Annotated in this window: 114 protein-coding genes and 1 tRNA gene (2 of these 115 only partly in view); 69 read left to right on the top strand and 46 right to left on the bottom strand. The window is 56.0% G+C overall.

The genetic code is table 11. The features are described 5' to 3' along the window. The 7 genes from AAC621_RS04240 to trpB all read left to right on the top strand — a co-directional run. Positions 1-631 carry the 3' portion of a carbohydrate kinase family protein gene (locus tag AAC621_RS04240; protein ID WP_340252531.1) on the top strand. It extends 341 nt beyond the left edge of the window, so only the last 631 of its 972 coding nucleotides appear in the window; its start codon lies beyond the left edge, outside the window; the stop codon is at positions 629-631. Then, positions 628-1,296: a transaldolase family protein gene (locus AAC621_RS04235; RefSeq protein ID WP_340252529.1), complete on the top strand. Its 669-nt coding sequence runs from the start codon at positions 628-630 to the stop codon at positions 1,294-1,296. The genes AAC621_RS04240 and AAC621_RS04235 overlap by 4 nt, the downstream gene beginning before the upstream one ends. 361 nt (positions 1,297-1,657) lie before the next feature. Beyond that, the gene (locus AAC621_RS04230) at positions 1,658-3,325 is read left to right on the top strand and encodes a hypothetical protein (RefSeq protein WP_340252527.1); all 1,668 of its coding nucleotides are present in this window, start codon (positions 1,658-1,660) and stop codon (positions 3,323-3,325) included. 352 nt (positions 3,326-3,677) lie between these two features. Further along, positions 3,678-3,956 carry an integration host factor subunit beta gene (gene ihfB, locus AAC621_RS04225; protein ID WP_340252525.1) on the top strand — a complete coding sequence of 93 codons (279 nt, stop codon included), beginning with the start codon at positions 3,678-3,680 and terminating at the stop codon, positions 3,954-3,956. Positions 3,957-3,979: 23 nt separating this feature from the next. Further along, the gene (locus AAC621_RS04220) at positions 3,980-4,354 is read left to right on the top strand and encodes a LapA family protein (RefSeq protein ID WP_340252523.1); all 375 of its coding nucleotides are present in this window, start codon (positions 3,980-3,982) and stop codon (positions 4,352-4,354) included. Between the two features lie 6 nt (positions 4,355-4,360). After that, positions 4,361-5,002 carry a phosphoribosylanthranilate isomerase gene (locus AAC621_RS04215; protein WP_340252522.1) on the top strand — a complete coding sequence of 214 codons (642 nt, stop codon included), beginning with the start codon at positions 4,361-4,363 and terminating at the stop codon, positions 5,000-5,002. 74 nt (positions 5,003-5,076) lie between these two features. Continuing rightward, the gene (trpB, locus tag AAC621_RS04210) at positions 5,077-6,303 is read left to right on the top strand and encodes a tryptophan synthase subunit beta (RefSeq protein WP_340252521.1); all 1,227 of its coding nucleotides are present in this window, start codon (positions 5,077-5,079) and stop codon (positions 6,301-6,303) included. 56 nt (positions 6,304-6,359) lie between these two features. Here the strand turns inward: trpB and AAC621_RS04205 are convergent, their stop codons facing one another. The 3 genes from AAC621_RS04205 to AAC621_RS04195 all read right to left on the bottom strand — a co-directional run bounded on the left by AAC621_RS04205 (position 6,360) and on the right by AAC621_RS04195 (position 8,220). Further along, positions 6,360-6,725 (bottom strand): DUF2237 family protein, encoded by a 366-nt coding sequence (locus AAC621_RS04205; protein ID WP_340252519.1) that lies wholly within the window; start codon positions 6,723-6,725, stop codon positions 6,360-6,362. A gap of 63 nt (positions 6,726-6,788) precedes the next feature. Beyond that, positions 6,789-7,478: an aminoacyl-tRNA hydrolase gene (gene pth / locus AAC621_RS04200; protein ID WP_340252517.1), complete on the bottom strand. Its 690-nt coding sequence runs from the start codon at positions 7,476-7,478 to the stop codon at positions 6,789-6,791. A 109-nt stretch (positions 7,479-7,587) separates the two neighbouring features. Then, the gene (locus AAC621_RS04195; protein ID WP_340252515.1) at positions 7,588-8,220 is read right to left on the bottom strand and encodes a 50S ribosomal protein L25/general stress protein Ctc; all 633 of its coding nucleotides are present in this window, start codon (positions 8,218-8,220) and stop codon (positions 7,588-7,590) included. Between the two features lie 218 nt (positions 8,221-8,438). Here AAC621_RS04195 and AAC621_RS04190 point away from each other — a divergent pair, with 218 nt between their 5' ends. After that, positions 8,439-9,584, top strand: coding sequence for an MFS transporter (locus AAC621_RS04190; protein ID WP_340252513.1), 1,146 nt, complete (start codon positions 8,439-8,441; stop codon positions 9,582-9,584). On the opposite strand, the gene AAC621_RS04185 is transcribed toward AAC621_RS04190, so the two are convergent. Continuing rightward, on the bottom strand, positions 9,581-10,744 hold the full coding sequence (locus tag AAC621_RS04185; protein ID WP_340252511.1) for an alpha-hydroxy acid oxidase: 1,164 nt from the start codon (positions 10,742-10,744) through the stop codon (positions 9,581-9,583). The genes AAC621_RS04190 and AAC621_RS04185 overlap by 4 nt on opposite strands. A 60-nt stretch (positions 10,745-10,804) precedes the next feature. Next, positions 10,805-11,599: a tryptophan synthase subunit alpha gene (gene trpA / locus AAC621_RS04180; RefSeq protein WP_340252509.1), complete on the bottom strand. Its 795-nt coding sequence runs from the start codon at positions 11,597-11,599 to the stop codon at positions 10,805-10,807. Between the two features lie 141 nt (positions 11,600-11,740). On the opposite strand from trpA, the gene ychF reads away from it, so the two are divergent. Beyond that, positions 11,741-12,838: a redox-regulated ATPase YchF gene (gene ychF, locus AAC621_RS04175; protein ID WP_340252507.1), complete on the top strand. Its 1,098-nt coding sequence runs from the start codon at positions 11,741-11,743 to the stop codon at positions 12,836-12,838. On the opposite strand, the gene AAC621_RS04170 is transcribed toward ychF, so the two are convergent. Next, positions 12,835-13,215: a hypothetical protein gene (locus AAC621_RS04170; protein ID WP_340252505.1), complete on the bottom strand. Its 381-nt coding sequence runs from the start codon at positions 13,213-13,215 to the stop codon at positions 12,835-12,837. The two genes, ychF and AAC621_RS04170, sit on opposite strands and share 4 nt — an antisense overlap. 210 nt (positions 13,216-13,425) lie before the next feature. Between AAC621_RS04170 and AAC621_RS04165 the strand changes: the two genes are divergently transcribed. The 3 genes from AAC621_RS04165 (at position 13,426) to AAC621_RS04155 (ending at position 15,399) form a co-directional block, all read left to right on the top strand. Then, positions 13,426-13,515: transfer RNA gene (locus AAC621_RS04165), tRNA-Ser, on the top strand. A gap of 422 nt (positions 13,516-13,937) precedes the next feature. Further along, positions 13,938-14,831 (top strand): heparin lyase I family protein, encoded by an 894-nt coding sequence (locus AAC621_RS04160; RefSeq protein WP_340252503.1) that lies wholly within the window; start codon positions 13,938-13,940, stop codon positions 14,829-14,831. A gap of 400 nt (positions 14,832-15,231) precedes the next feature. Continuing rightward, on the top strand, positions 15,232-15,399 hold the full coding sequence (locus tag AAC621_RS04155) for a hypothetical protein (RefSeq protein WP_340252501.1): 168 nt from the start codon (positions 15,232-15,234) through the stop codon (positions 15,397-15,399). A gap of 529 nt (positions 15,400-15,928) precedes the next feature. On the opposite strand, the gene AAC621_RS04150 is transcribed toward AAC621_RS04155, so the two are convergent. After that, entirely contained in the window at positions 15,929-16,192 is a 264-nt protein-coding gene (locus AAC621_RS04150) for a hypothetical protein (RefSeq protein ID WP_340252499.1), read from the bottom strand. A gap of 292 nt (positions 16,193-16,484) precedes the next feature. Between AAC621_RS04150 and AAC621_RS04145 the strand changes: the two genes are divergently transcribed. The 9 genes from AAC621_RS04145 (at position 16,485) to mnmH (ending at position 24,560) form a co-directional block, all read left to right on the top strand. After that, positions 16,485-16,898 carry a VOC family protein gene (locus tag AAC621_RS04145; protein WP_340252497.1) on the top strand — a complete coding sequence of 138 codons (414 nt, stop codon included), beginning with the start codon at positions 16,485-16,487 and terminating at the stop codon, positions 16,896-16,898. Further along, positions 16,895-17,335, top strand: coding sequence for a YqaA family protein (locus tag AAC621_RS04140; RefSeq protein WP_340252495.1), 441 nt, complete (start codon positions 16,895-16,897; stop codon positions 17,333-17,335). The genes AAC621_RS04145 and AAC621_RS04140 overlap by 4 nt, the downstream gene beginning before the upstream one ends. A 261-nt stretch (positions 17,336-17,596) precedes the next feature. Next, positions 17,597-17,950 (top strand): hypothetical protein, encoded by a 354-nt coding sequence (locus AAC621_RS04135; protein ID WP_340243444.1) that lies wholly within the window; start codon positions 17,597-17,599, stop codon positions 17,948-17,950. 194 nt (positions 17,951-18,144) lie between these two features. Next, positions 18,145-19,215, top strand: coding sequence for a TRAP transporter substrate-binding protein (locus tag AAC621_RS04130; protein WP_445322486.1), 1,071 nt, complete (start codon positions 18,145-18,147; stop codon positions 19,213-19,215). 18 nt (positions 19,216-19,233) lie between these two features. Next, complete coding sequence (locus AAC621_RS04125; protein ID WP_340252493.1) at positions 19,234-19,788, top strand: TRAP transporter small permease; 555 nt, start codon at positions 19,234-19,236, stop codon at positions 19,786-19,788. Then, a complete protein-coding gene (locus AAC621_RS04120) occupies positions 19,781-21,274 on the top strand; it encodes a TRAP transporter large permease (RefSeq protein ID WP_340252491.1) in 1,494 nt (497 codons plus the stop codon). Before AAC621_RS04125 ends, AAC621_RS04120 begins: the two co-directional genes overlap by 8 nt. A gap of 71 nt (positions 21,275-21,345) precedes the next feature. Then, entirely contained in the window at positions 21,346-22,230 is an 885-nt protein-coding gene (locus tag AAC621_RS04115; protein WP_340252489.1) for an NAD(P)-dependent oxidoreductase, read from the top strand. A 3-nt stretch (positions 22,231-22,233) separates the two neighbouring features. Then, entirely contained in the window at positions 22,234-23,520 is a 1,287-nt protein-coding gene (locus tag AAC621_RS04110) for a glycerate kinase type-2 family protein (RefSeq protein WP_340252487.1), read from the top strand. Then, positions 23,517-24,560 (top strand): tRNA 2-selenouridine(34) synthase MnmH, encoded by a 1,044-nt coding sequence (gene mnmH, locus AAC621_RS04105; protein ID WP_340252485.1) that lies wholly within the window; start codon positions 23,517-23,519, stop codon positions 24,558-24,560. Before AAC621_RS04110 ends, mnmH begins: the two co-directional genes overlap by 4 nt. Here the strand turns inward: mnmH and AAC621_RS04100 are convergent. After that, on the bottom strand, positions 24,557-25,177 hold the full coding sequence (locus AAC621_RS04100; protein WP_340252483.1) for a GcrA family cell cycle regulator: 621 nt from the start codon (positions 25,175-25,177) through the stop codon (positions 24,557-24,559). The genes mnmH and AAC621_RS04100 overlap by 4 nt on opposite strands. 265 nt (positions 25,178-25,442) lie before the next feature. On the opposite strand from AAC621_RS04100, the gene AAC621_RS04095 reads away from it, so the two are divergent. Beyond that, positions 25,443-26,240, top strand: a complete 798-nt coding sequence (locus tag AAC621_RS04095; protein ID WP_340252481.1) for an ABC transporter permease — start codon at positions 25,443-25,445, stop codon at positions 26,238-26,240. Here AAC621_RS04095 and argF read toward each other — a convergent pair. The 3 genes from argF to metF all read right to left on the bottom strand — a co-directional run bounded on the left by argF (position 26,237) and on the right by metF (position 29,505). Further along, positions 26,237-27,163 carry an ornithine carbamoyltransferase gene (argF, locus tag AAC621_RS04090; RefSeq protein ID WP_340252479.1) on the bottom strand — a complete coding sequence of 309 codons (927 nt, stop codon included), beginning with the start codon at positions 27,161-27,163 and terminating at the stop codon, positions 26,237-26,239. The genes AAC621_RS04095 and argF overlap by 4 nt on opposite strands. A 27-nt stretch (positions 27,164-27,190) precedes the next feature. Further along, positions 27,191-28,369, bottom strand: coding sequence for an aspartate aminotransferase family protein (locus AAC621_RS04085; protein ID WP_340252477.1), 1,179 nt, complete (start codon positions 28,367-28,369; stop codon positions 27,191-27,193). Positions 28,370-28,638: 269 nt separating this feature from the next. Continuing rightward, positions 28,639-29,505: a methylenetetrahydrofolate reductase [NAD(P)H] gene (gene metF, locus AAC621_RS04080; RefSeq protein ID WP_340252475.1), complete on the bottom strand. Its 867-nt coding sequence runs from the start codon at positions 29,503-29,505 to the stop codon at positions 28,639-28,641. A gap of 95 nt (positions 29,506-29,600) precedes the next feature. On the opposite strand from metF, the gene AAC621_RS04075 reads away from it, so the two are divergent. Next, positions 29,601-30,512: a LysR family transcriptional regulator gene (locus AAC621_RS04075; RefSeq protein WP_340256313.1), complete on the top strand. Its 912-nt coding sequence runs from the start codon at positions 29,601-29,603 to the stop codon at positions 30,510-30,512. Between the two features lie 114 nt (positions 30,513-30,626). Beyond that, positions 30,627-31,427, top strand: a complete 801-nt coding sequence (locus AAC621_RS04070; protein ID WP_340252473.1) for an inositol monophosphatase family protein — start codon at positions 30,627-30,629, stop codon at positions 31,425-31,427. On the opposite strand, the gene AAC621_RS04065 is transcribed toward AAC621_RS04070, so the two are convergent. Both AAC621_RS04065 and AAC621_RS04060 read right to left on the bottom strand, forming a co-directional pair. Next, positions 31,424-32,350 (bottom strand): tyrosine recombinase XerC, encoded by a 927-nt coding sequence (locus AAC621_RS04065; RefSeq protein WP_340252471.1) that lies wholly within the window; start codon positions 32,348-32,350, stop codon positions 31,424-31,426. The two genes, AAC621_RS04070 and AAC621_RS04065, sit on opposite strands and share 4 nt — an antisense overlap. A gap of 4 nt (positions 32,351-32,354) precedes the next feature. Beyond that, positions 32,355-33,068 carry a DUF484 family protein gene (locus AAC621_RS04060; protein ID WP_411567102.1) on the bottom strand — a complete coding sequence of 238 codons (714 nt, stop codon included), beginning with the start codon at positions 33,066-33,068 and terminating at the stop codon, positions 32,355-32,357. 238 nt (positions 33,069-33,306) lie between these two features. Between AAC621_RS04060 and AAC621_RS04055 the strand changes: the two genes are divergently transcribed. From AAC621_RS04055 to AAC621_RS04045, 3 genes are all read left to right on the top strand, one after another. Continuing rightward, positions 33,307-35,514 (top strand): primosomal protein N', encoded by a 2,208-nt coding sequence (locus AAC621_RS04055; RefSeq protein WP_445322484.1) that lies wholly within the window; start codon positions 33,307-33,309, stop codon positions 35,512-35,514. An 84-nt stretch (positions 35,515-35,598) separates the two neighbouring features. After that, positions 35,599-36,693, top strand: a complete 1,095-nt coding sequence (gene hisC, locus AAC621_RS04050) for a histidinol-phosphate transaminase (protein WP_340252469.1) — start codon at positions 35,599-35,601, stop codon at positions 36,691-36,693. Continuing rightward, positions 36,690-37,613: a prephenate/arogenate dehydrogenase family protein gene (locus AAC621_RS04045; protein ID WP_340252467.1), complete on the top strand. Its 924-nt coding sequence runs from the start codon at positions 36,690-36,692 to the stop codon at positions 37,611-37,613. The genes hisC and AAC621_RS04045 overlap by 4 nt, the downstream gene beginning before the upstream one ends. On the opposite strand, the gene AAC621_RS04040 is transcribed toward AAC621_RS04045, so the two are convergent. Next, positions 37,610-38,617 carry a DUF2125 domain-containing protein gene (locus tag AAC621_RS04040; protein WP_340252465.1) on the bottom strand — a complete coding sequence of 336 codons (1,008 nt, stop codon included), beginning with the start codon at positions 38,615-38,617 and terminating at the stop codon, positions 37,610-37,612. The genes AAC621_RS04045 and AAC621_RS04040 overlap by 4 nt on opposite strands. Positions 38,618-38,676: 59 nt before the next feature. Here AAC621_RS04040 and AAC621_RS04035 point away from each other — a divergent pair, with 59 nt between their 5' ends. The 3 genes from AAC621_RS04035 to AAC621_RS04025 all read left to right on the top strand — a co-directional run bounded on the left by AAC621_RS04035 (position 38,677) and on the right by AAC621_RS04025 (position 42,061). After that, entirely contained in the window at positions 38,677-39,243 is a 567-nt protein-coding gene (locus AAC621_RS04035; protein WP_340252463.1) for a gamma-glutamylcyclotransferase, read from the top strand. 80 nt (positions 39,244-39,323) lie between these two features. Then, positions 39,324-40,526, top strand: a complete 1,203-nt coding sequence (locus AAC621_RS04030) for a biopolymer transporter ExbB (RefSeq protein ID WP_340252461.1) — start codon at positions 39,324-39,326, stop codon at positions 40,524-40,526. Continuing rightward, positions 40,526-42,061, top strand: coding sequence for a peptidoglycan -binding protein (locus AAC621_RS04025; protein ID WP_340252459.1), 1,536 nt, complete (start codon positions 40,526-40,528; stop codon positions 42,059-42,061). Before AAC621_RS04030 ends, AAC621_RS04025 begins: the two co-directional genes overlap by 1 nt. Before the next feature lie 150 nt (positions 42,062-42,211). Here the strand turns inward: AAC621_RS04025 and clpA are convergent, their stop codons facing one another. Both clpA and gloB read right to left on the bottom strand, forming a co-directional pair. Continuing rightward, the gene (gene clpA / locus AAC621_RS04020; protein ID WP_340256304.1) at positions 42,212-44,548 is read right to left on the bottom strand and encodes an ATP-dependent Clp protease ATP-binding subunit ClpA; all 2,337 of its coding nucleotides are present in this window, start codon (positions 44,546-44,548) and stop codon (positions 42,212-42,214) included. A 163-nt stretch (positions 44,549-44,711) separates the two neighbouring features. Next, on the bottom strand, positions 44,712-45,500 hold the full coding sequence (gene gloB, locus AAC621_RS04015; RefSeq protein ID WP_340256301.1) for a hydroxyacylglutathione hydrolase: 789 nt from the start codon (positions 45,498-45,500) through the stop codon (positions 44,712-44,714). A gap of 63 nt (positions 45,501-45,563) precedes the next feature. Between gloB and AAC621_RS04010 the strand changes: the two genes are divergently transcribed. From AAC621_RS04010 to AAC621_RS03985, 6 genes are all read left to right on the top strand, one after another. Next, entirely contained in the window at positions 45,564-46,352 is a 789-nt protein-coding gene (locus AAC621_RS04010; protein ID WP_340252457.1) for a methyltransferase domain-containing protein, read from the top strand. Between the two features lie 296 nt (positions 46,353-46,648). Then, on the top strand, positions 46,649-47,209 hold the full coding sequence (locus AAC621_RS04005) for a F0F1 ATP synthase subunit delta (RefSeq protein WP_340252455.1): 561 nt from the start codon (positions 46,649-46,651) through the stop codon (positions 47,207-47,209). After that, positions 47,209-48,747 (top strand): F0F1 ATP synthase subunit alpha, encoded by a 1,539-nt coding sequence (gene atpA / locus AAC621_RS04000; RefSeq protein ID WP_340252453.1) that lies wholly within the window; start codon positions 47,209-47,211, stop codon positions 48,745-48,747. The genes AAC621_RS04005 and atpA overlap by 1 nt, the downstream gene beginning before the upstream one ends. 12 nt (positions 48,748-48,759) lie before the next feature. Beyond that, positions 48,760-49,638 (top strand): F0F1 ATP synthase subunit gamma, encoded by an 879-nt coding sequence (locus AAC621_RS03995; RefSeq protein WP_340252451.1) that lies wholly within the window; start codon positions 48,760-48,762, stop codon positions 49,636-49,638. A gap of 18 nt (positions 49,639-49,656) precedes the next feature. Next, positions 49,657-51,081 carry a F0F1 ATP synthase subunit beta gene (gene atpD / locus AAC621_RS03990; RefSeq protein ID WP_317656290.1) on the top strand — a complete coding sequence of 475 codons (1,425 nt, stop codon included), beginning with the start codon at positions 49,657-49,659 and terminating at the stop codon, positions 51,079-51,081. A 12-nt stretch (positions 51,082-51,093) separates the two neighbouring features. Next, on the top strand, positions 51,094-51,510 hold the full coding sequence (locus AAC621_RS03985) for a F0F1 ATP synthase subunit epsilon (protein ID WP_317656289.1): 417 nt from the start codon (positions 51,094-51,096) through the stop codon (positions 51,508-51,510). 88 nt (positions 51,511-51,598) lie between these two features. Here the strand turns inward: AAC621_RS03985 and AAC621_RS03980 are convergent, their stop codons facing one another. Beyond that, positions 51,599-52,627: a ribose-phosphate pyrophosphokinase gene (locus tag AAC621_RS03980; RefSeq protein ID WP_340243405.1), complete on the bottom strand. Its 1,029-nt coding sequence runs from the start codon at positions 52,625-52,627 to the stop codon at positions 51,599-51,601. A gap of 104 nt (positions 52,628-52,731) precedes the next feature. Between AAC621_RS03980 and AAC621_RS03975 the strand changes: the two genes are divergently transcribed. Further along, positions 52,732-53,331, top strand: a complete 600-nt coding sequence (locus AAC621_RS03975) for a 2-hydroxychromene-2-carboxylate isomerase (RefSeq protein ID WP_340252449.1) — start codon at positions 52,732-52,734, stop codon at positions 53,329-53,331. On the opposite strand, the gene AAC621_RS03970 is transcribed toward AAC621_RS03975, so the two are convergent. From AAC621_RS03970 to AAC621_RS03945, 6 genes are all read right to left on the bottom strand, one after another. Continuing rightward, complete coding sequence (locus AAC621_RS03970) at positions 53,328-54,383, bottom strand: threonine aldolase family protein (protein ID WP_340252447.1); 1,056 nt, start codon at positions 54,381-54,383, stop codon at positions 53,328-53,330. The genes AAC621_RS03975 and AAC621_RS03970 overlap by 4 nt on opposite strands. Then, positions 54,380-54,832, bottom strand: coding sequence for a YcgN family cysteine cluster protein (locus tag AAC621_RS03965; RefSeq protein WP_340252445.1), 453 nt, complete (start codon positions 54,830-54,832; stop codon positions 54,380-54,382). Before AAC621_RS03965 ends, AAC621_RS03970 begins: the two co-directional genes overlap by 4 nt. Then, complete coding sequence (locus tag AAC621_RS03960) at positions 54,829-55,755, bottom strand: bifunctional riboflavin kinase/FAD synthetase (RefSeq protein WP_340256299.1); 927 nt, start codon at positions 55,753-55,755, stop codon at positions 54,829-54,831. The genes AAC621_RS03965 and AAC621_RS03960 overlap by 4 nt, the downstream gene beginning before the upstream one ends. 71 nt (positions 55,756-55,826) lie before the next feature. Further along, positions 55,827-56,279, bottom strand: coding sequence for a MaoC family dehydratase (locus AAC621_RS03955; RefSeq protein ID WP_340252443.1), 453 nt, complete (start codon positions 56,277-56,279; stop codon positions 55,827-55,829). A 124-nt stretch (positions 56,280-56,403) separates the two neighbouring features. Further along, positions 56,404-57,294: a TIGR01459 family HAD-type hydrolase gene (locus AAC621_RS03950; protein ID WP_340252441.1), complete on the bottom strand. Its 891-nt coding sequence runs from the start codon at positions 57,292-57,294 to the stop codon at positions 56,404-56,406. Between the two features lie 110 nt (positions 57,295-57,404). After that, complete coding sequence (locus tag AAC621_RS03945) at positions 57,405-58,328, bottom strand: manganese-dependent inorganic pyrophosphatase (protein ID WP_340252439.1); 924 nt, start codon at positions 58,326-58,328, stop codon at positions 57,405-57,407. 272 nt (positions 58,329-58,600) lie between these two features. Between AAC621_RS03945 and groES the strand changes: the two genes are divergently transcribed. Both groES and groL read left to right on the top strand, forming a co-directional pair. Continuing rightward, positions 58,601-58,888, top strand: a complete 288-nt coding sequence (gene groES, locus AAC621_RS03940; protein ID WP_317656274.1) for a co-chaperone GroES — start codon at positions 58,601-58,603, stop codon at positions 58,886-58,888. Positions 58,889-58,941: 53 nt separating this feature from the next. Further along, positions 58,942-60,585 (top strand): chaperonin GroEL, encoded by a 1,644-nt coding sequence (gene groL / locus AAC621_RS03935; protein WP_340252437.1) that lies wholly within the window; start codon positions 58,942-58,944, stop codon positions 60,583-60,585. Between the two features lie 91 nt (positions 60,586-60,676). On the opposite strand, the gene AAC621_RS03930 is transcribed toward groL, so the two are convergent. Both AAC621_RS03930 and AAC621_RS03925 read right to left on the bottom strand, forming a co-directional pair. Then, the gene (locus AAC621_RS03930) at positions 60,677-60,904 is read right to left on the bottom strand and encodes a DUF1150 family protein (protein ID WP_317656272.1); all 228 of its coding nucleotides are present in this window, start codon (positions 60,902-60,904) and stop codon (positions 60,677-60,679) included. Further along, on the bottom strand, positions 60,901-61,356 hold the full coding sequence (locus tag AAC621_RS03925) for an Hsp20 family protein (RefSeq protein ID WP_340252434.1): 456 nt from the start codon (positions 61,354-61,356) through the stop codon (positions 60,901-60,903). Before AAC621_RS03925 ends, AAC621_RS03930 begins: the two co-directional genes overlap by 4 nt. 205 nt (positions 61,357-61,561) lie before the next feature. On the opposite strand from AAC621_RS03925, the gene AAC621_RS03920 reads away from it, so the two are divergent. The 4 genes from AAC621_RS03920 to carB all read left to right on the top strand — a co-directional run bounded on the left by AAC621_RS03920 (position 61,562) and on the right by carB (position 66,902). After that, a complete protein-coding gene (locus tag AAC621_RS03920) occupies positions 61,562-61,780 on the top strand; it encodes a YdcH family protein (RefSeq protein WP_317656269.1) in 219 nt (72 codons plus the stop codon). A gap of 59 nt (positions 61,781-61,839) precedes the next feature. Further along, positions 61,840-62,331 carry a 5-(carboxyamino)imidazole ribonucleotide mutase gene (gene purE / locus AAC621_RS03915; RefSeq protein ID WP_340252432.1) on the top strand — a complete coding sequence of 164 codons (492 nt, stop codon included), beginning with the start codon at positions 61,840-61,842 and terminating at the stop codon, positions 62,329-62,331. Further along, positions 62,321-63,397, top strand: a complete 1,077-nt coding sequence (locus tag AAC621_RS03910) for a 5-(carboxyamino)imidazole ribonucleotide synthase (RefSeq protein ID WP_340252430.1) — start codon at positions 62,321-62,323, stop codon at positions 63,395-63,397. Before purE ends, AAC621_RS03910 begins: the two co-directional genes overlap by 11 nt. A gap of 175 nt (positions 63,398-63,572) precedes the next feature. Beyond that, entirely contained in the window at positions 63,573-66,902 is a 3,330-nt protein-coding gene (gene carB, locus AAC621_RS03905; protein ID WP_340252428.1) for a carbamoyl-phosphate synthase large subunit, read from the top strand. 8 nt (positions 66,903-66,910) lie between these two features. Here the strand turns inward: carB and AAC621_RS03900 are convergent, their stop codons facing one another. Further along, positions 66,911-67,357, bottom strand: a complete 447-nt coding sequence (locus tag AAC621_RS03900) for a YHS domain-containing (seleno)protein (protein WP_340252426.1) — start codon at positions 67,355-67,357, stop codon at positions 66,911-66,913. Between the two features lie 141 nt (positions 67,358-67,498). Between AAC621_RS03900 and AAC621_RS03895 the strand changes: the two genes are divergently transcribed. Continuing rightward, on the top strand, positions 67,499-68,089 hold the full coding sequence (locus tag AAC621_RS03895; RefSeq protein ID WP_340252424.1) for a thymidine kinase: 591 nt from the start codon (positions 67,499-67,501) through the stop codon (positions 68,087-68,089). On the opposite strand, the gene AAC621_RS03890 is transcribed toward AAC621_RS03895, so the two are convergent. From AAC621_RS03890 to AAC621_RS03875, 4 genes are all read right to left on the bottom strand, one after another. Then, the gene (locus AAC621_RS03890; RefSeq protein WP_445322483.1) at positions 68,081-68,416 is read right to left on the bottom strand and encodes a tRNA-binding protein; all 336 of its coding nucleotides are present in this window, start codon (positions 68,414-68,416) and stop codon (positions 68,081-68,083) included. The two genes, AAC621_RS03895 and AAC621_RS03890, sit on opposite strands and share 9 nt — an antisense overlap. 5 nt (positions 68,417-68,421) lie before the next feature. Then, complete coding sequence (gene proC / locus AAC621_RS03885) at positions 68,422-69,234, bottom strand: pyrroline-5-carboxylate reductase (protein WP_340252422.1); 813 nt, start codon at positions 69,232-69,234, stop codon at positions 68,422-68,424. Positions 69,235-69,264: 30 nt separating this feature from the next. Continuing rightward, on the bottom strand, positions 69,265-69,768 hold the full coding sequence (locus AAC621_RS03880) for a type III secretion system chaperone family protein (protein ID WP_340252420.1): 504 nt from the start codon (positions 69,766-69,768) through the stop codon (positions 69,265-69,267). 291 nt (positions 69,769-70,059) lie between these two features. Further along, positions 70,060-70,305, bottom strand: a complete 246-nt coding sequence (locus tag AAC621_RS03875) for an accessory factor UbiK family protein (RefSeq protein ID WP_317656693.1) — start codon at positions 70,303-70,305, stop codon at positions 70,060-70,062. A 141-nt stretch (positions 70,306-70,446) separates the two neighbouring features. Here AAC621_RS03875 and lgt point away from each other — a divergent pair, with 141 nt between their 5' ends. The 4 genes from lgt to AAC621_RS03855 all read left to right on the top strand — a co-directional run bounded on the left by lgt (position 70,447) and on the right by AAC621_RS03855 (position 73,496). Continuing rightward, positions 70,447-71,361, top strand: a complete 915-nt coding sequence (gene lgt / locus AAC621_RS03870; protein ID WP_340252418.1) for a prolipoprotein diacylglyceryl transferase — start codon at positions 70,447-70,449, stop codon at positions 71,359-71,361. After that, positions 71,361-72,449 (top strand): class I SAM-dependent methyltransferase, encoded by a 1,089-nt coding sequence (locus AAC621_RS03865; protein ID WP_340252416.1) that lies wholly within the window; start codon positions 71,361-71,363, stop codon positions 72,447-72,449. Before lgt ends, AAC621_RS03865 begins: the two co-directional genes overlap by 1 nt. Position 72,450: 1 nt before the next feature. Then, on the top strand, positions 72,451-73,227 hold the full coding sequence (pgeF, locus tag AAC621_RS03860; RefSeq protein ID WP_340252414.1) for a peptidoglycan editing factor PgeF: 777 nt from the start codon (positions 72,451-72,453) through the stop codon (positions 73,225-73,227). A 128-nt stretch (positions 73,228-73,355) separates the two neighbouring features. After that, positions 73,356-73,496, top strand: a complete 141-nt coding sequence (locus tag AAC621_RS03855) for a hypothetical protein (protein WP_340252412.1) — start codon at positions 73,356-73,358, stop codon at positions 73,494-73,496. Between the two features lie 11 nt (positions 73,497-73,507). Here the strand turns inward: AAC621_RS03855 and AAC621_RS03850 are convergent, their stop codons facing one another. Further along, entirely contained in the window at positions 73,508-74,008 is a 501-nt protein-coding gene (locus AAC621_RS03850) for an Lrp/AsnC family transcriptional regulator (protein WP_340243371.1), read from the bottom strand. Between the two features lie 245 nt (positions 74,009-74,253). Here AAC621_RS03850 and trxB point away from each other — a divergent pair, with 245 nt between their 5' ends. Together trxB and AAC621_RS03840 are read left to right on the top strand one after the other, a co-directional pair. Continuing rightward, complete coding sequence (gene trxB / locus AAC621_RS03845; protein WP_340252410.1) at positions 74,254-75,219, top strand: thioredoxin-disulfide reductase; 966 nt, start codon at positions 74,254-74,256, stop codon at positions 75,217-75,219. Between the two features lie 209 nt (positions 75,220-75,428). Next, positions 75,429-77,135 carry a bifunctional sulfate adenylyltransferase/adenylylsulfate kinase gene (locus AAC621_RS03840; protein WP_340252408.1) on the top strand — a complete coding sequence of 569 codons (1,707 nt, stop codon included), beginning with the start codon at positions 75,429-75,431 and terminating at the stop codon, positions 77,133-77,135. 2 nt (positions 77,136-77,137) lie between these two features. Here AAC621_RS03840 and AAC621_RS03835 read toward each other — a convergent pair whose 3' ends face one another. Further along, a complete protein-coding gene (locus tag AAC621_RS03835; protein ID WP_445322482.1) occupies positions 77,138-78,622 on the bottom strand; it encodes a 2-isopropylmalate synthase in 1,485 nt (494 codons plus the stop codon). A 173-nt stretch (positions 78,623-78,795) separates the two neighbouring features. On the opposite strand from AAC621_RS03835, the gene AAC621_RS03830 reads away from it, so the two are divergent. The 3 genes from AAC621_RS03830 to AAC621_RS03820 are packed head-to-tail and all read left to right on the top strand — an operon-like array spanning position 78,796 to position 82,477. Continuing rightward, positions 78,796-80,463, top strand: coding sequence for an NAD+ synthase (locus AAC621_RS03830; RefSeq protein ID WP_340252404.1), 1,668 nt, complete (start codon positions 78,796-78,798; stop codon positions 80,461-80,463). Between the two features lie 5 nt (positions 80,464-80,468). Continuing rightward, positions 80,469-81,611 carry an alpha-D-ribose 1-methylphosphonate 5-triphosphate diphosphatase gene (locus AAC621_RS03825; RefSeq protein WP_340252402.1) on the top strand — a complete coding sequence of 381 codons (1,143 nt, stop codon included), beginning with the start codon at positions 80,469-80,471 and terminating at the stop codon, positions 81,609-81,611. Next, positions 81,608-82,477: a DMT family transporter gene (locus AAC621_RS03820; RefSeq protein ID WP_340252400.1), complete on the top strand. Its 870-nt coding sequence runs from the start codon at positions 81,608-81,610 to the stop codon at positions 82,475-82,477. Before AAC621_RS03825 ends, AAC621_RS03820 begins: the two co-directional genes overlap by 4 nt. On the opposite strand, the gene AAC621_RS03815 is transcribed toward AAC621_RS03820, so the two are convergent. The 6 genes from AAC621_RS03815 to scpA form a co-directional block, all read right to left on the bottom strand. Next, on the bottom strand, positions 82,474-82,923 hold the full coding sequence (locus AAC621_RS03815) for an NUDIX domain-containing protein (RefSeq protein ID WP_340252398.1): 450 nt from the start codon (positions 82,921-82,923) through the stop codon (positions 82,474-82,476). The two genes, AAC621_RS03820 and AAC621_RS03815, sit on opposite strands and share 4 nt — an antisense overlap. Then, positions 82,920-84,506, bottom strand: a complete 1,587-nt coding sequence (locus AAC621_RS03810) for a Ppx/GppA family phosphatase (protein ID WP_340252396.1) — start codon at positions 84,504-84,506, stop codon at positions 82,920-82,922. Before AAC621_RS03810 ends, AAC621_RS03815 begins: the two co-directional genes overlap by 4 nt. Positions 84,507-84,539: 33 nt before the next feature. Beyond that, complete coding sequence (locus AAC621_RS03805; RefSeq protein ID WP_340252394.1) at positions 84,540-86,717, bottom strand: RNA degradosome polyphosphate kinase; 2,178 nt, start codon at positions 86,715-86,717, stop codon at positions 84,540-84,542. A 52-nt stretch (positions 86,718-86,769) separates the two neighbouring features. Then, positions 86,770-87,444, bottom strand: a complete 675-nt coding sequence (locus AAC621_RS03800) for a DnaA ATPase domain-containing protein (protein WP_340252392.1) — start codon at positions 87,442-87,444, stop codon at positions 86,770-86,772. Between the two features lies 1 nt (position 87,445). Further along, entirely contained in the window at positions 87,446-88,513 is a 1,068-nt protein-coding gene (locus AAC621_RS03795; RefSeq protein ID WP_340252390.1) for an AI-2E family transporter, read from the bottom strand. A 96-nt stretch (positions 88,514-88,609) separates the two neighbouring features. Further along, complete coding sequence (scpA, locus tag AAC621_RS03790) at positions 88,610-90,739, bottom strand: methylmalonyl-CoA mutase (RefSeq protein WP_340252388.1); 2,130 nt, start codon at positions 90,737-90,739, stop codon at positions 88,610-88,612. A gap of 134 nt (positions 90,740-90,873) precedes the next feature. Here scpA and AAC621_RS03785 point away from each other — a divergent pair, with 134 nt between their 5' ends. After that, positions 90,874-91,305, top strand: coding sequence for a DUF4174 domain-containing protein (locus AAC621_RS03785; RefSeq protein ID WP_340252386.1), 432 nt, complete (start codon positions 90,874-90,876; stop codon positions 91,303-91,305). Between the two features lie 21 nt (positions 91,306-91,326). Here AAC621_RS03785 and AAC621_RS03780 read toward each other — a convergent pair whose 3' ends face one another. The 5 genes from AAC621_RS03780 to AAC621_RS03760 form a co-directional block, all read right to left on the bottom strand. Further along, positions 91,327-93,372, bottom strand: coding sequence for an acetyl/propionyl/methylcrotonyl-CoA carboxylase subunit alpha (locus AAC621_RS03780; protein ID WP_340252384.1), 2,046 nt, complete (start codon positions 93,370-93,372; stop codon positions 91,327-91,329). Between the two features lie 113 nt (positions 93,373-93,485). Then, positions 93,486-93,692 (bottom strand): hypothetical protein, encoded by a 207-nt coding sequence (locus tag AAC621_RS03775; protein ID WP_340252382.1) that lies wholly within the window; start codon positions 93,690-93,692, stop codon positions 93,486-93,488. Positions 93,693-93,972: 280 nt separating this feature from the next. Then, on the bottom strand, positions 93,973-94,347 hold the full coding sequence (locus AAC621_RS03770) for a hypothetical protein (RefSeq protein ID WP_340252380.1): 375 nt from the start codon (positions 94,345-94,347) through the stop codon (positions 93,973-93,975). Positions 94,348-94,401: 54 nt separating this feature from the next. After that, positions 94,402-94,548: a hypothetical protein gene (locus AAC621_RS03765; protein WP_317656231.1), complete on the bottom strand. Its 147-nt coding sequence runs from the start codon at positions 94,546-94,548 to the stop codon at positions 94,402-94,404. Positions 94,549-94,707: 159 nt separating this feature from the next. Then, positions 94,708-96,240 carry an acyl-CoA carboxylase subunit beta gene (locus AAC621_RS03760; RefSeq protein WP_340252378.1) on the bottom strand — a complete coding sequence of 511 codons (1,533 nt, stop codon included), beginning with the start codon at positions 96,238-96,240 and terminating at the stop codon, positions 94,708-94,710. A gap of 214 nt (positions 96,241-96,454) precedes the next feature. On the opposite strand from AAC621_RS03760, the gene AAC621_RS03755 reads away from it, so the two are divergent. The 9 genes from AAC621_RS03755 (at position 96,455) to AAC621_RS03715 (ending at position 104,979) form a co-directional block, all read left to right on the top strand. Then, complete coding sequence (locus AAC621_RS03755; protein ID WP_340252376.1) at positions 96,455-97,672, top strand: multidrug effflux MFS transporter; 1,218 nt, start codon at positions 96,455-96,457, stop codon at positions 97,670-97,672. Between the two features lie 91 nt (positions 97,673-97,763). Further along, complete coding sequence (surE, locus tag AAC621_RS03750) at positions 97,764-98,549, top strand: 5'/3'-nucleotidase SurE (RefSeq protein WP_340252374.1); 786 nt, start codon at positions 97,764-97,766, stop codon at positions 98,547-98,549. A 6-nt stretch (positions 98,550-98,555) separates the two neighbouring features. Then, positions 98,556-99,197, top strand: a complete 642-nt coding sequence (locus AAC621_RS03745; protein WP_340252372.1) for a protein-L-isoaspartate(D-aspartate) O-methyltransferase — start codon at positions 98,556-98,558, stop codon at positions 99,195-99,197. A gap of 134 nt (positions 99,198-99,331) precedes the next feature. Beyond that, on the top strand, positions 99,332-100,540 hold the full coding sequence (locus tag AAC621_RS03740; protein ID WP_340252370.1) for a peptidoglycan DD-metalloendopeptidase family protein: 1,209 nt from the start codon (positions 99,332-99,334) through the stop codon (positions 100,538-100,540). 30 nt (positions 100,541-100,570) lie between these two features. Further along, positions 100,571-100,897: a DMT family transporter gene (locus AAC621_RS03735; protein ID WP_340252368.1), complete on the top strand. Its 327-nt coding sequence runs from the start codon at positions 100,571-100,573 to the stop codon at positions 100,895-100,897. A 110-nt stretch (positions 100,898-101,007) separates the two neighbouring features. Then, positions 101,008-102,363, top strand: coding sequence for a proline--tRNA ligase (proS, locus tag AAC621_RS03730; RefSeq protein WP_340252366.1), 1,356 nt, complete (start codon positions 101,008-101,010; stop codon positions 102,361-102,363). Between the two features lie 11 nt (positions 102,364-102,374). After that, entirely contained in the window at positions 102,375-102,947 is a 573-nt protein-coding gene (locus tag AAC621_RS03725) for a peroxiredoxin (RefSeq protein WP_340252364.1), read from the top strand. 33 nt (positions 102,948-102,980) lie between these two features. Beyond that, positions 102,981-104,294 carry a lipoprotein-releasing ABC transporter permease subunit gene (locus AAC621_RS03720; protein ID WP_340252362.1) on the top strand — a complete coding sequence of 438 codons (1,314 nt, stop codon included), beginning with the start codon at positions 102,981-102,983 and terminating at the stop codon, positions 104,292-104,294. Further along, positions 104,287-104,979 carry an ABC transporter ATP-binding protein gene (locus AAC621_RS03715; protein ID WP_340252360.1) on the top strand — a complete coding sequence of 231 codons (693 nt, stop codon included), beginning with the start codon at positions 104,287-104,289 and terminating at the stop codon, positions 104,977-104,979. The genes AAC621_RS03720 and AAC621_RS03715 overlap by 8 nt, the downstream gene beginning before the upstream one ends. On the opposite strand, the gene AAC621_RS03710 is transcribed toward AAC621_RS03715, so the two are convergent. Both AAC621_RS03710 and AAC621_RS03705 read right to left on the bottom strand, forming a co-directional pair. Continuing rightward, positions 104,976-105,893: an alpha/beta hydrolase gene (locus AAC621_RS03710; RefSeq protein ID WP_340252358.1), complete on the bottom strand. Its 918-nt coding sequence runs from the start codon at positions 105,891-105,893 to the stop codon at positions 104,976-104,978. The two genes, AAC621_RS03715 and AAC621_RS03710, sit on opposite strands and share 4 nt — an antisense overlap. Further along, entirely contained in the window at positions 105,890-106,183 is a 294-nt protein-coding gene (locus tag AAC621_RS03705; protein ID WP_340252356.1) for an SCP2 sterol-binding domain-containing protein, read from the bottom strand. The genes AAC621_RS03710 and AAC621_RS03705 overlap by 4 nt, the downstream gene beginning before the upstream one ends. A gap of 68 nt (positions 106,184-106,251) precedes the next feature. On the opposite strand from AAC621_RS03705, the gene AAC621_RS03700 reads away from it, so the two are divergent. The 5 genes from AAC621_RS03700 to AAC621_RS03680 all read left to right on the top strand — a co-directional run bounded on the left by AAC621_RS03700 (position 106,252) and on the right by AAC621_RS03680 (position 111,300). After that, complete coding sequence (locus AAC621_RS03700) at positions 106,252-106,872, top strand: tetratricopeptide repeat protein (protein WP_340252354.1); 621 nt, start codon at positions 106,252-106,254, stop codon at positions 106,870-106,872. A 46-nt stretch (positions 106,873-106,918) separates the two neighbouring features. Beyond that, the gene (locus tag AAC621_RS03695) at positions 106,919-109,705 is read left to right on the top strand and encodes a helicase-related protein (RefSeq protein ID WP_340252352.1); all 2,787 of its coding nucleotides are present in this window, start codon (positions 106,919-106,921) and stop codon (positions 109,703-109,705) included. Beyond that, a complete protein-coding gene (locus AAC621_RS03690) occupies positions 109,702-110,076 on the top strand; it encodes an RNA-binding S4 domain-containing protein (protein ID WP_340252350.1) in 375 nt (124 codons plus the stop codon). The genes AAC621_RS03695 and AAC621_RS03690 overlap by 4 nt, the downstream gene beginning before the upstream one ends. Positions 110,077-110,133: 57 nt before the next feature. After that, entirely contained in the window at positions 110,134-110,469 is a 336-nt protein-coding gene (fdxA, locus tag AAC621_RS03685; protein ID WP_317656208.1) for a ferredoxin FdxA, read from the top strand. 318 nt (positions 110,470-110,787) lie between these two features. Then, on the top strand, positions 110,788-111,300 hold the full coding sequence (locus AAC621_RS03680; protein WP_317656207.1) for a CarD family transcriptional regulator: 513 nt from the start codon (positions 110,788-110,790) through the stop codon (positions 111,298-111,300). A 57-nt stretch (positions 111,301-111,357) separates the two neighbouring features. Here the strand turns inward: AAC621_RS03680 and AAC621_RS03675 are convergent, their stop codons facing one another. Then, entirely contained in the window at positions 111,358-112,122 is a 765-nt protein-coding gene (locus AAC621_RS03675) for an adenosylcobinamide-GDP ribazoletransferase (protein ID WP_340252348.1), read from the bottom strand. 87 nt (positions 112,123-112,209) lie between these two features. Here AAC621_RS03675 and cobT point away from each other — a divergent pair, with 87 nt between their 5' ends. Further along, positions 112,210-112,634: the beginning of a nicotinate-nucleotide--dimethylbenzimidazole phosphoribosyltransferase gene (gene cobT, locus AAC621_RS03670; protein WP_340252346.1), read on the top strand. The gene runs 586 nt beyond the window's last position; the window shows 425 of its 1,011 coding nt (coding positions 1-425); its start codon is at positions 112,210-112,212; its stop codon lies beyond the right edge, outside the window.

Here is a 112,634-nt window from a genome sequence, read left to right as displayed (position 1 = left end):
TGAAATCTTGCAGTCAGCCTTTCCTGCCGCTGCAACGCATTTCCACATCGGGTCATTAGCTCTGGCAGACGGTTCAGATGCAGCTGTTTGGGAAAAGGCTTTCATTGATGCCGCGAGACTTGGCATCTGCACCTCTCTCGACCCAAATGTGCGTGCTTCGTTGATCACTGATCCTGTTAGCTACAGGAAACGAATTTCGCGACTATTAACCAACTCAAGCATCGTCAAACTTAGCGATGAAGATTTAGACTGGCTGTACCCTGGCCTGGACTATTTAAATGCCATTACAAAACTGCGCGAGCAAACTACAGCTAAACTAGTTGTTTTGACCAAGGGCCCGGAGGGCGCTGAAGCTTGGACTCCTCAACATTACCTGAGCCTTGCCAATCCCCAATTCAGTGGACTGGTCGATACCATAGGCGCTGGCGATACATTCATGGGCACCTTGCTTGCTGGTTTGGCCAACAATGATCAATTGACATCTAACGCCCTTGATCAGATTACGTCAGATAATCTTGCTTCATTAATAAAACGTGCGATATACGCCGCGTGTCTTAATTGTACTAAAGAGGGCTGTGATCCGCCTTTTGCAGAGCGGTTAGAGCAGGCCTTGTTAGAAGAGAGACTATGAAGCTTTATCTCGACACCGCTGATCGCCAAGAATGGCGTGACCTAATGCCAACGCAGATATTTCGAGGCATTACGACGAACCCGATATTGGCGGCACGCGCAGGTCTAGATTATCCGAATGTCGATTGGACGAGTATGGCGGCTGAGGCCGTGGATCTAGGCGCTGTGGAGCTTCATGCGCAGGTTTTTGGTCCGATAGAAGGATACGTTGACTGGGCCGGCCAGCTATATGAGGCAGGCCGGAAGTCAGGCATCGAAACAATTGTGAAAATTCCACTAGTAGAGGCAGCAATTCGTGCCACGCCAGGCATAAAAGAACTGGGAGGACGGATTTTGATGACTGCCTGTTATGATGCCAAACAAATGTTCGTGGCCCAGGCTCTGGAAGCGGATTTTATTGCTCCATACTTTGGCCGGATGATGGAGGCCGGGGTAGACGCAATGGGTCATCTAGCGACGATGGCGCAAATGAATAACGGATGCGAAAAACCCTGCTCTGTCCTAGTGGCGTCATTGCGTTCACCTGACCAGATGGTGTCGCTTGCCGATATTGGGCATGACTGCTTCACAATTGCGCCTAGTGTCGCTCGTTCACTCTTGGAGTGCGGTCTAAGCGTCGCGGCATTTGAAGATTTCGAAGCCATAGCAAAATCGGGTCTGACCTGATTGCTCTTGCCATAATATTTTCAGCCTAAGAGCCTGAGCAGGAACTAACTTGGAAAGTACATCTTAGCCAACCCCTCTATTTATGTTATAATATAACATTGATATAGAGTGCCATATGGGTGCCAAAAATGGTCCGGTGTTACTTGGCTCAATTCGGGATATTGATAAGCTAGGGCAGGGGGCGGGGACCCCATATTCAGACCGCGCGCCTCGGACCGCGGGCCTTGGTCATGGGTTGGTAGATTTGAGCAGCCTAATCTGACTATCCCAATTTAATTGTTAGTGCATATTTGGCGTACTTCTGGCATTCTACAACAACGGAGCTGCAAGAGAAGTTTTAGAAGTCAAACAGAAATGCGCAATGAAACGAGAGCGTGGTGACTTTTCAGGTTCGGTAGCAGTAATTGGAGGGCATGATCACGTTCATGCTCTACGTAGATTGCGCGAGGAATACCCTGACATAAAATGGCAAGCCGTCACATTGCCACCGGATTCAACTCCTTGCCTGTTTTTACATGAAAATCGATCAATGCCTGAAGGCTCGTTTCGCATCCAAACTGATATAAACGAAAACACTCCTGCAAAAGTTGATATAATTGGTGGACCGTTTTCTGGCGTTATTTATGCCATTGAGGAGCTAATTTCTCAAGGCGGCTCTGACAAAGCGCGCATGGCATTACCTTCGGAGACTTTTGAAGACGCGCCGGGTCTAGCATATCGCACTTTTTGGACTTGGGATCATTCCACGAATTGGGAGCTGTCTCAGATTGGCCAACAGGAAATAGGCGTTTTTAATCCTTATGGTAAACCACCTGGGGGCTTTCTGCGCGACTATAAACGCTGTGTCGATTTCTGCTCGAAAAACCGTATCGCTGCGATTGTTATTTATGGCTTCCTGCGAGACAGTCATGGCGGCGTTGAAGCCGCTAAGGAGTTATGCAGCTATGCCAAAGAGCGCGGCGTGCGCATTTTGCCCGGTATAGCCATTGGTTCGTATGGCGGCGTCTATTGGGAGGGGGACAATCAATATAATCTAGCCACATGGCTAAAGAAGAACCCGCAAGCTGCCGCGACGCTGGAGAAAGGCGTCGGTTTTCAGATTTGTGACCTTGCCTTCCCTCTCAACTTTCCACGTTCTGATTATACGCTTTCTGCCTGCCCCTCTGCACCTGAAACCATGGCTTGGATGGAAGAGGGCGTTAGCTGGCTCTGCGAGACTTTTGAAGTAGGTGGTATAAACATCGAGGCCGGAGATTATGGTGTTTGTGGATGTTCTCGATGTGTCGCGCGTCGTGCTAATGAGAAGGAAGCCGCTCGTCGTCGTGATGTGCATGGCGATTACTGGTCGCATACGGATATGGCAGATAATTTTCCTCGTCTATTTAATGCGGCTCGCAAAGCACGACCTGACACCTGGATATACTCGGAGATCCAATGGGACAATCTGTTAGATCCCGTTTCGTTGGAGGCGCAGCGCAGATTGCCAGTTGGCGGTATATATCAGCACACTACCAATCGCACCTATTGGAAACGGATCTCCGCCGAGCTGACAAAAAGCTACGTTGAAGAACTTCCAATGCAGCCAAATGTGCTGCGCTGTCAATTTGCTTGCCAGTGGAACGGTGACGAACGTACGGAACGCTATGCGCTCAATGCGCCAGTCTTCGCAGAAATGGCACAATTAGGTTACCGCACCGGGATGACGGGTCTGACCATCTGGGGTGAGCCATCGCCATGGTATGCGACGGTCGAACTATCGTATTTGGCATTTGCCCGTTTTTCATGGGATCCTTCGCTGCAGTATGAGGAGTTTATGAGCCGTGATGTCGCGCCACTATTCGGCGGTATGGAAGCGGCAGAAAAATTTGTGACCACCGCTAATGAAATAGATGCCAATCAGCGTCTTCCTTTAGAAAGGCTCGAGGCGCTTCAGAGAGTATGCTTGGAGCATCGTACTTCAGGTGAAGCGGGCAGGCGTTGGCTATCGCTGGAAGAAACAATTTCAAGACGGATTTACATGGGGGAATAAAAATCAACGCACTAGTTTGCTTTGAAAGCCTCTCAGAAAATCGGCAGCTGTATTTATTGCGGCAGCCATATCCTCTTCTGTAACAGACTCAAGTGGTGTGTGGCTCCTACCTTCTTTGCAGCGGACAAATAGCTCGGCAAAACTAGCACGAATCACGCGGAGCGTCCGTCATGGGCGGCATAGGGCGAGGTCTATGTGACATCTCTGCGATATGCTGAATTTCCTCGCCCGCGCGCTGATATCCGCTCATCTGGCGGCCAAACCTTAAAAAAATCCTGCTTTTCGGTTCCTAGGCGCGTATGAAAGGCTTATACAGTTTTGCAACACACATGCGCTTGCGGGGAGGCATGACATGATAAGATCAGAGCTTGTGCAAAAACTTGCGGAGGAAAATCCGCATCTTTATCAGCGCGATATTGAGCGGATTGTGGCAGCAATTTTTGACGAAATCATCGAAGCCATGGCGCGAGGAGATCGGGTCGAATTGCGCGGCTTTGGCGCGTTTTCGGTGAAAAAGCGTGATGCACGCGTGGGCCGTAATCCGCGGACGGGCGAGACTGTATCAGTTGAAGAAAAACATGTTCCCTTCTTCAAGGCGGGCAAATTGCTGCGTGACCGATTGAATTCGTAACGAGAACTGCGCGAGGGTAAGGCGTGATCCGAATAATAAAGCTGAGTTTCATTCTCTGTGTCGCGGTAGTTTTGATTGTTCTGGCGATTGCCAATCGCGATCCGGTGGTGATTAATCTTTTACCTGCCGATTTGGCGCTGTGGCTGCGGATAGATTTGTCTATATCCCTCCCTCTGTTCTTGATCATTTTCGGTGCGATTACCGCAGGTTTGGTTCTAGGCTTTGTTTGGGAGTGGCTACGCGAACACCGGCATCGTGCGGATGCATCGCGCGCGAAGCGTGATGCGACACGCCTGTCGCGGGAATTGGAAACCCTCAAGGGCGAGGCACGGGCGAAAGAGGGTCAGGATGACATTCTTGCCTTGTTGGAGGATGGCAAGCCCTTGCGGCTTGGTTGATCCCTGATGAGCATTTCCATTAAATTTTGTGGCCTTTCTCAGCCTGCCGATATTGTGGCTGCGGCCGAGGCGGGTGCGCGCTATGTGGGTTTTGTATTTTTCCCAAAATCACCCCGTTCGGTTAGCCTGACACGGGCCCGTGACTTGGCGCTTGCCGTTCCTGTCGGCGTGGCCAAGGTGGGTTTGGTGGTCGATCCAGAGGATGCCTTTCTAGATCAACTTCTGGCCGAAGTGCCGCTGGATATTTTGCAATTGCACGGCCATGAAACACCTAACCGTGTGGCGGAAATCCGTGCGCGGACGGGCCTGCCTGTGATGAAGGCCATTGGTATCGCAGAAGCGGATGATTTGGGGCAGATTGCGGATTACGCGGCGGTCAGTGATCAATTGCTAATTGATGCCAAGCCGCCGAAAAATGCTGATCTTCCTGGGGGGAACGGTCTTTCTTTTGACTGGCGGTTGTTAGCCGGACGCAGATGGCCTGTGCCATGGATGCTGGCAGGTGGATTGACGCCTGACAATGTGCGGCTTGCCGTGCAAATGACAGGCGCGCAGCAGGTTGATGTTTCATCAGGCGTGGAAAGTCGGGCGGGGGTAAAAGACCCTACCCTGATCCATGCTTTTGCCGATGCGGTGAACGGGGGCTAAACCTTGCCCCTTTCTCTTGCTCAATTCTTGCGCCCGCGTTAGGCAGTGGGTCGAATGTGAAAAAAGGTGCCTCTATGCCCGATGATATCTTGAACAGCTTTATGACTGGCCCTGATGAAAGCGGCCGCTTTGGTCAATTCGGCGGGCGGTTTGTGTCAGAAACCCTGATGCCGCTGATTTTGGAATTGGAAGCCCAATATGAACGCGCCAAAACAGATCAATCCTTCTGGGATGAAATGCATGATTTGTGGACGCATTATGTCGGCCGTCCGAGCCCCCTCTATTTCGCAGAACGCCTGACCGAGCATTTGGGCGGCGCGAAAATCTATCTCAAGCGAGATGAGCTAAACCATACGGGCGCGCATAAAATCAACAATGTGTTGGGTCAGATCATTTTGGCCCGCCGCATGGGTAAGACACGGATTATTGCGGAAACAGGTGCGGGCCAGCATGGCGTGGCCACGGCGACAGTCTGCGCAAAATTTGGCTTGAAATGCGTGGTCTATATGGGCGCGCATGATGTTGAACGCCAAGCGCCCAATGTGTTCCGCATGAAACTGCTTGGGGCCGAGGTTGTGCCTGTGACGTCAGGCCGTGGCACTTTGAAAGACGCGATGAACGATGCCTTGCGCGACTGGGTGACGAATGTGCGCGATACATTCTACTGCATCGGCACGGTCGCAGGCCCGCACCCATATCCCGCGATGGTGCGTGATTTCCAAGCGATCATTGGCAAAGAGGCCCGCGAACAGATGTTGGCCGCCGAAGGCCGTTTGCCAGATACGATCATTGCGGCCATTGGCGGCGGTTCAAATGCGATGGGGCTGTTTTACCCCTTCTTGGATGACAAGGAGGTGCAGATCATTGGCGTTGAGGCCGGTGGCAAAGGCGTCAATGACAAGATGGAGCATTGCGCAAGCTTGACAGGGGGGCGTCCGGGTGTGCTGCATGGCAACCGCACCTATTTGCTGCAAGACGAAGATGGACAAATCCTTGAGGGTCATTCGATTTCGGCGGGGCTCGATTACCCTGGCATCGGGCCTGAGCATTCATGGCTGCACGATATCGGCCGTGCTGAATATGTCTCGATCACCGATAGCGAAGCTTTGGAGGCGTTTCAGCTGTGCTGCCACCAAGAGGGCATCATTCCCGCGCTAGAGCCAAGCCATGCTTTGGCCCATGTGATGAAAATCGCGCCGACCCTGCCAAAGGATCATTTGATCTGCATGAATATGTGTGGTCGCGGTGATAAAGATATCTTCACAGTGGCCCGTGCCTTGGGATGGGAGATGCAGGGCTAATCCCCACATCTCTCCGCATTTATGCCCGCTCTGCGCCTAAACCATCGGTTCGGGTGTCACTCGATCTGATGCAATTCTAATACGTTCAGCGGAATAATTTCGAGCGCACGCATATGGGTTGCGTGTAGGTTCACCTTTGGCGCAACGTCCTCTTCATGAGCCTGTAGGAACCGCGAGGCGCATAGGCACCAGCGATCGCCCTCCTTTAAACCAGGAAATCCATATTCGGGGCGGGGCGTGGTTAAGTCATTGCCCACATATTTTGAAAAGGCCAGAAATTCGCGGGTCATGACCGCGCAGACAGTATGCGCGCCGAAATCATCATCGCTGGTGTCGCAGCACCCGTTGCGAAAGAAGCCCGTCATTGGATCACGGCCGCAGCTTTGCAGCGACGCACCAAATACGTTTACGCTTTTATCCATGGTCTATCCTCATACGCGCCAAAGGTCTTGCGGGAGAGGGATGGGAACACCCAAGGCGCTAAGTTATCGAAACCGATCAACCAGCTTCTGTAACGGGCTTCGGCTGTCTTGCGGTGTCTCTACTGCCTCCGCAGGGGGTGGGGCCGTGTCGCGTGATTTGCGCCTCGGCGCTGTTTCGCGAACGGGTGTGGTGGTTTGTAAGGCCACAGCATTTTGGAACTGCGCGCCATTGTCCCCAGCAAGGGCTTTGGCCCCATCCGAAATGCTCCGCAACATCAGCTCGAGCCAAGACTGATCGGCCTTGGAGAAATCTGACAAAACATAGGCTGCGACCCGATCCTTGTGGCCTGGATGACCAATACCAAGCCGCACCCGTTGATAAGCCTCACCAATATGGTCATGTAGTGACCGCAGACCATTATGCCCTGCATGTCCCCCAGACGACTTAAGCCGAAGTTTCGATGGGGCAAGGTCAAGCTCGTCATGAAAAACTGTGACATCTTGCGCGGTCAGTTTAAAAAACCGCATCGCCTCGCCCACGGATTGCCCCGAGCGGTTCATATAGGTTTCTGGCTTGAGCAAGATCACCTTTTGGCTACCCAAAACCCCTTCGCAGATTTGGCCTTGAAATTTGCTGCGCCACGGAGAGAACCCATGATCTGCGGCAATATGATCCAAGGCCATGAACCCGATATTATGACGGTTCTGGCTATATTTCGCGCCGGGATTTCCAAGACCAACCCAAAGTTTCATAGCCGCTTTGATACTCCGATTGCCCGTCCCGTGAAAGGGTAGTCTATGATAAAGTAAAGGCGCGAAGAAATCTTCGCGCCTTTATCAATTCGTCAGAAGATCGGCCTGATTATTCGGATTCTTCTTCTTCTTCTTTGCCTTCAGCAGCGGCTTCGTTATCTGCGCTTACCAGACCCGATGGGGCGGTGATATTGGCGATCACAAAATCGCGGTCGATTGTTGGTTTAACGCCTTCTGGCAGGGTAACGTCAGAGATGTGGATCACATCGCCAATGCCGCGGCCTGTCAGGTCAACAGTAATCCCCTCAGGGATGTCACCTGCAATCACCGAAAGCTCAACCTCGGCACGCACGACTGTCAAAACGCCACCGCGTTTGATGCCAGGTGCGGCTTCATGGTTGATAAAGTTGACAGGGATGAACAGCTTAACACGCGAAGTGCGGCGTAGGCGCATCAAATCAACATGGGTCGGCAGATCTTTTACCACGTCGCGCTGCACGCCACGGCAAATCACGCGCACATCTTCTTGACCGTCAACCTTGAGGTTGAACAGGGTCGCGAGGAAGCGGCCCTCTTTGAGGCGCTTAAGCAATTGGTTAAAGGGGATTTGAATTGCAAGAGGGTCAGCCCCACCGCCATACACAATACCGGGCACCTTGCCTTCACGGCGAGCTTGACGAGCGGCCCCCTTGCCTGTCCCCGTCCGTGCCTCGGCGATAAGATCAGGAATCTCACCAGCCATAGCTATATCTCCATATGTTATGGGCCGCCTCCAAGGGTGTCGGGCCCGTGAAACCGCGCTCTTACAAGCATTTTCGGCCTTTGACCAGAGCTAAATCCGCCATTTTGTACATATATCGCTTGAGCCATTCCAATCGGCGGGGTAGCGATTTCAGCATGCATGCGCTCGCCAAAATTAGACAGGATCTTTCGCTGACCATCAGGCCTGTATTTGGCTTTATGGTTTTGGGAATCTTTTGGGGCTCTTATGCGGCGCTTGCCCCGCAAATCAAAGCGCAGATTGGGGCCGGTGATGGGCTCTTTGGCACGCTTTTGCTGATGTCTGCTTTGGGGCTTGTCACCGCAATGTGGTTGGCGCCGCGGGTAGATCGGCATTTGGGAAAATGGGGGCTGCCCCTTGGCGCGGGTCTATTGGCCTTGTCGTTTGCGGTTTTGGGTGCGGCAAGCCGCCCCTTGGAATTTGGCATTGGAATGGTTTTAGCGGGGGCGGCTTCGGGGCTGACGGATGTTATTATCAATGCCCGCGTCTCAGAGGCAGAGGCAGCCTTTCGGCGTCCGCTTATGTCACTTAATCATGCGATCTTTTCTTTCGCCTACGCGCTTGCTGCATTGAGTGCAGGCACGGCGCGGGAATTTGACGCCTCTGCCTTGCAGGTGTTTTTGGGGTTGGGGGTCATCGTTGCTTTGGCACTGCCCATTTTGCGCAGCCCATCTTTTTTTGTAGGTGTTTCGGGAGATGGCGAAACGGTGCAGGGCGTTGATTTAGTGCCGTTCTGGTCGGGTTTGGTGATCTGGCCTGGATTGGTGGTAATGTTTGGCTTCATGTCAGAGGCCGCGATGGAAAGTTGGTCTGCCTTGCACATTGAACGCTCGCTAGGTGGGCGGGCTGTCGAAGGCGCGATTGGGCCTTTCATGTTGGGCCTAACCATGGGGATTGGCCGTCTTGCAGGGCATTTTCTAACGCAGGCGCATGATAGGCTGCGTATGGTTTCGCGCGCGGCGTTGGTCTCGGCGGCGGGGGCGGTGATCGCCGCCTTAGCAGTGTCGCCTGGGATGGCCTATACAGGATTTGCAATCCAAGGACTGGGCGTGTCGATTATTGCGCCTTTGGCGCTTGGTTTGGCGGGGCAACTCGCAAGGTCTGGGGAAAGAACACGGATCATCGCCCGCGTGTCTGTCATTGGTTTTGCGGGGTTTTTGCTCGCCCCTGCAACAATGGGATGGATGGCAGAACTGGCCAGTCTGCGGGTGGCTTTTGGCATGATTGCAGTGATTTTGCTCATCATCCCGCTGATCTGCACGCGTGCGCTGCGCCCCCTCTCACCTGCGCGTGGCGGACAAGAGGGGCGCATCAGCGGGGTTTAGCCCCACTCGCCGCTAAAGTGTTTAGGAACAAGCAGGTTATGACGGCCAAGCGCCTTCACATCACGCTCGCCGCACAGTGCCATCGTGCTGTCGAGTTCCTTATGGATTACTTCCAAAGCGCGGGTGACGCCTGCTTCCCCCATAGCGCCAAGCCCGTTGACGAAGGCGCGCCCGATGTAGGTACTCTTCGCCCCCATGGCTAAGGCCTTAAGGACATCCTGCCCAGATCGAATGCCACTGTCGAGATGGACTTCAATCTTGTCGCCAACCGCTTCCAAAATTGGCTCCAACATACGGATGGAGGAGAGGGCCCCATCCAATTGCCGCCCGCCATGATTGGACACAACAATGGCATCGGCGCCAACTTTTGCAGCCATTTTTGCATCTTCAGCATCCAAGATGCCCTTGATGATCACAGGGCCATCCCACATTTTTCGGAATTGTTTAATGCGCTCCCAATCAAGGCTTTGATCAAAGGCTTGCGCCGTCCACGAACTGAGCGAGGAGGGGTCATCAATCCCGTCCACATGACCCACAATGTTGCCAAAGAAGCGCCGCTTGGTGCCGAGCATCCCAAGGCCCCATTGCACTTTGGTCATCATATCAGCCACGGATTTCACAGTGAATTTGGGCGGCGCTGATAGCCCGTTTTTGATGTCTTTGTGACGTTGACCCAAAAGCTGCAAGTCCACTGTAATCACGATGGCCGAGCATTTTGCCTCTTTCGCGCGCTGAAACAGCCGCGTCATGAAATCATCGTCTTTGAGCGTGTAGACCTGAAACCAGAAGGGTTTGCTGGTATGTTCCGCCACGTCTTCGATAGAACAGATCGACATAGTCGAGAGGGTGAAGGGCACGCCGAATTTTTCTGCGGCCCGCGCCGCTTTGATCTCGCCATCAGCGCGCTGCATACCCGTCAGCCCAACAGGGGCCAAGGCCACGGGCATCGCCACATCATGGCCAATCATGGTCGAGGCTGTGCTGCGGTTTGACATATCGACCGCCACCCGTTGGCGGAGGCGGATCAGGTCAAAATCGGATGAGTTTTCGCGGAAGGTCTGCTCTGTCCAGCTGCCCGATTCAGCGTAATCGTAAAACATCTTTGGCGTGCGCTTTTGATGCAAGCGGCGCAGGTCTTCGATTTCGGTGATGACGGGCATGGTGGCACTCCTCCGCAAGGCTGGTAAGGAAGTCTTACCAATTCTTGCGAAGGCCCGCAATCATTTGGCGCGATGCGCCCCATCGGCCAAGGATTTCACAAAGGCGGTGATCTCTGGCACGGTTTTTCCCTGCTCAATCAGGCTGACAATCGCTGACCCCACGACCGCCCCATCGGCAACGCCGGCAATCGCTTCGGCGGCCTCAGGCGTTTTGATGCCAAAGCCCACAATCACGGGCAGATCGGTCTGGGATTTGATCCGTGCCACCTCTGGCCCAACATCACCCGCCTGCGCATTGGCGGCCCCTGTGATGCCCGTGATCGAAACATAGTAGATAAAGCCTGATGTGTTTTCCAACAGCTTGGGCAGGCGTTTGTCATCACTGGTCGGTGTCGCAAGACGGATGAAATTCAACCCTGCGTTTTGCGCGGGAATGCACAGCTCGCTGTCTTCTTCGGGGGGCAAATCAACGATGATCAAGCCGTCAATGCCTGCCTCCTTGGCTTGCTCCAAAAAGCGATCCACACCACGGCTGTAAATCGGGTTGTAATATCCCATCATCACAATCGGCGTGTCATTATCGGTTTTGCGCAACTCACGCGCCATTTGCAGCGTTTTGTCGAGGGTCTGCCCCCCTTCAAGAGCGCGCTGCCCCGCAAGCTGAATGGTCGAGCCATCCGCCATTGGATCGGTAAAGGGCAGGCCCAATTCGATGATATCCACACCCGCCGCAGGCAGGGCTTTGATCAACTCAAGCGAGGCGTCGTAATCAGGATCGCCCGCCATGACATAGGCGACAAAGGCCTTCTTGCCCTCTTGGGCCAGCCGCGCAAAAGTGGTGTCGATCCGTGTCATAGATGCCTCCTGCGAAATCGTTCGTTTGGGGTTTGCGGCAAATAGCGGCGGAAATCAATGGGGCCTGACGGGTTCGGGCCATTGCCCCGCCGCGCACTTCGCCCTAGAAGGCAGCCAACGCGCATCACGGAGGTCGCTGCAATGGGTTTCAAAATGGGAATCGTGGGTCTGCCCAATGTTGGGAAATCCACGCTGTTCAACGCCTTGACCAAAACCGCAGCCGCTCAGGCCGCGAATTTCCCCTTTTGCACCATCGAGCCGAATGTTGGCGATGTAGCCGTGCCTGACCCGCGCCTTGAGAAATTGGCCGCGATAGCAGGCTCAAAACAGATCATTCCAACCCGTATGACCTTTGTCGATATTGCGGGCCTCGTGCGCGGGGCCTCTAAGGGCGAGGGGTTGGGCAACCAATTCCTAGCCAATATCCGCGAGACCGATGCCATCGCCCAAGTGTTGCGCTGCTTCATTGATGATGATGTGACCCATGTGGAAGGCCGCGTTGACCCCGTGGCAGATGCTGAAACCATCGAAACCGAATTGATGCTCGCTGATCTCGAAAGCATCGAGAAACGCCTGCAAAACCTGACCCGCAAAGTGCGCGGTGGCGACAAAGAGGCGGTGCAACAAGAGCGCCTTTTGAAAGAGGCGCAGGCGATGCTAGAGCAGGGCAAACCCGCCCGCATGGTCGAGCTGGCCGAGGATGACGCGAAAGCGTGGAAGATGCTACAACTGCTGACCACAAAGCCCGTGCTTTATGTTTGCAATGTGGACGAAGCCTCTGCCGCCACGGGCAATGACCTCTCCGCGCGGGTTGAGGAGATGGCCAAGGCGCAAGGGGCGGCATGTGTTGTGATCTCTGCCGCGATTGAGGAAGAAATCAGCCAATTGCCCGCTGAGGATGCCGCCGTGTTCTTGGGCGAAATGGGGTTAGAGGAGGCAGGTCTCGACCGCCTTATTCGCGCGGGCTATGACCTTCTGGCATTGGAAACCTATTTCACCGTTGGCCCGAAAGAGGCCCGCGCATGGACGATCCGCCACGGCACCGCCGCGCCACAAGCCGCAGGCGTGATCCATGGCGATTTCGAGCGCGGCTTCATCCGCGCCGAAACCATCGCCTATGAGGACTACGTCACCTTGGGCGGTGAGGTTGCGGCCAAGGATGCAGGCAAAATGCGGGTCGAGGGCAAAAGCTATATCGTCAAAGATGGCGATGTGCTGCATTTCCTCTTCAACGCCTAATCCCGCCGCGCCACGCCCGTGACCCCTGCGTCGGCAAAGGCAAGCACGATCCAGCCAAAGCCTATCAAAATCGGCTTGGCGACCCAAAGGACGTCACCCGCAAGCCCCAGATTGGTTGAGGGTGTCCAAGCCTGCGTCTGACCAAAATCAAGGATTGGGACGACCAAATCCGCCACCCAAACATAGCGGTTGAATGTTTCCCAAGACTGCCCTTCAGGGGTGGCCTTCCATGACTCTGCGGGATTGGTCGCAGCATGTATTTCCGCCCAATTGTCGGATGTCAGGATCACATCGGAATTCGGCACCATATCGCCTGCTTTCCAAGCGAATTGGGCAAGCATGGTGGCGATCAGCCAAAATCCGACAAGCCAAGGCACGCCTCGATCAACGACTCTTCCGCTTGCGTCAGGTCGCCCCCGACCAAATCTTGCCAAGCCTCCACCAATGGTACCCCGATAAAACCTAGTTTAGCCGGATCAGCTTATGTCTGTCGCCACGCGCGCGGCAAGGGCTTTGCCCATGCCCCATCGCATTTCGCACGATTTCCCCCCTTGCCCCTGCGCGCCCATGTCGTTAGACGGGTCGGCGGAGACGTGGCCGAGTGGTCGAAGGCGCTCCCCTGCTAAGGGAGTAGACGGGAAACCGTCTCGTGGGTTCGAATCCCATCGTCTCCGCCACAAACCTAAGCAACTGAAATATAAGTTATTTATGGGTCGAAAGATCAGAAAAACCACCTACATTCACCACCCCTGCTATCTGTTTCTCAGGTAGTGTCGTTTTGTCGGTTATCGGGCGTTGTTGCGTATAGGTCACATACCTTGGAATCAGGAGCGCCTTCGACCCCTCGGCCACGTCTCCGCCGACCCGTCTAACGACAATCAATAACTCTGCTTATTCGGAATAACCCCACGCACACCACCACGAGGATTATCTACATCTCCATCTCTACGGGGGATCAGATGCACGTGGACGTGGAAGATCAATTTTTTGCAAGTGTATCAAGTAGCTTTTGCTTTCACTTGGTTTAACAATGGTAGCCACGTCTGTGTTATGCTCGTACTCGAAGTTGGTGTTATTGCGACTATGGAGTGGAACGCTGATGCGATTACGTTCATTTGTTTGCTCAATAGCTATTTGGGCTTTAGCTGGTTGTGTGTCTAGCGGCGTAGATGGCCTGAACGGTGCAGAAGTAAACGAAATCTCAGGAAATCAACCTTATTCGATATCGACATCTAGCGATCACGCACGTGTCGGTGACACATCACAGAGGTTTGAGCTAAGACATGGTGATTGCAGAGGCTATGACTGCGATAATGACCGTCAGCGCATTGAATTGTTACAGTCCTATCAAGCTGAAAATACATCTGTTGGCGAAACCATTTGGTATGGTTGGTCAATATACCTTCCAGAAGATTTTCAAGACATATCACCAGCTAATACTCTCATGGGCCAAGTTAAACTTAAGGACTGGAGAGGCCCTATGTGGTCACTCGAAATCAAGCGTGGCGCATTAAGTTTGGTGATTGAAAATGCTCCAAATTTTGGAACATATTGCCCAGTTGTATGGCTATCGCAGATGCGTGGTCGCTGGACGGACATAGTTGTTAAAGCTGACTATCGCTTGCGTCCTCAGGAATCTAGAAGTCTCGAATTTTGGGTAAACGGTCAGCGTAGTCGCTGTGGCTGGTCAGGCCCATTGATTAGCCAAGAAATGCTGGATCTATCAACTACCGATAGACTCTCGTTCCGTTACGGCATCTACAACTCCTACGTGAGCCGATGGCTTTCAAGAAATGCGACAAGGCGTGTGACTGCGGATCAGTTTGTCGATTTACATGAAGATAGTGGTCACATCGCCAGATCGCCAAGCAATACTCCCTTCTTGTATGATTGGGGCGTAGAGCTGCCAACTTTTGTGGCCTATTACGATGAGGTTCGTGTTGGCTCTTCACGAGAAGCAGTGGATGTCAGAATGATCTACGACAATAACTGAAAAGGTCTAGGGCATTTGAATTGACAAAACTCCTTGGCCCAGACGACATGAGCTTCTTTCCGATCCATGAATATCGGGAGGTGTTGTCACCTGTGGTCGAACCTGCTGATGACGCAACGAAAGAAGTAATAAGCAGACATCTATCCGATTTAGGATTTGTAAACACCAGACCGTCAAGTTTGAGAAAGCTGTCTGTATTACTCTGTAGCCTCCAGATGCGTATCAGAAGGCGGTTAGTCAGCCTCCTGCCTCTCTGCTCATTTCCATCGTAGGGGCGGCCTTATTTCCATTGAGAGGGGGCCTCAGGATAGATTACATTAACGCACCTGCTGCGACCCAATACTGATCCATCAAAGTCAATCAGCCGTATTTCTCACATAGCAACACGGGAAGCACAGCAATGAACCAAGCTAAACTCAAGCCATACCTTGTGGATTATCTAGATGCTCAAGGCCAAAAGATTGATGGGCAGCTAATATATGCTCGTGATTCAACTCAAGCTTCGATGGCTGTGCTGAACATCCTGCCTGAAGCAAGAACTGTGGTATCTGTTCAGCGTTCTATCTGATTAATTACAAAAGTTTACACATGGCTATATTCGCCCTATAGTTGTAACGCTGGCGTGACACTGACGCTGCGTGGTGGTGCAGCCCCCCTCCCGCTTCCTAGCAGAGAATGACCCTCTGTTACGTCAGCAACTTTACCCGTTAGCCTCTCTGCTCATTTCCATCGTAGGGAGGGTCTTATTTCTACTGATAGGGGGGCTAAGGTAGGACGCTGCTGTATATTGGTTTTCTAAGCCACTGATAACAAATAGAGCGGTGACTTGGAGATCAAACGTGGATTTTCGGTGTCTTTTCTGTTAACATGGATGTGGAAGACGGCCTCTGCTGAACCGACACTCCAGAAGATGGCCTGTCCCTTATGTGGTCTAAGCATACCGTCTTCCACCCCTTTCATGTCCTTTGAAAATACCCTTCAAGTCATAGATCGCCTCATGTCCGATCGAACTTCGGAAACATATACGTCTGGTTGAACTAAATGGAAAGGAGGCCACCACTGACCCCTCTTTCGCATTGCTTTTTTCTCACGCATGATCACATCATTTGCGACAAAAAATAGATTGGGGCCGCGATTGCAAAAGTCGCACAGGCCGCTTTGGACAGGCACACGGCGCAGGCCAACGGGCCTTTGCCGCTGGTCATTTCACCGAACCATCCCAAAAACGCACCGACTGCATAGCCTGCTGCTTCGCGTTTCAGCTGTTGTTGTTTGATTGATACCTGTGACTGGGCATAACGCGCTTTTAGATCAATTTGGCCTTTTTGCGCCATGTCACGGGTCATTGATTGGTCATTCATCCTCGCCTCCTAAATCATGTCAGTTCCGCTGACTTAGTGCAGTGGCGCGAAAGGCAAGGCGTAAGGTCAATCTGCGCACAGTTTTGCAGTTAAGACACCAATGGCAGTGCCCTTAGCCGTAGGGTTTGTCCTCGCTTTGCGACAGCCTTTTGCGATTGGTTGAATTTGATTTGGTCGCAAGGATTGCGCGCCGCTTTGCCTGTCCATGTGACGGCGGATTAAGCCCTTGGCATTTGCAGGGTCTTTGCGCCTATAGTTGGGACAAAGATCCTCGACAACAAAGGCCCGCACCATGAAGCTAGAATTTCACCATATCAATTTCGTCTCCGAAGATGTGGATAAGTTGCACGCGTTCTACACTGATGTTTTGGGTCTAGACGATATCCCAATCCAGTCCTTCCCCCGCCCTGAGGCAACATCGCGAAGCGGTTATGACGGTAAAATTCGCTTTGCCACGGATGGGCAGATGCAGATGCATTTGGCCACGAAGGATTTATCTGTTGCCTTTCGCAATGATGAGGTGATCAACCCTGTCGAACGTGGGCATATTGCCTTTCGCACAGATGACATTGCAGCCTTTATGGCGCTGCTTGACCAACGTAACATTCCTTATTCCGATTACGGGACAGCCTTTGCTAAAGAATGGCATCAAGTCTTTTTCTATGATCCCGAGGGCAATGTGATCGAGGTGCACCAAGCCGTATGATGGGGGGTTTGTGGCTTCTGTTTGGGGCGGCCTTCCTCGCGGCTAGCCTAATCCCTGCACAATCTGAGGCGGTGTTGGTTGGGCTAATCCTTGGCCAGACCTATCCCATCTGGGTGTTGGTTTTGGTCGCGGGGATTGGCAATGTTTTGGGCTCTTGTGTCAATTGGGGTTTGGGGTGCGTTGCGGCAACCCAAGCCGATAAACGCTGGTTTCCGATATCCCGCGCCAACTTAGCCCGTGCGCAAGAACGCTATCAGCGTTGGGGTTGGATCAGCCTTCTGGCCTCATGGGTGCCGATTATTGGTGATCCCATTACCCTTGCTGCAGGGGTGATGCGCGAGCCTCTTTGGCGGTTTGTATTGGTTGTCGGCATCGCCAAATTTGGTCGATACATCGCTTTGGCGACTACTGTTTTGGGTGCTGTGCGCTTCTTTTGAGCATGGGTCTGAACTAAGCGCGTTATTAAGGTGATCCAGCAAATAAGGCGGGGCGTGTGACGGCGTACGAAGTGGGAAAGTCGCCCCATACGCTGTTTTCGTTTTGATGGTTAAAAGCGGAAATTAGGCAAATCAAAAAAATTATCATTTTGATCTTTTATGATAGGTAGTAATTTTATAGGCTCGTCTCAAGCAGCGCTGCCCATTTAGTAGTTTGGGGCGGCGTTTTGGTTTCGTATGTTAGTTGGTGAGGGTAGTTTGATGTCAAAGCAGATGGCGCTGGTCGATCTTAATCTATTGGCCGAAACAAGCCGATTTCCAGTTTTGAAAGGTTTCATGCGTTCGCCAGCGCATTGGGAATTGCTGTGCAATATCTATGTCCTAGATGGCGATGAAACCTATGGCATCAACGACTATATCGACATGTGCAAAACGGGCAGTGTGACCCGATTGACGCTATCCAATTTCCTGCGCGCGCAAATTTCGAATGGCGCTTTGGAGGTGCAATTTGGCGCCAAGAAAAGCCGCAAAACCCTGACCTTGTCCAACAGCCTGAAGGCAGAGGTCGAGAACTATTTTGCGCTGCGCACTCGCTTGATGAAAGAGCAAGCCTAAGCCAAAACGCGCCCTGAACTGCGCCGCAAGTCGCCTTTGGTAGGCGCAGTGTCGCAGCATTGAGGGCGCAGATTGGCGAAATAGGTCTTTCACATGCCCCATGGCAGGGTTTATCAGCGTGATAGCAAACGCAATTGGCCGTGCCTATCTTGCGGATATGAATCTTGGGCTATCATTTTGGGGGATGGTTGGTGATGACCTCTTTTTCAGGACTTTCAAATAAACTCACTGGGTTGATACGGCGCAGCTTGATAGCGGCGGCCGTTGGCTTTGCTGCGCTCCCCTCTATGTCTCATGCGCAAGAGGTGACGTTACGACTTCACCAATTCTTGCCCGCACAATCCGTTGTGCCTGCGCAGATTTTGGATGTCTGGGCCGATAATGTCGAAGCGGCCTCTGGCGGTCGGATTGAGATTGAACGCTATCCATCTATGCAGCTTGGCGGCACGCCGCCTGAATTGATTGACCAACTCCGCGATGGTGTGGCGGATATTGTTTGGACTGTGGTGGGCTATACCCCCGGCCGCTTCCCCACCACTGAGGTTTTTGAGCTGCCCTTCATGGTCGAAGATGCGGCAGCGGCCTCATACGCCTATTGGGCGATGTTCGAGCGGCACATGGCGCAAGGTGAATTCGCCGATTACCATGTTTTGGGGACTTGGGTGCATGGCCCGGGCGTGTTCCACGCCAATGCGCCCATTTCAGTGCCCAGTGACCTTGAGGGGATGAAAATCCGTGGTGGCTCGCGACTTGTGAACCAACTGCTAGAGCAATTGGGGGCCGAACCAGTTGGTATGCCTGCCCCCGCTGTTCCCGAGGCTCTTTCGCGCGGCGTGATTGATGGTGCGACCTTCCCGTGGGAGGTTACATCCTCTGTGCGCGTGGCTGAGTTGATCTCTTATCACACCGAATTCGAAGGGCCTGCCGTCTATAACCTCACCTTTGTTATGGCGATGAATAAGGATGTTTACGCGGGGCTGCCCGATGATCTGAAGGCGGTCATTGACGCAAATTCAGGGCTAGAGTTCTCCGTTTTTGCGGGACGCACACAGCAAGCCGCAGATGTGCCTGCACGCGATATTGCCGTGGATTTGGGAAACGAAATCATCACGATCCCAGAGGCGGATGCAGCCCAATGGCGCGATCTTGCCGCGCCTGTATACGAGGCATGGGTGGCCGATATGGCGGCGCAGGGGCGTGATGGCGCGGCTCTGATTGATGAGGCGCGCGCCTTGATGGCCGAATATGAGGCCGCAAACCCCTAAGCCCAAGTGGAAGGGGATATGCGCCCCATGTTGGACAGGTTCTTTCATCGCGTGGCGATTGTAATGGCCCTCGCGGGGGGCATTGTTTTATGCGCTGTGATTGTGATGGTGGGCCTGTCCGTTTTTGGGCGCGCCTCTAGCGACCTTGCTCATGGCCTGCGTGATAGTCTGCCTTTCGCACAAGCGCTGATTGATCTGGGCCTTGGGTCTATTCGTGGTGATTTTGAATTGGTCGAAGCGGCCCTAGGATTTGTCATTTTCGCCTTCATGCCCCTTGCGTCTTTGCAGCGGGCGCATGCACGGGTTGACCTTTTGACCCCCTATCTGCTCCGCAGCGTGAAGAGGGGAAGTAATCACTTGAGCGCATGGGGATTTGCCACGGCATTTGCCGTCATGGCGGCCATGTTGTCAGTGGGAACATGGTCAAAATATCAATCAGGTCAGACCTCGTTCATCCTCGCCATTCCCGTATGGATGCCGCAAGCGGCGGCTGTCATTGCGGCTTGGGTGGCGGCCATAGTCGCGCTCTATCTAGCGATGCGCCAATTTGGGCAAGGGTCGCAAGATGAGTGATGTTTGGATCGGCATCCTGTCTTTTCCGACCTTGCTTGCGCTGATTTTTCTGCGCATCCCGATTGGGTTGGCAATGTTTGGGGTTGGCTTTTTGGGCCTGTCTGCCGTGCAGGGGGACGCCAGTTTGGCCTTAGGGCGACTGCGCAGTGAAAGCTACACGATATTCTCAAATTATGCGCTCTCCATCATCCCGATGTTTCTATTGATGGGCCATTTCGCCACTTTGGGTGGAATGAGCCGTGCGCTTTTTGATGCGGCGGCCTCTTTCTTAGGGCATCGGCGGGGTGGGGTGGCGATGGCTGCGATTGGGGCCTGTGCGGGCTTTGGGGCCATTTGCGGCTCCTCCCTGGCCACAGCGGCCACGATGGGGCGGGTTGCCTTGCCCGAACTGCGCGTCAAGGGCTATTCGGGGGGGCTTGCCACCGCTACATTGGCGGCAGGGGGCACCTTGGGCATTTTGATCCCCCCCTCCATCGTTTTGGTGATTTATGCGATCCTGACGGAACAAAATATCGCTAAGCTTTTCGCCGCCGCGCTGATCCCTGGGGTTTTGGCGGCCCTTGGGTATATGGCGGCCATTGCGATTTATATGCGCCGCCACCCTCAGGAAGGCAGGCTGAGCCCGCGTGCCCCTTGGGCGATGCGCGCGCGGGCTTTGCGCGCAACTTGGCCTGTGTTGGCAGTGTTTTTGGTGGTGGTGGGCGGCATTTATGGGGGCATTTTCACCCCCACCGAGGGCGCTGCAATCGGCGCGCTTGGTGCGGGTGGTGTGGCTTGGGCGCAGGGCGGTTTGACGCGCGAAACCCTCGCGCAAAGCCTGCTGCAAACGGCAAGTTCGACCGCGATGATATTTTTCATCATTCTAGGCGCTGCCTATTTCAATGGGTTTCTTGCCCTCACCCAAGTGCCGCAAGGCTTGGCCGAATGGGTTGGGGGGCTGGGATGGAACCCCTATGTGATCCTCTTGCTGATCTTGTGCCTTTACCTGCTGTTTGGCTGCGTCATGGACAGCTTGTCGATGATCCTTCTCACGATACCGATTTTTTTCCCTGTCATCTTATCCCTTGATTTTGGCCTGTTGGATTTCACTTTGCTACAGCTTGAGGCTGTGGCCGAGATTCTGCGCGGTGATCTCTCTGGCTTTGCAGCGGATCAATTGGCCGAGGCGCGGGCCGCCTTGGAGGCAGGCCTCCCCCTTGCCCAAGATACGGCGCGGGCATTGGGGATCAATTTGACAGAGGCGCGTGTCGCGCGGATGGAGGCCGAATTGGTGGCTATTTGGTTCGGCATCCTTGTGCTGATTGTGGTGGAAACGGGGTTGATTACGCCACCTGTTGGGATGAACCTCTTTGTGATTTCCGCAATGGATCGCGACACGCCTGTCTCGGCCACCTATCGGGCGGTTCTTTATTTTGTCACCAGTGATCTGTTGCGCGTGGCCTTATTGGTGGCCTTTCCTGCGATCACTTTGATCTGGCTGATCTAAGCCTTGCTCGTGCCGCGCTGCGGGCTAGGATAGCAGAAATCTGAAAAACTTCGGCAGGGAGAGAGACAGCAATGGCAAAACTTGCATTTTTGGGCTTGGGCGTGATGGGCTATCCGATGGCGGGCCATCTGCAAAAAGCGGGTCACGAGGTGACAGTCTATAACCGCACCACCGCCAAGGCAGAGAAATGGGCGGCGGAGTATGGGGGCGGCTTCGCCACCACCCCGCGCGCTGCCGCCGAGGGCGCGGATGTGGTTTTGTCTTGCGTGGGCAATGACGATGATTTGCGGGCCGTTGTGCTTGGGGATAAGGGCGCTTTGGCAGGTATGGCCAAGGGCGCGCTTTACGTGGATCACACGACAGTTTCCGCGATTGTCACGCGTGAGCTTGGCGCAACCGCAGCCGCATCTGGTGTGGGTTGGGTTGATGCCCCCGTCTCAGGGGGGCAGGCAGGCGCAGAAAATGGACAACTTGCCATCATGTGCGGTGGTGCGGATGCCGATTTCGCCCGTGCAGAGAGCATCGTTGCCGCCTATTCCAAGGCGACAGTCCATTTCGGGGAATTGGGCAATGGCCAAATCACCAAAATGATCAATCAAGTCTGTATCGCAGGCGCCATTCAAGCCGTTTCTGAAGGGCTGTTCTTCGCGATGCAGGCAGGTCTTGATGCGAAAAAAGTGGCCGCCCTTGTGTCGCAAGGGGCGGGCGGGTCATGGCAATTGGCCAATCGCGCCGAGACAATGGTGGACAATAAGTTCAATCACGGCTTTGCGGTGGATTGGATGCGCAAAGACCTCGCCATTGCCTTGGGGCAGGCCAAGGAATTGGGCATTTCACTGCCTGTGACCGCCATGGTGGATCAATATTATGGCGATGTGCAAGCTTTGGGGGGGGGACGTTGGGATACGTCTAGCCTGATCCAACGCTTCCGAAAATTGCATGATATGGATATCTAACGCATGGAACAGTCGGCGGCCCCCACAGATCTTGAGGGGTTTTTGCGGGATATCTTTGACGCGGCAATTGCCGCCGTTGATCCGCGTGCAATCCTTGCCCCTTATTTGCCTCAACGCCCAAAGGGACGCGTGGTGATTATGGGGGCGGGTAAGGCCACAGCGCGGATGGCGCAGGCGGTTGAGGCCGCATGGGGGCCATGCGAGGGGCTTATTGCCGTGCCACATGGCGCAAGCCTGCCTTTGCAGGGGATCGAGGTGGTGGAAACCGCCCACCCCGTGCCTGACGCGGCCAGTGAAGCCACGGCGGTGCGTCTGCTTGAACTGGCGCAAGGCTTAGGCGCGGATGATCTTGCGCTGTTTCTTATCTCTGGTGGGGGATCGGCGCTGTTGGCCGCCCCTGCCCAAGGGGTTCGTCTCGCTGATAAGCAAGCGGTGCATCGCGCGCTTTTGCGCTCGGGCGCGTCCATTTCGCAAATGAATATTTTGCGAAAGCACCTCTCTGCGATCAAAGGCGGCCATCTGGCTGTGGCGGCCCATCCCGCGCAGGTGGTGACCCTCTTGATCTCGGATGTGCCAGGCGATGACCCCGCGATTATTGCATCGGGGCCGACTGTCCCCGACCCGTCAACCATAGATGAGGCGCGCGCCATTGTGGGGCGTTACGCCCTTGATCTGCCGCCAAGCGTATCGGCGCGCCTTGCGTCAGGGCAGGGCACGCCGTCCGCGGATCACCCTGTATTCGGGGCCGCACAGACCCATATGATCGCAACGCCCATGGCGGCGTTACGCGCCGCGCAGGCCCGTGCGAAGGCGCTTTGGCCTGATCTGAGCGTGGTGATCTTGGGTGACGCTTTGGAGGGGGAAGCGCGCGATTTGGGTCAAGCAATGGCAGGGATCACGCAATCCATCTTGCGTCACGGCGTACCATTTTCGGCGCCTGTGTTGCTATTGTCGGGCGGGGAAACCACTGTCACCATTGGGCAGACCAAGCCCGGGCGGGGTGGCCGCAATTCCGAGTTTCTTTTGTCTTTTGCCACCTATGCCCCCGAAGGGGCTTATGCTTTGGCCTGTGATACGGATGGGATAGATGGGGCAGGCACCAATGCGGGTTCGATCTGGTCGCCGCGCGTGGCCCGCCAAGGCTCAGATCTCGACAAACGCGCCTTTCTTGCGGCCCATGATGCATTGCAGTTTTTTGAGATAGCAGATGGTGTTGTAACCACTGGCCCAACCCATACCAACGTGAATGATTTTCGGGCCATCCTGATCCCTGCGGATGCTGCGCTATGATTGCCCTTGATGGCCTGAATTTTACGGCCCTTTCCGACTTTGACGCGATTTTAGATGTGCGCAGCCCGTCTGAATTTGCAGAAGATCACATCCCCAATGCCATCAGTTGCCCCGTGCTGTCCGATGAGGAGCGCGCGCGGGTTGGCACGGTTTACAAACAAGACAGCCCCTTTGCCGCGCGCAAGATCGGGGCGGCCTTAGTTGCGCGGAACGCGGCGCATCATATTGAAACCCAACTGTCCCATCATGACGGCGCATGGCGTCCCTTGGTTTATTGTTGGCGTGGGGGGCAGAGATCCAATTCTTTCGCAACCATATTGCGCCAAATCGGATGGCGGGCAGAAGTGGTTGAGGGCGGCTATCGCGCCTATCGCAGATTGATCGTGGCACGGCTTTACGAACAGCCTTTGGGGCTGCGGATCATTCGCCTTGATGGCAATACGGGCAGCGCCAAGACGGAAATCTTGAACCGCCTTGATGCGCGCGAGGTGCAGGTGTTGGATCTTGAAGGCATTGCGCGCCACCGCGGTTCGAGCTTGGGTCAAATGGCAGGGGTGCAGCCGAGTCAAAAAGCATATGAATCTGCGATTGCCGCAAAACTGGGTCGCTTTGACCCGTCCCGCCCCGTTCTAGTTGAGGCAGAGTCTGCGCGCATCGGCATGTTGCGCATACCGCCCATGTTGTGGGTCGCGATGCGCGACAGCCCGCGTATCATGCTAGATATCAGCCCTGCTGCCCGCGCCACCTATCTGACCAAAGCCTATGCAGATTTAACCGCAGATCAGGCGGAATTTGCCGCGCGACTTGAGCATTTGCGCGGGCTGCAAAGCAACGAACGCCTTGATCAGTGGCAAGATATGATCCGCCAAGGGGCGTGGCCTGATTTGGCGCTTGAGTTGATCAAGCATCATTATGACCCTGCCTATGCGCGCTTGCGCAGCACAGAGGCAGAGGGGTCGCAGATGATGCGCATCACAAAAGGCAGCCTTGGCCCCGCAGAGATAGCCCAAATCGTGGATGAGATCGCAGCCGCGCTTTAACGGCGGCGGTCGCGTCTGGTGCTCATGGGTTGGAAGGCAACGCCAACATGGGCCTCGCAATAGGGTTTACCCTGTTGCACAGGCAGGCCGCAGAAATAAAAATTCTCTGTGGCGGGGTCGCCAATGGGCCATTTGCAGGTGCGCTCGGTCAATTCCATCAGGCTGATCCGCTTGGCGTGGTTTTCCACTTCTTTCACCTTGGCCAAGGCCTCGGGGCTGATTTCATTTGCCGAAGGCTGCGGCGGCAATGGTTGACCTGCGGGAACAATCGGTTTGCGCAAAGGCGTGACATTATTCGCGCGTGGCACAGGGGCTGTGGCAGGGGCTTCTGCTGCGGGGCGCGGCTTGGGGCTTGGTTTCGTCTCAGCGGCTGTGTCGCGCTTTGCATTGGCGCGCGCCGTTGCGGCGTTTGGCTCGGCAGGGGCCTTCGTCTCTTTGGGCGCTTTGGCCGTGCTTGCAGGGGTGGTGGTCGAGCGGTTCGACAAACCCAAGCGATGCACTTTGCCGATGACGGCGTTGCGCGTCACCCCGCCCAACTCTTTGGCGATTTGGCTTGCGGATTGCCCTTCGGCCCACATTTTCTTGAGTAGCTCTACGCGCTCATCGGTCCAGGACATCACGTCCCTCCTGCATCAGATATGGCTTTGTGGCCCTTGCGGCCCATCCTTACACAGCGCAATCGCGCCAGTCATAAAGATAGGGATATGGGCGTTTTACACCCGAAAGTGAAGCCCTATTCTAACTGTCCCACTCGCCAAGACAAGAGGCGAAGCGGTGGCGAAAGGGTCAAGGCGGCGGCGACCTTGTCAAAGCATGGGGGGTTGAGATGCGGCAGGGGCTGCTCTACCTGTTGGGGCATCGATAAAGGGCGGAGAGCAGGCAATGTCAGCAGAAATGGGCGCGCGCCGATTTGGTCGGATGAATTGGTTGGGTCTTTATACCTTGATCTGGCGCGAGGTGATGCGCTTTGCCACTGTGTGGAGCCAAACAATTCTCGCGCCTTTGGTGACTGCCGCCTTGTTCATTGCGATTTTCTCGCTCGCCATTGGTGCAAAACGCGGGGATGTGATGGGGGTGCCGTTTGTGCATTTCATTGCGCCGGGGATATTGATGATGACAGTCATCCAAAACGCCTTTGCCAACACGTCCTCCTCCCTCGTGATTTCAAAGGTGCAGGGCAATATCGTTGATACATTGATGCCGCCCTTGAGCCCGCTTGAATTGGTTGTGGGGTATATGGCGGGCGGTATCGCGCGCGGGATTTTGGTGGCGCTTTGCACGATGGCGGTGATTTTTCCCTTCATCGGGCTTGGGGTTGCGCATCCCCTTTGGGCGCTTGTCTTTGTGATCCTTGGCGCGGGGTTTTTGGGTCTTGTCGGCGTTGTCGCGGGGATCATCGCGCAGAAATTCGACCAGATTGCCGCGATCACAAATTTCATTGTGACCCCGCTGAGCTTTCTTTCAGGCACATTCTATTCGATCGAGGGCCTGCCCAATTGGCTTTATGTGGTGAGCCACGTTAACCCAGTTTTCTATCTGATTGATGGTTTGCGCTATTCAGTCTTGGGTGTGTCGGACAGCAGCCCCGTTTTGGGGCTCGCTGTCGCAGGTGGCGCCACGGTTGCCATTGCCTTTGCGGCTTGGGCGATGTTCCGTTCAGGCTATCGCCTCAAGAGTTAAAGACCAAGACACCACCGCATCACGGCTTTTTGGGCGTGCAGGCGGTTTTCGGCCTCGTCAAAGATCACGGATTGTGGGCCATCCATCACCTCATTGGTGACCTCTTCGCCGCGATGCGCGGGCAGGCAATGCATGAATAATGCATCTTCCTTGGCCTGTGCCATCAGCGCGGCATTGATCTGATAGGGGCGCAATTGGTTGTGGCGGCGTTCCTTGGTGGTTTGGCTGTCATGCATCGACACCCATGTATCTGTCACAACCAAATCTGCCCCCTCCACGGCACGCGCAGGATCGCGCACAATTTCGATTTTCGAGCCTTTGGCTTGGGCTTCTTCGATGAAGACGCGCTCAGGATCAAGGGTTTCGGGGCCCGTAAAAGTCAGGTCAAACCCAAACTGCCCTGCGGCATGGATCATTGAGGCGCAGACATTGTTTCCGTCTCCCGACCAGACCACTTTTTTGCCTGCAATCGGCCCGCGATGTTCCTCATAGGTCAGGATATCGGCCATGATCTGGCAAGGGTGGGTGCGGTTGGTCAGCCCGTTGATGACAGGCACGGCGGCATTCTCTGCCAATTCCAACAGCACATCCTCCTCGAAGGTGCGGATCATGATCAGATCAACATAGCGAGACAACACCCGCGCCGTATCTGCGATGGTTTCGCCATGGCCAAGCTGCATTTCGCTGCCAGAAAGCACCATGGATTGGCCGCCCATCTGGCGCACGCCCACATCGAAAGAAACGCGGGTGCGGGTCGAGGGTTTTTCAAAGATCAGCGCCACCATATGCCCCGCAAGCGGCTGCGCGTCATCGGCTGCCCCTTTGGACCGGCCTGCCCGTGCTTGTTTCATCGCGGCCGCCTGATCAATCATAGCCCGTAAATCGCTTGGCGTTGTTTTATGGATATCGAGAAAATGGTTCATTGTTTTTTCTTTCATTCGCGGCAGCGATCACGCGCCTGCGTCAAGGGATTCAAGCGCATGTGACAGGCGCGACACTGCCTCTTGCGCTTCGTTTGCGGTCAAGGTGAGGGGAGGCAGGAGGCGCACCACATTATCTGCGGCAGGCACGCTGAGCATCAATTGCGTTATCGCGGCGCGCACAAGATCAAGGTTGCTGATTTTGCACTTCAGACCGAGCATCAGACCCTTGCCGCGCACCTCCTCGAGATGGTTGGGGAATTGTGCGATCAAACCCTCCAAGCCCTGACGCAACACACCGCTGACCCGCGAGACGTGATCAAAAAATCCATCTTCTAGCATGGCCTCCATAACGGCGGTGCCAACCGCACAGGCCAAAGGATTGCCGCCATAGGTTGACCCGTGGCTGCCTGCAACCATGCCGCTGCCCGCGTCTTCGGTGGCGAGAACCGCACCCAGTGGAAAGCCGCCACCAATGCCCTTGGCGACCATCATGATGTCAGGGGTTACGCCTGCCCATTCATGGGCGAACAGCCGCCCCGTGCGGCCCATGCCACATTGCACCTCATCAAAGATCAGCACCGTGCCTGTCTTGTCGCACAGATCACGCAGACCTTTTAGGCATTGCTCAGGCACGGGACGAATCCCGCCTTCGCCTTGGATGGGCTCGATGATGACGGCGCAGGTTTGATCTGTGATGGCCGCTTCAAGCGCGGCGTGGTCGCCCCATTTCAAATGCGTGAAATTTGGCATTAACGGGCCAAAGCCCTTGATCATCTTCTCAGACCCTGCCGCTGCAATTGCACCCGTTGAGCGGCCGTGAAACGCGCCCTCAAAGGCGACAATCTCGACACGATGCGCCGCGCCTTTTTCAGCATGATATTTGCGTGCCATCTTGATCGCCAACTCGGCACTCTCGGTGCCTGAATTGGTGAAAAAGACCCGATCTGCGAATGAATGTTCGGTCAATAGATCACCAAGGCGCTCCTGTTCAGGGATCGTGTAGAGATTGGAGACGTGCCACAGTTTTTGTGCTTGATCATTGAGCGACTGCACCAGTTTGGGATGGGCATGACCGAGCGCGTTGACCGCAATGCCCGCCGTCATGTCCAAAAATCGGCGACCATCTGCCTCGACCAGCCAAGCGCCTTCACCCTTCACGAAGGAAAGCGGGGTGCGGTTATAGGTTGGAAGAATCGAGGAAGTCATCGCTCGGAAATCCTTGTGGTTGACCGCGTCATCAGCGGTTTTGTGAAAGTCGGGATTGAACAGAGGAAAAAGCTGCTGCGCAAGGGCAGCGGGACAAAAAATGCACCAAATCGCACACAAGAAGCGGCGGGGAGGGCCAAGGCCTTAGCGTCGGCGGCGCTTTTGAGCGATAGGATGCGGTTTTGTTGTCATGGGCTGCGGCATAAAGTGTTTTCTGCCAACAGGCCAGAGAAAAAAGGGCGCCCATCTGAGGGCGCCGTTTTTATGCTTTATGCAACTTGTGCCAAGGCTTGTTTCGGGGTCACGCCAAGGGCAGCGCAAATATCGCGCGTCAATTCAGGCGTGTTGAGGGTGTAAAAATGCAAATCCTCAACGCCGCCTTCGATCAAATCGGTGCAAAGTTCGGTGCACAGGGCGGTCGACAGCAGCGTTTCGCGGTCATCGCGGATGGCCTTTTCATAGGCCTCATCCACCCAAGCGGGGATATGCGCGCCGCAGGCCGATGCAAATCGGCGCACGCGTGTCCAATTGTTGACGGGCAAAATTCCAGGAATAATCGGTGCAGTGATACCCGCATCCGCACAAGCATCGCGAAAGCGGAAAAACGTATCAGCTTCAAAGAAAAACTGTGTGATTGCGGAATTTGCACCCGCATCAACCTTGCGCTTCAGGAACTCGACACAGGCATCTAGGTTTTCTGCCTCTGGATGTGGGTCAGGATAAGCGCCCACACGTAGGTGGAATTTGCCCGTTTTGGCCAAGGCCTCAACCAATTCGACCGAACTTGCAAATCCCTCTGGATGGGGGGTGAATTTGCCCGCACCTTTCGGCGGGTCGCCGCGCAATGCCACGATCTCGGTCACGCCCGCCTCAGCATAGCTGTCCGCAATGGCCAAAGTTTCTTCGCGGGTTGCGTTCACACAAGTCAGATGCGCCGCAACCGCAACGCCATAATTTGCGTGGATTGTTTTCACAGCATCATGGGTCAAATCCCGCGTTGTGCCGCCTGCGCCATAGGTCACAGAGACAAACTCGGGCGAGAGCGGGGCCAACTTGCCCAATGTGTCCCACAGGCGGAAGCAGGCCTCAATCGACTGAGGTGGGAAGAATTCGAATGAAATGCGCGGTGTGGACATGGTGATTCTGAAATCCTTGAATTGCTTGAGATCTTGTCGCATAGAGATGTTCAGTGAAGCAAATTCATAAAATTCATCATCAACATGAGGTTGATATGCATATCGAGTTCCGTCACCTGCGCACGATCAAAGCGATCCATGAATGCGGTGGCCTCGCCAAAGCGGCGGATCAGTTGCACATCACGCAAAGTGCCTTGAGCCATCAGATCAAGGGGCTTGAGGATCAAGCGGGGTTGGAACTGTTTGTGCGCCGCTCCAAACCCATGCGGCTTTCTGCGGCGGGGATGAAGCTATTGCGTTTGGCTGAAGAAGTTTTGCCACGCATCGAGGCCTTGGAAGATGAGTTTTCAGGCCTTCGGTCTGGCAAAGCGGGGCGGTTGCACATCGCGATTGAATGCCACGCTTGTTTTGACTGGCTTTTGCCCGTGCTTGAGGCTTTCCGCACCGCATGGCCAGAGGTTGATGTCGATATTCGCCCCGGTTTGCAATTCGAGGCCCTGCCTGCCCTTCTGCGCGAGGAGGTGGATTTGGTTGTCTCCTCTGATCCAGAAGATTTGGATGGGGTCGATTTTACCCCGCTCTTTGATTATGAGCCTGTTTTCATCTGCTCTAAGGATCATCCGCTTGCACAAAAGGATTTCATCAGCGCCGAGGATTTCGCGCAGGAAACCTTGATCACATACCCCGTAGATCGCGCGCGGTTGGATGTATTTACCGAAGTTTTGATGCCCGCAGGGATTGAGCCAAAAGCAATTCGGCGGGTCGAGCTCTCTGCCGTGATCGTTCTTTTGGTGGCCTCCATGCGCGGGGTGGCGGTTTTGCCCGATTGGGTTGTGCGGGGGCAGGCGTTGCAAAACGCCTCCATTGTCTCGAAACGCCTGACACAAGGCGGGGTGACCAAACGTCTCTATGGGGCTACGCGTGCCGAAGATACGGCCAAGCCCTTTATGGCCAATGTGCTGCGCCTTGCGCGCACTGAGCCACCAAAATTACAGCGCCGTGGTTAGGGCGCGCGCAGATTTTGAAGAATTCGCGCCCCTGCACCCTTGGCACTTGGCCCCGCGCGGGCTATAGGGCGCGCCTATTGCTTGGGCGAAACGCCCCCCGAAAGGAATACCGCGATGCAAGGTTCTGCAAATCTCAACGTCATGATCAAAGCTGCCCGTAAAGCGGGGCGCAGCTTGTTGAAAGATTTCCGTGAGGTTGAGAACCTTCAAGTTTCTTCAAAAGGGCCGGGCGATTTCGTAAGCCGTGCGGATCGGGCCGCGGAGGAAATTCTGCGCGAAGAATTGATGGGCGCACGCCCCAATTATGGCTTTTTGGGCGAAGAAGGTGGCGAGATTGCAGGCACTGACCCAACCCGCCGTTGGATTGTTGACCCGCTTGATGGCACGACAAACTATTTGCATGGTCTGCCCCATTGGGCCGTGTCCATCGCGCTTGAGTATAAGGGCGAGGTCGTCTCTGCGGTGGTATATGATCCAAGCCGCGATGAATTGTTTTTTGCCGAAAAAGGTGCGGGCGCGTGGCTTAATGACAGTCAACGCTTGCGCGTCTCCGCCCGCAATCGCTTGATTGAATCAATCTTTGCAATGGGCGTTCCATTTGGCACGCAGAAATATCTGCCCGCTGTCTTGCGCGATATGGGTCAGCTTTTGCCCGTTTGCGCAGGGGTTCGCCGCTTGGGTGCAGGCTCGCTTGATCTCGCCTATGTGGCGGCGGGGCGCTATGAGGGCTTTTGGGATTACCACCTTAAGCCATGGGATTTTGCCGCAGGTCTGTTGATCGTGCGCGAAGCGGGCGGCTTTGTTGAGCCGATCCGCGAAGGGCAGGATATGATGGTGGATGGCCACCTGATTGCCGCCGCTGAGCCGATTTTTGAGGCTTTTGCGAAAATCATCCGCAGCCGCGAGGACAGTTAAACCGCGCGCGCTTTGGGATGGGCGGTTTCGTAAATCTCAACCAATCTTTTGGTGTCAATCGCGGTATAGGCTTGGGTTGTCGATAGGCTTGCATGGCCAAGCAATTCTTGAATGGCGCGCAAATCGCCCCCTGCATTTAGCAGATGGGTTGCAAAGCTGTGCCGCAGCGCGTGCGGTGTCGCGCTTGGGGGCAGGCCAAGCTGCATCCGCGCTTTCTCAACAATCAGTGCAATGATGCGCGGGTTCAGCGCGCCGCCGCGAATGCCGCGAAAAAGCGGCGCATCGGCTGTCAATTCATAAGGGCACAGGTCGGCATAGCGCGCCAATGCTTTGCGTGCAGCGGGCAAGACGGGCAATTCGCGTTCCTTATTGCCCTTGCCGCGCACCCGCAAGACATCGCCTAAGGGGAGGGTCGCCCCTGTGAGGGCCAAAGCCTCACCACGGCGTAAACCGCATCCATAAAGCAGCGTGACAATCGCCAAATCTCGAGCCTGCACCCATGGGCGGTGATCTTCGCTGGCAACTTGGTCAAGCAGGTGGCGTGCATCCCCTTCGCTCAGAGGGCGCGGTAGGCTGCGTTGATAGCGGGGCGCGCGCATAGAGAGCACCACGCTTGCATCAAAGCCATCGTGGTCTGACCACCAATTGTAAAAACTACGCACCGATGACAAGGCGCGCGCCAAAGATCGGGCTGATACACCGCGCGCGCGCATCGCGGCCATATAGGCCCGCATATCGCGCAAGCTGACAGATTTTAGGGCGTTTGGGCCGCGGTTATCTGGGTCATGGCGGGCGTGAAATTCAAGAAAATCACGCAAATCCCGCCCATAGGCCTCGATCGTTGCCTCCGCACGCCCCTCCACCCCGCGCAAATGGGTGATCCATCGCTCGAAAAGATCACGGGTGGCGGGGGCAATCAGCATGGGTTTAGCCCAAATAGGTATGCATCACGCGCTCATAGACGCCTGCAAAAAACGCCAAGAGGTCAGTCCCTTGGCTCGGGCGGAATTGATGCGGGTCTTCTGCGGCAAAAGCCAACATCCCAGGCAGCCGATCTGGCCCCATATCCAGACGCACAAGACCTTCGGATTTGATCCATTCTGCGGCCGTGCCAAAAACCTGTTCGGCATGGGGGCTTGCGCCGCGCAATGTAACCTGACGCGAGGGCACATCGCGCCCGCCTGTGAGATAGGCATCAACAAAACCTGCAGGCACGATGGAGAGAACCTCATCAAGACCGCTCAGGTCATCGGGGTCACGTTCTTCGGCCTCATGGCTTTCGAGAACCAATTTTGCGCGATCAACGCGCAGGATTTCAGGCAGGTCTGCGGCTGTAATTTTCAAAAAATCTTCGAAATTCTCGGCCTCTAACACACGCAACACGGCGCGGTGAATTTGATTAGTGCCCGTCAGATTTTCATAGGCCGCCGCGATCACAGAGCGATGCGTGTCCTCTAGGCGTTCAAGGCGGCTTTCCAATCGCTCCATTGCAATGCCGCGCATATCGACCACATTACCGCCCATCAGCCGATCATTGGCCGAGATCAGAACGCGCATTAGGTCGCGATCCTCTAGGATTAATTCAGGGTCTTTGAGAACGCGCTCACGCCAATCGCCGAGCATTTCTGCTTTCTGTGTCACTGTCCTTGCCTCATTCTGCGCGCCCCGCCTTTTGGGGGGCATCTCATTTGTGCCACGGTCTGGTGCCGTTTTGCTTACTCGCTACGCCGTCACCTTACACCAAAGCTTTTCCGATTTCTGCCCTGTTTTTTCGCTTCTGCAAATTATGGGGCGGTGGGGTCTTGGTTTTGGTGCTTTTCATCGCGGCGCTTGCGTGGTTCTTTGCATATATCCCGCTTGACCTTGAATGCAAAAGAGAATGAACGCCAACGCGATGGAAGCTGATTTTTTCACTGAAGAGACGCTTGTTGGTGTGCTGACCGCTGAACCGCTGGATCGCGTGCTGGATTATCGCGCGCCAGAGGGGGGCTGTGAGATCGGTGCCTTTGTCGAAGTGCCGCTTGGCCCGCGCCGCGTGATTGGCGTGGTTTGGGGGCGGGGGCAGGGGGGCTATGACCCTACAAAAATTCGTAAAATCGCGAATGTGGTTGATGTGGCGCCAATGCGCCCTGAAATGCGCCAATTTCTAGAGCGCGCTGCGCAATACACCTTTACGCCCTTGTCAGCGATGCTGCGTTTGGCCACGCGTGCGCCTGCATTGGGGGCTTCGCCTCAAGCGCGCAGGCTCTATACGCGGGGGGCGACCACGCCGGCACGGATGACGGATGCGCGAGCCCGTGTCATGGATGTGATTGACGAATATGGCGGCGCCGCGCTGTCGCAAACCGAATTGGCGCAGGCGGCAGGGGTCAGCAGCGCGGTCATCAAAGGATTGGTCGAACAAGGCGCATTGGCGCAAGTCGAGGCTCCCCGCGATGCGCCTTTCCCCGCTTTGGATCATCACCTTGAAGGCAAGAACCTTAGCCCTGATCAGGCGGATATCTCGCGCCGCTTGCGCCACAAAATTGCGGCAGGCGGCTTTGGGGCCAGTTTACTCAAGGGGGTCACGGGGTCAGGCAAAACTGAAGTCTATCTTGAGGCGGTTGCGGAGGCTTTGGCGAAAGGTCAACAGGCGCTTGTCCTTTTGCCTGAGATTGCCCTTTCTGCCGAATTCCTGACGCGGGTTGAAGCGCGGTTTGGTGCGCGCCCTGCCGAATGGCATTCAGGGATTACCATGGCCGAACGGCGGCGCGTCTGGAAAATGGTTGGCGAAGGGGGGGCGCAATTGGTGGTGGGCGCGCGCTCTAGCCTGTTCTTGCCGTTCCGCGATTTGGGTTTGATCGTGGTTGATGAAGAACATGATGCCTCCTACAAGCAGGAAGACGGCGTGTTCTATAATGCCCGCGATATGGCTGTTCTGCGCGGCTCCGTTGCAGGCGCGCAGGTGATCTTGGCATCTGCGACCCCTTCGCTTGAGACATGGGCGAATGCGGAGGTGGGTAAATATGAACGCTTTGATCTGCCCGCGCGGTTTGGCGCGTCAGAATTGCCACAGATGAGCGCGATTGATATGCGCCTTGAAGATGTGCCCTCGGGGCAATGGATTTCACCAAGCTTGGCGCATGAGGTGGCGGCGCGTATTTCAGCAGGTGAGCAAAGCCTGATGTTCCTTAATCGCCGTGGGTTTGCGCCGATCACCCTATGCCGTGCTTGCGGTGTGCAAATCGCCTGTGATCATTGTGATGCCCGCATGGTTGAACACCGCTTTCAAAAGCGGCTGATTTGCCATCAATGCGGAGAGACGAAAGATATTCCCGAAACCTGCCCCGCCTGTGGCGTTGAGGGGAAGTTGACGGCCTTAGGGCCTGGGGTTGAACGCATTGCCGAAGAGGCGCAAGTCCTGTTTCCACAGGCGCGCGTGGCGATTTTATCATCGGATTTGTTTGGCTCCGCCCGAGCGCTGAAAGCGCAGATTGCCGAGATTGCAGAAGGCGGATGCGATATTATCATCGGCACGCAATTGGTGGCCAAGGGGCATAATTTCCCGAACCTCACCTTGGTTGGGGTGGTGGATGCTGATCTTGGGTTGCACGGCTCTGACCTGCGCGCGGCTGAGCGCAGTTTTCAGCTGATGCGCCAAGTTGCGGGCCGCGCAGGGCGCGCTGAAAAAGCAGGGGTCGCCATGATGCAGACCTATCAGCCCGAGCACCCCGTGATCACCGCCATTCTTGCCAATGATGATGAGGGGTTCTGGCGTGCCGAGGCTGCGATGCGCGAAGCGGCCGCGATGCCACCCTATGGCAGGCTCGCGGGGATCGTGATCTCAAGCCCAGATTTGGCCGAATGTTTTGATCTGGGCAATCATCTGGCCCGCCATGATGGTGCGCTGCGCCAGATTCAGGCGCAGGTTTTTGGCCCTGCCCCTGCGCCTGTCGCACGGGTGCGGGGGCGGCATCGTGTGCGCCTTTTGGTCAAGGCCCCAAAAGGCGCGCCCATTCAAGCGGCGCTTGCGCACTGGCTGAACGGATTGAAATATTCCAACAAGCTGCGTCTCTCGGTCGATATTGATCCGCAAAGTTTCTATTGATCTGGCAATTTTTGCGCGGGAACTTCCCTTGGCGCGCAAGCCCCGTTAGAAGGCGAGGGTGATTTGACAAGAAGGATCGCATCCATGAGCGCGCGCGGCACATATCCTGACCCCAAGGCAGGTATCATGCAGATTGCCCTTTATCAGGGCGGATTGAGTGCGCTTCAGGGGCATCAAAACCCGATCAAACTGTCGTCAAACGAAAATCCGTTCGGGCCAAGCCCCAAGGCCCGCGCGGCGATTGAGGCGGCAGCGGCGGATATGCACCGCTACCCTGACACGGGCCACACGGCGCTGCGGGCCGCTATAGGCGCTCTGCACGGGCTTGACCCTGATCGCATCATCTGTGGCGTTGGTTCGGATGAGGTGATCCAGTTTCTGTGCCACGCTTTTGCGGGGCAGGGGGATGAGGTTCTGTTCACCGAGCATGGATTTGCCATGTATCGCATCTGTGCGCTGATGGTTGGCGCCACACCCGTTGAGGTTCCCGAGGCGGATTTTCGTGTCGATATTGATGCCGTGATCGCGGGGATAACGCCACGCACCCGATTGGTGTTTATTGCTAACCCTGCAAACCCAACTGGCACCTTTCTCAGCCATGAGGAATTGACGCGTTTGGCCGATACAATCCCGCCAAATTGTTTGATGGTCATCGATGCGGCCTATGCAGAGTTTGTCGATGGGTATGATGGCGGCGCAAGCCTCGCAACAGAGCGCGACAATGTTGTGATGACCCGCACCTTTTCCAAGCTTTATGGGCTTGGGGGCCTGCGGGTGGGATGGGGCTATGGCGCGAAAGGGTTGATTGAAATTTTAACGCGTTTGCGTCAGCCCTTTAACCTCTCAACCCTTGCGCTTGCAGGGGCAGAGGCGGCGATTGCAGATCAAGACTTTGCCCAAAATTCGGTGCGCATCAACAATGCCGAGCGCGATACCCTGACGCGAGGCTTGCGTGATTTGGGGATCAAAGTGTCGGACAGTGAAGCGAACTTCATCTTGGCCCGTTTCGAGGATGAGGCGACCGCTGACGCGGCTGATGCGTTTTTCAAATCGCGCGGCATTATCGTGCGGGCGCCAAAGTCTTATAAAATCCCGCATGGGCTGCGGATCACCATCGGGCAGCCCGAGGATAATGTTCATGTTCTGGCGGCAATGCGCGCCTTCAGGGGGACGAAATGAGCCAGTTTTACACCCGTGTTGCCCTAATCGGTCTGGGGCTGATTGCAGGCTCAATGTCGCTTGCGATGCGCCGCGCGGGTCTTGCTGGCGAGGTGGTGGGCTATGCCCGCTCGCCCCAGACGCGGGATGTCGCGCGCGAAATCGGGCTTTGTGATCATATCGCGGATGATCTGGCCAGCGCGGTTGCGGGTGCGGATTTGGTGGTTCTTTGCGTACCTGTTGGCGCGATGGAGGCTGTAGCGCGCGAAATGGCCCCGCATTTGGCCACAGGTGCCACAATCTCCGATGTGGGATCGGTGAAGCGCGCGGTGATCGATGCGGTCGCCCCGCATTTGCCACGAGGGGTGGATTTCATCCCAGCGCACCCGCTTGCAGGCACCGAACATTCTGGCCCCCGCTCGGGCTTTGCCGAGTTGTTTGATAATCGCTACGTCCTCCTCACCCCAGAGGCAGACAGCAACCCTGATGCGGTGGCGCGATTGCGCGCCCTGTGGGAAGGGTGCGGTGCCAAGGTTGAGGAAATGGACGCAGATCATCACGATCTGGTTCTTGCCGTCACCAGCCACACACCGCATTTGATCGCCTACACGATGGTCGGTGTCGCTGATGATTTGCGCCGCGTGACGGATAGCGAAGTGATCAAATATTCTGCGGCGGGTTTCCGTGATTTCACCCGCATTGCAGCCTCTGATCCGACCATGTGGCGGGATGTTTTCTTGTCCAACAAAGATGCCACCCTAGAGATTTTGGGGCGCTTTACCGAAGAATTATTCGCCTTGCAGCGCGCTATTCGGCGGGGCGATGGGGATCATCTGCACGCCTATTTCACCCGTACCCGCGCCATTCGGCGCGGCATTATTGAGGCGGGGCAGGATACAGATGCGCCTGATTTTGGCCGGATCCCGCGCAAGAAAGATTAACGCAGGATCAAGCTTGGTGCGGGGCCAATGGGGATCGGCCCTGCAAAGACCGCACCCCCGCTAAAGCGTAAGATGATATCAAGGTTTTCGGGCTGGCCCGAGAGCTGAGCAAAAAACCCAAGCCCGCCATCTAGCATTTGATACAAGTCTTGCGAGATGACCCGAGCGCGCAAGGCCATATCTAACATCGCGCGCCAGTTTTCCGCCCTAAGCGCCAGATCACCCTCAGCTATGCCTTGTGCATCCACTGTGACCGCGCCCGAAGCGCGCAAAACCATATCCCCCCAGATGGCAGAGGCTTCGTCAATTTGGATGGCCGTAAATTGCGGGCGGGCCTGTTCAAGCGCGTCCAAATCCCACGGGCGATCAAAGGTCAAAGTGGCATCAAGGCTGGATTGCTCGAAAATCGTAGGCATGACCCCCGCAGGATCAAGCCGCGCGCGCAGGCCTTGGGGGAGAGATAACCCCTCGATTGCGGCATTCAGATCATAGGTTTGATCCTCATTCTGCAATCGGGTGAATGTGATCGTGGCCGCGTCTAAACTGGCTTGCCAAGCAGCGTCATTCGCGCGCTGAAGGGTGAGATCGCGCAACTGGGTCGCCGCCCCTGACACTGCCAGATTGCGGGTTGGTTCAAGCTGCAAATTGGACTGAAACTGCGCCGAAGCGATATCGAAACGTGCTTCGGGCGTGGCAAAAACATGGGCGCTTGGCCATGTAACGGATATGTCCCCTGCAGACAGCAAGGCCTGATTAATCAAGATTGCTGGGCCTGACCAAAGCCACCCTGTTTCAGGGTCAGCCAGTTCCAAATTCGGGATTGTGGCATTTAGGCTGAGGGGAAAGCCCTTCACCTCAATCGGATCATGTGAGACAAGCCACCCATCGGCTTGGCGTGCTTCGAACCATGCTGCGAGGGTCGAATTGCTTGCTGCGGCAAGCCCAAACCAAACCCCACTGGCCAACAGGCAAAGGGCCGCGATGATGATAAGAACCTTTTTCATGCGCCATTCCTTAACGCTGCGCGTCAGGACTGCCAAGCGCCAAAGCGAGGCGGCATCTCATGTCTGAGGCACAGTTTGAACCTCTCTGGGTCTTTGGCTATGGCAGCCTAATCTGGAACCCGGGCTTTCCTGTGGCGCAGACCGCGCATGCGCGGCTTATCGGATGGCGGCGGTCGTTTTGCATGTCCTCTATTCACCACCGCGGCACGCCCGAGGCACCAGGGTTGGTTTTGGCCTTGGATCAGGCCGAAAATGCCCATTGTGACGGGGTAGCGTTTCGCGTGACTGATGGTCATGAAAGCGCAACCTTGGAATATTTGCGCGAGCGTGAGTTGGTCAGCTCTGCCTATCTTGAGACGCGCCAAACGGTGCATCTGTCAGCGGGTGGGACGCTTGAGAATGTGCTGACTTTTGTCATTGACCCTGACCATTGCCAATATCGCGGCGATCTTGACCTTGAGACCCAAGCCCAGATTATCGCGCGCGCTGTGGGTGGGCGGGGGCCAAACGATGAATATCTGATCAACACAGCCGAGCATTTGCACCAAATTGGCGTTCCTGATACTGATTTACTGTGGCTACAAGCACGCGTTGCTGACATAAAAGCCGCGATAAAACCATCGTGATTTTGTGTCCCCCTGTTGGCAGAGCCATTGAAGGGCGGTAGGTTGGTTCCAAGCAATGGCATGGGGCAGGAGAGTTTTTGATGAGCGGCAGCAACAGAAGCGGGGCGCAGTCTAGTTTCACACGCCCCACCCGCCAGATTTTCCTGATGATGATCATATGCGGCTTGGTCGCGGCAGGTGGCGCAGTGGTTTATCCTATGGTGCTGCCTGTTTTCCTCTCTAACCCCTATCTCAATGGCACCATAGGCGTGGTGTTCTTGGTCGGCGTGATGGCCTGTTTCTGGCAGGTGCTGCAGTTATTTTCTTCGGTGCGCTGGATCGAGCGTGCGGCACAGCAAGGCCTTACAGATCAACGGCGCCCCGAACTTTTGGCGCCTTTAGCCGCCGCTTTGCAAGGGCGTGGCGCACGGATGCAGCTGTCGACTATGACTACCCGTTCCGTATTGGATTCCGTCGGCGCGCGGATGGAGGAAAGCCGTGACATCACCCGCTATTTGGCGAATTTGTTGATTTTCCTCGGCCTTTTGGGCACATTTTTTGGATTGGCCACAACAGTGCCTGCAGTAGTGGATACAATTCGCGGCCTACAGCCAAGCGCCGATGAAGATGGGCTCGCGGTATTCTCGCGGCTGATGACGGGGCTTGAAAGTCAGTTGGGGGGGATGGGCACGGCCTTCGCCTCCTCGCTTTTGGGGCTTGCCGGCTCTTTGGTCGTGGGGCTTTTGGAACTTTTCGCAGGACATGGTCAGAACCGTTTTTACCGAGAAATGGAAGAATGGCTCTCCTCCATCACGCGAATGAGCTTTTCCTCGTCTGATGCCGATGGAGATGGCGGCGGCGTGGATCGTGCGGCCGTGGCCACAGTCTTGGATCACATGGTTGACCAGATCGACAGCCTTCAGGCGATGTTCGCGCAATCCAACGTCCGTCAGGCTGAACTTCAAGCGCGGATGGTAGAGATGACCAGCGCGGTTGTGGCTTTGGCCGAGCGGATGACCCCTCAATCGCAAGAGATCGCAGCACGTCAGGCTCATGCGCAAGAACAACTGGTCGAGCGATTGGAGCTTCTGGGCCATCTGGGCGGATTTGACGATGAAGCCCGCGCGCGAATGCGGTCAATTGACATCCAGCTTGTGCAAATTTTTGAACAAATGGCGGCGCGGGCAAAGCAGTCGTCTGGCGACGATAGCGAAGTACGTGCGCTGCGCCGTGAGATGGCCGCGCTGACGGCCGCTATTCGCCGTGTGACTGAGGCGGATGAAAACGGGCAAGGACAAGCCTGATGGCTTTTCACCGCAGAACGGGAAATCGGTTTTCCGCCGCGATTTGGCCGGGTTTTGTGGATGCTATCACCGCATTGCTGATGGTGATGATTTTTGTGCTGACTATTTTCATGGTGGTGCAGTTTGTTCTGAGTGATCGGATTGCCATGCAGGACGATGAGCTTGATGCGTTGAGTGATCAGATTGCCACTCAGGACAATGAGCTGGATGCTCTTAACGCAGAATTGAATGCGCTCAGTGATGCTCTTGGGTTAGAACAGGCCCGCTCTAGCGGTCTTGAAACGCGCCTTGCCACATTGGGCGGCCAGTTATCCGAGGCACAGGCAAGCATCGCCTCCTTTGAAGAGCAGGTGGCAAGTCTCTTGGCGCGCCAGGCTGATTTGCGCGCTCAAGTGGACAGCACGCGCGCTGAACTTGCAGAAACACTCTCCCGCGAGGAGGCGTTGAACCTTGCGCTTGCGCAAGCGCGCAGCGAGATTGACAGCGCCGCTGAGGCCGCGCGTTTAGCTGCAGCGCGGCGCGAGGCGCTTGAGGCACTATTGGCAGATTTGCGCAGTGAGAACAGCGATCTGCAAACCCAACTGTCTGAAGAAGAAGCCGCACGCATGGCCGATGCTGCGGCAGCCCAAGCCCTTCGCGAGAGATTGGCGAATTCTGACGCGGAATTGACTGCCCTGACCCTTGTATTGGAGGAGGAGCGGGCAAGGGCAGAAGAAACGCTGACCCTATTGGCTGCGGCGCGTGCGGCGCAAGAAAACTTACCCGCCATTGAAGATTTGCAATCACAACTGTCTGAGCGAGAGGCCCTTTTGGCGGTCGCCAATGCCGAGCTTGCAACGACACAGGCGCAATCGACTGCAGCGCAGCGGCGTGTGGTTGTTCTAAATGAGCAGCTTGCAGCCCTGCGCGCGCAACTCGCCGCGCTTGAAAATATCTTGGACGAATCCGAGGCGCGCGATGAGGAAGCACAGGTGCAAATTGACGCGCTCGGAACTCGATTGAACACGGCTCTCGCCCAAGTCGCGGCCGAGCAGCGCGCGCGAGCTGATCTAGAAGCAGCAGAAGCACAGCGTTTGGAACGCTACAGATCTGATTTCTTTGGTCGCCTAAGAGAGGTGCTTGAGGGGCGTGATGGCGTGCGGGTCGTGGGCGATCGTTTTGTGTTTTCCTCTGAAGTCTTGTTCGAGAGCGCCCGCGCTGATTTGAGCCCTGATGGGCGCGCACAGATTGCCAATGTGGCTGAATTGCTGCTCCAGGTTTCCGATGAAGTTCCTGATGGTATCGATTGGATCATTCGTGTCGATGGGCATACCGATAATGTGCCACTGTCGGCCAATGCGGAATTTTCGAACAACTGGGAATTGTCGCAGGCGCGCGCATTATCCGTGGTTATCTATATGAACGAAGAATTGGGCATTCCTGCTGAAAGACTGGCCGCCACAGGGTTTGGTGAATTCCACCCCGTGGCCGAAGGGGACAGCGCCGCAGCGCGCGCGCAAAACCGCAGGATTGAACTTAAGTTGACCGAGCGTTAGCGCAGTTCGATTTCTGCTGGGCGTATTGAGATAAGTTTACCTTCGGGGATCAGTCGGATTCCTCAGATGCATCGTCCTGTTTCCCGCTTGGTGCGTGAAGGCCAGAGGCACGAAAACACTGTGCTTGGGCGCTCTGTAATGCGCCTCTGGTCATTCTGCTGTTAGCAGCGGCGGCTTTTTCGAACTGATCCGCGGTGGCGCACCGTTTTCAATGCGCAGGTCGATTTTGCCGTCTTTGACACCGACCTTCACATTGCCACCCTTGGCGAGTTTGCCAAACAGCAATTCCTCGGCCAGTGGCTTTTTGATTTGTTCTTGGATCACACGGCCCAAGGGGCGCGCGCCCATACGATCATCATAGCCCAAATCGGCCAAAAGTTCAGCTGCGGGTTTGGTCAGCTCGATCGTCACATTGCGATCAAGCAGCTGCGCCTCAAGTTGCAGCACGAATTTCTCAACCACCTGCAGGATTACATCTTTTGGCAGCGCGCTGAAACTGATCACCGCATCCAAGCGGTTGCGGAATTCAGGGGTGAAGGTGCGCTCAATCGCGGCGGTATCCTCACCTTCGCGGCGATCGCGACCAAATCCAATAGCCGCCTTCGCCTGTTCGGCTGCGCCTGCGTTTGAGGTCATGATCAAGACGACATTGCGGAAATCGACCGAACGTCCGTTGTGATCGGTCAACGTGCCGTGATCCATGACCTGCAACAGGATGTTGAACACATCAGGATGCGCCTTTTCGATTTCGTCCAACAACATCACGCAGTGAGGATGCTGATCCACGCCATCAGTCAGAAGTCCGCCCTGATCGAACCCGACATATCCTGGAGGGGCACCAATCAGGCGGGATACTGCGTGTTTCTCCATATATTCGGACATGTCAAAACGCAGCAACTCGACCCCAAGGGTATCTGCCAGTTGTTTGGCCACTTCGGTTTTACCCACACCTGTTGGCCCCGCGAAGAGATAGTTCCCAATGGGCTTTTCTGGTTCCCGCAGACCCGCGCGGGCCAATTTGATCGCAGAGGCCAAGGCCTCGATCGCTTTGTCTTGGCCGAACACCACGCGCTTGAGTGTTTTTTCCAAATCGCGCAGCACTTCTGCATCGTCCTTTGAGACGTTCTTTGGTGGGATGCGCGCAATTTTGGCGACCACGGCTTCGATTTCCTTTGGGCCAATGGTCTTGCGCCGCTTGCTGTCGGGCAGCAGATGCTGTGCCGCACCGGCCTCGTCAATCACGTCAATTGCTTTATCGGGTAATTTGCGGTCGTTGATATAGCGCGCCGCCAGTTCCACCGCCGTGCGGATCGCATCGGTGGTGTATTTCACATCATGGTGGCTTTCGAAATAAGGCTTCAGCCCCCGCAAAATTTTCACCGAATCCTCAACGGATGGTTCATTGACGTCAATCTTCTGGAAGCGTCGCGAGAGCGCGCGGTCTTTTTCAAAATGCTGACGGAACTCTTTATAGGTTGTCGATCCCATGCAGCGCAATTTGCCGCCCTGCAACGCGGGCTTAAGCAGGTTTGAGGCATCCATGGCCCCACCCGATGTAGCACCCGCCCCGATGACAGTATGAATTTCATCGATGAAAAGAACCGCGTCAGGATGGTCTTCCAATTCGTTGACCACGGCCTTCAGCCGTTCTTCAAAATCACCGCGATAGCGTGTGCCTGCCAAAAGCGCGCCCATGTCGAGCGAATAAATGGTGGATTTCTCCAAAACCTCAGGCGTTTCGCCCTCGACAATCTTTTTCGCCAGACCTTCGGCAATGGCGGTTTTGCCAACACCAGGATCACCGACCAAGAGCGGGTTGTTCTTGCGGCGGCGGCACAGCACTTGAATGCAGCGTTCCACCTCATCATGGCGACCTATCAGCGGGTCAACATCGCCATCATGCGCCTTTTTGTTCAGATCAACGCAATATTTGGCAAGGGCGGACTCCTTGGCATCACTACCCTCAGGCGGATTGCCACTTGTTTCAACGCCCTCGTCCATCGGATCAGTCGCGCCCGAAACAGGGCGGCTTTCCCCAAAAGACGGATCTTTCGCCACGCCATGTGCGATGAAATTCACCGCGTCATAGCGGGTCATATCCTGCTCTTGCAGGAAATAGGCTGCGTTTGACTCGCGCTCTGCGAAAATTGCGACAAGGACGTTTGCCCCTGTGACCTCGGTGCGACCCGAGGATTGCACATGGATCGCGGCGCGTTGGATCACCCGCTGGAAGGCCGCGGTCGGCACCGCCTCAGAGCCCTCGATATCTGTCTCAAGCGTGGCCAATTCTTCATCAATGAAGGTGATAAGCGTCTCGCGCAGGGCATCAATGTCTACGCTACAGGCGCGCATGACTTTGGCCGCGTCAGGCTCGTCCAACAGCGCCAGCAGAAGATGTTCCAATGTTGCCAATTCATGCTTGCGCGCATTCGCCTGCGCCAAAGCCGCATGGATGGCCTGCTCTAGGGTATTTGAAAACGACGGCACGATAAGTGCTCCTTTCGTTGCGGCCAGAGGCGCAAGCGGGTTCGACCCGCCTTCACTGAGTCTAGCCATAGCCTCATGCTATTAAGCTTCGGTTTTATTTTGCCAGTTTCAAGCTAAACTTGAAAAAAAACCTGCGATCGGCGCAAATTTGCGTGAAAATCCATCAGAACTGATCTTTGCGCTGCCTGATCTCGGCAAAGCATTCTGCGTCACTGGCATCTGTCATCTCCAAATGTGCTTTGATTTGCGGGTCTTTGGCGCGCAGGAACGGGTTTGTGTCCAATTCCATGCCAAGGCTGCTTGGCACTGTTGGCAAGCCTTTTGCGCGCGCCTCGTCAATGCGGGTGGCGCGAGCTTGGAGCGCCTTGTTTTCGGGATCGATGGTCAAGGCAAACCGCGCATTTGATTGGGTGTATTCGTGGCCAGAACAGACAAGCGTATCACGCGGAAGTGCGGTCAGTTTTGACAGGCTTTGCCACATCTGAGCGGGTGTGCCCTCAAACAGGCGACCACAGCCAAGCGCCATGAGGCTGTCAGCGGTAAAGATCACGCCCGCCTGTGGGAAATGAACGGCGATGTGCCCCACAGTATGGCCAGACACATCGTACACCGTGCCACGCAAGGCCCCGATTGCCATGACATCGCCTTCGTGCAGTGCGTGGTCAAGCGCGGGCAGCCTGTGGGCATCTGCGGCTGCCCCCCAAACGCGAATTGGGCTGTCGGTCGCCGCATGCAGATCGGGCAACCCGTCCACATGATCCCAATGGTGGTGGGTTAAGAGAACGTCTGTAATCACCCATCCGCGCCGCGCACATTCGGCGACAATGGGCGCGGCTTCTGGCACGTCTACGATCAAGGTTTGACCCGTTTCGCGCAGATGCAGCGCAAAGGCATAATTGTCCTTGAGGCAGGGGATTGTCACAATTTCAGTGGTGGGCGCGGCGGTGGTCATGGCAATCTCCTCAGCTTCGTGGCACATATGGCTCAAGACAATCGCAGCGGACTGGCTTTTGCAATGCATCTTGATGTCGTTGATTTGCGTCAATTTTACTATCGCACCGGATTGGGGCGAATTGCGCAAAAGGCCGTGCGCGATGCGATGTTGTCACTTTGGCCTAACGCAAGTGGGCAGACTGTGGTGGGCTTTGGCTTTGCTGTTCCGCTGTTGCGCCCGTATCTCGATCAATCGCGCCGCGTGATTGGCTTGATGCCGCAAGGGCAGGGTGTGATGCCTTGGCCTGCTGGGATGTCGAATGTTGCGGCCCTTTGCGAAGATGCGCGTTGGCCCTTGTCAGAAGGCATCGCAGATCGCTTGGTGATGCTGCATGGGCTTGAGACAAGCGATGATCCTGCGGCGCTCTTGGATGAAGCCGCCCGCGCGCTTGGGGCAGGGGGGCGGGCTTTGTTCATTGTGCCAAATCGCGGTGGCTTGTGGGCGCGCAGCGATGCCACGCCCTTCGGCTATGGGCGGCCCTACAGCCTCAGCCAGCTTGAGGCACAATTGCGCCACCACGGCTTTGTGCCAGAACGTCACCGTGCCGCACTTTTTGCGCCGCCAAGCCATGCGCGGTTCTGGCTCAGGTCTGCCGATATGATGGAACGCGCGGGGCGCTGGATGAGTTCGCACTACGCAGGCGGTGTGATCATGGTTGAAGCGAGTAAGCAAGTCTTTGCCCCTACAAAACGGGGTCACGCCGCACGCATGCGCAATCCCTTGCGCATCCTTGATGGTGTTCCAAGCCCTGCAACAGGCCGCGTGCGCCGCCAAAAAGGCCCCTCTATTTCGCAGATGCAGAATCGCTAAGGCGGGCCAAAAGAGGCCAACTCGGGACGTTTGCGCCTTACTTAGGGTCAAAATCGTCTCCATGCGCGCGTTTTTTTTTGGCTTCAAAGCGTCGCATCTGCAAAAAGATGTGGTTAACCTCTGAAAAACAATGATTTTGTCAAAATCATGTTTGCGCCATCGGCGGTTGCAGCAAATTAAACCCTCTGCTAAACGACCGCCAAACCTGAGGAACGGCGGCACCTTCAAGTCGCGAAGAACGAACTGCTCGGGCGTGATCCTCACGCTGCCCGAGCCAAATTGTTGAAAGGGTGGACGTGTCCGAATCGGCTTCGATCTCAACTGGCATCGCCGCGCGCTACGCGACCGCGATGTTCGACCTAGCCACCGAGGCGGCAGCGATTGATGCGCTGGCCAAAGATGTTGACGCGCTCGAAGCCGCATTGGCCGCTAGCGCAGACCTGCGCGATTTGATCTACTCCCCGATCTACCGCCGTGACGAGTCTCAGGCTGCTGTTGGCGCTGTCGCCAAGGCGATGAAATTGGGTATGGTCGCAACCAACACGCTGCAGGTCATGGCGCAAAAGCGCCGTCTCTTCGTTCTGCCGATGGTGCTGCGCGCCGTGCGCGCTCAAATCGCAGAAAGCCGTGGCGAGATGACCGCAGAGGTCGTATCTGCCAAGGCCCTGACCAAAACCCAAGCGGATAAACTGGCAAAAGCCTTGTCAGCCTCCGTGGGCAAGAAAATTAATTTGAATGCGACCGTTGATGAAAGCCTCATTGGCGGTCTTATCGTAAAGGTTGGCTCGAAGATGATCGATAGCTCGATCCGCTCCAAGCTCAACTCCCTCCAGAACACCATGAAAGAGGTCGGATAATGGCGATCCAAGCTGCAGAGATTTCCGCGATCCTGAAGGAACAGATCAAGAGTTTCGGTCAGGATGCAGAAGTGGCCGAAGTTGGCCGCGTGCTGAGTGTTGGCGATGGGATCGCCCGCGTTCACGGGCTTGATAATGTTCAAGCGGGTGAAATGGTCGAATTCCCAGGTGGAATTATGGGCATGGCCCTCAACCTTGAATCCGACAACGTAGGTGTCGTGATCTTCGGCTCTGACCGTGACATCAAAGAAGGTGACACTGTTAAGCGCACGAATTCGATCGTGGACGTTCCTGCTGGCCCAGAATTGCTTGGCCGCGTTGTAGACGGCTTGGGCAACCCACTTGATGGCAAAGGCCCGATCAAGTCGAAAGAGCGCCGCGTTGCGGACGTCAAAGCGCCTGGCATTATTCCGCGTAAATCTGTTCATGAGCCTATGGCAACAGGCCTCAAGGCTGTTGACGCGATGATCCCCATCGGCCGTGGTCAGCGCGAATTGATCATTGGCGACCGTCAGACAGGCAAAACTGCCGTGGCTTTGGACGCGATCCTGAACCAGAAAAGCTATAACGAAGCGGCTGGCAAAGACGAAAGCAAGAAGCTTTACTGCATCTATGTTGCGGTTGGCCAGAAGCGTTCGACTGTTGCGCAGTTGGTTAAGAAGCTCGAAGAGACAGGCGCGATTGAATATTCCATCGTTGTGGCGGCGACAGCTTCTGACCCTGCCCCGATGCAGTTCCTTGCGCCATATTCCGCGACCGCGATGGCCGAGTATTTCCGCGACAACGGCAAGCATGCGCTGATCATCTATGATGACCTGTCCAAGCAGGCTGTTGCTTACCGCCAGATGTCCTTGCTGCTTCGCCGTCCCCCAGGGCGTGAAGCCTATCCTGGTGACGTTTTCTACCTCCACTCTCGTTTGTTGGAGCGTTCGGCGAAGCTGAACGAAGATCTTGGTGCAGGGTCTTTGACCGCTCTGCCCGTGATTGAAACCCAAGGCGGTGACGTTTCGGCGTTTATTCCGACCAACGTGATCTCGATCACAGACGGCCAGATCTTCCTTGAAACCGACTTGTTCTATCAGGGTATTCGCCCTGCTGTGAACACAGGTCTATCCGTGTCTCGCGTGGGCTCTTCGGCCCAAACCAATGCGATGAAATCGGTGGCAGGTTCGGTGAAACTGGAACTGGCGCAGTATCGCGAAATGGCGGCCTTCGCGCAGTTTGGGTCTGACCTTGATGCGGCGACACAGCGTTTGCTGAACCGCGGCGCGCGTCTGACCGAGTTGATGAAGCAGTCACAATATGCACCGCTGACCAACGCAGAAATCGTCTGTGTGATCTTCGCGGGTATCTCTGGCTTCCTCGACAAGATCGCCGTGCGCGAAGTTGGCCGCTTTGAGCAGGGTCTGCTTCAGCATCTGCGTGGGAAGCACAAGGATGTTCTCGATTGGATCACCAATGAAGATCCAAAGATCAAAGGTGATGCAGCCGACCGACTGAAGGCAGTCATCGAAGAATTCGCCGCAGATTTCTCGTAAGGGGACGGGTTTATGCCAAGTCTCAAGGATCTGAAAACACGGATCGAGTCGGTCAAATCGACCCGCAAGATCACCAAGGCCATGCAGATGGTGGCTGCTGCAAAACTGCGCCGTGCGCAGGAAGCCGCCGAAGCTGGGCGGCCTTATGCCGAGAAAATGGCAGCGGTGATTGGCGGGCTGGCCGCTTCGGTCGGTGGGTCGGACAGTGCCCCGCGCCTTTTGGCAGGCACGGGTCAAGACCAGACACATCTGCTCGTTGTCATGACAGCCGAGCGCGGTTTGTGTGGGGGCTTTAACTCCACCATCGCGCGTCTTGCAAAAGCGCGCATTGCCGAGCTGATCGCACAGGGCAAAACTGTGAAGGTTTTGACTGTCGGCAAAAAAGGCCGTGAACAACTGCGCCGCGAATATGCAAACCTTTTGATTGGTCACGTTGACCTCTCCGAAGTGAAGCGCGTGGGTTACGAAAACGCAGCAGCCATCGCAAAGGATGTGATGGCACGCTTTGATGCGGGCGAATTTGATGTCGCCACCATCTTCTACAATCGCTTCCAGTCGGTGATTTCTCAGATCCCAACTGCGCAGCGAATCATCCCTGCTGTTTTTGAAGATGCTGCAGAAGATGTTGGGGCAGAAACGCCCTATGACTACGAACCTTCCGAAGAGGCAATCCTGTCTGATCTGCTGCCCATTGGCGTGACAACGCAGATTTTTACAGCGCTTCTCGAAAATGGGGCCTCGGAGCAAGGGGCGCGTATGTCCGCAATGGATAACGCAACCCGCAACGCAGGCGACATGATCGACAAACTGACGATTGAGTTTAACCGCTCGCGTCAGGCTGTGATCACCAATGAATTGATTGAAATTATCTCGGGCGCGGAAGCGCTCTAAGGAAACCGGAGACACGACATGGCACAAGCAGTCGGCAAAATTACTCAGGTCATCGGCGCTGTCGTTGACGTGCAGTTCGAAGATCACCTACCCGAGATCCTGAACGCGCTTGAGACCGAGAACAATGGCAAGAAACTGATCCTCGAAGTGGCGCAGCACTTGGGTGAAAACACCGTGCGCACCATCGCGATGGACGCAACCGAGGGTTTGGTGCGCGGCGCGAAAGTGACCGATATGGGCGCGCCAATCACCATTCCAGTGGGCAACGCTACATTGGGCCGCATCATGAACGTTGTGGGCGAGCCCATTGACGAAAAAGGCCCCGTGAAAGCGGATGAAACCCGCGCCATTCACCAGCCTGCGCCTGAATTCGCGGAACAGTCTACCGAGTCTGAAATCCTCGTCACAGGTATCAAGGTGATCGACCTTCTCGCGCCTTACGCGAAGGGTGGTAAAATTGGTCTGTTCGGTGGTGCGGGCGTGGGTAAAACCGTTCTCATTATGGAATTGATCAACAACATCGCCAAAGTGCACTCGGGCTTCTCGGTGTTCGCGGGCGTGGGTGAACGCACCCGTGAAGGCAATGACCTTTACCACGAGATGATCGAATCTGGCGTTATCAAGCCAGACGCGTTGAGCGAAAGCCAAGTGGCCTTGGTCTACGGACAGATGAACGAACCTCCAGGGGCGCGCGCGCGTGTGGCTTTGACGGGTCTGACCTTGGCGGAACAGTTCCGTGACCAGTCGGGCACAGACGTTCTGTTCTTCGTGGACAACATCTTCCGCTTCACGCAAGCGGGTTCTGAGGTGTCGGCGCTTTTGGGCCGTATTCCTTCTGCTGTGGGCTACCAGCCAACCCTTGCGACCGACATGGGCGCGCTGCAGGAGCGGATTACATCGACCAAAGCTGGCTCGATTACTTCGGTTCAGGCGATCTACGTTCCTGCGGACGACTTGACCGACCCTGCACCTGCAACCTCGTTTGCGCACCTTGACGCAACCACGGTTCTCAGCCGTGCGATTTCGGAATTGGGCATCTACCCTGCGGTTGACCCGCTCGACTCGACCTCGCGTCTGCTTGACCCTGCTGTCATTGGTGAGGAGCATTACAACGTGGCTCGTGACGTTCAGGGTATCCTTCAGCGTTACAAATCGCTGCAGGACATCATCGCCATCCTCGGCATGGACGAATTGAGCGAAGAAGATAAGCTGACAGTGTCTCGCGCACGTAAGATACAGCGTTTCTTGTCGCAGCCATTTGACGTGGCGAAGGTCTTCACTGGCTCTGATGGTATTCAGGTTCCATTGGAAGACACGATTGCCTCCTTTAAGGCGGTTGTTGCAGGCGAATATGACCACCTGCCAGAAGCCGCGTTCTATATGGTGGGCGGTATTGAAGACGTGAAAGCCAAGGCCGAGCGTCTGGCAGCAGAAGCAGCCTGATAGGAGGGCCGAATGGCCGAAGCGTTCAAATTTGACCTCGTCTCTCCCGAGCGCCGCTTGGCCTCGTTAGATGCGACCGAGGTGCAAATCCCTGGTGCAGGGGGTGATATGACGGCGATGGCAAACCACGCGCCTACTATCACCACTTTGCGTCCGGGTTTGCTGCAGGTCATCCATGCGGGCGGTCAGGATGATTACATCGTTCTGGGTGGCTTTGCCGAGATCAGCGCCGATAAGGTCACTGTTCTTGCAGAGCGTGCATTGCCCCGCGCGGAAGTGACTAAAGAACTCTATGCCGAAATGGTGGAAGAGTATCGCAAGGCACATGAGACTGCGAAAGAGACATTCAAAAACGAGCCTGGCCCCGTGGATGACGCGGCCAAGCTTCTGTCTGACATGGTGGCATTGGGCGATCACATCAACCTGTGATCCCCTGTCCGCTTGAGGACGAAATTTAGAAAAGGCGCGCCTTTTTTATAGGCGCGCCGTTGAGTGTGTTGTGCCAGGAAGTGGCCGCTTAACGGCCCCACATTCCGTTGGGATACAGCCCTTCATAGATCGGCACGAGGGTTTCCGTCTCAAACAGCGATGAGACGCTTGTGCCATTCCAAATGTTCAAAATTGCCTGTGCAAACATGGGCGCGGTGGGAACGATGCGAATATTGGGGCAGTTTTTGACAGCTTCGGTTGGCTCGATCGTGTCGGTCAAAACTAGGGATTTCATGACCGATTTGCTCACGCGCTCTACCGCAGGGCCAGACATCACGCCGTGGGTGATATAGGCATGCACTTCGGTTGCACCATGTTCAAGTAACACTTCGGCCGCTTTGCACAATGTGCCAGCGGTGTCGCACATATCATCCACGATCAAGCATCGCTTGCCTTCGACATTCCCGATCACGGTCATTTCAGCAACCTCACCTGGCTTTTCGCGGCGCTTGTCCACGATTGCCAAAGGCGCGCCAATACGCGTGGCAAGTTCGCGCGCACGCGCCACGCCGCCAACATCGGGCGAGATCACCATGACATCATCCACCTTGCCCTCAAATTGATGCAAGATATCCAGCGCGAAAATCGGGCTCGCATAGAGGTTGTCCACGGGGATATCGAAAAAGCCTTGGATCTGTGCGGCGTGTAAATCCATGGTCAATACGCGCTCAACGCCGCCTTCGGCAATCAGGTTCGCCACAAGTTTCGCAGAGATTGGCGTGCGCGCCTTGGTGCGGCGGTCTTGGCGGGCATATCCAAAATAGGGGATCACCGCCGTTATACGTGCAGCAGACGAGCGGCGCAGCGCGTCAGCGATAATCAACAGCTCCATCAAGTTGTCATTGGCAGGCTTCGATGTGGGCTGGACGATGAACATATCCTCGCCGCGCACGTTCTCGTAAACTTCCACGAAAATTTCTTGGTCGTTGAAACGTTCCACGCGGGCATCCACAAGACCGACTTTCATGCCGCGATGCATCGACATCCGTTTTGCAATCGTCTTGGCCAATTCGCGATTGGCGTTACCAGAAATCAGTTTTGGGTCTGAGGCGCTCATCTTTTCGCAAAGTCCTTGATCTGTGCAGGGCGCGCCCCATTTGGCGCGTTGACACCCCCTAGCACTCAGGCCAACGTGACGCAAAGCCAAAAAGGATCCGCGAAATGTCGCATATTGATTATTATTTCTCGACCATCTCTCCCTACACCTATCTCGCGGGAAAGCGACTTGAGGAGATTGCCGCTGCACATGGGGCGACCATTCGGTATCGACCTTTGGATATTATCGCCCTTTTTGCGCGCACGGGCGGCACACCACCCGCCGAACGCCACCCCGCACGGCAGGCCTATCGCCTGCAAGAACTACAGCGCCAGTCTAAGAAGACGGGGCTTGCCCTGACGCTGAAGCCTGCATTTTTCCCAACCAATTCTGCGCCTTCATCTTATGCCATTATTGCGGCCCAAAACGAAGGTGGCGGGGATTTGGCCGAACTGGTTCACGGGGTCACGCGCGCGGTGTGGCGCGAGGAAAAGAACATTGCAGAGGATGATGTGATCCGCGCTGCTCTGACGGCTGCAGGCTTTGACCCCAGCTTGGCAGATCGCGGGCTGTTATCAGGGGCCGAAGAATATGCGGCCAATCTCGAAGCCGCGGTTGAGGCAGGTGTTTTTGGCGCGCCCTTCTATGTGGTGGATGGGGTCACGCATTTCTGGGGGCAAGACCGCCTAGACGATCTTGCGCTCCATTTAGAGGGCAAGCTTTAGCCCGCCCTAAAGCAGTCCAATAGAGCTTGGACCTTGCTCTGTGAGCATGACCAATCGGTGACGAGGCGACAGAGGATCAACTCATCCTCTGGCCCCTCAAGCGTGGCGTTGAAGGGAAAGAGGTAATATTGCGCCCCCGCTGCAAAGGCGCGTTTATGGGCTGCACGGGGAAGATGCGCGAACAGCATATTGCCCGCAGGCTCATGCGCGATATGCACCCCCTCGATCTGCGCCAAACCTGCGCGCAATTCTGCCATGCGCGCATTTGCGGATTGCGCCAATCGCAGCCAGAGATCATCGAGCGTATAGGCCTCCATCTGTGCAGAGAGAAAGCGGTGCTTTGACCATAGATGTGCGCCACGCTTGCGGCGCAATTCAAATTCCCACGCCTTTTTCGGGTCGAACAGGATCACGGCCTCAACACCCATGCAGCCGTTCTTTGTGCCGCCAAAACTGACTGCATCCACACCTGCCTTCCATGTCATATCGGCAGGGCGGCAGCCAAGGGCCGCGCAGGCATTGGCCAAACGCGCGCCATCAAGATAAACGGGCAGGTCATAGGATTTTGCAACATCACTGAGCGCCTTGATCTCGCTTAGGCTATAGGCGGTGCCGACTTCGGTCATATTGGTTAGGCTCACAGGGCCGCGCTGCATGCCATGCACACCTTTGTCGCCCGTATGTGCAATGGTCTGCGTCAAGCCATCAGGGGTCATCTTGCCCCCTTCGCCTTCGACCAAGGCCAGTTTCGCGCCATTGGCATAGAATTCGGGCGCGCCGCATTCATCTTCTTCGATATGGGCGATGCGATGGCAGAAGATCGACTGCCACGGCTGCACCATCACCGACAAGGCCAAGGCATTGGCGGCTGTGCCCGTGCTGACGAGATAAACCGCCGCCTCTGGGGCCTCGAACAGGTCGCGGATGGATTGGCGCACGCGTGCCATGGCGTCATCTGCACCATAGGGCATGGCATAGCCCTCATTGGCCGCTGTAATGGCCGCAATCACATCTGGATGGGCGGGGCCTGTATTGTCGGAGGCAAAGTTCATAATCCTGGCTCCTCGATAATGTAATCTTCCCAGTCTTCTTCTGGAATGTCGAATTCGGCAACCGTGATCCCGCGCGCGGAAATCCCCGCTTGGTGCACAGTTTCAGGATCCCCTGACACCAAAGGGTGCCACCAATACAAATCCTTGCCCTCATTCAGCAATCTATAGGCGCAGGTTTCAGGCATGAAATAGGCGACATCCTTCATGCCCTCAGGGGTCAATTGGATACACTCGGGCACAAGTGTCTTTCTAATCTCATATTGTCCGCATCGGCAGGTTGCATCATCGAACAGGCGGCATGCAACCCGTGTCAGGGCCACCTCGCCCGTATCGGCATCTTCTAGCTTGTTGAGGCAACATTTCCCGCACCCATCACAGAGGTTTTCCCATTCCTGTGCCGTCATATCGGCTAAGGATTTGCGTTTCCAAAAGGGGGCTTTCTTGGTCATAACGCAGCAAGGATCTCGCGCGCCATCTGGCTGTCGCGATCCATTTGGGTGATCAAGGCCTCAAGGCTGTCGAATTTCTCCTCACCACGCAGAAACTCGACCAAACCGACAGACATATCCATGCCGTAAATGTCGCCCGAAAAATCAAAGATGAAGGTTTCGAGATTTGGCTCTTGCCCATTGAACATGGGCCGCACGCCAAGACTGGCCACGCCGTGATACTGGCCCGCATATGGCCCGCTGCGCAATTCAACCAAAACTGCATAAACGCCAAGTTTTGGAACGTGCAGACCATCCAATGACATATTGGCGGTGGGGTAGCCCAATGTGCGCCCCCGCTTCTCGCCATGGATCACCGGGCCTTCGATGCGGTGCCAGTGGCCAAGCATGTCGCGAGCTTGGCGTGGATCACCCGACCTGAGCGCGTCTCGGATAGCGGTGGATGACACGGCCACACCGCCCGAATTCAGCAGATCGACCACAGTGACATCAAACCCATAACGCGCCCCGAACGCACGCAGCATATCGGTTGTGCCTTTGCGGCCTTTGCCAAAACAGAAGTCCGCACCAACGACCAGATGCTTCAGACCCAGCCCCTCAACCACCACTTCGCGGATGAAATCTTCTGCATCAAGTGTGGAAAGGGTGCGATTGAAAGGCAGCTCATAGAGGATCTCCACCCCCATTTTCTCAAGGCGATTGGCGCGGGCTTCGGCATTCATTAGCCGAAATGGCGGGGCGTCAGGGTTAAAGAATTCGCGCGGATGCGGCTCGAAGGTCAAAACCCCTAAAGGGGCCTCATGACCGCGGGCAAGGTCGATGCAATGCGCGTGACCCAGATGCACACCATCAAAATTCCCAATGGCCACAGAGGCGCCACGGTTTTCGGGTCGGACAAATTGATGGTCACGAACGATACGCATACTGCCCGAATATCCAAGCCCGCGATCTAGAGCAAGCATCGGGTCGGTAAAAATCCTGCGCCGCTGCGAGGTTAATCGAATTTCCGTGACGGGGCGAGGACGACTGCTTCGCCTTTGAGTACAGGTTTGCCATCGATCAGGCAGCGCGTCTCAAGGGTCACACGGCGCTTTGCGTGGTCAATCGCGGTCACCTGCACCTCAGCCCGCACTTGATCACCGGGGCGAACGGGTGCCATGAATTTCAGCGTTTGACCCAAGTAAACAGTGCCATGCCCTGGCAGTTGTTCGCCAATAACGGCTGAAATCAGCCCTGCGGTCAGCATCCCATGGGCGATGCGCCCCTCAAAAATCGTGTCGCGGGCGTAATCATCGTCAAGATGAACGGGGTTTCGGTCGGTTGAGACTTCGGCGAAAAGCTCGATATCGCGGTCGCTGACAGTTTTGGTCAAATGACGGGTCATCCCCAATTCGATATCTTCGATGCAGATCGTCCCACGGGGGAGGTTATGACTCGTGTCCAACATTCAAGTCTCCAAGAGAAATGTCCTTCGCTTAGAACTGACCATAGCAAATTTCTGCAATGCAGCAACAATTAAATTAACTTAGGCACGCAAATGTTGTAATTTTGTTGCGCGACAATTTTCCCGATTAGCGTAAGAACCCAATGCTAAATGTTGGGTTTTGACCGCTATCTTTCAGATATTGAGCAAGTTTTTCTGGGTTTGGCTGATCGGTTGTCGCTGTTTCATCGCGGGCCAAACCGCCTGTGATAAACAGCGTATCAATACCTTCGCCAATGCCGCCCTGCACATCGGTAAAGATACCATCTCCAATGGCCAAGACTCGCTCGTCACTGATATCATGGCCATTTTGCACCAAGCGCCGCCGTGCCAGATCATAGATGGGGGGGTGGGGCTTCCCGAAATAAAGGCTCTCGCCGCCCATCTCTGTGTAAAGTTTCGCCACTGCGCCAGCGCAATATTCGCGGCTTTCTCCACGGTCCACCACGATGTCAGGGTTTGCGCAGAGAAGCTTGAGTCCGCCTGTTTTCGCCAAAAGCAATTGCGGGCGCAGCACATCAGGTTCGGCATGGGGATCAAACGGGCCTGTGCAAACAATCCCTTCGGCTTCGGCCACATCGACCTTGGTCAGCGTTACGGGGTTTTCGATCAGTTTCATCGGGGCGAAAAATGTGTCATCGCGCGGCTCACCAATGAAATAGACCTTCTCGCCAACTGCCCCTGTCAGCATCGCCGCCCGTGCGCTGTCGCCAGAGGTTGCGATCATGTCCCACGCATCGCGGGGAACCCCCATTGCATCCAACTGCTTGGCAATCTCGACATGGGCACGCGGGGCATTGGTGACCAAAACCACAACACCCCCTTTGGTGCGAAAGGCCTGCAGCGCTGCAATCGCGTCAGGAAAAGGGGCGATGCCATTATGCACGCAGCCCCAAAGGTCGCAAAAAAGCGCGTCATAGCGTTCGGAAATCTCGGAGAGGTGAGAGATGATCGCGGGGGCTTCTGCGCTATGGCTCATGGGGCGGGCTTTCTCTTTGAGGCTCTTCGCGCCTCTCTTACCGCGCCCTGCGATGGGATAAAAGGAAAAGGGCGGCCCCGAGGCCGCCCTTTCATCAAACTTTCATCTGATCAAAGCGCGAGGTTCGGGATGATCTGCTTTTTGCGGCTCACAATCCCTGGCAGCACGACCTGATCGGCATCGCCCACGACAATGGAGAAACTTTTCTCTGCAATTTGGCGCACCAGATCATTTGGCACCAAAAGCGTGGCTTCTTCGCGCAAAATGTCGATGACGAACAACAAAACCTGATCGGCGCCGTCCTCTTTGGCGACTGTGATCATGCTGTCCATCAGGCTTGCTTTGCGGGACAAAACCGTTGCGGGCGCAGTTGTCTCCAGAACGGAGACACGGAAGGTCTTGCCCCCCACCTCGTAGGTTTTGCTGTCCATGCGCAGCAACTCTGCATCAGAAAAGCGCGAGACATCAGATTTTGCCGTAAACATTTCGGCAGCATAATCGGGGATAGACACGTCCAGATCAGCAGCGAGGCCTTCGGCTACGGCGCGATCATGATCGGTTGTGGTCGGGGAGCGGAATTCCAACGTATCAGACAGGATGCAGGACAAGGCAGCACCTTTTGCCCAATTTGGCATTTTTGCCGCATCATCACCCATCAGGTCAATCATCAGGGTCGCTGTGCAAGCCAAGGGACGGATGGTGATATCAATCGGCCCTTTTGTCTCAAGCCCGCCCACCAATTTATGGTGGTCGATGATGGCCTGAACATCGGCTGCGTTGATCGAGGCAGGCAGTTCTGCAGGGTTGTTGGTGTCGACCACAACGCACGCCTGACCTTCTGCAACATCGTCAATAAGCCGCGGTTTTGGCAAATCCCATTTCTGCAAAACAAAGGCGGCTTCGGTGTTTGGCTCACCCAAAAGAACGGCTTCTGCCTCTACGCCCTTCACCTCATTAAGATACCATGCCCACAAAATCGGGGAGCCAGTGGAATCTGTGTCTGGCGATTTATGGCCAAAGACCAAGGTGCTCATGTCATTATCCATTTATTTTTGTGAAAACTCGCGCGCCTTATAGGGCAGGGCTTTGGCCATGTCACGGGGGACAAAGGCGGGAATTTGTCGCGGCTTTGGCTTTAATTTCCATAATTTCGGCAGGATTCTCGCGCGCAGAAAATTTTTTCGAAATTTTCCGCCTGCGGCCCGTTGACACCTCCGCATCCCCTGCCTATCTGCCTGTCGTTAGCACTCGCATAGGCTGAGTGCTAATACAGTGAAACATACGAACCTTAAGGAGTGTTCGACAGATGGCATTGAAACCACTGCATGACCGCGTGCTGGTTCGCCGCGTAGAGAGCGACGAAAAGACCAAAGGCGGTCTGATCATCCCCGATAGCGCAAAAGAGAAACCCGCAGAGGGCGAAATCGTCTCCGTTGGCGAAGGCGCACGCAAGGACTCGGGCGAGCTGATCGCAATGAGCGTCAAAGCTGGCGACCGCGTATTGTTCGGCAAATGGTCTGGCACCGAAGTCACGGTTGATGGCGAAGAACTGCTGATCATGAAGGAATCGGACATTCTCGGCATCATCGCCTGAGACCGTTCATGATCGAATTTTTAACCTGATTTCATCCAAGGAGGAGCCCTGAAATGGCTGCCAAGGAAGTCAAATTCAATACCGATGCCCGCGACCGTATGCTCAAAGGCGTCAACATCCTTGCCAATGCGGTAAAGGTGACCCTCGGCCCAAAAGGCCGCAATGTGGTTCTTGAAAAATCCTTCGGTGCACCACGCATCACCAAAGATGGTGTTTCCGTGGCGAAGGAAATCGAACTGGAAGATAAGTTCGAAAACATGGGCGCGCAGATGGTCAAAGAAGTGGCATCGCGCACCAATGACGAGGCGGGTGACGGCACCACCACTGCAACTGTTCTGGCCCAAGCCATCGTGCGCGAAGGCATGAAGTCGGTTGCGGCGGGCATGAACCCAATGGATCTGAAGCGCGGCATCGATAGCGCAGTGACGAAAGTCATCGACAGCATCAAAGCATCTGCCCGCCCTGTTGCAGATTCTGATGAAGTAGCGCAGGTCGGCACGATCTCGGCAAATGGCGAAGCGCAAATCGGCCGCATGATCGCAGACGCGATGCAGAAAGTCGGCAATGACGGCGTGATCACTGTTGAAGAGAACAAAGGCCTTGAGACCGATGTTGAGGTCGTAGAGGGCATGCAGTTCGACCGTGGTTACCTTTCGCCTTACTTCGTCACCAACCCTGACAAAATGGTTGCAGAGTTGGACGACTGCTTGATCCTGTTGCATGAGAAGAAATTGTCTTCCTTGCAGTCAATGGTTCCACTGCTCGAGTCTGTGATCCAGTCTCAGAAGCCCCTTCTGATCATCGCTGAAGATGTAGAAGGCGAAGCCTTGGCGACCCTCGTGGTCAACAAGCTGCGTGGTGGTCTGAAAATCGCTGCGGTGAAAGCACCTGGTTTTGGCGATCGCCGCAAAGCGATGCTTCAGGATATCGCCATTTTGACCGGTGGTCAGGTGATCTCCGAAGATCTTGGCATGAAGCTGGAAAGCGTTACGCTTGATATGCTCGGCTCCGCGAAGAAGGTGATGATCAAGAAAGACGACACCACCATCGTTGACGGCGCAGGCGATAAGGCCGAAATCGAAGCACGCGTTTCGCAGATCCGTCAGCAGATCGAAGAAACCTCTTCCGATTACGACAAAGAAAAACTGCAAGAGCGCGTTGCCAAATTGGCAGGCGGTGTTGCGGTTATCAAAGTCGGCGGCATGAGCGAAGTCGAAGTGAAAGAGCGCAAAGACCGCGTGGATGACGCGTTGAACGCAACCCGCGCTGCCGTTCAAGAAGGCATCGTTGTGGGCGGCGGTGTTGCCCTCGTTCAAGGTGCAAAAGCTCTGGACGGCCTGTCTGGTGAAAACGCGGATCAAGATGCAGGTATCGGCATCGTGCGCCGCGCGCTTGAAGCGCCACTGCGCCAGATTGCGGAAAACGCAGGCGTTGACGGTGCGGTTGTTGCGGGCAAAATCCGCGAATCCAAAGACGTCAAGTTTGGCTTCAACGCTCAGACCGAAGAATATGGCGACATGTTCAAATTCGGTGTGATCGACCCTGCGAAAGTGGTGCGCACTGCGCTTGAGGATGCAGCTTCTGTTGCAGGCCTCTTGATCACCACCGAAGCAATGGTGGCCGACAAGCCAAAGAAAGATGACGCACCTGCAATGCCTGACATGGGCGGCATGGGCGGCATGGGCGGCATGATGTAATCATGCCCCCAAGGCCCTGTGGCTTTGGACAAAAGAAAGGCCCGCGTCACGCGGGCCTTTTTTCATTTGGGGTAAATGAAACCGCTGCGTGTTAGTGGACGCTCACAGGTGTCAGATCATTTTGGCGCGCCACAACGAAGGCCAAGGCGCGATCTTTGACGAGGGCCAATTGCGTACCTTCCTCGGTTCCAATCGCGTAGAGCTGCTCGCGCGCACCCGCTTGGGCGCGGATTTCCGAAGGGAGGCTCGCCACATCAACGGGTCGGATATAAACGATAGGCCGCTCGGACTTGCTTTTTGGGTGTTCGGGATTGGTCATGATCTTCCCCCTTTCGTTTGCAGCGATTTAGAGGCTGCACCAGAATTCGAAATCTCAATCTTGCGCACAACGCTATCGGGCTGCAGGCGATGCAGGTCGATATGCAACAACCCATGCTCCATCGTGGCGCCTGTCACCTCCACCCCATCGGCCAAGACAAAGCTGCGCTGAAATTGCCGCCCTGCAATCCCACGATGTAAAAAGATGCGCTCCGCATCCTCATCTGATTGGCGGCCACGGATCACCAATTGGCGATCTTCTTCTGTAATTGAGAGATCTGTTTCGGCAAAGCCTGCCACCGCTAAAGTGATGCGATAAGCCGTGTCGCCGCGTTGTTCGATATTATAGGGGGGATAACCATCATTACCAGATTTCACGGTGCGTTCGACCAAACGTTCGAGTTGATCAAAGCCCAACAGAAACGGGTGCGTCCCTAGGGTTAGTTTCGTCATAAGGCACATCCTTTGATAAGCGATCTGTGCAAGCGCCAGCCCCGTAATTCGGCAACTGGATCTGCGGTAAATATGGGGGCTGCCCAGTCCCCCTGCAAGCCCTGTTTGCATCTGCCGCACGCAGGCGCGCCATTTCCTTTGCGTGGCGTGCAATGTCACAGTATGGTGCGGCACCACCCCAGATTCAGAAAGACATAAGCGCCCCATGAACGCCCCGACCGAAATGAGCCACGAAGACGTGCTGCGCATCCGCTTGGAGGTGCTCAAGCGCGAGCATCGGGATTTGGACGAGGCGATTGCCGCCCTTGAGACACGGCCAAGCCCTGATCAATTGACGCTGCGCCGTCTGAAAAAGCAGAAGCTGTCCCTCAAAGATGCGATCACCCGCATTGAGGATGAACTCACCCCTGACATCATTGCATAGCGGTTTGATCTCGCTATAGTGCGCCCTTCGCACAACGCTTATTGCAAAGGATCCTCCCCATGGCGGATATCGAAATTGGCATCATCATGGGCAGCCAGTCTGATTGGCCCACCATGCGCGAAGCCGCAGAAATGCTTGACGCGCTGGGTGTTCCTTACGAAACGAAAATCGTTTCGGCGCATCGCACACCTGATCGGCTGTGGGACTATGGTAAAACCGCCGCAAGCCGTGGCTTGAAGGTGATTATCGCAGGCGCAGGTGGGGCTGCGCATTTGCCGGGTATGATGGCGTCAAAGACGCGGGTGCCCGTCATCGGCGTGCCCGTGCAAACCAAGGCCTTGTCTGGGGTTGATTCGCTTTATTCGATTTTGCAGATGCCGCGCGGATTTCCTGTGGCGACCATGGCGATTGGCGCTGCGGGGGCGGCCAATGCTGGGCTGATGGCGGCGGCCATTTTGGCCGTGCATGACGCAGATCTTGCTGCGCGTCTGGATCAATGGCGCGCTGATCTTTCCGCCTCGATCCCTGAGGATCCTCAAGATGACGCATGAGGTTCTGCCCAATGGCAGCGTGATTGGTATTTTGGGGGGCGGTCAATTGGGGCGCATGCTTGCTATGGCCGCAGCACGCCTTGGATATAAAGTTCGGATTTTCGAGCCAAGCGCACAGGCCCCTGCGGGTGATGTGGCAATATCCGTGACGCAAGCGGGATATGATGATCATGAGGCGCTCAAGGCCTTTGCGCTGTCTTGCGATGTGTTGACCTTTGAATTTGAAAATATCCCAAGCGCGGCCTTGGCCCTGCTCGAAGATACGCGCCCGCTCTTTCCTGCGCGCACTGCGCTTGAAGTGTCTCAGGATCGCTTGGTGGAGAAGGATTTTCTCAACAGTCTAGGTCTGAAAACCGCGCCTTATTGTGCGATTGATGCGGCCGAGGGCGTGGCGCAGGCGCTTGAAAAAACGGGCTGTCCCGCGATCCTAAAGACCCGCCGTTTTGGTTATGACGGCAAGGGGCAAGCGCGAGTTATGGCCGCGTCCGAAGCGGATACCGCTTATGCTAGCCTCAATGGGGCGCCTGCAATTTCCGAGGGCTTTGTAAAGTTTAGCCGAGAGGTTTCGGTGATCATTGCGCGCGGGCGCGATGGCCGTGTCTCGGCCTATGATCCAGGTGAAAACATCCACCGCGATGGCATCCTTGCCACCACCACTGTCCCTGCTGACTTGCCTGCCATGCTGCGCGCGGATGCGGTTTTGCTGGCCTCAAAAATTGTCATGGCTTTGGATTATGTGGGTGTCATGGGGGTCGAGCTGTTCGTCACGCCCGAGGGCTTGTTCGTCAATGAGATTGCACCACGGGTGCATAACTCTGGCCATTGGACGCAAGCAGGCTGCGCAGTCGATCAGTTTGAGCAGCATATCCGCGCCATCACTGGCTGGCCCTTGGGGGATGGCAGCCGTCACGCAAATGTTGTGATGGAGAATCTCATCGGTGATGATGTGGCGCGCGCGGCTGAGATGGCAGAGACAAAAGGCGTTCAAATTCACTTATATGGTAAGGCTGAAACCCGTGCAGGCCGTAAGATGGGCCATATCAATCGGGTGACAGGCGCAGCGTGATCCTGCCTCTTGGGAGGGGCGTGGGAAATTTTGCCGCGCTTCTGCCCTTGCGCCGCGCTCTCGCTTGACTATAACGCCATCAATTTGCACCGCTCTAGAAGCGCGCCTTTGCGTGCCCGGTAGCACCCTGATGTTTCGCCGCTTGTAGGCCCGCAGCCAATACCGAGGTTTTCCGATGCCCAAAAGAACCGATATCCGCTCTATCATGATCATCGGCGCGGGGCCAATCATCATTGGGCAAGCCTGCGAATTTGACTATTCGGGCGCACAAGCCTGTAAGGCCCTACGCGAAGAAGGGTATCGCGTCATTCTGGTCAATTCTAACCCCGCGACCATTATGACCGATCCAGAACTGGCCGATGCCACCTATATCGAGCCAATCACCCCCGATGTTGTCGCAAAGATTATCGAGAAAGAGCGCCCCGATGCGCTGTTGCCTACAATGGGCGGTCAGACGGGTCTGAACACCGCTCTCTCACTTGAAGAAGCGGGTGTGTTGGAGAAATTCGGGGTCGAGATGATTGGGGCAAAACGCCCTGCGATTGAAATGGCCGAAGATCGCAAGCTGTTCCGCGAGGCGATGGAACGTATTGGCCTTGAAAACCCGCGCGCCACGATCGTTGCGGCGCCGAAAAAAGAGAATGAAAAATTCGACATCGCCGCAGGTCTGCGCGATGCGATGGAGGCCTTGGAAGACATCGGCTTGCCCGCCATTATTCGCCCTGCGTTTACCTTGGGCGGCACAGGCGGCGGTGTGGCATATAACCGCGAAGAATATGAGTATTACTGCCGCTCTGGGCTTGAGGCCTCGCCCGTGGCGCAGATTTTGGTCGATGAATCGCTGCTTGGTTGGAAAGAATACGAGATGGAGGTTGTCCGCGACAAAGCGGATAACGCGATCATCGTCTGTTCCATCGAAAACGTAGATCCGATGGGCGTGCATACAGGCGACAGTATCACAGTCGCGCCCGCGCTGACCCTGACCGATAAAGAATATCAGATCATGCGCAACGGCTCGATTGCTGTGTTGCGCGAGATTGGCGTTGAGACGGGCGGCTCCAACGTGCAATGGGCAATTAACCCCGCCGATGGGCGGATGGTGGTGATAGAGATGAATCCGCGCGTGTCGCGTTCATCGGCGCTTGCCTCTAAGGCCACGGGGTTCCCGATTGCGAAAATCGCAGCGAAATTGGCCGTAGGTTATACATTGGATGAGTTGGACAATGACATCACCCGTGTCACCCCTGCCAGCTTTGAGCCAAGCATCGATTATGTTGTCACCAAGATTCCACGCTTTGCTTTTGAGAAATTCCCCGGCTCTAAGCCTGAATTGACCACGGCGATGAAATCCGTGGGCGAGGCAATGGCCATTGGCCGCAGCTTCCATGAGAGTGTGCAAAAAGCCTTGGCCAGCCTTGAGACCGGGCTTTCTGGCTTTGACGAGATCGAGATTGCGGGCGCGCCTGATAAGGCCGCCATCACGAAGGCGCTCAGCCTGCAGACACCTGATCGTCTGCGTGTGATCGCCCAAGCCATGCGCCATGGTCTGACCAATTACGAGATCGGCCATGTCACCAAATTTGATCCATGGTTCTTGGCCCGCATTCGCGAGATCGTGGATGTCGAGGAAGATATTCGCACCAATGGCCTGCCGCGTGAGGCGGATGCCTTGCGCAAGATCAAGATGATGGGCTTCACCGATGCGCGTTTGGCGACACTGACGGGCCGCAGCGAGGCGTCTGTGCGGGCTGATCGCACCAGTGCAGGGATCGTTGCCGCATTTAAGCGAATCGACACCTGCGCGGCCGAGTTTGAGGCGCAGACCCCCTATATGTATTCCACCTATGAGGCCCCTGCGATGGGCGATGTGGAATGCGAAGCGCGTCCTTCGGATGCGAAAAAAGTTGTGATTTTGGGCGGCGGACCAAACCGCATTGGGCAGGGGATCGAATTTGATTATTGCTGCTGTCACGCGTGTTTTGCGCTGACCGCGCAAGGCTATGAAACCATCATGATCAATTGTAACCCAGAGACTGTTTCAACAGATTATGATACGTCCGACCGCCTGTATTTCGAGCCTCTCACCTACGAGCATGTGATGGAGATTCTGCGTGTGGAGCAGGACGCAGGCACATTGCATGGGGTTATCGTGCAATTTGGCGGTCAGACTCCGCTGAAATTGGCCAACGCGCTGCATGAGGCGGGCATCCCAATCCTTGGCACATCGCCCGATGCGATTGATTTGGCGGAGGATCGCGAGCGGTTCCAGCAGCTTGTTCAAAAGCTTGAGCTCAAGCAGCCCGAAAATGCGATTGCCCATTCTGACGAAGAGGCAAAAGCCGCGGCTGAAGCCTTGGGCTATCCTTTGGTGATCCGCCCCTCTTACGTTCTGGGTGGTCGCGCAATGGAGATCGTGCGCGATACGGCACAGCTTAACCGCTATATCGCAGAGGCTGTGGTGGTGTCTGGCGACAGCCCCGTGCTTCTCGACAGCTATCTTGATGGCGCGACCGAGGTTGATGTGGATGCGCTGTGCGATGGTGACGCGGTTCATGTCGCGGGCATTATGCAGCATATTGAGGAGGCGGGCGTGCATTCGGGCGACAGTGCCTGTTCCTTGCCCCCTCATACGCTCAGCGATGCGATTATCGCAGAGATCACCCGCCAGACCGAGGCATTGGCGCGCGCGCTCAATGTTGTTGGTTTGATGAATGTTCAATTTGCGGTCAAAGGCGATGATATCTATCTGATTGAGGTCAATCCACGCGCTTCGCGCACTGTGCCCTTTGTGGCCAAGGCCACGGATAGCGCAATTGCCTCTATCGCAGCGCGCTTGATGGCGGGAGAGAAACTTTCGGTTTTCCCAAAGGCCGCACCTCATCAACCTGTGGATGACAACGCGTCTATCCCGATGGGCGACCCGATGAGCCTGTCAGATTTCCGCACGCCGTGGTTCTCGGTCAAGGAAGCGGTTCTGCCCTTTGCCCGTTTCCCTGGCGTGGATACGCTGCTTGGGCCAGAAATGCGATCAACGGGTGAGGTGATGGGATGGGATCGCAGCTTTTCGCGGGCCTTCCTCAAGGCGCAGCTTGGCGCGGGAACTGTTTTACCAACGGCAGGCACAGTGTTCTTGTCGATCAAAGATGCGGATAAATCGCCGCTCTTGGTGGAGACAGCGCAAACCTTGACCGATTTGGGCCTCAAGATTTTGGCCACCTCGGGCACGGCGAAATTCTTGGCTGATCACGGGATTTCATCTGATGTGGTCAACAAGGCCTATGAAGGTGGGCGCACGATTGTCGATATGATGAAGGACGGGATGGTTGATCTGGTCTTGAACACGACCGAAGGCGCGCAAGCGGTTGAAGACAGCCGTTCGATGCGCACAGTCGCGCTCTATGATAAGATCCCCTATTACACCACGCTTGCAGGCAGCCATGCGGCAGCCTTGGCCATGAAAGCCTCACGTGAGGGTGAATTGGCGGTGCGTTCGCTGCAGGGGTAAAGCCCCAATTACAACCCCGCGCGGAGGTTTGGCCAATTGGCATCTGCGCGGGCAATATGCCCCGCGATATCCTGTTCCCAGCGGCGTTGAATGCGCCAGTTGGCGTTGAGGTATAATTTCCCGTCAACGATGCGCCATGCATCAGGGCCAATCGGGGCCGTATAGCCTTGCGATACGGCCCAAGCGCAACAGCCCCCATATTGCGGGGCAAAGGCTTCGGGGCTGTTCAAGAATTGCGCGCGGTTGGCTGCTGATGCAAAATGCCATGTAGCGTTGTCCCAGTGCGCGGCGCAGTCCGACTCACCTTTGGTGGCGGCGCCATTGGTGAAATAGGCCACAGGATCATACCCCCGCAAAGCCACGCCATCACGTTGAAAGACTGCCTGAGCAAGCAGAGGCTGTGTGACGAACGGCAGTGCTAAGCCTGACTTTATGACTGCGCGGCGGGTGATCATAGTGGGCGCTCCTGTTGCCAAAACTTGGCTTGGGTATAGCCTGTTTTTAGATCACGGGTTTTGAACTTCGAGTGAGAGGACGCGCTTGCAAGGCGGGTGCATCTATTGGCATATGGCGACAAAGGAACAATAGGGCGCGCCATGGCCAAGCTATATTTCAATTTTTCGACTATGAATGCGGGCAAGTCGACCCTGCTTTTACAGGCGGCCCATAATTATAGCGAACGCGGCCAGACGCCATTTCTGTTGACGGCGCATCACGATACGCGCGCAGGCCAAGGCCGTATTGCAAGCCGCATTGGGCTGTCGAAAGAGGCCGTAACCTTTGCCCCTGATAAAGACTTGTTCGCGCTTATCGAGGCAGCGCACAAAGCGCAGCCGATTGATTGCGTCTTTCTGGATGAAGCGCAGTTCCTCACCAAGGCACAGGTCTGGCAATTGGCGCGTGTGGCTGATGATTTGGGGCTTCCCGTGATGACCTACGGCCTTCGCGTTGATTTCCGCGGTGAATTATTCGAAGGCTCCGCCGCGCTTTTGGCCTTGGCGGATGATCTGCGTGAGATCAGAACGATTTGCCATTGCGGGCGCAAAGCCACGATGGTGGTACGAAAATCCCCTGATGGCAGCGTTGCCAAATCAGGGGAGCAGGTGCAAATCGGCGGCAATGAAACCTATGTCAGCTTGTGCCGCCGTCACTGGCGCGAAGCGGTCGGGGATAGCCCGTCAACATAGTCGCGCGCCAAGGGGCGCATCCTTGTCGGGCACGGCCAAAACCACATCCCCGCCCGCATCATGAAATCCAAGCACAAGCGCCTCGGACATGAAGGGGCCGATCTGGCGGGGTGGAAAATTCACCACCCCCGTAACAAGCTTGCCCACCAATGCCTCGGGCGCATAATGCGCGGTGATTTGGGCCGAGCTTTTTTTGACCCCAATCTCTGGCCCATAATCTACCCATAACTTGATTGCAGGTTTGCGGGCCTCGGGAAAGGGCTCGGCCCGGGTGACGCGCCCCACGCGAATGTCGACCTTCAGGAATGTTTCAAAATCGGTTTCCATCAGGCTTATCCTTTCAGTGCGCGGGATCGCGCCGCCGCAGCCTTGACTGTTTTGCGGATGAGGGGGGCGAGGCCGCTTGCCTCATCCATCAAAACCTCTAGTCCCGCCTGCGTGGTGCCATTGGGCGATGTCACGTTGATGCGCAATTGTTCTGGGCTCTCGCCGGCCTCTCGGGCCAAGGCCCCTGCGCCCGCGACTGTGGCCTTGGCCAATTCCATCGCCATCTCGCCAGGCAGGCCTTCGGCGCGCGCGGCCGCAGCGAGACTGTCAATCATATAGAAGACATAGGCAGGGCCAGAGCCCGAGACGCCTGTCACAGCGTCAATCTGATCTTCCGTTTCAAGACGCACCACCTGACCGACCGCAGATAACAGTGTTTCGCCAAGCTCAAGATCGGCTTGGCTGCACTGCCCGTTGCCAATAAGCGCGGTGATCCCGCACCCGATTGCAGCGGGGGTGTTGGGCATGGCGCGGATAATTTTGGTGGATGCGCCAAATTCGCCTTCAAATCTGCCGATTGGTGTGCCTGCCGCTACAGAGATCACCAATGTCTTGGGGCCTATATGCGCCGTAAGATTGGGTAAAGCTTCGCCCATCATCTGCGGCTTCACCGCGATAATGGCCACAGCGGCATTTGCGGGCAGGGGCGTGTTAAGATTTACCCCCGCAGCCTTGAGCCAATCAGAGGGGTGCGGGTCAATTACGGTCACGCAGGCAGGTGGTATTCCTCGTGCAAGCCACCCTGCCAACATGGCAGAGCCCATTTTCCCACAGCCGAAAATCACCATGCCGCGCGCGGCAATATCGTTATACGTCATCACTCATCCCGTGTTGCGGTTTGCAACAGGTTAGGCGCGACCGAACCCTTCGGCAATGGCCACTTGGATTGCTTCGCTTGGTGATTGGCTTCCCCAACAAGCCAATTGGAAGGCGGGGTAATAGCGTTCACTTGCCAAAATAGCGGTTTCAACCATGCAGGCAATCTGCTCGGGGCTTGCCAGTTGATCCCCTGCGAGAACCAAGCCGTAGCGATAGACCATCATCTTGTGCTCGGCCCAGAAACTGAACGCGCCCGCCCAGCATTTGTCATTGGCAAGGTTCAATGTCTCGTAAAGCTTGCCCATGGATTCGGCGGGTGGATCCATGTCGAAGGTGCAGATCATCCGCAGCGTTTCGTCATAGCTCGACCATGCCAGCGTCACCGAATAGGTGCGCCACTGCCCCTCTAGGGCCATTGCGATTTGATCATCGGCAACACGGTCGAAATCCCATTCATGCCGTGTGGCAAGGGTTTCAACGATATCGATGGGATGGAGGTCTTCGACATCCATATACTGCTCGGAAAGTGACATTGCCCTAGGCCTCATTCTTGGCAGCCTGTCGCGGGCGTTGGGTTCAATCCCAATTTGCCCACTAAGGCTGGGTGTCTCCACTCAGGGTCGGCTGATTTGCGCGGCCCCATACCAAATATGGTGCGGTTACTTTCTTCGCCTGTAAAGCAATATTTTGATGACGCACCCAGAAATTGCGGTTTTCTTAATCCTGTCCACAAGAAATTGGGGGCTGTGCATAAAGATAGGGCGGGTTTGGTCTGGCCAAACCCGCCCTTGTGTAACAGCGCTTTAACCGCACTGTAACCGCGCTTATTTCTTTTTCTTTTCCAATGCCTCTAGCCGCGCAGACAGCGCCTCATTTTCTTCGCGCGCTTTTTGGGCCATTGCGCGCACGGCATCAAATTCCTCGCGGGTGACAAAGTCGCGATCCGCAAGCCAGCGATCCATCAGCGATTTCATCGCATTTTCCGCTTCCTCGCGTGCGCCTTGGGCCACACCCATGGCGTTGGTCATCAATTGGCTGATGTCATCCATCATCTTATTGCGGGTTTGCATAGGCTGTCCTCTTGTCTCGCGGCGGGGCGCGTTCATACGTTCGACCTTGATATGGGGTAAATGGCGCGGCGCTTCAAGGTTGACATCGCCGCATGGGGGTCTATCCAACAAGGGTTCCCACGCGCATCAAAAAGGGCCGCTATGTTTTACGCGATACCGTTTCCAGATATCTCGCCTGCGCTCTTCTCAATTGATTTTGGTGGGTTTCACTTTGCCCTGCGGTGGTACGCGCTGGCCTATATCGCTGGGTTTCTCATCGCTGCATGGATGATCGTACGGCATTTGCGCAAATCCACGCTGTGGAGACATGCCACCGCCGCGATGTCCCCCGAAGTTGTAGAACCGCTTTTGACATGGATGGTCTTGGGCGTGATCCTTGGGGGGCGGCTTGGATATGTGCTGTTCTATCAGCCAAGCTATTACCTGCAAAACCCTGCTGAGATTTTGCAGGTTTGGCAGGGGGGGATGTCTTTTCATGGCGGCTTTTTGGGTGTTGTCATCGCGGGGCTTTTGTTTTGTCGTGTCCATAAGGTCAGCATAGCAAGCCTTGCCGACCTGTTAGCCTTGGCCACCCCGCCTGCGCTCTTTCTGGGGCGCAGCGCCAATTTCATTAATGCCGAGCTATGGGGGCGACCGACCGATGCGCCTTGGGGCGTGATCTTTCCCGGGGCCGCGGCACAGGACTGTTCGGGCCCTGTGGGGATTGTGATGGATGCAGGCATGCAAGTTTGTGCGCGCCACCCGTCACAGCTTTACGAAGCGCTGCTTGAGGGCCTCATCTTGGGGCTTGTGATCCTGTATGTGATCCATCGTCAAGGGGCGTTGCGGGTGCCAGGACAAGTGGCGGGTCTGTTTCTTGCAGGCTATGGGCTAGGGCGGTTTATTGTCGAATATTTCCGCCAACCTGATGCACAGTTCTTCGTGAACCATCCGCGCGGTTATGCGCTGTGGCTGTCAGATGATATTGGTCTGAGCATGGGGCAGATCTTGTCATTGCCCATGGTCATTGTGGGGCTAGCGGTGATCTTGGTCGCGCGGCGCAAGGCAGGTGCCTAATGGGGGCAGGGCGCGCGCAGGACCGGCTGTTGCGCCGTATCGCGCAGTCAGGCCCGCTTTCTGTGGCCGAGTTTATGACCGAGGCGCTGCTTCACCCTGAATTTGGGTATTATATGAAGAAACCCGCTATTGGTCGGGGCGGGGATTTTGTGACGGCACCCGAAGTCTCGCAAATCTTTGGTGAGATGATCGGGTTGTGGTTGGTGCAGGTTTGGTCTGACCAAGGCAGACCATCCGATGTAAATTTGGTCGAGCTTGGCGGCGGGCGCGGGACCTTGATGGCTGATATTTTGCGCGCCGCGAAACTGCTGCCCGAATTCACCCAAACGATCAGACTGCACATGGTCGAAGCCTCGCCCTTGATGCGCACGGCCCAAGCAGAGGCTTTGGGACAGTATCAACCACAATTTCACGACACTATTGCCACCCTACCGGACGGGCCGCTTTATTTGGTGGCGAATGAATTTTTTGATGCCTTGCCCATTCGGCAATTTCAAAAAGGGCGTGACGGATGGCATGAACGCCAAATCGGTGCAGATCAGGGCGCGCTCATATGGGGGCTTGGCCCTGTCATTGCGCCCGATTGGATAACAGCCCGTTTTGGTGACATGCCAGAGGGTGCGATTGTCGAGGTTAATGCTGCGGCCGAGGCGATTGCATCAGATATCGGGCGGCGCATTGATGCGCAGGGCGGCGCGGCGCTTTTGATTGACTACGGGGATTGGATCAGCGCAGGCGACACCTTTCAAGCCGTCAAAGATCACAGATACGCCGATCCATTGGTGGATATTGGCACATCCGATCTGACCGCCCATGTGGCGTTTCAGCCTTTGGCGGCCAGTGCCGCACCTGCCCGCGCGGCATCGCTACAGACGCAAGGTCTGTTTCTTGAGCGTCTGGGGATCACCGCAAGGGCGCAGGCGCTTGCGCAAAAACTGCACGGTGACGCGCTTCAATCACATATTGCCGCGCATCGTAGGTTGACCCACCCCGAAGAAATGGGACAGCTATTCAAAGTGCTGGGTCTTACACAACAGTCTGCGCCCGCCCTGCCTGGTTTGGATGATCTTGAAATAAGGGATATGTGAGATGGCTGCGCATTTCGCTCCAATTGACCCGATCACATCCCCGCTTTTGGGGGCAGCAAAGCATGGTTTTTTTACACGCAAGGGTGGTGCATCTAGCGGCATTTTTAGCAGTCTGAATTGTGGTGCGGGATCATCTGATCAATCAGATTTGGTCGAAATCAACCGCGCGCGTGTGGCGCGTGAGATGGGGGTGGCGGAAGATTGCCTTGTGACGGTGTATCAAACGCATTCCGCAGATGTTGTCTTGGTTGAGGGCCCGATTGGCGGCGGCACCCCTGAGGCAGATGGTCTGGTTTCCTGCAGCAAGGATTTGGCCATTGCGATTCTCACGGCTGATTGTCAGCCTGTCCTGCTTCATGAAGCGGAGGCAGGCGTGATTGGCGCTGCCCATGCGGGTTGGAAGGGCGCGCGGGCAGGGGTTCTTGAGGCTACGATTGACTTGATGGTTGCACAAGGGGCGGTGCGCGAAAAAATCAACGCGGTGATTGGCCCTACGATCAGCCAAGCCAATTATGAGGTTGGGCAAGAATTCTTTGAGGAATTCGTGGATGATGATCCGCAGTCTGGGCGGTTTTTTATCAATGGGGCGGCACCTGATAAATATCTCTTTGATTTACCAAGCTACGGATTAACGCGCCTGCGCAATGCGGGCATCGGGCAGGCAGAATGGTGCGGGCATTGCACCTATCGTGACGAAGAACTGTTCTTTTCCTACCGCCGCGCCACGCATCGGGGCGAAGCGGATTACGGGCGCCTGATTTCGGCTATTCGCCTTTAGGCTTTGCCGCGCAATCACCTTTTTCTTTCCCCATGCTGACGGGATTTCGTCCAATCTTTGACAGATTTGGACGCGAATTTAGACCCATCAAAGCGCGATGTTGCGCGAATCTTTTTGGAGGGTCTGAGATGAAAACACGTTGGATGGAGTCGGTGATCGCGATGACCGAGCACGAAGCGCCACGCATGCCTTGGATGCGCGATGAAACCGAAGTGCAGCGACCAGCGATGACGGATCGTGTAGAAATTGGCTTGGAACGGGCAGGATAAGCCGCTTCGCCTTAATCCATCTTGGCCAGTCGGTCTTCGAGAACTTCGAAGGGCACGCCCGGTTGATCCTTAGCCCCACGAATGACAAGCGATGTGCGCACGCTTGCAACATTCGGAGCGGCGGTTAGGTGTTCGGTGAGGAAGCTTTGAAAAGTGGACAGGTCAGGTGCCACGCATTTCAAGATGAAATCAATCTCGCCGTTCAGCATATGACATTCGCGCACAAGGGGCCACTCGGCACAGCGGTTTTCAAAGGCGACCAAATCAGCCTCGGCCTGACTGTGCAGGCCTACCATGGCGAAAACCTGAACTTCGAACCCAAGCATCCGCGCATCGACATCTGCGTGATAGCCGCGGATATAGCCCGACTCCTCCAAAGTGCGTACGCGCCGTAGACAAGGGGGTGCAGAAATCCCAACGCGTTTGGCCAATTCCACATTGGTCATCCGCCCGTCACTTTGCAGTTCCGCAAGAATCTTGCGGTCAATCGGATCGAGTTTGGTCGTTGGCATTATTGTTATCCTCTCGCTCGCGACTTTGCGATCCTGAGCGATAATGCCAGAAATACGCAATTTTATTTCGCACCCGCGCAATATATGGAATATTGAGCGCCGCTTTGCAAGGCTTAGGCGGGGCTTTCATCGCGGGCGATCGGTGGTTATATCAGGATCAAGATACGTGCCGCGCTGTGTCGTTCGGGTGTCATTGCCCATGCTGCGATGGCGGCGCGTGACAGGTTTAATGAAGGATCCATCTCATGAGTGCAACCCGCCATACCCGTCTTTTGATTATTGGCTCTGGCCCTGCGGGCTACACGGCGGCGGTTTACGCCAGCCGTGCCATGTTAGAGCCGATTTTGGTGCAAGGCATCCAACCGGGCGGACAGTTGACCATCACAACGGATGTTGAAAACTGGCCGGGTGATGCCTCGGTCATGGGGCCTGATCTCATGGTGCGGATGGAGAACCACGCCCGCGAGATGGGGGCAGAGATCATCTCGGATCATATTTCTGATCTCGATTTATCGCAGCGTCCTTTCCGCGCTTCGGGCGATACGGGCACAACATATACGGCCGATGCGGTGGTTCTGGCGACAGGCGCGCAGGCGCGGTGGTTGGGCTTGCCCTCTGAAGATCATTTCAAGGGCTTTGGTGTCTCGGCCTGTGCCACCTGTGATGGGTTCTTCTATCGCGGGCAAGAGGTGGTGGTTATAGGTGGCGGCAATACCGCCGTTGAAGAGGCGCTGTTTCTCACCAATTTCGCCTCAAAGGTCACATTGATCCACCGCCGCGACAGCCTGCGCGCGGAAAAGATCATGCAAGATCGGCTTTTCAAAAATCCGAAAATCGAGGTGATCTGGAACCACGAGGTGGATGAGGTGGACGGCACTGATGCCCCCCGTGGTGTTGAGGCGGTCAAAGCGCGCCATGTCGAGACAGGCGCCATTACCGAAGTGCCTTGCAAAGGGTTTTTCGTGGCCATTGGCCATGCACCTGCCAGCGATTTGATCAAGGATCAGCTCAAGCTGCATTCGGGCGGTTATGTTTGGGTTGAACCTGGCACGACCCGCACCTCGATCCCTGGCGTTTTTGCGGCGGGGGATTTGACCGACCATACCTATCGCCAAGCGGTCACAAGCGCAGGCATGGGCTGTATGGCCGCTTTGGATGCCGAGCGGTGGTTGGCGGAACAAGCGGCAGGTGATGTGAAAGCCGCCGAATAGGGCTAAGAACAGGGGCTGCGTGATTGCCGATTTTTCAGCACCGCCATTTCGTTTGCGGCGGATTGGCAATCACGCTGTTTCTTTTTTCTTCGTAAAGGACAGCTCTGCTTGAATTTCGCCACATTCAGGGTCTATGGCGGCGCTCAATGCGGGGCCGTGCCGTTTTTTGCGGCCCCTAATGTTTTGACCTTTGTTGGAAAGTAAACTTGATGGCTGCCCAATTTCACGCCCCGATCCCTGAACTTTATGTCTCTTACGACTCCGCGCAGAAGCTCAAGCTTGAGGCCGCGGAGTTGGTTTCATGGGATCTGACCCCGCGCCAAATCTGTGATTTGGAATTGCTGATGAATGGCGGGTTTAACCCGCTCAAAGGGTTTTTGGGGCAGGAGGATTATGACAGCGTAGTTGAGACCATGCGTCTGGCCGATGGCACGCTTTGGCCAATGCCGATCACGCTTGATATTTCCGAGGACTTCGCCGCCAAGGTCGAGACGGGCCAAGATATCGCACTGCGCGATCAAGAGGGGGTGATCCTTGCGATCCTCTCCATTTCTGACAAATGGGTGCCCAATAAGGCGCGCGAGGCAGAAAAGGTGTTTGGCGCAGATGATCTGGCACATCCTGCGGTGAACTATCTGCATAATGTGGCAGGCCCCGTTTATTTGGGCGGGGTGATCACGGGCATCCAACAGCCCGTGCATTACGATTTCCGTGCGCGCCGTGATACGCCCAACGAGATGCGGGCCTATTTCCGCAAATTGGGGTGGAAGCGGATTGTTGCCTTCCAAACCCGCAACCCGCTGCACCGCGCGCATCAGGAATTGACCTTCCGCGCCGCCAAAGAGGCACAGGCAAACCTGTTGATCCATCCTGTGGTTGGCATGACCAAGCCCGGCGATGTGGATCACTTTACCCGTGTGCGCTGCTACGAGGCGGTGCTTGATAAATACCCTGCCGCAACCACAACCATGAGCTTGCTGAACCTTGCCATGCGTATGGCTGGCCCGCGCGAGGCGGTTTGGCACGGCTTGATCCGCGCCAATCACGGCTGCACCCATTTCATCGTGGGGCGCGATCACGCGGGGCCAGGTAAGAATTCAAACGGCAAAGATTTCTATGGCCCCTATGATGCGCAGGATCTGTTCAAAGAGCACCAGGATGAAATCGGCCTTGAGATGGTGGATTTCAAGCACATGGTCTATGTGCAAGAAAAGGCCCAATATTACCCCGCCAATGAGGTGCCAGAGGGCGATACGGTTCTGGATATTTCGGGCACGGAACTGCGCCGCCGCCTGCGCGAGGGTTTGGAAATTCCCGAATGGTTCTCCTTCCCCGAGGTGGTCAAGGAATTGCGCCGCACCTCTCCACCGCGCAGCAAGCAGGGCTTTACGGTGTTTTTCACCGGGCTTTCAGGCTCGGGCAAATCGACCATTGCGAATGCCCTGATGGTCAAGCTGATGGAAATGGGCGGCCGTCCTGTGACGCTGCTTGATGGGGATGTGGTGCGCAAGCATCTCTCCTCGGAATTGGGGTTCAGCAAGGAACACCGCGACATCAATATTCGCCGCATTGGCTATGTCGCCTCGGAGATCACGAAGAATGGCGGGATCGCCATTTGCGCCCCCATCGCGCCCTATACCGCGACCCGCCGCTCGGTGCGCGAGATGGTCGAAAGCTTTGGCGCTTTTGTTGAGGTGCATGTGGCCACCAGCCTTGACGAATGCGAGCGCCGTGACCGCAAGGGTCTCTATAAATTGGCGCGCGAGGGCAAAATTAAGGAATTCACAGGGATTTCTGATCCTTACGAGGCCCCAACCGTCGCAGAATTGGTGGTCGATACCGAAGGCACAGAGGTGGATTACTGCGCGCAGCAGGTGCTGTTGAAACTCGAAAGCATGGGGCTGATCGCAGCCTGATTTTACTGTGATTGCGGTTCGCTGACATCAGGGGTTTCGGGGGCAGGTGGCAAATCCGCCGCCCCCGCGCCCACGAATTGGCCGTTTTCCCATAGCCCGTCTACCACTTGGCCCGTGGCATAGGTCAGTCGCCCTTGGCCATGGCGGGTTCCGTTTTCAAACGTCCCCTCATAAACATCGCCCGAGCGATAGCGCGCCACGCCTTGGCCTGTGATTTCACCTGTGCGCCAAGCGCCCTCATAGGTAAACCCATCGGCCATTTCGAGGCGGCCCATGCCTTCGCGCGCCCCGCCCACGAATTGTCCACGATAGCTGCTGCCATCAGGATAGGTTGTGATCCCCTCCCCTTCGCGCAGGCCCGCGTTCCATCCGCCCTCGTAGCGATAGCCGTTGGTTGAGGTCATGACCCCTTGGCCGTGTTGGCGCCCATTGAGGAATTGGCCCTCATAGCGCAACCCATCGGCATATTCCGCGATGCCAAAACCTTGCATCGCGCCTGCGACCCAATCGCCCTCGTATTTGGTGCCGTCAGGATAGGTGATGGTTCCCGTCCCATGGGCCAAATCATTTTCAAATCCGCCAGCATAGACCACGCCATCGGGATAGGTCATCACGCCTTGTCCCTCAATGCGCCCTTCGACCCATTGGCCGTCATAAACAAGCCCTTGATGACCTGTGAAACGACCTTGGCCATGGCGGCGGTCGTTAAGAAATTCGCCCTCATAGAGATCGCCATTCGCATAGCGCACCACGGCTTGGCCTTGGCGCGCGCCATTGACCAAACCGCCCTCATAGATATCGCCATTGGGTTGGGTCAGACTGCCTTGACCATTGATTTGATCATTTTCCCATGCGCCCTCAAACACCATGCCATCCGAGGTTTCCAAACGTCCTACGCCGTGGCGCATATCGTTGAGAAATTCCCCCACATATGTTGAGCTATCTGGGAAAGTGAGGCTTCCTTGTCCATGCTTCTGGCCAGATTGCCACCCGCCTTCATAGACGTAACCATCGGTGTTAGACAGCCGCCCCTGTCCCTCTTGAAGGCCTGCGACAAAGCTGCCCGTATAGGTCATTCCGTTGGAATAAAAGGCGCGCCCTTCGCCTGACATGAGGCCGTCTGCCCAAGTGCCTGTATAGGTTGATCCATCGACAAAGGTGATCGTGCCTTGGCCATTGGGTTTGCCCGCCACAAACGCGCCTTCATAGATCGACCCATCAGGAAAGGTTGCGCGGCCTTCGCCCATAATTTGGCCGTCAACCCATTGACCCGTGTATTCATACCCGTTGGGCAAAGTATAGGTGCCCGTCCCATGTTGCAGCCCGTTGCGGAATTGCCCGCGATAGATCGCGCCATTGTCATATTGCTGTTCGTCACGGATGATTTCGCCCTCTTGGGCAAGCACGCTTTGCGGCGCCAATCCCAAAAAAAGACCAAGCAAAGCTGCCTGTGCTGTCCTTTCCAAGGGGCGCATTTTGTTTCGCATATTTAGCAAATGTCCCATCTGCTTCCTCTGGCCTTGTCAAAGAAACTATTGAAGCCCGCCTCATCTCGCAACGTCTTTTGCGCCTTTGGGTGCGATCAATATGCGCAATGGTCTTGGCCTGCGGGTTTGATCTGCTAGAACCTCGGGTAAGTGAGTAGGGAAGGCACAGCTAAATGGCGTCTCGGTTTTGTTTGAGTGTTGCGCAGATTAACCCCACAGTCGGTGATCTCGCAGGCAATGCACAAAAGGTCTTGGCTTATTGGGCCGAAGCGCGGGATGCGGGGGCTGATTTGGTGGTGTTCCCCGAAATGGCGCTGACGGGCTATCAGTTGCAAGACCTTGTTACGCGGCCCGCTTTTTTGGCCTCGGTCGCGGAGGCCTTAGAAGATTTGGCAGAGGCCACTAAGGATGGCCCTGCCTGTGGGATTGGCCTACCTTTGCCTGCCGAAGGCGGGGGCATCAACAACGCCTATGTCATTTTGCAAGGCGGTGTGCAGATTGCGCGGATCAATAAACATCATTTGCCTAATGACAGCGTTTTTGACGAAAAGCGGTATTTCAAGTCCGGCAATCCGTCTGGCCCCGTGCGAATTGGCCCTGTGCGGATCGGCATCCCGATTTGTGAAGATGCGTGGCATGAGGACATTACCGAGACGCTCGCCGAAGCAGGATCAGAGGTTTTGCTTGTCACCAATGGCTCGCCCTATCATCGCGGCAAAATGGGATTGCGGCAGACCCATATGGTCGCGCGCGTGATCGAGACGGGCCTGCCATTGATCTATCTGAACCTTGTCGGTGGGCAAGATGATCAGATTTTTGATGGTGCCAGTTTCGCCTTGAACCAAGGCGGGGCCTTGGTGGCGCAGATGCCCGCCTTTGAAGAAGGCATGACCCATCTGACACTTCGAGAGGGGGCTGAGGGCTGGCAGATTGACAAGACTGACCTGACGCGCCTGCCCAATGACATCGAGGCGGATTACCACGCGATGGTTTTGGGACTGCGTGATTACATGGCCAAGGCGGGGTTTTCTCGCGCGGTTTTGGGTCTGTCGGGCGGGGTGGACTCGGCCTTGGTTGCGGCCATTGCTGTCGATGCCATTGGCCCTGAAAATGTCCATTGCGTGATGCTGCCTTCGCGCTATACCTCGCAGGCATCGCTTGATGATGCCCGCGATGTGGCCGAGATGCTTGGGGTCACGCTTGACAGTTTGCCGATTGAGGCCCCGAAAGAGGCGGTTGAGGCCACGCTTGCCCCGCTTTTTGCAGGCCGCGATCCAGATTTGACCGAGGAAAACATCCAATCCCGTTTGCGCGGGGTTCTTCTGATGGCGTTGTCGAATAAATTCGGCGAAATGTTGTTAACCACGGGCAATAAATCCGAAGTCGCGGTAGGCTATGCCACCATCTATGGCGACATGGCAGGGGGCTATAACCCGATCAAAGATCTTTATAAAACGCGCGTCTTTGCAACATGCCATTGGCGCAATGCCAACCACCGCGCTTGGATGAAAGGGCCAGATGGGCCTGTGATGCCTGTGTCGGTGATTGAAAAGCCGCCATCGGCGGAACTGCGCGATGATCAAAAAGACGAGGATAGCCTGCCGCCATATGAGGTTTTGGATGCCATCCTTGAAGGGTTGATAGATCAAGAGACAAGCGTTGCAGATTTGGTTGCACAAGGGTTTGATGCCGCGACAGTCAAGCGGGTTGAGCATCTGATCTACGTTTCGGAATATAAGCGCTTTCAATCCGCACCAGGGGCGCGGCTGACGTCCCGCGCTTTTTGGTTGGATCGGCGCTATCCAATCGTCAATCGCTGGCGCGATCCATCTGCGGGATAGGGCGCATGGTGGGTCTGAACCTGACGCTAATGGGGGCTGAGGTCTTGGGCCCTGAGGGGCTTGCGCCGCGCCCTGTGAGCATGGCAGAGGGGGTCATCACCCAAGATCAAGGCCTGCGCTGTATTGATCTATCTGGCTATATCATCTTGCCGGGATTGGTCGATTTCCACGGTGATGGGTTCGAGCGCCATGTTGCGCCCCGTCGTGGGGCCGTTGTCGACCCGCGCGAAGGGATACGTCCCATCGAGGCGGAGTTGGCGGCCAATGGGATAACGACAGCCATGCTTGCACAATTCTACTCTTGGGAGGGGGGGATGCGCGGCCCCGATTTTGCCGCCGCCATGGCCCGCGCCTTGCAAGATGCGCAGGGCTTGATCTGTGATTTGCGTCTGCAATTGCGCGTTGAGATGAATATGGTCGACCATTACGCCGCGATTTTAGACTTGGTGCGCGATCACCAAATCGCTTGCGTGGTGTTTAATGATCATCTGCCGCATGAGGCCTTAGCGGCGGGAAAACGCCCGCCGCGTTTGACGGGGCAGGCGCTTAAGGCAGGCCGCTCGCCTGAAGCACATCTCGCGTTTCTGCACAGCCTCCATGACCGAAAGCCCGAAGTGATGCCTGCCTTGCGTGATCTGGCGGGACAGCTTTCTGAACTTGGGGTGGTGATGGGCAGCCATGATGACGCAACCCCCGCCACCCATGCGCAATTCTCGGAGATTGGGGTCAGCTTGGCGGAATTTCCTGAAACAGTCGAAGCCGCAGAGGCCGCGCGCGCAGAAGGCCATGGCGTGGTGATGGGGGCGCCCAATGTTCTGCGTGGCGGGTCGCATGCGGGCAAGGTATCTGCGCGGCTTTTGGTCGAAGCGGGTTTGGTTGATGCTTTGGCGTCAGATTACCAATACCCTGCTTTGCTGCGCGCCGCCCTGACTTTGTGGCAAGGGGGAATGGGTTTGATAGAGGCTTGGGCGCTCGTGTCCTCTGGCCCTGCGCGGCTTTTGGGTTTGCAGGATCGTGGTGAGATTGCCACGGGCAAGCGCGCCGATTTTGTCATCCTTGATGGCAAAAGCCATGCTGTAGCCGCCACAATTGCGGGCGGGCAGATTGCCTATGCGCGCGGGGATATTGTGCAAAGGCTGTTGTCATGACGCGGTTGATCCTCGCGGCCTTTCTGACCTTGATTGCTTTTGCTGCCAATTCGGTGCTGAACCGTATGGCTGTGGCGGGGGGGCATATCAGCGTTGGGGATTTCGCAATTTGGCGTGTGGCCGCGGGCGCTGTGACGCTGCTTGGCCTGAGTATAATTTTACGCGGGCGGAAATTTATGGCTATTGCGCGCGCCAACCCTAAGATGCGCCTTGCGGGCGGGTTTTGCCTTGCGACCTATATGTTGGGCTTTTCATTGGCCTATTTGAAATTGGATGCGGGCTTGGGCACTTTGCTACTCTTTGGCGCGGTGCAATTGACCATGTTTTCAGGATCGCTCCTTTTGGGGGAGGGGGTGTCACCCCGCCGCTTGGGAGGCGCGGCTGTGGCGCTTGCAGGGTTGGTTTGGTTGCTTCTGCCAGAAGGGCAGATCACTGTGCCGCTAGATGCGGTCGCCGCGATTGCGATCGCAGGGTTGGGATGGGGGGGCTATTCGCTTTTGGGACGAAAGGCCCGCGACCCGATCCCTGAAACCGCCGTAAATTTTTGGATTGCCTTTGGCCTTTGCGCCTTGGCCCTGTTCTTGTTTCCCCTTCCCGAAGGTCAGACTGCCGATGCAACGGGGCGGGGTTTGGCGATCCTGTCAGGTGCGGTGACCTCGGGAATGGGCTATGCGCTGTGGTATACGATCTTGCCGCATCTGGGTGCCGCCCGCGCAGGGCTTGCGCAGCTCAGTGTGCCGCCTTTGGCAATTTTGGGCGGTGTGCTGCTATTGGACGAGGTTTTGACGCTGCATTTGATCGCTGCAAGCCTCATTGTCATTGGTGGCGTGGCCTATGGTCTGACGGGCGCGCATAAAGCGCCTTAGCGCAGAATTGGCTCTAGCGCGTCATAGATCATGATCTCGCCATCCCATGCAACGCGCGCAAGGCTATCAGGTTTCACCTGTAGGGTCGCAAGCTCTGCGCGCGTCACCCAGCGCCGTTCGCTTACCACACCCTCAGGATCGTGCCACTCTCCCGTAAGATTGCCTGCGATATGGGTCACATGAAAATAAATGTCGACCTGATGAAATGTGCCTTGAGGGTCGTGGAACTCGTTGACCAAGCAGGGCGCACCTACCTCAACTGTCAGCCCCGTTTCTTCGTGAAATTCGCGCTGTAGGTTTTCGGGCAGGGATTGGCCTGCCTCAACCCCACCGCCCGGGGCGCAATAAAGCGCCCCTTCACGCCCCTTATAGGCATTCACAAGCAACAGCTTATCTGCCACCACCAACAGGCCGCGCACGGCCAAACGGGGTTTGGCGCGGATCATCGGCTGTTGCGCTCATCGGTGACGGCGGGCGTAAGACCCATAGACAAGGCTAAAGCCCCGAAACGTGCTTGGGCGACTTCGCCAAACAGGTCATCCGCCGCATCGCTGAGCAAATGTAGGATCAATTTTTTGCGCCGCCTGTTCACTTCAAGATAGCAATGATCCAGCGGTTTTTCCAAGGTCAGCATCGCCCCAAAGCGCATGGCGCGCCCCAAAATCTCGGCTTCTTGCACCTCAGTCTCGGGCAAAAGGGTCAAGAGATTGGTGTCAAAATGTGTCGCCTCGCGGTTCGATTTATACCGATGCAATAGGGCAAGACCCAAATAGACGCGTTCCCAATGGGCGAGCCCGCCCAAATTGGCGCGCGTTGCGTTGTCAAAACATGTCTCGGCACGATAGTCGGGATGCGCGCGCCATGAGACATCATGCAGCAAGCACGCCGCACGGATCAGTCGCTTTTTTGCAGGCTTTGCCCGTGGAAAAAGCGGCTCAACAAAATGATAGAGTTTGCGCCCAAACCCTGGAATGCGGGCGGACATGGCCTCGGCGTGGCGGGCGGCCTCGATCAGCGGGTCGCGTTGGCGCAGCTCTTCGGACATTTGTTCATAGAGCAGACCTTCGCGGATACCATAGCTTGAGATGGCCACATCGCGTGGTTTCAACTGCCGCAGCAATTCCTTCAGCACGATCGCCGCAAGGGGCACAAGGCGCAGACGTTCAAGACTGGTGCCTGTCTGTGCGCGCAGCGTCTCGATGTCGGTCTTGGCAATATATTTAATTGTTTCAAGAATGGCCTTCGGCGTCATGCGATATTCATGCAAAACCTTAAGCGGGTAGCCGCGCCGCTCCATATCGACCCGCGCGATAGCCCGCCATGACCCGCCGACCAAGAACAGCCTTTGGTGATCTTCGGGAAATTCAGCCTTGAGATCAGCAATGCGCGCTCTGATATGCGCCTTGATTGCGCGTTTGCCGCCTGTGATCCCCATCAGCTTGAGCGGCCCAAGATCCACCGATCTGCGCCGCCCGATGCTGCCGCCGCCTTCAAGGGCGGCCAATTCCATTGATGAGCCACCAATATCGCAGATCAACCCATAGGCCCCGGGCCATCCCAAGAGAACGCCTTGCGCAGAAAGACGGGCCTCCTCTTCGCCTGTCACGATGCGGATCGCGAGGCCTGTGTGATCGAGCACATCTTTGCGGAAGTCCGCGCCATCTTGAGCATCGCGCACCGCCGCAGTGGCCACAGTCAAAAGAGGTGCCACCCCCATGCCCTTACACAGCATGGCAAAGCGGCGCAGCGCGACCAGGGCGCGCTGGCGGCCTTCTGGGTTCAAGCGCCCCGTTTCTGCAAAGCCTTCCCCTAAGCCACAGAGAATTTTTTCATTGTAGAAATAGGCAGGGCTGCGGGCGGCCCCATCAAACACCACCATCCGCACAGAGTTTGAGCCGATGTCGATAACCCCCACCCGCGAGAGCGAACGGGCATGATCGGCATCAAAAAGCGGCGCGCCGAAAGGCCCCCATTCAGGATGATCCTCAACCACCAATTCGGATTTCTCAGCGGGCACCACGATACTCATGGAATTGGTTGTTTCACAAAGCGTGGTCTTGCGTCAATCTTCTGTATGGGTCAATTCGGGCACATCATTTGCCCCCGCAGACCCCCGCCCTGAAAGGGATGGGTTTTCCATAAAAAAGCGGTGACAATTGAAGGGTTGGTCAATCACGCTCAGATCAGGGCGTAGGAAGCTTCCATCGGGCTGCAACATCCAAGATTGCGCGACATCTGCCATATTCGCCGCCATAATTTGGCTGACAATCTGCGCCTTTACAGTCGGGTTTTTACACTCGACCAAAGTCTCTACGCGGCGACCGAGATTACGGCCCATCCAGTCAGCCGAAGAAATATAGACCCGCGCCTTTTTCGAAGGCAGCCCCGCCCCATTTCCAAAGCAAACGATACGGGAATGTTCGAGAAAGCGGCCCACGATAGATTTGACGCGGATATTTTCAGACAGCCCTTTGATATTGGGACGCAAGCCGCAAATGCCGCGCAGCACCAGATCAATCCGCACCCCTGCCTGAGATGCGCGATAGAGCGCGTCAATCACATCGGGGTCGATGAGACTGTTCATCTTGGCCCACATCATCGCAGGGCGACCCGCTTTTGCATGGGCAATCTCGGCATCGATTTCTTCTAAGATGCGCGATTTTAGGTTGATGGGCGAGATAGCGAGGTTTTCCAGCCCCTCAGGTTCGGCATAGCCGCCCACATAATTAAACACTTTGACCGCATCGCGCCCCAAAGAATCGTCACAGGTAAAGAGGCTAAGGTCAGTGTAAATCCGCGCCGTGATCGGGTGATAATTGCCTGTTCCATAATGGGTATAGGTCACCAATCGGTCACCCTCACGGCGCACAACCGAGCTGATTTTGGCATGGGTTTTATAGTTGATGAAGCCATAGATTACATGGGCGCCCGCGCGCTCGAGTTTGCGTGACTGCCGAATATTGGCGGCCTCGTCAAAACGAGCTTTCAATTCCACAAGGGCCGTAACTGACTTGCCGTTTTCCGCCGCTTCACACAGGGCCGCCACAATCGGGCTTTCATTTGAGGTGCGATAAAGCGTCTGTTTGATCGCGACAACATTCGGGTCGCGTGCCGCCTGCGCGAGGAAGCGGATCACCATGTCAAAGGTTTCATAGGGGTGATGCAAAAGCATATCTTTTTGGCGGATTGCGGCGAACATATCGCCTTCAAAATCCTGCACCCGTTCTGGCACGCGCGGGGCAAAGGCGGGCCATAGCAAATCGGGCCGCTCGTCAATCACCAGCTCCTTGAGATGCACAAGGCCGATCATGCCGCGCACTTCGACAATCTCAGTGTCATCCACGCCCAATTGCTCGATGATCTCATCGCGCAGATCTTCGGGTGCGCCCGCGCTGATTTGAAGGCGCACCACTTCGCCACGGCGGCGGCGTTTGAGGGCGGTTTCAAATTCTCGCACCAAATCTTCGGCTTCTTCCTCAACCTCCAAATCGCTGTCGCGCAGGACGCGGAAGGTGCAGGAACCCGTCAACTCATAGCCAGGAAATAATTTGCCAAGATGCAGCAGCAACAGCTCTTCAAGGGGCAAGAACCGTGCTTGGCCTTCTGCGGCGGGCAGTCGAATGAAGCGATCAATTTGCGCAGGGATTGGCAGCAGCGCCGATAACATCCGCCCATCTTTGCTGCGCTTCATCTGGAGGGCGAGGGCAAACCCCTCGTTTGGGATGAAGGGAAACGGATGCGCGGGGTCAATCGCCAAGGGCGATAAGATTGGAAAGACGCGGCGGATGAAAATCTCCTCAAGATCTGCCTTGTCGCGCGCCTTGAGATTGGCGCGGGTGCAGACCGTGATCTTTTCGACCTCTAATTCGGATTTCAGCTTGCGCCACACCTGTTGTTGATAGGTCATCAATTTGCGCGCATCCGCGTTGATGAGCTTGAGCTGTTCAATCGCGGTGCGCCCATCGTCAGATGGGGTTGTGTTGCCACTATGGGCCAATTCGCGCAAACCTGCCACGCGCACAGTGTAGAACTCGTCTAAATTGCTTGCTGAGATTGACACAAAGCGCACCCGTTCAAGCAGGGGAACACGCGGATTTTCCGCCTCATCCAAAACGCGCCAATTGAAGGCCAACCAACTCAATTCGCGGTTGAAATAACGGCTAGGCCCCGTGATCTCCCGCTCAGGAAGGGTAACGGAATCAGGCATGGGGGCATTCAGGAAATCTGTAAAATGTGTCATGCCTGCGTCTTTACTGGCTCTCTATCACAATTCAATGACAGTCAAAATTGGCTCACCCCTCCATCCCAAGGATTGCACGGGCATGCGAAAGGCTTGGGGATTTTCCTTCAGAAAGGGCTTGTTGATCAAGTTCTATCACAAAATCGATCACGGCTTTGAAACTGCGCTCAATGCGCGGCAGCGCGTAATGCAGGACTGATGCAGGTAGGCTGATGCCGCGATCATGGGCCAGTTTCATCGTGACCGCCATTAAGGCCGCATCATCTGGGGTCTCAAGGCGCAGCAGATCGGTCTGGCGTAAGCGGCTATCAAGATCGGGCAGGGCAATGCCCCACGCCTCTGGCTTGTCACGAGCGGTGAGCAAGAGCGGCGCTTGACGGGTGGCTGCATCATTGTGCAGGTGAAACAGCATTTCCTCACGCGAAGTATCGCCTGCGATTTGGTCGCAATCTTCAATCACCAAAGCACAGGCTTGCATGAGTTTTGGGATGTCTGCCTCTTGCAGCCCCGTTGCGTTTTGGATCAGCGCCCCTGATTGTGCTGCAAACACATGGGCGAGGTGGGTTTTTCCCGCGCCTTCAGGCCCGATTAAGATCATCTTTGACAAGGGCCAATGGTGCCATGCGTCAATGCCCGCGACCGCAACCGCGTTGCAGGGCGAAAGAAAGAAATCTTGCCGCCCCATAGCTGCGCGATAGGGCAGATCAAATTGCATCTGTTTGGCCATGTCAGTCGTCCTGCGGGGGTTCAAGCCCGCGATAGAGCAGGCTTGCCTGATAGCGGGTTATGGCAAAGCGCACCAAAACGCCGATCACCGCGGCCACGGGCACAGCAACCAGAAGCCCGACAAAGCCAAAAACCGCCCCAAAGGCCGAGAGCGCGAAGATCAGCCAAACGGGATGCAGCCCAACGGAGGATCCGACCAGTTTCGGGGTCAATACATTCCCCTCAAGCATCTGCCCAACTTGAAAGATAATTGCGATGGCGGCGATGCTCCACCAATCTCCCCAGAATTGGAAAAGGGCAAGCCCTATGGATAAAAGCCCCCCCACTAAAGCGCCAACATAGGGGATGAAGGTCAAAAGCCCTGCAATCAAACCGACCACAAGCCCGAATTGCAAACCAACCACCATGAGCGCTATGGCATAAAATGTGCCCAAGATCAGACACACTGTGCCTTGACCCCGCACGAACCCCGCCAAAGTGCGATCCACATCAGCGGCGATTTGACGGATCACGGGGCGATGGTCGCGGGGCAGCAATTCATCGATACGCGCCACCATACGATCCCAGTCGAGCAACATGTAAAAGGCGACAACGGGCACAACGACCATAAACACGATCGCGTTTACGACGTTGATTGCTGAAGTGAGAGCCGTATTGAGCAATTCGCCCCCGCGCGCCTGAATGGTCTGGCCGACCGAGACCAAGGATTGGCGCAAAGGCGATCCATCATCCATCAATGACGGAAACTGTTGGGTCAAAAAGGCCTGCAATTCGCTGAATATTTGCGGTGCGGATTGGATTAACGCCGTGGCTTGCGCGACCAAAAGCGGCACGATCACAAAAATACTTGCCACGACCACAAAAAGCGCAACCAAGGAGATCACGGTTGTAGCAGCCGCGCGACCAAGGCCCCATTTCTCAAGCCGATCTGCGAGAGGATCAAGGAAATAGGCAATCGCCCCCCCTGTCAAAAAGGGCAGAATGACATCACCTAAGAACCATAACAGCGCCAAAAAGACGGCAATAATGCCACCCCAAATCGCTGCTTGTTGTTTGATTGGCAATGCCATTGATTGCGCGCGCCTTTGAACCAGACTTTCCTTTCCTCACATCTGCGGCATTGCTGCCTGTGGTTCAAGGGGTTTTGCCAAAGGCGCGCTGCAAAACTATCCCCGTGCCTCGCGGATAAGGTGCAGAATATCGGCAGCTGCGGCGGGGATGTTTGTGCCAGGCCCAAAGATTGCCTTGACCCCTGCAGCCTTGAGGAAGTCGTAATCTTGCTGCGGGATCACGCCGCCGCAAATGACGATGATTTCCTCGGCACCTTGCGCCTTGAGCGCGGCGATCAATTTGGGTGCTAGGGTCTTGTGACCTGCCGCCTGACTGGAAATGCCCACGACATGGACGTCATTATCGATGGCATCTTGGGCCGCCTCATCGGGCGTTTGGAACAGGGGGCCGACATCCACATCAAAGCCTATATCAGCAAAGGCAGTGGCGATCACCTTGGCGCCGCGATCATGGCCATCTTGGCCCATTTTGACCACCAACATGCGGGGGCGGCGGCCTTCTTCCTCTGCGAAAGTTTCGACATCTTTTTGAATTTGTGCAAAGCCCGCATCGCCTTCATAGGCCGCGCCATAGACCCCTGCGAGAGTTTTGACCTCGGCGCGGTGACGCCCGAATGTTTTCTCCATCGCCATGCTGATCTCTCCTACGCTGGCCCTTGCGCGTGCCGCATCAACGGCCGCTTCGAGAAGGTTGCCACCCTCTGTTGCGCGGCGGGTCAATTCGGCCAAGGCCGCCTCAACCGCCGCCCCGTCTCGGGTGGCGCGGATATTCTCAAGCCGCGCGATTTGTGACGCGCGCACCTTGTCATTATCGACTTCGAGAATGTCGATCTGGTCTTCTTTTTCTTTGCGATATTTGTTGACGCCCACGATCACCTCTTGGCCACGATCAATCATGGCTTGGCGTTTGGCGGCGGATTCCTCGATCCGTAATTTCGGCAGACCCGAGGCCACCGCTTTGGTCATGCCGCCCATGTCTTCGACTTCCTCAATCAGTTTCCAAGCGGCTTCGGCGAGGTCATGGGTGAGCTTTTCGACATAATAAGACCCAGCCAACGGGTCGACCACATCGGTCACGCGTGTTTCTTCTTGCAGCACCAATTGCGTGTTGCGCGCGATACGTGCCGAGAATTCGGTGGGCAGCGCAATCGCCTCATCAAGCGCATTGGTATGCAGGCTTTGCGTCCCGCCCAAGACCGCTGACATGGCCTCATAGGCGGTGCGGATCACATTGTTATAGGGGTCTTGCTCTTGCAGGCTTACGCCCGAAGTCTGGCAATGGGTGCGCAGCATTTTCGAGCGGGGATCTTTGGGGTCAAACTCGTCCATGATCCGCGACCAGAGTAGGCGCGCGGCGCGCAGCTTGGCGATTTCCATGAAGAAATCCATGCCAATGGCAAAGAAAAAGCTGAGACGGCCCGCGAATTTGTCGACATTCATGCCGCGCGCAATCGCAGCGCGCACATATTCGCGGCCATCGGCCAAAGTATAGGCCAATTCCTGCACCAAATTGGCGCCTGCCTCTTGCATATGATAGCCCGAGATTGAGATCGAATTGAACTTTGGCATCTCATTGGAGGTATATTCGATGATATCCGCCACTATCCGCATCGAAGGCTCTGGTGGATACACATAGGTGTTACGCACCATGAATTCTTTGAGGATGTCATTCTGGATCGTGCCAGACAGGGCGGCTCGGGACACGCCTTGCTCCTCGCCTGCTACGATGAAATTGGCCAAGATGGGGATAACGGCGCCATTCATCGTCATCGACACCGACACTTGATCGAGCGGGATGCCATCAAAGAGGATTTTCATATCCTCAACGCTGTCGATGGCCACGCCTGCTTTGCCGACATCCCCCTCGACACGGGGGTGGTCGCTGTCATAGCCGCGATGGGTGGCGAGGTCGAAGGCGACCGAGACGCCCTGCTGCCCCGCTGCAAGGTTCTTGCGATAGAAGGCGTTTGACTCTTCGGCAGTTGAGAAACCCGCATATTGGCGGATCGTCCAAGGGCGGCCCGTATACATCGTGGCCTTTACCCCCCGCGTGAAGGGTGCAAATCCGGGTAAATTCCCCATATGGGGCAAGTCTTGGATGTCCTCTTGGGTGTAAAGCGGTTGGACAGTGATCCCCTCAAGCGTTTCCTTGTTCAAACTCTCACGCGGCTTGTCGCGCAATTCTTTCGAGGCGAGCTCTTGCCAGTCTTTTTTGGTCACAGTCATATCCGTCTTCCTCTGTCCTTCATCTGCGGCGCAAATCCTTGTGGCGGAAATGCTTGTTTGGCGCAGTTTCTAGTAGCTTCGGCCTTTGGTTTCGTAGCTTAGGCCCTATATGTCTTTCATCAGCAGGAGGCGTGATGAAACGGGTTCTTTCCTTCGCGATTGCAGTCTGGATGGCATTTGCCCCCAATGGCATATGGGCCGATGAGGGGGGAGAGTTGCCGATTTTGCGGGCCGAAGATGTCAGTCTGGATGACTATCTGTGGACAGCGCGACCGCTGATTGTTTTCGCCGACACCGAGGCCGATCCGCGATTTGCGGAACAAATGGCGCGGCTTTCGGCGCGCCCCGCCACGTTGTTGGAGCGCGATGTTGTGGTGATCATCGACACTGATCCCGATGGCCAAAGTGACATTCGCAGCACCTTGCGCCCGCGTGGTTTTGCAGTCGTGATTTTGCAAAAAGATGGCCGTGTTGGCCTGCGCCGCCCCAGCCCGCGCGATGTGCGCGAACTGACCCGTGCGGTTGACAATTTCGCCCTGCGTCAGGACGAGTTGCGCAACCGCTAGGCTTTGGGCGGCAAGGGTCATTTATTCGAACTCCATGATCACATCATCAACCGCAAGGCTGTCGCCTGCCGCGGCGTTGATTTTGGCCACAACACCCTTGCGCTCGGTGCGCAGGATGTTTTCCATCTTCATGGCCTCAACCGTGCAAAGGGCCTGACCCTCTTGCACTTCTTGGCCTTCCTCAACGCTGAGTTTCACCATCAATCCTGGCATTGGGCAAAGCAGAAGGCGCGAAGTATCTGGGGGCAGCTTTTCAGGCATAAGGCGCGCAAGCTCGGCTTGGCGCGGGCTGCGAATGAACAGTTTGAAATCCGCGCCCCGCGTGCGCACGCGGAAGCCCTGCGGAATTTTTGACACTTTCACAGTCAATGGGCTGCCATCGACAGTCAGTTTTGCCAACATCGTTCCGGGCCGCCAATCAGATGTCACTCGTATGTCTTGACCATCATCAAAGCGAATTGTGGCCCCGTCATGATCTGCCGTAATGGTCACGGGCCATTCTGTTTCACCCACGCGCGCAACCCAATGATTGGCAACCACACGCTCGTGATTGTCCATCCGACCCGAGACGCGGGTGCGGCGGATTTCGCTGACGCGATACATTGCGGTTGCGGCGGCCACGACACGGCGCATTTGATCCTCAGGCAAGGTCACGCCTTCGAAGCCTTCGGGATATTCCTCGGCGATAAAGGCCGTGGTCATATCACCTGCCACGAATTTCGGATGATCCATCACGGCTGAGAGGAAGGGTAGGTTGTGGCCAATCCCCTCCAACTCGAACCCGTCTAGGGCGTGGCGCATGGCCTCAATGGACTCTGCCCGCGTTGGGGCCCAAGTGCACAGCTTGGCGATCATCGGGTCGTAATACATGCTGATTTCGCCGCCTTCGTAGACGCCCGTATCGTTGCGTGTCGCCGTATCGCCCTTGGGGGCATCGCCCTGCCATTTGCCACTTTCCAACAGCGGCCCCGCAGCCACTTCGACAGGGAGACGATAGCGGGACAGGCGGCCGATTGAAGGCAAGAAGTTCCGATACGGGTCTTCTGCATAGAGGCGGCTTTCCATGGCCCAACCTGTCAGCGTCACATCCTTTTGCGCGAAAGGCAGTTTCTCGCCATAGGCGACACGGATCATCTGCTCGACCAGATCAACGCCTGTGATCAACTCGGTCACAGGATGCTCCACCTGCAAACGGGTGTTCATCTCAAGAAAGTAGAAATTGCGATTGCCATCGACAATAAATTCCACTGTGCCCGCACTTGTATAATTCACGGCTTGGGCCAAGGCCACGGCCTGTTCGCCCATGGATTTGCGGGTGGCTTCATCCAAGAAGGGCGAGGGGGCTTCTTCGATCACTTTTTGGTTGCGGCGTTGGATTGAACATTCGCGCTCGCCTAAATAGACGCAATTGCCGTGACCATCGGCGAGAACCTGAATTTCGATATGGCGCGGCTGGGTTACGAATTTCTCGATAAAGATGCGGTCATCCCCAAAGGAATTGGCCGCTTCGTTCTTGGAGGATTGGAACCCTTCGCGTGCCTCGTCATCATTCCATGCAATGCGCATCCCCTTGCCGCCGCCGCCCGCGGAGGCCTTGATCATCACGGGATAGCCGATCTCATTGCTGATTTTGACCGCTTCTTCAGCATCTTCAATCAGCCCCATATAGCCCGGAACAGTTGAGACGCCTGCCTCTTGGGCGAGTTTCTTTGAGGTGATCTTATCCCCCATGGCCTCAATCGCGCCTGCGGGTGGTCCGATAAAGGCCACGCCTGCGGCCTCGAGGGCTTCGGCGAATTTCTTATTTTCTGACAAGAACCCATAGCCGGGATGCACGGCCTCGGCACCCGTTGCCTTGATGGCGGCCATCACCTTATCGATGACGATATAGCTTTCATTGGCGGGGGCGGGGCCGATATGCACCGCCTCATCTGCCATTTGAACATGCAGCGCGTTGCGATCCGCATTGGAATAGATCGCCACAGTGGCGATGCCCATTTTGCGCGCGGTTTTGATGACGCGACAGGCGATTTCGCCACGGTTGGCAATCAGAATTTTTTTGAACATGGGTTCACGTTCCTTCCTTTTGGGCCAAGCTGGCCGTCTGTCTCATACCAAAAAGCCGCGTGCGGGGCGGTTCCCCACACGCGGCGATTTGAATTTTTACGTTTTGCGCTGGTTTAGCGGCGGCACAGCCCCACATCGTCACAAAGCGCACCACCTGCTGCGCCGACAATGGCGCCTGTGGCAATGTCGCCATCCAAGATAACAGCTGCACCAGCCCCCGCAGCGGCGCCAACGCCCGCGCGCTCAATATCTGAGGAGACGCAAGCCGAAAGCACTGCGCCAACAAGAACGATGCCGAAGAGTTTGAGTGTTTTTTGCATATTGGATCTCCTGTCCGATGACTGCCTCTATGCGCAAATAATACATGGTTTATCCATACAATCCTAGAGGGTCGACGCGCGAGGCGCACCGACCCTTTCGAAGGGGAATAGATGGAACATCTTGGGGCCGTATGGGCCCCGCTGCAGCGGCTAGAATAGGAGATAAAATCCGTTGCGTGATCAATGATATGGGCAGGTGGCTGCTGCGCTTCAAGCGGGGAAGCGGGCGCAGATTTGGCATCGGCGGCAATTCGCTGAAATCTGTCGAAGATGGGCAGATTCATGCCGATCGCCCCTCCCAAACGCCTGATCCGTCAAAGGCTTCGGGGAAGGCGGCCTGTGCGCGGGCCACATCAATCCGCAAAAGCGCATCATAGCTTTCTGGATCAAACGGGTCTTCGGCGGCGATGATTTCGCGCCCGAACAGCCACGACAGGCGACCTGCATCGAGATTTCCCCGCTCGAAAGGGGCCTCGCCAAAATAGAGCCACAACGCCTCCATGAAGGCTGCATCTGCGCGGCGATCTGCGGCTTTGCGATCCGCAAAACGCTCGCGGCGTTTAAGGGGGGTGGCCCCTTCACGGCTTTCACGGCGGATGGTGAAGTGATAATCGGTGCCTGGAAGGCGCGAGGGGAAACCGCGATGTTTGATCATGGCCGCACCTCGTAAGGAGCGGCCATCGTGAACCCAAACCGATTATAGCGCGGTTCAGCGGTATTTGTTGTAAACAGGCTCTGGCATAATTGGCGCAGGCTCGACATAGATAACTTCGTCTTGCACAGGCGCCCGTTGTGCACAGCCTGCAAGGCTGGCCAAACCTGCCGCAACCAGAATAATTTTGATGCTCGCTGACATCTTGCTCTCCTCAACTTTGTTATAGGCGCAAATTCGCTTCCGAATTCGCGCAACGCTTTGGCCATGAACTCGTGGCTTGCGCGCATCATATACGCAGTCAAAGGAAATTCCCAATATAAATTAAACATGATTTTCATGTCCGTGATGGGCCGTTCTGTCCTAGAGCGGGATATTGTCGTGCTTCTTCCATGGCATGCTGCGCTTTTTGCTACGAAGCATGGCAAAGGCTTTACAAACCCGCTTGCGGGTGGATTGCGGTTGGATCACCTCGTCAATGAACCCACGCTCTGCGGCCACGAAAGGATTGGCGAACCGATCCTCATAATCTTTGGTGCGCTGCGCGATTTTTGCGGCATCGCCCAACTCGGAACGATAGAGGATCTCGGTGGCACCTTTCGCGCCCATAACGGCCACCTCTGAAGTGGGCCAAGCGTAATTCACATCGGCGCGCAGGTGTTTCGAGGCCATCACGACATAAGCACCCCCATAGGCCTTGCGGGTGATGACAGTGACTTTTGGCACGGTTGCTTCGCCATAGGCAAAGAGCAGCTTTGCGCCGTGCTTGATCACCCCGTCATATTCCTGCTTCGTGCCTGGCAGGAAGCCTGGAACATCCACCAAGGTCAGGATCGGGATCTCGAAGCAGTCACAAAAGCGCACGAAGCGGGCGGCTTTGCGGCTCGAGTCGATATCAAGAACACCCGCCAGCACCATCGGCTGATTGGCAACGACACCCACGGTCTGCCCCTCAAGGCGGATAAAGCCCGTGATAATGTTCTTCGCGAAATTTTCTTGGATCTCGTAAAAATCGCCCTCATCCGCGACCTTTTCGATCAGCTCTTTCATATCATAGGGCGTGTTGGGGTTGTCGGGGACGAGCGTATCAAGGCTCTCTTCAATCCGATTAGGCGTATCGTAGAAGGGGCGGACTGGGGGTTTTTCGCGGTTGGATAGCGGAAGGAAATCAATCAATCGGCGCACTTCTGAGATGGCCTGAACGTCATCTTCAAAGGCGGCATCCGCGACCGAGCTTTTCTTGGTATGTGTCGAGGCGCCGCCCAATTCTTCGGCTGTGACGACCTCGTTGGTCACAGTTTTCACAACATCTGGCCCTGTGACGAACATGTAAGAGCTGTCTTTGACCATGAAGATAAAATCAGTCATCGCGGGGCTGTAGACCGCACCGCCCGCACATGGCCCCATGATCAGGCTGATCTGAGGAATAACGCCTGAGGCCTCAATATTGCGTTGGAAAATCTCGCCATAGGCGGCCAAGGAGGCAACTCCTTCTTGGATGCGCGCACCGCCTGAGTCGTTCATGCCGATCACAGGCGCGCCATTTTGCATGGCCATATCCATAATTTTGCAGATTTTCTGCGCGTGGGTTTCCGATACGGAACCGCCAAGCACGGTAAAGTCTTGGCTAAACACATAGACCAAGCGGCCATTGATGGTGCCCCATCCCGTGATCACACCATCCCCGCGTGGCTTGCTTTTGGCCATGCCAAAATCAGTGCAGCGATGGGTGATGAACATATCATATTCTTCGAAGGAGCCTTCATCGAGCAACAGTTCGATCCGTTCGCGTGCGGTCAGCTTGCCTTTGCTGTGCTGGGCATCAATGCGCTTTTGCCCGCCTCCCAAACGCGCCTCCGCGCGGCGATCCTCAAGCTGTTGCAAAATATCCTTCATCAGGTGATCCTCCTTCGTGCCGCGTCATGGGGCGGTCCCACAATTCCGTTGACCTTACGCAATCTGATGTGATCGGGCGAGTCTTCTGTGGCATATTTGCAAATTACTTCGCTTTGCTTTTAATAATTTTGCAAATCTGCAAATATTCAAAGCGTTGCCGCCATGTGCGGATTTTGAACTAGACAGTTTAGTCAAACAGGCTTAGCGATGAGCTATGTCTAACATCCCTCCGCAGCGGTTCTTAGACCGCAGCACGGCCCCATCCATTTTTACATTGATCGTGTTCACGGGCTTGGGCGCGTTGTCGATGAATATATTTCTGCCGTCTTTGCCGCAGATGGCCGAGTATTTCGGGGCGGAATACGGCGTGGTTCAGCTTTCTGTGGCGCTTTATTTGGGGGTGAACGCAGCATTGCAACTCTTGGTTGGTCCGCTCTCTGATCGCTATGGCCGCAGGCCTGTGATGCTTGTTGGGGTGGCGATCTATTGCTTGGCCAGTTTGGGGTGTCTTTGGGCGCCAGATGTCATCACCTTTTTGGTGTTTCGCATGATCCAAGCCAGCGTTGTTGTGGGTTTGGTGTTGGGCCGAGCTGTGGTGCGTGACCGTTACCCTCGGGATCAAGCAGCCTCAATGATCGGGTATGTCACCATGGGTATGGCGATTGTTCCAATGGTTGGCCCCGTCATCGGCGGCGCTTTGGGGCAAGCCTTTGGATGGAAGGCCAATTTCTGGCTTTTATTCGGGGCAGGCCTCGTAATCCTGCTCTTGGCATGGGCTGATTTGGGCGAGACCGCGCGCAAGGGGGAAGGGCGGTTGCGGGATCAATTCGCGCAATATCCCACTTTGCTGCTTTCGCGCCGCTTTTGGGGCTATAGCTTATCGAGCACTTTGGCCTCCGGCGCTTTTTTTGCCTATTTGGGCGGTGCGCCCTTGGTGGGGGCGCGCATCTTCGGTCTAGAGCCTGCATTGCTTGGCCTGTTTTTTGGTGCGCCCGCTTTGGGTTATTTCTTCGGTAATTTTATATCGGGGCGCTTCTCCGTGCGCGTGGGCGTTGACCGCATGATCCTATGGGGCGCACTGATCACCGTTGCAGGTCTTAGCACGGGCTTGGGGCTGTTTTTCTTGGGCTATAAAACCGCACTGGTCTTTTTTGGCTCAATAACCTTTGTCGGCCTTGGAAATGGGATGGTGCTGCCGAATGCGACATCTGGGATTATGTCGATCAGACCTGACCTGGCGGGCACGGCTTCGGGACTTGGTGGCTCGATTATGTTGGCGGGTGGGGCCAGTCTTTCTGCGCTTTCGGGCGTCATTCTGTCTCAATCGGATCAGGCCTATCCGCTGATTTATTTGATGCTCGCTTGCGCTATTGGCGCCGCCGCTTCGGCGATCTACACGGCGCGGCGCAATCATGCGCTTCGGATCAGTTAGACGATCCTCACAGCGCAGCTCTGCCCTTGTCGTGCGCCGCCCCCTTCGCTAACAACACTCACAGAACGATAGCCGTGAAGGAGTGCGATTGATGCGAATTCTGATTACCAATGATGATGGCATCAACGCGCCGGGTCTAGCCAGCCTTTACAAAATCGCAACTGATCTGGCAGGCCCTGATGGCGAAGTTTGGACGGTTGCCCCTGCCTTTGAGCAGTCAGGTGTCGCACATTGCATCTCCTATGTGCATCCTACGATGATCGCTGAACTTGGCCCTAAAAAATTTGCCGCTGAAGGCACGCCTGCGGATTGCGTTTTGGCGGGGCTTTACGATGTGCTTCAAGACAGCCCGCCAGATTTGGTTTTGTCTGGCATCAATCGCGGCAATAATTCTGCTGAGAACGTGCTCTACTCTGGCACGATTGGCGGTGCGATGGAGGCGGCTCTGCAGGGCTTGCCTGCAATCGCTTTGTCGCAATATTTCGGGCCGCAAAATGCCCATCTTGAAAACCCGTTCGAGGCTGCCGAGGCGCATGGCGCAGATCTTTTGCGCGCATTGTGGCAGCAGGCGCATTGGGATCAAAATGACTATCGGCTGTTTTATAACGTGAATTTCCCACCCGTTGCCGCAGCGGATGTGAAAGGGCGCCGCGTTGTTGCGCAGGGCTTCCGCCGCGAAACAAGCTTTAAAGTCGAGGCTATGATCGCTCCCAACCAGCGCCGCTTTTTGTGGATCAAGGGCGGCGCGCAAGATGTGCCGACCCAGCCCAATACGGATGCCCATGCCAATTTGGCAGGTTATATCTCAATCACGCCAATGCGCGCAGATTTGACCGCCCATGATGCGCTGTCAGATCTGAAATCGCGCCTTGAGTGATCCAATATGAGCGATCTGGCCGAACGCAAAATGCAGTTTCTTTTCACCTTGCGCTCCAAGGGGATCAGCAATACGCGTGTTTTGGCAGCTATGGAAAAAGTCGATCGCGGCATGTTTGTGCGCGGCCATTTCGCGGATCGGGCCTATGAAGATATGCCGTTGCCGATTGCCTCGGGTCAGACCATCTCGCAACCCTCCGTGGTCGGGTTGATGACCCAAGCCCTTGAGGTGAGCGAACGTGATAAGGTTTTGGAAATTGGCACAGGGTCTGGATATCAGGCTGCGGTGCTGTCGCATCTGGCGCGCCGCGTCTATACGATCGACCGCCATCGCAACCTGACCCGTGCCGCGCAAGAGGTGATCACGGCGCTTGGTATTCCCAATGTCACTGTTGTGACAGGAGACGGGTGTTTTGGGATGGAGGAGCAAGCCCCGTTTGATCGTATCCTCGTTACGGCCGCGGCCGAAGATCCGCCGACACCCTTATTGGCGCAGCTGAAGGTGGGCGGCATCATGGTGCTGCCTGTGGGGCAATCCGATCAGGTGCAAAGCCTGATCAAGGTTGTGCGCCATGAGGACGGGTTTGACTACGAAGAATTGATGCCTGTGCGCTTTGTCCCGCTTGTCGAAGGCTTGGCCGAGACATAAAGCGCGCAATAACGCGGGACAAAGGGTAGAAACGACCCGCATCTTTGATATATATAGTTGAGCGTAAAAAACGTGCAGCGGTGAAACCGATGCCCTCCCTCTGGCTGAGCGGCCAGAAGCTGAAAGAGCAGATGATGAAACGCAAATTTTCGGTGGCGCGCCACTTGCCTGTGACCAATATTCTCGCCTTCGGGCTGAGCGCTGCGCTATTGTCGGGCTGCGTTGGTGAGGTCAGCGATTTGGATTTTGATTTCCGTGGAAACGCAATTTCCAACACGGATGTCAGCGCCACAGCTCCACGGCCTGAACCTGATGCGCAAGGTTTAATCACCTATCCCAATTATCAGCTTGCTGTCGCGCGGTCTGGTGACACAGTGCGCAGCGTGGCATCGCGCATCGGTATTGATGCGGACAGCTTGGCGCGATTCAATGGCCGCACAGCGGATGATCCGCTGCGCCTGAACGAGATTTTGGCCTTGCCGCGCGATGCGCGTGTGGGCAGTGGCGGTGCGGGGCGTGACATCACGCAGATTGCAAGCTCGGCCATTGATGCGGCTGAGACACGCAGCCCGCAATCGCCCGCCGTGCAATCTGGTCAAGAGCCTGTGCGCCACCGCGTGACACGCGGAGAAACGGCCTATTCCATTGCGCGTCTTTACAATGTCTCTGTGCGCGCCTTGTCGGATTGGAACGGGCTTGGCCCCGATCTTGAGGTGCGTGAGGGGCAATATCTCATCATCCCATTGGCCCTAGAAACCGCCACGGGCAACATTGCCGATGGGGCGGTGCCTGGTGCCTCGACCCCACCCCCACCGCCTTCTGCAAGCCAAGCTTTGCCAGCCCCCATCACAAGTGAAACGCTGCCCGCGCAACCAAGCGCGGCCGCACCTGCAAGCAGCACTGCGCCTGCGCCGCGCCCCGCGACCCAAAGCAGCGCACCTGCGCCTGCACCTGCTGCACAGCCGCAAGCAGCCGCGCCCGCAGTGGCAGATGCAGGGGGGGCTTTGTTACGCCCCGTATCGGGCAATATCATCCGTGTCTTCTCGGCCAGCAATGAGGGGGTTGATATCGCCTCGGCAGTTGGCACGCCCGTGCGTGCCGCCGAGGCGGGCGAAGTGGCGGCGATTACCCAAGATACGGATCAAGTGCCGATCTTGGTTTTGCGTCATGCTGATGGGTTGCTGACCGTTTATGCCAATATCCGCGACATCACCGTCTCGCGCGGGGATCGCGTCAGCCGCGGTCAAACCATTGCCGAGGTTGGGCCTGGTTCGCCGTCCTTCTTACATTTTGAGGTGCGGCGCGGGTTCGAAGCCATCGATCCGATGCCCTTCTTTGACTAACCCTCTCTCGGGTAGAAGGCAGCTTACCCCATGCATTGGATCTATCTTACCATCGCGATATGCGCTGAAGTTGCGGGAACAAGCGCGCTCAAGGCCTCTGATGGGTTCACACGGGTTTTGCCATCTATGGTGGTTGTGATCAGTTACGGCTTGGCCTTTGTCATGCTTTCACAGGCCTTGCGCGTTTTTGATTTGGCCGTGGCCTATGCGATTTGGTCAGGGGCCGGGATTGCCGCAATCGCACTGGTGGGACTGTGGGTTTATGGGCAAAAACTTGACCTTGCGGGCATCATTGGGATTGGCATGATCGTGGGCGGCATCGTGGTGGTGCAGCTTTTTTCCAACAGCACACATTAGCATCTTGGCCACAGGCCCCTTGCCGCATCGCGGATGATGGCCTAAGCGGTTTTGTCAAACGTATTGCGCCTGATTGAGAGGGCGCATCATCATAATCCAAGAGGATCGCTATGCGCCTGACCCGCTATTTCCTGCCCGTCCTGAAAGAAACGCCCTCCGAGGCGCAGATTGCAAGCCACCGCTTGATGCTGCGCGCAGGCATGATCAAACAGGCCAGCGCGGGGATCTATAGCTGGCTTCCTTTGGGTTATAAGGTTCTCAAGCGGATCGAGACGATCGTGCATGAAGAGCAGGTGCGCGCAGGCCATATTCCGATGTTGATGCCCACCTTGCAATCTGCCGATCTTTGGCGCGAGAGCGGACGCTATGATGATTACGGCCAAGAAATGCTGCGCATCACCGACCGCCATGGCCGCGATATGCTCTATGGCCCGACCAATGAGGAATTGATCACTGATATCTTCCGCGCCCATGTCGGCAGTTACAAGGATTTGCCACTGACGCTCTATCATATCCAGTGGAAGTTCCGCGATGAAATCCGCCCGCGTTTCGGTGTCATGCGGGGCCGCGAATTCTTGATGAAGGACGGGTATAATTTCGATCTGACCAAAGAGGATGCGCTGCACGCGTATAACCGCCATTTGGTCAGTTACCTGCGCAGCTATGAACGTATGGGGCTGCAAGCAATCCCGATGCGCGCTGATGGCGGCCCAATTGGCGGCGATTACACCCATGAATTCCTTGTTCTGGCCGAGACGGGCGAGTCTGAGGTGTTCTATGACAGCGAAATCACGGATCTGCGCTTTGGTGATCGGGATATTGATTACGACAATGTCGACCAGTGCCAAAGTGTGCTGGAGGAATTCACAAGCCGCTATGCGCGGACAGATGAAACACATGATGCCGAGATTTTCGCGCAAGTGCCCGAAGCGCGTCAGCGCGTGGCGCGCGGGATTGAGGTGGGCCAGATTTTCTATTTTGGGACAAAATATTCAGAGGCAATGGGGGCTGTTGTCTCAGATCGTGATGGCAGTCGTGTGCCCGTCCATATGGGCAGCCATGGCATCGGGGTGAGCCGTCTTTTGGGTGCGATTATTGAAGCCAACCATGATGATAATGGCATCATCTGGCCCGAAGGCGTAACCCCGTTCCATTGCGGGATTGTCAATCTCAAGCAGGGTGATGCTGCCGCGGATGCAGCCTGTGACGAGATTTACAACACCCTCAGTGCCAAGGGTCTAGAGCCGCTTTATGATGATCGCACCGAGCGGGCAGGGGGCAAATTCGCCACGATGGACTTGATCGGCCTGCCATGGCGCATCACTGTTGGCCCGCGTGGCCTTGCCAATGGTGTGGTTGAATTGACCTCGCGGCGCACGGGCAAAAGCGTTGAGATGAAGCCAGAAGATGCGATTGCGCGCTTGGTCGAGATTTACGCCCCGCATTTCGGGCATATCCAGAACTGAGGAGCGCGGCCATGTCTGCATCTGCCAAGCACGGGCTTGAGATTGATTGGTCAACCATCCCTGCGCCTGTTGATGATGGCGCGGCAGATCACTTGCGCGGTATGACCTTGCCTGATGTATTTTTGCCTGCCACTGATGGGGTGGTCGTCTCTTTGGCGGCGCTTCAGGGGCGGAGCGTGATCTTTGCCTATCCGCGCACGGGACGGCCTGATGTCGCGCTGCCAGACGGGTGGAATGACATACCCGGCGCGCGGGGCTGCACCCCGCAATCTTGCGCGTTTCGTGATCTTCACGCAGATTTGCGCGCGCTTGGGGTCGATCATCTTTTTGGCCTTTCAACTCAAGACAGCGCCTATCAGGCTGAGGCGGTTCTGCGTCTGCATTTGCCCTATGCGATGCTATCGGATCAGGGGCTTGCACTGCGTGATGCGCTGCGGCTACCCAGTTTTGAGGTCGCGGGGGAGGTATTGTTGAAGCGCCTGACCCTGATCTGTCGCGATGGGGTGATCGAAGATGTGATCTATCCCGTGTTTCCGCCTGACGAAAACGCGCGCCAAGTTGTAGAGCGCCTCAAGAAGGCCTAAATCAGGGCAAGGAAGCCCTGCGAAGGAGTGGTCATGACCACCGCTGCCACCGCCCACCCCGCCCCTCGTTCCCCGCGCCCGTTTGCGCGGTTTGAATTTATGATCGCCTTGCGCTATCTGCGCGCCCGCCGTGCTGAGGGGGGCGTGTCCGCGATGACATGGATCAGCTTTCTTGGCATCACTTTGGCCGTGGCGGCGCTGATTGCGACCCTCTCGGTGCGGGCGGGGTTTCGATACGAATTTGTTGGCACGATTTTGGGCGCGAACCCGCATATTTCGGTCTATGGTGCGCCCAATTACAGCGCAACAGGCGCGATGAGCCGCGAGATTTCGTATTACACAGATATTGCTTCGGCAATTGCAGCGCTAGATGGCGTGGCCCATGTGGCCCCCGTGGTCACGGGGCAGGTGATGGCCGCCGCTTTTGGCCGCAATGCGGGCGTTGAGGTTGTGGGGATCACAGGCGCAGATTTGCGCAGTCTGCCCCTTGTCGCGGACCCAGAACGCGCATGGGGCGATCTGGATCAATTTGATCAAGGTGTCGCCATCGGCTCGGGCGTGGCGCTGGAATTAGGGGTGGTGGTTGGGGATCAAATCCGCCTGATTTCGCCCGATGGGGCGCGCACCGCTTTTGGCACAAGCCCGCGGATTGTGAATGCTGAAGTGGTGTATATTTTCCAAGTGGGCCGTTTCGACATCGACCGCGTGCGGGTCTATATGCCACTTGATCAAGCACAGCCCTATTTTAACCGCGAAGGTCTGGTTGATCGCATCGATGTGATGCTGGACGACCCCGAACAAGCAAATGCGGCCGTGACCCCTGTGCTGGGTGCAGCGGGGCCCATGGCAACAGCGTGGACTTGGGAAGACAGTTCTGGCGCCTTTTTGCAAGCGTTGCAAATGGAGGACAATGTGATGTTCATCATCTTGTCGATCCTCGTGATGATTGCCACGCTCAATATTGTTTCTGGCCTTATCATGTTGGTTAAAAACAAGGGGCGCGATATTGGGATTTTGCGAACAGTTGGCCTTACGCAAGGGGCGATTTTGCGCGTCTTTTTCATTTGTGGGGCCTCTGTAGGGGTGGCGGGAACGCTATGTGGCGTGGCCCTTGGGTCGGCCTTCGCGATTTATATTGATCCCATTTTTGCTGCTGTGAATTGGATGGCAGGGGGCGGGGTCTGGGATCCTTCGGTTCGATATCTGTCGCAATTGCCTGCCCGATTGGAGATGGGCGATATTCTTTCCGCCATGTCCCTGTCGCTTGGGTTGTCATTTTTGGTGACGATTTTCCCTGCGCGCCGTGCCGCACGAATGAACCCTGTGGAGGCGCTGCGCTATGAGTGATCAGCCTGTGCTGCGCCTTGAGAAGGTGGAAAAGTCCTATAACCTTGGTCGTCCCAATGAAACGCGTGTTTTGTCGGGTGCGGATCTGCGCATTCATGCAGGCGAGATTGTTGGGCTCATTGCGCCGTCAGGTGCTGGTAAATCCACGCTTTTGCATATCGCGGGCCTGCTTGACACGCCTGACGCGGGGCAGGTTGATCTCTGCGGTCAGGCCATGGCGCGCGCGACTGATGCGGCGCGCAGTGCCGCGCGGTGCCGCGATCTGGGGTTTGTGTATCAATTTCACCATCTCTTGCCTGAATTCAGCGCGCTTGAGAATATCGTGCTGCCACAATTGGCCCTTGGCCATGGTGAGGGGGCCGCGCGGGCACGCGCCGCCGCCTTGCTTGATCGTGTTGGCCTCTCGCAAAGGGCGCAGCATCGCCCCGCCCAAATGTCGGGAGGCGAGCAGCAACGCGTGGCAATTTGCCGTGCTTTGGCTAATGCACCACGGATGCTTTTGGCGGATGAGCCAACGGGTAATCTTGATCCTGATACGGCGGATATGGTGTTTGATATGCTGCTTGATCTGGTGCGCGCCTCCAACATGGCCGCACTTGTGGCCACCCATAACCACGCCTTGGCCGCGCGCATGGATCGGGTGGTGGTGTTATCCCAAGGGCAGATTGCCCCGCATCGCCCCTAAGGGGCAACGCGCCCCAAAATCTGGGCTATGGCGCGCAAGGCTTGATCGCGCAGGGGATCAGTTTCCATCAACACCTCATGCGCGGCGCCTTCAATGTCAAGAAATTGACCATCAGGCCATGTCGCCATGATATCTGCAATTCTTTCGCGCGAGACCACGCGCTCATCCGTGCCGACATAGCCAAGGGTCGGAACACCTTTTGGCGCGGGCAGTGCGGCAAGGGCCTGACACTCGGTCAAGGCATGATAGACCCATGAAATGGAGGCCCCCCCAAGGGTCAGCAGCGGGTCTGCCTTAGCTTGTTCCTTCATCCAATCGAGACGCGCCTGATCATGGGTGAGGGGATTGCCTTCAAATACCATCGGCTCATGTGGGCCTTGTGTGGGCGCGTAGCGCGCGGCAAGGCCAATCGGCTTGGCGATGAAATAGGCAAGCTTTGCCAAGATCCGCAAGACGTGGCGCAGTTGAATGTCCCACATTGGCGCAGAGAACACCGCAGCCGCGGGGCGAAACCCGTTGTGAAGGGCGCGCAGGCCGATAGCGCCCCCCATCGAATGGGCGAACATGACCCATGGCTTGGGCAAATCGCAACGCGCGCAATAGGCAAGAAACGCATCCACATCGCGTTGATATTCGGAAAAATCACCCACATGACCGATTTGTGGATCTTCTAGCAGCCGCTCCGAAAGGCCTTGACCCCGCCAATCAAGCGAGGCCATCCCCCATCCAAGCGCGGCAAAAGTTTGGGCCGCATCCGTGTATTTCTCAAGGAATTCGGTGCGCCCCGTGAACAAAAGAATTGTTCCCTTTTGCCCCTTCGGCCAATGGCCCGCCCGTAGGCGTTTGCCGTCTGCGGCGGTGATCCAACGTATATCCTTGGGCCGATCTGAGCCGTAAAACGGGGGAGGGATCACGCCAGAACCCCACCAAGGCGCATGGCGGCACTCATATCGCCCTCAAGTTTAAGTTTGCCCGACATAAATGCCATGGCGGGGTTTAATCGCCCTGCGAGGATGTCTTGGAACACCTCTGATGTTGCACGCATAGTCACATCGGCAGGTTCAGCCTCGTCACTGGGGCGCACGTCTGCGCCTTGGATAATCACGCAACCTGCCCCCTCGATCACGAATTTTGCCGCGCCATCGTAAGGTTTGACCAGTTTTTTGGCGATTGCATCCACGGCTGCGGCAATCAAATCGGACATTGGGATTTCTCTTTCATAACGCGGCCTCACCGCAAGGATTTTGAAAATCAGGACTGGATGTCGCGTGATTGGCTGCTAACTTCTCACCTATGATGTGGCTATTTCGGATCAGCTTCAACATCCTGATCGCGGTATTTTCAATAAATACGGCCCTCTGCGGTGCTGCCCTCGCCCAATCTGCCCCTGTTGCACCAAGTGAGGAGGCTGCATCCGATGCAAGGCTCGCTTCCCTGTTAAGTGAGTTGCAAAGCCCCGTTTTGCCCGATTGGGAACGGGTCGAAGCCGAAATCCTGAACCTTTGGTCGCGCTCGGGCTCTCCCGCGATGGATTTGTTGCTGCGCCGTGGCAGGCAGGCCATGGCACGGGGGGATTATTCCGCTGCATTGACCCATTTGACGGCCTTGACCGATCATGCGCCTGAATTTGCGGAAGGCTGGAACGCGCGCGCGACCCTATTTTATGAAATGGGGGATTATGGCCCAAGCCTTGATGATATCGCGCGCACTTTGGCCCTGAACCCCAATCATTTTGGGGCGCTCACGGGCTTGGGCATGATTATGGAGCAGGTCGAGGCCTATTCCCATGCTTTGGACGCTTTTCGTGCCGCGCGCGCTATACATCCGCATCGCCCCGACCTAGAACAGACAGTGGAGCGGCTGGAGCGCCAGCTTGAAGGAATCAGCCTCTAGGCAGGAGGCGGGCAGGGCTCTGCCTAAAACGGGCAAGATGGGCGGCATGACGGGCACATTGATGGGCCAAGGGCGGATCGCTGCCGTATTAGGCCCCACCAATACGGGCAAAACCCATTACGCCATCGAGAGGATGTTGGCGCATCGCACGGGCGTGATTGGCCTGCCTTTGCGCCTCTTGGCGCGCGAAGTCTATGATCGCATCGTGGCCATACGCGGCCCTTCCGTGGTCGCGCTGATCACGGGTGAGGAGCGCATAATCCCTGACCGCGTGCAATATTGGGTCTGCACAGTCGAGGCGATGCCCACAAATCACGCATGCGATTTTTTGGCTGTGGATGAAATCCAACTTTGTGCTGATCCAGAGCGGGGCCATGTTTTTACCGACCGCTTGCTTCGTGCGCGGGGCCTGCATGAGACGTTGTTTCTGGGCGCAGATACAATGCGGGGCGCAATCGCCGCGCTTGTGCCGAAGGCGCAATTCCTGAGCCGAGAACGCTTTTCGGAACTGACCTATACTGGTTCAAAGAAACTGTCGCGCATGCCGCCGCGCTCGGCCATTGTCGGGTTTTCGGTTGAAAACGTCTATGCCATTGCCGAGCTTTTGCGCCGCCAAAAGGGCGGTGCTGCGGTTGTGATGGGTGCGCTTAGCCCGCGCACGCGCAATGCACAGGTCGATTTGTATCAAAACGGCGATGTTGAATTTCTGGTGGCAACCGATGCCATTGGCATGGGGCTTAATCTGGATATCAAACACGTGGCCTTTTCAGGTTTGCGCAAATTTGATGGCCGCAAGATGCGCGATTTGGCTCCGAATGAATTGGGCCAGATCGCGGGCCGTGCGGGCCGTCATACATTGCCAGGCACATTTGGTGTCACGGGCGAGGCAAGCCCATTAGATGATGAAGTGGCCAAAGCCATCACCGAGCATCGTTTTGCCCCCATCCGTAAATTGCAATGGCGCAACAGTCGCCTGTCATTTGGATCAATTTCGCGTCTTTTGATGTCTTTGGAGGCGCAAACCGACAATGAATGGCTGACGCGGGCGCGTGCAGCCGATGATGTTATCGCGCTGCGGACGCTTTCGGAACGGGCCGATGTGACCCATCGGATCAGAGATGCCCAAGATGTGCGGCTTTTGTGGGATGTATGCTGTATCCCTGATTTTCGGGGGATCAGCCCCGCCGAGCATAGCAGCCTCTTGGCGGGTATCTTTCAATATTTGCATGAATTGGGCCGCGTGCCTGATGATTGGCTTGCGCGGCAGGTGAAGCGGATTGATCGGCAAGATGGCGACATTGACACATTATCGAAACGCTTGGCTTATATCCGCACATGGACATTTGTCGCACAACGTGCTGCTTGGGTGGATGATGTCGCGTATTGGCGCGAGGAAACCCGTGCGGTAGAAGACCGCTTGTCAGATGCGCTCCATGAGCGACTGACCCAAAGATTTGTCGATCGGCGCACATCGGTTTTGATGCGGCGATTGAAACAGAAGGAGAGCCTTGTGGCCGAAGTGAATGAAAACGGGGAAGTCACCGTAGAGGGCCAATTCATTGGTCGTTTGGACGGGTTCCGCTTCCGCCAAGATAGTGCTGCCACCCCTGATGAGGCGAAAACCTTGCGCCAAGCCGCCGTGGCTGCCCTCAAGCCCGAGCTGCATCTGCGCGCAGATCGTCTGTATAATGCGCCCGACACGGAATTTGACTTCACCGAGCAAGGTGGGCTGATGTGGGGCCAATCTGCGGTTGGCAAACTCACTCTTGGCAGTGACGCAACACGCCCCTTGGCTGAGGCCTTTGTTGACGAGGATGCTGGCCCCGAGGTTATCCAGAAAGTGCAGCGGCGCTTGCAGCATTTTATTGATCGCAAAATTGCAGCCCTGTTTGAGCCCATGTTGGCGATGCAAAAAGATGAGGGCATCACGGGGCTTGCGCGCGGTTTTGCCTTCCGCCTGTCTGAGGCCATGGGCATCTTGCCGCGCAGCGATGTCGCAGAAGACGTCAAAGCCCTTGATCAAGAGGCACGCGCGCTCTTGCGCAAACATGGGGTGCGCTTTGGTCAGTTCACAGTATTCATGCCTGCCTTGCTAAAGCCTGCGCCGACACGGTTGCGTTTGGTTCTATGGTCGTTGGCGGGCAAGTTGGATCAATTCCCCGAAAGCCCCCCTCCGGGGCTGGTGACAATCCCCAATGACGCAGAAGCGCAAGAGGGGTATTTCACAATGTCAGGCTACCGTCCCGCTGGCACGCGTGCCATCCGTATTGATATGCTTGAACGTCTCGCGGATATGCTGCGCAAGGAAGACAGCCGCGCAGGGTTCGAGGGCAATGCAGATATGCTGTCCATCACGGGCCTCACGCTGGAGCAATTCGCGGATTTGATGACAGGTCTTGGCTATCGCGCTGAGAGGGGCGAACGGGTGAAGGTTAAGGCCGTGGTTGTTGCCCCCGCCGAGATCGCAGCACCTGATACCGCCACGGATGCTGAACCCGGTGAAACCACCCCTCAGCCAACCGCCGAAGTGCCACAGGTGGCAGATGCTGCTGCACCCGATGCCCCAGAAATGGAAGTTTTCTATAACTTCAAATGGGCGCCACCACGGCGGGATCGTAAACCAAACCCGCGCCGCGAAGGTGCGGGTGAAACGGATGGATCAGGACGGCCTCCGCGCAAAAGTGGCAAGCCGCAGCGTGGGCCCAATGGGAAGGGTCAGGGCGGCAAGCCCGAAGCAGCGCGCAGTTTCAGTGCCAAGCCCGAGAAAAAAGATCGCATTGATCCCGATAACCCATTTGCGCAGGCCTTGATGGGTCTGAAGGAGAAAGGTTGACCCAACCCCGCCCGACCTTGCGGATTGATAAATGGTTGTGGCACGCGCGGTTCTTCAAAACCCGCAGCCTCGCCACCCGTATTGTTGAGGAGGGGGCGGTGCGGGTGAACAGCGCGCGGGTTACCAAACCCGCAACTGCCATCGGCGCGGGGGATGTTCTGACCTTCGCTCAAGGCCAGACTGTGCGCGTGGTGCGGGTTATATCCTTGCCCGACCGCCGCGGCCCCGCCTCGGAGGCGCAGGCCTGTTACGCCGATTTGAGCGAGATCAAAGAAACTGTTCCAGAAAAGCCCCAATCGGAGGGACATGGACGCCCCTCAAAACGCGAAAGGCGACAGGCTATTTCTTTGCGCCAAGGGGTGCTTGAATGATGCGCGACAGGGCAGTAAACCCATGCCGCATGATCTTTTGAAAAGAGTGATGACCCTATGACCTATGTCGTGACCGACAATTGCATTGCCTGCAAATATACAGACTGCGTTGAGGTATGCCCCGTGGATTGCTTCTACGAGGGCGAGAATATGTTGGTCATCCATCCAGACGAATGTATCGATTGCGGCGTCTGCGAGCCTGAATGCCCTGCCGATGCGATCCGCCCCGACACTGAGCCAGATATGGAGCAGTGGGTTGAGTTTAACCGCAAATGGTCAGAAGCATGGCCTGTGATCATCACCAAGAAAGACCCGCTGCCCGAGGCAGAGGAGATGGACGGTAAGCCGGGCAAAATGGATCTCTTTTCCGAAAAGCCCGGTGAAGGTGGTTAAATAGCAAACAAGGGCGCGGCGATTCTGGTGCTGATTCGCCTGTGTTCTGTTTGTGCTGGCCTTTATTTGTGCGCAAATTTATCTGAAAAAATAGGGATACGGGCGCAGGTCTGCTGCGCCAACTTTGAATCAGCGTAATTTTGTGTTAAATTGCCGCTGCAAACTTTTTTGGAATCACTGCCCAAACCAACATATTCACGGGCTTAGGCCATCGCCTCACATTCCGTAACTATCGCCAATGTAGAAAAGCAGCTCTTTTCTGCATGCGGTTTTTTCGGCTGATTGCCATGGGTGGCCCGTGCAAAGGAAACACTGCTTATGAGCAAGTCGCGTAAATCGCAAGAATTCAGCCCCAATGATTATGTGGTCTATCCCGCCCATGGTGTGGGTCAGATCATCTCGATTGAAGAGCAAGAGATTGCTGGCATCAATCTGGAGCTGTTCGTGATCTCGTTTGAAAAAGACAAAATGACCCTGCGGGTGCCAACCGCAAAAGCCACTGAGGTCGGAATGCGCTCGCTGTCGAGCCCCGATGTCGTGTCCAAGGCGCTAGATACGCTGAAGGGTAAGGCGCGGGTGAAGCGGGCCATGTGGTCGCGCCGTGCTCAAGAATATGAGCAAAAGATCAATTCGGGCGATTTGATCGCAATTGCCGAAGTGGTGCGCGATTTGCATCGTGCGGATGACCAGCGTGAGCAAAGCTATTCTGAGCGTCAGCTGTATGAAGCAGCGCTTGAGCGTTTGACCCGCGAGTTGGCAGCCGTGCAAGGCATGGATGAGCGCGGCGCGCAGCAGCGCGTGGATGAGGTTTTGACCGCCCGCGCGGCCTAAGCCATTTCTTGAAACATTGGATGCGCCGCGTGAAGGGATCTTCGCGCGGCGTTTTCGTTATAAGACAGCTGCAATTGTCGCCAAGGCGACAATTTCGGTGATCTGTTGGCTTGCCCCCAACACATCCCCCGTTTGCCCGCCGATTTTGGCCTTAGCCAACAGACCAAGGCCAAATGCCGCCAAGGCCGCAACGCCAATCACCAAGAGGCCCGAAAGCGGCCCGATGAGGCCCAATGTTATCAGGCAGGCAAGGATAGCCGCGCCGCCCGTGGTGACGTTAGACGGGGTTCCCACGCTGCGCGACAGGCCCGTGGCGCGGGGATTGGGCAAAAAGCGCATGAGCACGACCATGGGAGCGCGGCTCAATGCGGCGATGGCAATTAAGGCAAGCGGGGCTTGCGGTAAAACCGTGATGATTAGGCTTGCGCGAAGCAGCAGCGATAAGGTCAGGGCAATGACGCCGTATACGCCCACATGACTGTCTTTCATGATGGTCAGGCGATCTTCCACGCTCCATCCGCCCCAAAACCCATCAGCCACATCCGAGAGACCGTCCTCATGCATCGCGCCTGTGCTGAGGATGAGGGCGGCAAGCGCGATTATGCCTGCAACGCTAAGCGGCAGGCCCAGCCCCAAAGCCGCACCGCCAAGCCCCATCCCAATCGCGCCGATAGCCGCGCCGACAAGCGGATAGGCCCATGCGGCCTCTGCGCCGCGCGTGTAATCGGGTTTGAACGGCAGGGAAAGGCGGCTCAAAAGCGCAAAGGCAACGGCGATATCGCCTAGTTTTGGTCGGTTTCCATGCAGAAAGTTATGGGTCATTCTTGCGATGTTCCTGTTGTCCCCGCCATTGTCTATCGGATAGGGGGGGCAGCACGCAATCCTTTGATCTGGTGGACAAAGCTCGTCATGCAATTTGAGACCCTTTCCGACATTCACGCGGCCCTTGTCGCAGCCCCCAAACCTGATGCAACCGCGTTGGAGGCTGCCGAGTTGCGCAACAGCCAATTGACCAAGCCCCCTGCCGCATTGGGGCGGCTTGAGGAGGTGGCAATCTGGTATTGCGGGTGGCGCGGCAATGCGCGCGCGCAAATTGACGCCCCACAGGTGATTGTCTTTGCAGGGAACCACGGGATCACAGCTCAGGGCGTCAGTGCCTTTCCCGCTGAGGTCACAGTGCAAATGGTTGCTAATTTCGAGGCAGGCGGTGCAGCGATCAATCAACTGTCCAAGCTTGCTGGCGCGCAGATGGATGTTCATGCGCTTGATCTGGAACAGCCAACCGCAGATTTCACGCAAGGCCCTGCAATGGATGAGGCCGCATTCTTGACTGC

Origin of the sequence: Roseobacter sp. HKCC-CH-9208 (assembly GCF_037805125.1) — a bacterium.
Taxonomy (GTDB): Bacteria; Pseudomonadota; Alphaproteobacteria; order Rhodobacterales; family Rhodobacteraceae; genus M30B80.
This window is presented reverse-complemented; position numbering and strand designations above follow the sequence as displayed.

Bases quoted from the DNA above. Each gene is read 5' to 3' on its own strand.
- AAC621_RS04235 (WP_340252529.1), top strand. From the start codon at position 628: ATGAAGCTTTATCTCGACACCGCTGATCGCCAAGAATGGCGTGACCTA.
- AAC621_RS04230 (WP_340252527.1), top strand. From the start codon at position 1,658: ATGAAACGAGAGCGTGGTGACTTTTCAGGTTCGGTAGCAGTAATTGGA.
- ihfB (WP_340252525.1), top strand. From the start codon at position 3,678: ATGATAAGATCAGAGCTTGTGCAAAAACTTGCGGAGGAAAATCCGCAT.
- AAC621_RS04215 (WP_340252522.1), top strand. From the start codon at position 4,361: ATGAGCATTTCCATTAAATTTTGTGGCCTTTCTCAGCCTGCCGATATT.
- trpB (WP_340252521.1), top strand. From the start codon at position 5,077: ATGCCCGATGATATCTTGAACAGCTTTATGACTGGCCCTGATGAAAGC.
- AAC621_RS04205 (WP_340252519.1), bottom strand. From the start codon at position 6,725: ATGGATAAAAGCGTAAACGTATTTGGTGCGTCGCTGCAAAGCTGCGGC.
- pth (WP_340252517.1), bottom strand. From the start codon at position 7,478: ATGAAACTTTGGGTTGGTCTTGGAAATCCCGGCGCGAAATATAGCCAG.
- AAC621_RS04195 (WP_340252515.1), bottom strand. From the start codon at position 8,220: ATGGCTGGTGAGATTCCTGATCTTATCGCCGAGGCACGGACGGGGACA.
- AAC621_RS04190 (WP_340252513.1), top strand. From the start codon at position 8,439: ATGGTTTTGGGAATCTTTTGGGGCTCTTATGCGGCGCTTGCCCCGCAA.
- AAC621_RS04185 (WP_340252511.1), bottom strand. From the start codon at position 10,744: ATGCCCGTCATCACCGAAATCGAAGACCTGCGCCGCTTGCATCAAAAG.
- trpA (WP_340252509.1), bottom strand. From the start codon at position 11,599: ATGACACGGATCGACACCACTTTTGCGCGGCTGGCCCAAGAGGGCAAG.
- ychF (WP_340252507.1), top strand. From the start codon at position 11,741: ATGGGTTTCAAAATGGGAATCGTGGGTCTGCCCAATGTTGGGAAATCC.
- AAC621_RS04160 (WP_340252503.1), top strand. From the start codon at position 13,938: ATGCGATTACGTTCATTTGTTTGCTCAATAGCTATTTGGGCTTTAGCT.
- AAC621_RS04155 (WP_340252501.1), top strand. From the start codon at position 15,232: ATGAACCAAGCTAAACTCAAGCCATACCTTGTGGATTATCTAGATGCT.
- AAC621_RS04150 (WP_340252499.1), bottom strand. From the start codon at position 16,192: ATGAATGACCAATCAATGACCCGTGACATGGCGCAAAAAGGCCAAATT.
- AAC621_RS04145 (WP_340252497.1), top strand. From the start codon at position 16,485: ATGAAGCTAGAATTTCACCATATCAATTTCGTCTCCGAAGATGTGGAT.
- AAC621_RS04140 (WP_340252495.1), top strand. From the start codon at position 16,895: ATGATGGGGGGTTTGTGGCTTCTGTTTGGGGCGGCCTTCCTCGCGGCT.
- AAC621_RS04135 (WP_340243444.1), top strand. From the start codon at position 17,597: ATGTCAAAGCAGATGGCGCTGGTCGATCTTAATCTATTGGCCGAAACA.
- AAC621_RS04130 (WP_445322486.1), top strand. From the start codon at position 18,145: ATGACCTCTTTTTCAGGACTTTCAAATAAACTCACTGGGTTGATACGG.
- AAC621_RS04125 (WP_340252493.1), top strand. From the start codon at position 19,234: ATGCGCCCCATGTTGGACAGGTTCTTTCATCGCGTGGCGATTGTAATG.
- AAC621_RS04120 (WP_340252491.1), top strand. From the start codon at position 19,781: ATGAGTGATGTTTGGATCGGCATCCTGTCTTTTCCGACCTTGCTTGCG.
- AAC621_RS04115 (WP_340252489.1), top strand. From the start codon at position 21,346: ATGGCAAAACTTGCATTTTTGGGCTTGGGCGTGATGGGCTATCCGATG.
- AAC621_RS04110 (WP_340252487.1), top strand. From the start codon at position 22,234: ATGGAACAGTCGGCGGCCCCCACAGATCTTGAGGGGTTTTTGCGGGAT.
- mnmH (WP_340252485.1), top strand. From the start codon at position 23,517: ATGATTGCCCTTGATGGCCTGAATTTTACGGCCCTTTCCGACTTTGAC.
- AAC621_RS04100 (WP_340252483.1), bottom strand. From the start codon at position 25,177: ATGTCCTGGACCGATGAGCGCGTAGAGCTACTCAAGAAAATGTGGGCC.
- AAC621_RS04095 (WP_340252481.1), top strand. From the start codon at position 25,443: ATGTCAGCAGAAATGGGCGCGCGCCGATTTGGTCGGATGAATTGGTTG.
- argF (WP_340252479.1), bottom strand. From the start codon at position 27,163: ATGAACCATTTTCTCGATATCCATAAAACAACGCCAAGCGATTTACGG.
- AAC621_RS04085 (WP_340252477.1), bottom strand. From the start codon at position 28,369: ATGACTTCCTCGATTCTTCCAACCTATAACCGCACCCCGCTTTCCTTC.
- metF (WP_340252475.1), bottom strand. From the start codon at position 29,505: ATGTCCACACCGCGCATTTCATTCGAATTCTTCCCACCTCAGTCGATT.
- AAC621_RS04075 (WP_340256313.1), top strand. From the start codon at position 29,601: ATGCATATCGAGTTCCGTCACCTGCGCACGATCAAAGCGATCCATGAA.
- AAC621_RS04070 (WP_340252473.1), top strand. From the start codon at position 30,627: ATGCAAGGTTCTGCAAATCTCAACGTCATGATCAAAGCTGCCCGTAAA.
- AAC621_RS04065 (WP_340252471.1), bottom strand. From the start codon at position 32,350: ATGCTGATTGCCCCCGCCACCCGTGATCTTTTCGAGCGATGGATCACC.
- AAC621_RS04055 (WP_445322484.1), top strand. From the start codon at position 33,307: ATGAACGCCAACGCGATGGAAGCTGATTTTTTCACTGAAGAGACGCTT.
- hisC (WP_340252469.1), top strand. From the start codon at position 35,599: ATGAGCGCGCGCGGCACATATCCTGACCCCAAGGCAGGTATCATGCAG.
- AAC621_RS04045 (WP_340252467.1), top strand. From the start codon at position 36,690: ATGAGCCAGTTTTACACCCGTGTTGCCCTAATCGGTCTGGGGCTGATT.
- AAC621_RS04040 (WP_340252465.1), bottom strand. From the start codon at position 38,617: ATGAAAAAGGTTCTTATCATCATCGCGGCCCTTTGCCTGTTGGCCAGT.
- AAC621_RS04035 (WP_340252463.1), top strand. From the start codon at position 38,677: ATGTCTGAGGCACAGTTTGAACCTCTCTGGGTCTTTGGCTATGGCAGC.
- AAC621_RS04030 (WP_340252461.1), top strand. From the start codon at position 39,324: ATGAGCGGCAGCAACAGAAGCGGGGCGCAGTCTAGTTTCACACGCCCC.
- AAC621_RS04025 (WP_340252459.1), top strand. From the start codon at position 40,526: ATGGCTTTTCACCGCAGAACGGGAAATCGGTTTTCCGCCGCGATTTGG.
- gloB (WP_340256301.1), bottom strand. From the start codon at position 45,500: ATGACCACCGCCGCGCCCACCACTGAAATTGTGACAATCCCCTGCCTC.
- AAC621_RS04010 (WP_340252457.1), top strand. From the start codon at position 45,564: ATGCATCTTGATGTCGTTGATTTGCGTCAATTTTACTATCGCACCGGA.
- atpA (WP_340252453.1), top strand. From the start codon at position 47,209: ATGGCGATCCAAGCTGCAGAGATTTCCGCGATCCTGAAGGAACAGATC.
- AAC621_RS03995 (WP_340252451.1), top strand. From the start codon at position 48,760: ATGCCAAGTCTCAAGGATCTGAAAACACGGATCGAGTCGGTCAAATCG.
- atpD (WP_317656290.1), top strand. From the start codon at position 49,657: ATGGCACAAGCAGTCGGCAAAATTACTCAGGTCATCGGCGCTGTCGTT.
- AAC621_RS03985 (WP_317656289.1), top strand. From the start codon at position 51,094: ATGGCCGAAGCGTTCAAATTTGACCTCGTCTCTCCCGAGCGCCGCTTG.
- AAC621_RS03980 (WP_340243405.1), bottom strand. From the start codon at position 52,627: ATGAGCGCCTCAGACCCAAAACTGATTTCTGGTAACGCCAATCGCGAA.
- AAC621_RS03975 (WP_340252449.1), top strand. From the start codon at position 52,732: ATGTCGCATATTGATTATTATTTCTCGACCATCTCTCCCTACACCTAT.
- AAC621_RS03970 (WP_340252447.1), bottom strand. From the start codon at position 54,383: ATGAACTTTGCCTCCGACAATACAGGCCCCGCCCATCCAGATGTGATT.
- AAC621_RS03965 (WP_340252445.1), bottom strand. From the start codon at position 54,832: ATGACCAAGAAAGCCCCCTTTTGGAAACGCAAATCCTTAGCCGATATG.
- AAC621_RS03960 (WP_340256299.1), bottom strand. From the start codon at position 55,755: ATGCGTATCGTTCGTGACCATCAATTTGTCCGACCCGAAAACCGTGGC.
- AAC621_RS03955 (WP_340252443.1), bottom strand. From the start codon at position 56,279: ATGTTGGACACGAGTCATAACCTCCCCCGTGGGACGATCTGCATCGAA.
- AAC621_RS03950 (WP_340252441.1), bottom strand. From the start codon at position 57,294: ATGAGCCATAGCGCAGAAGCCCCCGCGATCATCTCTCACCTCTCCGAG.
- AAC621_RS03945 (WP_340252439.1), bottom strand. From the start codon at position 58,328: ATGAGCACCTTGGTCTTTGGCCATAAATCGCCAGACACAGATTCCACT.
- groES (WP_317656274.1), top strand. From the start codon at position 58,601: ATGGCATTGAAACCACTGCATGACCGCGTGCTGGTTCGCCGCGTAGAG.
- groL (WP_340252437.1), top strand. From the start codon at position 58,942: ATGGCTGCCAAGGAAGTCAAATTCAATACCGATGCCCGCGACCGTATG.
- AAC621_RS03930 (WP_317656272.1), bottom strand. From the start codon at position 60,904: ATGACCAATCCCGAACACCCAAAAAGCAAGTCCGAGCGGCCTATCGTT.
- AAC621_RS03925 (WP_340252434.1), bottom strand. From the start codon at position 61,356: ATGACGAAACTAACCCTAGGGACGCACCCGTTTCTGTTGGGCTTTGAT.
- AAC621_RS03920 (WP_317656269.1), top strand. From the start codon at position 61,562: ATGAACGCCCCGACCGAAATGAGCCACGAAGACGTGCTGCGCATCCGC.
- purE (WP_340252432.1), top strand. From the start codon at position 61,840: ATGGCGGATATCGAAATTGGCATCATCATGGGCAGCCAGTCTGATTGG.
- AAC621_RS03910 (WP_340252430.1), top strand. From the start codon at position 62,321: ATGACGCATGAGGTTCTGCCCAATGGCAGCGTGATTGGTATTTTGGGG.
- carB (WP_340252428.1), top strand. From the start codon at position 63,573: ATGCCCAAAAGAACCGATATCCGCTCTATCATGATCATCGGCGCGGGG.
- AAC621_RS03900 (WP_340252426.1), bottom strand. From the start codon at position 67,357: ATGATCACCCGCCGCGCAGTCATAAAGTCAGGCTTAGCACTGCCGTTC.
- AAC621_RS03895 (WP_340252424.1), top strand. From the start codon at position 67,499: ATGGCCAAGCTATATTTCAATTTTTCGACTATGAATGCGGGCAAGTCG.
- AAC621_RS03890 (WP_445322483.1), bottom strand. From the start codon at position 68,416: ATGGAAACCGATTTTGAAACATTCCTGAAGGTCGACATTCGCGTGGGG.
- proC (WP_340252422.1), bottom strand. From the start codon at position 69,234: ATGACGTATAACGATATTGCCGCGCGCGGCATGGTGATTTTCGGCTGT.
- AAC621_RS03880 (WP_340252420.1), bottom strand. From the start codon at position 69,768: ATGTCACTTTCCGAGCAGTATATGGATGTCGAAGACCTCCATCCCATC.
- AAC621_RS03875 (WP_317656693.1), bottom strand. From the start codon at position 70,305: ATGCAAACCCGCAATAAGATGATGGATGACATCAGCCAATTGATGACC.
- lgt (WP_340252418.1), top strand. From the start codon at position 70,447: ATGTTTTACGCGATACCGTTTCCAGATATCTCGCCTGCGCTCTTCTCA.
- AAC621_RS03865 (WP_340252416.1), top strand. From the start codon at position 71,361: ATGGGGGCAGGGCGCGCGCAGGACCGGCTGTTGCGCCGTATCGCGCAG.
- pgeF (WP_340252414.1), top strand. From the start codon at position 72,451: ATGGCTGCGCATTTCGCTCCAATTGACCCGATCACATCCCCGCTTTTG.
- AAC621_RS03855 (WP_340252412.1), top strand. From the start codon at position 73,356: ATGAAAACACGTTGGATGGAGTCGGTGATCGCGATGACCGAGCACGAA.
- AAC621_RS03850 (WP_340243371.1), bottom strand. From the start codon at position 74,008: ATGCCAACGACCAAACTCGATCCGATTGACCGCAAGATTCTTGCGGAA.
- trxB (WP_340252410.1), top strand. From the start codon at position 74,254: ATGAGTGCAACCCGCCATACCCGTCTTTTGATTATTGGCTCTGGCCCT.
- AAC621_RS03840 (WP_340252408.1), top strand. From the start codon at position 75,429: ATGGCTGCCCAATTTCACGCCCCGATCCCTGAACTTTATGTCTCTTAC.
- AAC621_RS03835 (WP_445322482.1), bottom strand. From the start codon at position 78,622: ATGCGAAACAAAATGCGCCCCTTGGAAAGGACAGCACAGGCAGCTTTG.
- AAC621_RS03830 (WP_340252404.1), top strand. From the start codon at position 78,796: ATGGCGTCTCGGTTTTGTTTGAGTGTTGCGCAGATTAACCCCACAGTC.
- AAC621_RS03825 (WP_340252402.1), top strand. From the start codon at position 80,469: ATGGTGGGTCTGAACCTGACGCTAATGGGGGCTGAGGTCTTGGGCCCT.
- AAC621_RS03820 (WP_340252400.1), top strand. From the start codon at position 81,608: ATGACGCGGTTGATCCTCGCGGCCTTTCTGACCTTGATTGCTTTTGCT.
- AAC621_RS03815 (WP_340252398.1), bottom strand. From the start codon at position 82,923: ATGATCCGCGCCAAACCCCGTTTGGCCGTGCGCGGCCTGTTGGTGGTG.
- AAC621_RS03810 (WP_340252396.1), bottom strand. From the start codon at position 84,506: ATGAGTATCGTGGTGCCCGCTGAGAAATCCGAATTGGTGGTTGAGGAT.
- AAC621_RS03805 (WP_340252394.1), bottom strand. From the start codon at position 86,717: ATGACACATTTTACAGATTTCCTGAATGCCCCCATGCCTGATTCCGTT.
- AAC621_RS03800 (WP_340252392.1), bottom strand. From the start codon at position 87,444: ATGGCCAAACAGATGCAATTTGATCTGCCCTATCGCGCAGCTATGGGG.
- AAC621_RS03795 (WP_340252390.1), bottom strand. From the start codon at position 88,513: ATGGCATTGCCAATCAAACAACAAGCAGCGATTTGGGGTGGCATTATT.
- scpA (WP_340252388.1), bottom strand. From the start codon at position 90,739: ATGACTGTGACCAAAAAAGACTGGCAAGAGCTCGCCTCGAAAGAATTG.
- AAC621_RS03785 (WP_340252386.1), top strand. From the start codon at position 90,874: ATGAAACGGGTTCTTTCCTTCGCGATTGCAGTCTGGATGGCATTTGCC.
- AAC621_RS03780 (WP_340252384.1), bottom strand. From the start codon at position 93,372: ATGTTCAAAAAAATTCTGATTGCCAACCGTGGCGAAATCGCCTGTCGC.
- AAC621_RS03775 (WP_340252382.1), bottom strand. From the start codon at position 93,692: ATGCAAAAAACACTCAAACTCTTCGGCATCGTTCTTGTTGGCGCAGTG.
- AAC621_RS03770 (WP_340252380.1), bottom strand. From the start codon at position 94,347: ATGATCAAACATCGCGGTTTCCCCTCGCGCCTTCCAGGCACCGATTAT.
- AAC621_RS03765 (WP_317656231.1), bottom strand. From the start codon at position 94,548: ATGTCAGCGAGCATCAAAATTATTCTGGTTGCGGCAGGTTTGGCCAGC.
- AAC621_RS03760 (WP_340252378.1), bottom strand. From the start codon at position 96,240: ATGAAGGATATTTTGCAACAGCTTGAGGATCGCCGCGCGGAGGCGCGT.
- AAC621_RS03755 (WP_340252376.1), top strand. From the start codon at position 96,455: ATGTCTAACATCCCTCCGCAGCGGTTCTTAGACCGCAGCACGGCCCCA.
- surE (WP_340252374.1), top strand. From the start codon at position 97,764: ATGCGAATTCTGATTACCAATGATGATGGCATCAACGCGCCGGGTCTA.
- AAC621_RS03745 (WP_340252372.1), top strand. From the start codon at position 98,556: ATGAGCGATCTGGCCGAACGCAAAATGCAGTTTCTTTTCACCTTGCGC.
- AAC621_RS03740 (WP_340252370.1), top strand. From the start codon at position 99,332: ATGAAACGCAAATTTTCGGTGGCGCGCCACTTGCCTGTGACCAATATT.
- AAC621_RS03735 (WP_340252368.1), top strand. From the start codon at position 100,571: ATGCATTGGATCTATCTTACCATCGCGATATGCGCTGAAGTTGCGGGA.
- proS (WP_340252366.1), top strand. From the start codon at position 101,008: ATGCGCCTGACCCGCTATTTCCTGCCCGTCCTGAAAGAAACGCCCTCC.
- AAC621_RS03725 (WP_340252364.1), top strand. From the start codon at position 102,375: ATGTCTGCATCTGCCAAGCACGGGCTTGAGATTGATTGGTCAACCATC.
- AAC621_RS03720 (WP_340252362.1), top strand. From the start codon at position 102,981: ATGACCACCGCTGCCACCGCCCACCCCGCCCCTCGTTCCCCGCGCCCG.
- AAC621_RS03715 (WP_340252360.1), top strand. From the start codon at position 104,287: ATGAGTGATCAGCCTGTGCTGCGCCTTGAGAAGGTGGAAAAGTCCTAT.
- AAC621_RS03705 (WP_340252356.1), bottom strand. From the start codon at position 106,183: ATGTCCGATTTGATTGCCGCAGCCGTGGATGCAATCGCCAAAAAACTG.
- AAC621_RS03695 (WP_340252352.1), top strand. From the start codon at position 106,919: ATGACGGGCACATTGATGGGCCAAGGGCGGATCGCTGCCGTATTAGGC.
- fdxA (WP_317656208.1), top strand. From the start codon at position 110,134: ATGACCTATGTCGTGACCGACAATTGCATTGCCTGCAAATATACAGAC.
- AAC621_RS03680 (WP_317656207.1), top strand. From the start codon at position 110,788: ATGAGCAAGTCGCGTAAATCGCAAGAATTCAGCCCCAATGATTATGTG.
- AAC621_RS03675 (WP_340252348.1), bottom strand. From the start codon at position 112,122: ATGACCCATAACTTTCTGCATGGAAACCGACCAAAACTAGGCGATATC.